Origin of the sequence: Streptomyces flavofungini, from assembly GCF_030388665.1 — a bacterium.
GTDB classification, from domain to species: Bacteria; Actinomycetota; Actinomycetes; order Streptomycetales; family Streptomycetaceae; genus Streptomyces; species Streptomyces flavofungini_A.
Genome location: NZ_CP128846.1, coordinates 6,895,387 through 7,008,671 on the forward strand (window position 1 = coordinate 6,895,387; position 113,285 = coordinate 7,008,671).

Annotated in this window: 107 protein-coding genes and 1 riboswitch (2 of these 108 only partly in view); of the genes, 70 read left to right on the top strand and 37 right to left on the bottom strand. The window is 72.6% G+C overall.

Annotation, left to right across the window (positions count from 1 at the left end; translation table 11 throughout):
• The 4 genes from QUY26_RS29475 to QUY26_RS29490 all read left to right on the top strand — a co-directional run.
• Positions 1-1,127, top strand: partial view of an ArsA family ATPase gene (locus QUY26_RS29475; protein ID WP_289951873.1) — the 3' portion only. The gene continues 46 nt to the left of window position 1, outside the view; only the last 1,127 of its 1,173 coding nucleotides appear in the window; its start codon lies beyond the left edge, outside the window; its stop codon occupies positions 1,125-1,127.
• 69 nt (positions 1,128-1,196) lie between these two features.
• On the top strand, positions 1,197-1,703 hold the full coding sequence (locus tag QUY26_RS29480; protein WP_289951875.1) for a DUF5304 domain-containing protein: 507 nt from the start codon (positions 1,197-1,199) through the stop codon (positions 1,701-1,703).
• 53 nt (positions 1,704-1,756) lie between these two features.
• Positions 1,757-2,710 (top strand): ROK family glucokinase, encoded by a 954-nt coding sequence (locus tag QUY26_RS29485; RefSeq protein ID WP_289951877.1) that lies wholly within the window; start codon positions 1,757-1,759, stop codon positions 2,708-2,710.
• Positions 2,711-2,793: 83 nt separating this feature from the next.
• Positions 2,794-3,552, top strand: coding sequence for an endonuclease/exonuclease/phosphatase family protein (locus QUY26_RS29490; RefSeq protein WP_289951880.1), 759 nt, complete (start codon positions 2,794-2,796; stop codon positions 3,550-3,552).
• A gap of 16 nt (positions 3,553-3,568) precedes the next feature.
• On the opposite strand, the gene QUY26_RS29495 is transcribed toward QUY26_RS29490, so the two are convergent.
• Positions 3,569-4,195 carry a hypothetical protein gene (locus QUY26_RS29495; protein WP_289951881.1) on the bottom strand — a complete coding sequence of 209 codons (627 nt, stop codon included), beginning with the start codon at positions 4,193-4,195 and terminating at the stop codon, positions 3,569-3,571.
• Complete coding sequence (locus QUY26_RS29500; protein ID WP_289951883.1) at positions 4,188-4,967, bottom strand: alpha/beta hydrolase; 780 nt, start codon at positions 4,965-4,967, stop codon at positions 4,188-4,190. The genes QUY26_RS29495 and QUY26_RS29500 overlap by 8 nt, the downstream gene beginning before the upstream one ends.
• 192 nt (positions 4,968-5,159) lie before the next feature.
• Between QUY26_RS29500 and QUY26_RS29505 the strand changes: the two genes are divergently transcribed.
• The 5 genes from QUY26_RS29505 (at position 5,160) to QUY26_RS29525 (ending at position 10,285) form a co-directional block, all read left to right on the top strand.
• Positions 5,160-5,918 (top strand): lysophospholipid acyltransferase family protein, encoded by a 759-nt coding sequence (locus QUY26_RS29505; protein ID WP_289956160.1) that lies wholly within the window; start codon positions 5,160-5,162, stop codon positions 5,916-5,918.
• Positions 5,919-5,967: 49 nt separating this feature from the next.
• Positions 5,968-7,227 carry a MacS family sensor histidine kinase gene (gene macS, locus QUY26_RS29510; protein WP_289951885.1) on the top strand — a complete coding sequence of 420 codons (1,260 nt, stop codon included), beginning with the start codon at positions 5,968-5,970 and terminating at the stop codon, positions 7,225-7,227.
• A gap of 86 nt (positions 7,228-7,313) precedes the next feature.
• Positions 7,314-7,973: a response regulator gene (locus tag QUY26_RS29515; protein WP_289956162.1), complete on the top strand. Its 660-nt coding sequence runs from the start codon at positions 7,314-7,316 to the stop codon at positions 7,971-7,973.
• Positions 7,974-8,143: 170 nt separating this feature from the next.
• Entirely contained in the window at positions 8,144-9,172 is a 1,029-nt protein-coding gene (locus QUY26_RS29520; RefSeq protein ID WP_289951888.1) for a 6-phosphofructokinase, read from the top strand.
• A 108-nt stretch (positions 9,173-9,280) separates the two neighbouring features.
• The gene (locus tag QUY26_RS29525; RefSeq protein ID WP_289951889.1) at positions 9,281-10,285 is read left to right on the top strand and encodes a 2-hydroxyacid dehydrogenase; all 1,005 of its coding nucleotides are present in this window, start codon (positions 9,281-9,283) and stop codon (positions 10,283-10,285) included.
• Here QUY26_RS29525 and QUY26_RS29530 read toward each other — a convergent pair.
• The 3 genes from QUY26_RS29530 to QUY26_RS29535 form a co-directional block, all read right to left on the bottom strand.
• Positions 10,228-12,228, bottom strand: coding sequence for an anthranilate synthase family protein (locus QUY26_RS29530; protein ID WP_289951891.1), 2,001 nt, complete (start codon positions 12,226-12,228; stop codon positions 10,228-10,230). The two genes, QUY26_RS29525 and QUY26_RS29530, sit on opposite strands and share 58 nt — an antisense overlap.
• Positions 12,229-12,343: 115 nt before the next feature.
• Positions 12,344-12,400, bottom strand: a complete 57-nt coding sequence (locus tag QUY26_RS40995) for a trp operon leader peptide (RefSeq protein WP_107062014.1) — start codon at positions 12,398-12,400, stop codon at positions 12,344-12,346.
• A 43-nt stretch (positions 12,401-12,443) separates the two neighbouring features.
• Positions 12,444-13,055, bottom strand: coding sequence for a TetR/AcrR family transcriptional regulator (locus QUY26_RS29535; RefSeq protein ID WP_289951893.1), 612 nt, complete (start codon positions 13,053-13,055; stop codon positions 12,444-12,446).
• A gap of 51 nt (positions 13,056-13,106) precedes the next feature.
• On the opposite strand from QUY26_RS29535, the gene QUY26_RS29540 reads away from it, so the two are divergent.
• The 3 genes from QUY26_RS29540 (at position 13,107) to QUY26_RS29550 (ending at position 16,035) form a co-directional block, all read left to right on the top strand.
• On the top strand, positions 13,107-14,003 hold the full coding sequence (locus QUY26_RS29540) for a DUF2867 domain-containing protein (protein WP_289951895.1): 897 nt from the start codon (positions 13,107-13,109) through the stop codon (positions 14,001-14,003).
• Between the two features lie 202 nt (positions 14,004-14,205).
• Complete coding sequence (locus QUY26_RS29545; RefSeq protein WP_289951896.1) at positions 14,206-15,561, top strand: class II 3-deoxy-7-phosphoheptulonate synthase; 1,356 nt, start codon at positions 14,206-14,208, stop codon at positions 15,559-15,561.
• A gap of 180 nt (positions 15,562-15,741) precedes the next feature.
• Complete coding sequence (locus tag QUY26_RS29550; RefSeq protein ID WP_289951898.1) at positions 15,742-16,035, top strand: (2Fe-2S)-binding protein; 294 nt, start codon at positions 15,742-15,744, stop codon at positions 16,033-16,035.
• Between the two features lie 17 nt (positions 16,036-16,052).
• On the opposite strand, the gene bfr is transcribed toward QUY26_RS29550, so the two are convergent.
• The gene (gene bfr / locus QUY26_RS29555) at positions 16,053-16,532 is read right to left on the bottom strand and encodes a bacterioferritin (protein ID WP_289951900.1); all 480 of its coding nucleotides are present in this window, start codon (positions 16,530-16,532) and stop codon (positions 16,053-16,055) included.
• Positions 16,533-16,686: 154 nt separating this feature from the next.
• On the opposite strand from bfr, the gene QUY26_RS29560 reads away from it, so the two are divergent.
• On the top strand, positions 16,687-17,319 hold the full coding sequence (locus QUY26_RS29560; RefSeq protein WP_289951901.1) for a sulfite oxidase-like oxidoreductase: 633 nt from the start codon (positions 16,687-16,689) through the stop codon (positions 17,317-17,319).
• Positions 17,320-17,355: 36 nt separating this feature from the next.
• Here the strand turns inward: QUY26_RS29560 and QUY26_RS29565 are convergent, their stop codons facing one another.
• The 6 genes from QUY26_RS29565 to thiO all read right to left on the bottom strand — a co-directional run bounded on the left by QUY26_RS29565 (position 17,356) and on the right by thiO (position 23,612).
• Positions 17,356-17,799 carry a DUF4396 domain-containing protein gene (locus QUY26_RS29565; protein WP_289951903.1) on the bottom strand — a complete coding sequence of 148 codons (444 nt, stop codon included), beginning with the start codon at positions 17,797-17,799 and terminating at the stop codon, positions 17,356-17,358.
• Between the two features lie 194 nt (positions 17,800-17,993).
• Positions 17,994-18,911, bottom strand: a complete 918-nt coding sequence (locus QUY26_RS29570) for a deoxyribonuclease IV (RefSeq protein ID WP_436840426.1) — start codon at positions 18,909-18,911, stop codon at positions 17,994-17,996.
• Positions 18,912-18,970: 59 nt separating this feature from the next.
• On the bottom strand, positions 18,971-21,007 hold the full coding sequence (gene pknB, locus QUY26_RS29575) for a Stk1 family PASTA domain-containing Ser/Thr kinase (protein ID WP_289951905.1): 2,037 nt from the start codon (positions 21,005-21,007) through the stop codon (positions 18,971-18,973).
• A gap of 228 nt (positions 21,008-21,235) precedes the next feature.
• Positions 21,236-22,030 carry a thiazole synthase gene (locus QUY26_RS29580; RefSeq protein WP_289951907.1) on the bottom strand — a complete coding sequence of 265 codons (795 nt, stop codon included), beginning with the start codon at positions 22,028-22,030 and terminating at the stop codon, positions 21,236-21,238.
• A gap of 5 nt (positions 22,031-22,035) precedes the next feature.
• Positions 22,036-22,257, bottom strand: coding sequence for a sulfur carrier protein ThiS (gene thiS / locus QUY26_RS29585; protein ID WP_289951909.1), 222 nt, complete (start codon positions 22,255-22,257; stop codon positions 22,036-22,038).
• Positions 22,254-23,612, bottom strand: coding sequence for a glycine oxidase ThiO (thiO, locus tag QUY26_RS29590; RefSeq protein ID WP_289951911.1), 1,359 nt, complete (start codon positions 23,610-23,612; stop codon positions 22,254-22,256). The genes thiS and thiO overlap by 4 nt, the downstream gene beginning before the upstream one ends.
• Positions 23,610-23,723: riboswitch (TPP riboswitch) on the bottom strand. (Overlaps the previous gene by 3 nt.)
• An 82-nt stretch (positions 23,724-23,805) precedes the next feature.
• Between thiO and QUY26_RS29595 the strand changes: the two genes are divergently transcribed.
• The 5 genes from QUY26_RS29595 (at position 23,806) to QUY26_RS29615 (ending at position 28,374) form a co-directional block, all read left to right on the top strand.
• The gene (locus tag QUY26_RS29595) at positions 23,806-25,032 is read left to right on the top strand and encodes an NAD(P)/FAD-dependent oxidoreductase (protein ID WP_289951913.1); all 1,227 of its coding nucleotides are present in this window, start codon (positions 23,806-23,808) and stop codon (positions 25,030-25,032) included.
• Between the two features lie 200 nt (positions 25,033-25,232).
• Positions 25,233-25,598: an Rv2175c family DNA-binding protein gene (locus QUY26_RS29600; RefSeq protein ID WP_289951915.1), complete on the top strand. Its 366-nt coding sequence runs from the start codon at positions 25,233-25,235 to the stop codon at positions 25,596-25,598.
• Between the two features lie 64 nt (positions 25,599-25,662).
• On the top strand, positions 25,663-26,334 hold the full coding sequence (gene thiE / locus QUY26_RS29605; protein ID WP_289951917.1) for a thiamine phosphate synthase: 672 nt from the start codon (positions 25,663-25,665) through the stop codon (positions 26,332-26,334).
• Between the two features lie 159 nt (positions 26,335-26,493).
• A complete protein-coding gene (gene metF, locus QUY26_RS29610) occupies positions 26,494-27,414 on the top strand; it encodes a methylenetetrahydrofolate reductase [NAD(P)H] (RefSeq protein ID WP_289951919.1) in 921 nt (306 codons plus the stop codon).
• Between the two features lie 45 nt (positions 27,415-27,459).
• On the top strand, positions 27,460-28,374 hold the full coding sequence (locus QUY26_RS29615) for a hypothetical protein (protein WP_289951921.1): 915 nt from the start codon (positions 27,460-27,462) through the stop codon (positions 28,372-28,374).
• A gap of 60 nt (positions 28,375-28,434) precedes the next feature.
• Here QUY26_RS29615 and QUY26_RS29620 read toward each other — a convergent pair whose 3' ends face one another.
• The 5 genes from QUY26_RS29620 to QUY26_RS29640 form a co-directional block, all read right to left on the bottom strand.
• On the bottom strand, positions 28,435-29,949 hold the full coding sequence (locus QUY26_RS29620; RefSeq protein WP_289951922.1) for a phytoene desaturase family protein: 1,515 nt from the start codon (positions 29,947-29,949) through the stop codon (positions 28,435-28,437).
• A gap of 85 nt (positions 29,950-30,034) precedes the next feature.
• Positions 30,035-30,643 (bottom strand): DUF4126 domain-containing protein, encoded by a 609-nt coding sequence (locus tag QUY26_RS29625; RefSeq protein WP_289951924.1) that lies wholly within the window; start codon positions 30,641-30,643, stop codon positions 30,035-30,037.
• A gap of 508 nt (positions 30,644-31,151) precedes the next feature.
• On the bottom strand, positions 31,152-31,769 hold the full coding sequence (locus QUY26_RS29630; RefSeq protein WP_289951926.1) for a TetR/AcrR family transcriptional regulator: 618 nt from the start codon (positions 31,767-31,769) through the stop codon (positions 31,152-31,154).
• 29 nt (positions 31,770-31,798) lie between these two features.
• Positions 31,799-33,883: a YhgE/Pip family protein gene (locus QUY26_RS29635; protein ID WP_289951928.1), complete on the bottom strand. Its 2,085-nt coding sequence runs from the start codon at positions 33,881-33,883 to the stop codon at positions 31,799-31,801.
• On the bottom strand, positions 33,855-34,706 hold the full coding sequence (locus QUY26_RS29640; RefSeq protein WP_289951930.1) for an ATP-binding cassette domain-containing protein: 852 nt from the start codon (positions 34,704-34,706) through the stop codon (positions 33,855-33,857). Before QUY26_RS29640 ends, QUY26_RS29635 begins: the two co-directional genes overlap by 29 nt.
• A 184-nt stretch (positions 34,707-34,890) precedes the next feature.
• Between QUY26_RS29640 and QUY26_RS29645 the strand changes: the two genes are divergently transcribed.
• From QUY26_RS29645 to QUY26_RS29655, 3 genes are all read left to right on the top strand, one after another.
• Positions 34,891-35,418, top strand: a complete 528-nt coding sequence (locus QUY26_RS29645; protein WP_289951932.1) for an SAV_6107 family HEPN domain-containing protein — start codon at positions 34,891-34,893, stop codon at positions 35,416-35,418.
• A gap of 297 nt (positions 35,419-35,715) precedes the next feature.
• Complete coding sequence (locus QUY26_RS29650; RefSeq protein ID WP_289951933.1) at positions 35,716-36,576, top strand: methyltransferase; 861 nt, start codon at positions 35,716-35,718, stop codon at positions 36,574-36,576.
• A 301-nt stretch (positions 36,577-36,877) separates the two neighbouring features.
• Positions 36,878-37,300, top strand: coding sequence for a DUF3040 domain-containing protein (locus tag QUY26_RS29655; RefSeq protein WP_289951934.1), 423 nt, complete (start codon positions 36,878-36,880; stop codon positions 37,298-37,300).
• 309 nt (positions 37,301-37,609) lie between these two features.
• Here QUY26_RS29655 and QUY26_RS29660 read toward each other — a convergent pair whose 3' ends face one another.
• The 4 genes from QUY26_RS29660 to QUY26_RS29675 all read right to left on the bottom strand — a co-directional run bounded on the left by QUY26_RS29660 (position 37,610) and on the right by QUY26_RS29675 (position 43,328).
• A complete protein-coding gene (locus QUY26_RS29660; protein ID WP_289951936.1) occupies positions 37,610-40,024 on the bottom strand; it encodes a transglutaminase TgpA family protein in 2,415 nt (804 codons plus the stop codon).
• Between the two features lie 106 nt (positions 40,025-40,130).
• The gene (locus QUY26_RS29665) at positions 40,131-41,495 is read right to left on the bottom strand and encodes a DUF58 domain-containing protein (protein WP_289951937.1); all 1,365 of its coding nucleotides are present in this window, start codon (positions 41,493-41,495) and stop codon (positions 40,131-40,133) included.
• The gene (locus tag QUY26_RS29670) at positions 41,495-42,511 is read right to left on the bottom strand and encodes an AAA family ATPase (RefSeq protein ID WP_289951939.1); all 1,017 of its coding nucleotides are present in this window, start codon (positions 42,509-42,511) and stop codon (positions 41,495-41,497) included. The genes QUY26_RS29665 and QUY26_RS29670 overlap by 1 nt, the downstream gene beginning before the upstream one ends.
• 253 nt (positions 42,512-42,764) lie before the next feature.
• Positions 42,765-43,328 carry a beta-class carbonic anhydrase gene (locus QUY26_RS29675; RefSeq protein WP_289951940.1) on the bottom strand — a complete coding sequence of 188 codons (564 nt, stop codon included), beginning with the start codon at positions 43,326-43,328 and terminating at the stop codon, positions 42,765-42,767.
• Positions 43,329-43,792: 464 nt separating this feature from the next.
• On the opposite strand from QUY26_RS29675, the gene rsmH reads away from it, so the two are divergent.
• From rsmH to QUY26_RS29755, 16 genes are all read left to right on the top strand, one after another.
• Positions 43,793-44,749, top strand: coding sequence for a 16S rRNA (cytosine(1402)-N(4))-methyltransferase RsmH (gene rsmH, locus QUY26_RS29680; protein ID WP_289951942.1), 957 nt, complete (start codon positions 43,793-43,795; stop codon positions 44,747-44,749).
• An 86-nt stretch (positions 44,750-44,835) separates the two neighbouring features.
• On the top strand, positions 44,836-45,459 hold the full coding sequence (locus QUY26_RS29685; RefSeq protein ID WP_289951944.1) for a septum formation initiator family protein: 624 nt from the start codon (positions 44,836-44,838) through the stop codon (positions 45,457-45,459).
• Positions 45,460-45,662: 203 nt separating this feature from the next.
• Entirely contained in the window at positions 45,663-47,483 is a 1,821-nt protein-coding gene (locus QUY26_RS29690; protein ID WP_436840427.1) for a peptidoglycan D,D-transpeptidase FtsI family protein, read from the top strand.
• 56 nt (positions 47,484-47,539) lie between these two features.
• A complete protein-coding gene (locus QUY26_RS29695; protein WP_436840428.1) occupies positions 47,540-49,252 on the top strand; it encodes a UDP-N-acetylmuramoyl-L-alanyl-D-glutamate--2,6-diaminopimelate ligase in 1,713 nt (570 codons plus the stop codon).
• Positions 49,253-49,256: 4 nt separating this feature from the next.
• Positions 49,257-50,684 carry a UDP-N-acetylmuramoyl-tripeptide--D-alanyl-D-alanine ligase gene (locus tag QUY26_RS29700; protein WP_289951947.1) on the top strand — a complete coding sequence of 476 codons (1,428 nt, stop codon included), beginning with the start codon at positions 49,257-49,259 and terminating at the stop codon, positions 50,682-50,684.
• Positions 50,681-51,751: a phospho-N-acetylmuramoyl-pentapeptide-transferase gene (mraY, locus tag QUY26_RS29705; protein WP_289951949.1), complete on the top strand. Its 1,071-nt coding sequence runs from the start codon at positions 50,681-50,683 to the stop codon at positions 51,749-51,751. The genes QUY26_RS29700 and mraY overlap by 4 nt, the downstream gene beginning before the upstream one ends.
• On the top strand, positions 51,748-53,259 hold the full coding sequence (gene murD / locus QUY26_RS29710; RefSeq protein WP_289951952.1) for a UDP-N-acetylmuramoyl-L-alanine--D-glutamate ligase: 1,512 nt from the start codon (positions 51,748-51,750) through the stop codon (positions 53,257-53,259). The genes mraY and murD overlap by 4 nt, the downstream gene beginning before the upstream one ends.
• 141 nt (positions 53,260-53,400) lie before the next feature.
• On the top strand, positions 53,401-54,714 hold the full coding sequence (ftsW, locus tag QUY26_RS29715) for a putative lipid II flippase FtsW (RefSeq protein ID WP_289951953.1): 1,314 nt from the start codon (positions 53,401-53,403) through the stop codon (positions 54,712-54,714).
• 6 nt (positions 54,715-54,720) lie between these two features.
• Entirely contained in the window at positions 54,721-55,815 is a 1,095-nt protein-coding gene (murG, locus tag QUY26_RS29720) for an undecaprenyldiphospho-muramoylpentapeptide beta-N-acetylglucosaminyltransferase (protein WP_289951954.1), read from the top strand.
• Between the two features lie 16 nt (positions 55,816-55,831).
• The gene (locus tag QUY26_RS29725) at positions 55,832-56,659 is read left to right on the top strand and encodes a cell division protein FtsQ/DivIB (RefSeq protein WP_436840429.1); all 828 of its coding nucleotides are present in this window, start codon (positions 55,832-55,834) and stop codon (positions 56,657-56,659) included.
• Between the two features lie 275 nt (positions 56,660-56,934).
• The gene (gene ftsZ, locus QUY26_RS29730) at positions 56,935-58,161 is read left to right on the top strand and encodes a cell division protein FtsZ (protein ID WP_289951955.1); all 1,227 of its coding nucleotides are present in this window, start codon (positions 56,935-56,937) and stop codon (positions 58,159-58,161) included.
• 26 nt (positions 58,162-58,187) lie between these two features.
• On the top strand, positions 58,188-58,898 hold the full coding sequence (pgeF, locus tag QUY26_RS29735; RefSeq protein WP_289951956.1) for a peptidoglycan editing factor PgeF: 711 nt from the start codon (positions 58,188-58,190) through the stop codon (positions 58,896-58,898).
• A gap of 6 nt (positions 58,899-58,904) precedes the next feature.
• Positions 58,905-59,624 (top strand): YggS family pyridoxal phosphate-dependent enzyme, encoded by a 720-nt coding sequence (locus QUY26_RS29740; protein ID WP_289951962.1) that lies wholly within the window; start codon positions 58,905-58,907, stop codon positions 59,622-59,624.
• A 128-nt stretch (positions 59,625-59,752) separates the two neighbouring features.
• Positions 59,753-60,400, top strand: coding sequence for a cell division protein SepF (locus tag QUY26_RS29745; RefSeq protein WP_030361670.1), 648 nt, complete (start codon positions 59,753-59,755; stop codon positions 60,398-60,400).
• Between the two features lie 79 nt (positions 60,401-60,479).
• On the top strand, positions 60,480-60,764 hold the full coding sequence (locus tag QUY26_RS29750) for a YggT family protein (protein WP_030361669.1): 285 nt from the start codon (positions 60,480-60,482) through the stop codon (positions 60,762-60,764).
• 55 nt (positions 60,765-60,819) lie between these two features.
• Positions 60,820-61,956 (top strand): DivIVA domain-containing protein, encoded by a 1,137-nt coding sequence (locus tag QUY26_RS29755; RefSeq protein WP_030361668.1) that lies wholly within the window; start codon positions 60,820-60,822, stop codon positions 61,954-61,956.
• A gap of 194 nt (positions 61,957-62,150) precedes the next feature.
• On the opposite strand, the gene ileS is transcribed toward QUY26_RS29755, so the two are convergent.
• Positions 62,151-65,294, bottom strand: coding sequence for an isoleucine--tRNA ligase (gene ileS, locus QUY26_RS29760; protein WP_289951973.1), 3,144 nt, complete (start codon positions 65,292-65,294; stop codon positions 62,151-62,153).
• Between the two features lie 591 nt (positions 65,295-65,885).
• Between ileS and QUY26_RS29765 the strand changes: the two genes are divergently transcribed.
• The 5 genes from QUY26_RS29765 to QUY26_RS29785 all read left to right on the top strand — a co-directional run bounded on the left by QUY26_RS29765 (position 65,886) and on the right by QUY26_RS29785 (position 70,988).
• Positions 65,886-67,049, top strand: coding sequence for a TraR/DksA family transcriptional regulator (locus QUY26_RS29765; RefSeq protein WP_289951974.1), 1,164 nt, complete (start codon positions 65,886-65,888; stop codon positions 67,047-67,049).
• A 78-nt stretch (positions 67,050-67,127) separates the two neighbouring features.
• Positions 67,128-67,802, top strand: a complete 675-nt coding sequence (gene lspA, locus QUY26_RS29770; protein ID WP_289951976.1) for a signal peptidase II — start codon at positions 67,128-67,130, stop codon at positions 67,800-67,802.
• A 61-nt stretch (positions 67,803-67,863) separates the two neighbouring features.
• Positions 67,864-68,805, top strand: coding sequence for an RluA family pseudouridine synthase (locus tag QUY26_RS29775; RefSeq protein WP_289951978.1), 942 nt, complete (start codon positions 67,864-67,866; stop codon positions 68,803-68,805).
• Positions 68,802-69,278 carry a GNAT family N-acetyltransferase gene (locus QUY26_RS29780; RefSeq protein WP_289951981.1) on the top strand — a complete coding sequence of 159 codons (477 nt, stop codon included), beginning with the start codon at positions 68,802-68,804 and terminating at the stop codon, positions 69,276-69,278. Before QUY26_RS29775 ends, QUY26_RS29780 begins: the two co-directional genes overlap by 4 nt.
• Before the next feature lie 123 nt (positions 69,279-69,401).
• Positions 69,402-70,988: a Na+/H+ antiporter gene (locus QUY26_RS29785; protein WP_289951983.1), complete on the top strand. Its 1,587-nt coding sequence runs from the start codon at positions 69,402-69,404 to the stop codon at positions 70,986-70,988.
• Positions 70,989-71,042: 54 nt separating this feature from the next.
• On the opposite strand, the gene QUY26_RS29790 is transcribed toward QUY26_RS29785, so the two are convergent.
• Positions 71,043-72,134 (bottom strand): mechanosensitive ion channel family protein, encoded by a 1,092-nt coding sequence (locus QUY26_RS29790; protein WP_289951985.1) that lies wholly within the window; start codon positions 72,132-72,134, stop codon positions 71,043-71,045.
• Between the two features lie 30 nt (positions 72,135-72,164).
• On the opposite strand from QUY26_RS29790, the gene QUY26_RS29795 reads away from it, so the two are divergent.
• Entirely contained in the window at positions 72,165-72,734 is a 570-nt protein-coding gene (locus tag QUY26_RS29795; protein ID WP_289951987.1) for a dienelactone hydrolase family protein, read from the top strand.
• A gap of 40 nt (positions 72,735-72,774) precedes the next feature.
• On the opposite strand, the gene QUY26_RS29800 is transcribed toward QUY26_RS29795, so the two are convergent.
• The 5 genes from QUY26_RS29800 to QUY26_RS29820 all read right to left on the bottom strand — a co-directional run bounded on the left by QUY26_RS29800 (position 72,775) and on the right by QUY26_RS29820 (position 79,149).
• Positions 72,775-74,328 (bottom strand): serine/threonine-protein kinase, encoded by a 1,554-nt coding sequence (locus QUY26_RS29800; RefSeq protein ID WP_289951988.1) that lies wholly within the window; start codon positions 74,326-74,328, stop codon positions 72,775-72,777.
• 54 nt (positions 74,329-74,382) lie between these two features.
• Positions 74,383-76,077 carry an alkaline phosphatase D family protein gene (locus QUY26_RS29805; protein WP_289951990.1) on the bottom strand — a complete coding sequence of 565 codons (1,695 nt, stop codon included), beginning with the start codon at positions 76,075-76,077 and terminating at the stop codon, positions 74,383-74,385.
• 124 nt (positions 76,078-76,201) lie between these two features.
• Complete coding sequence (locus QUY26_RS29810; RefSeq protein WP_289951992.1) at positions 76,202-77,020, bottom strand: thioredoxin domain-containing protein; 819 nt, start codon at positions 77,018-77,020, stop codon at positions 76,202-76,204.
• A gap of 41 nt (positions 77,021-77,061) precedes the next feature.
• Complete coding sequence (locus QUY26_RS29815; RefSeq protein WP_289951994.1) at positions 77,062-77,748, bottom strand: hypothetical protein; 687 nt, start codon at positions 77,746-77,748, stop codon at positions 77,062-77,064.
• Between the two features lie 72 nt (positions 77,749-77,820).
• Positions 77,821-79,149, bottom strand: a complete 1,329-nt coding sequence (locus QUY26_RS29820; RefSeq protein WP_289951996.1) for a DUF2252 domain-containing protein — start codon at positions 79,147-79,149, stop codon at positions 77,821-77,823.
• Positions 79,150-79,355: 206 nt separating this feature from the next.
• On the opposite strand from QUY26_RS29820, the gene dnaE reads away from it, so the two are divergent.
• Positions 79,356-82,898, top strand: a complete 3,543-nt coding sequence (dnaE, locus tag QUY26_RS29825) for a DNA polymerase III subunit alpha (protein WP_289951997.1) — start codon at positions 79,356-79,358, stop codon at positions 82,896-82,898.
• Between the two features lie 110 nt (positions 82,899-83,008).
• Here the strand turns inward: dnaE and QUY26_RS29830 are convergent, their stop codons facing one another.
• Positions 83,009-83,188: a hypothetical protein gene (locus tag QUY26_RS29830; protein WP_289951999.1), complete on the bottom strand. Its 180-nt coding sequence runs from the start codon at positions 83,186-83,188 to the stop codon at positions 83,009-83,011.
• A gap of 332 nt (positions 83,189-83,520) precedes the next feature.
• On the opposite strand from QUY26_RS29830, the gene QUY26_RS29835 reads away from it, so the two are divergent.
• The 4 genes from QUY26_RS29835 to QUY26_RS29850 all read left to right on the top strand — a co-directional run bounded on the left by QUY26_RS29835 (position 83,521) and on the right by QUY26_RS29850 (position 87,699).
• Positions 83,521-84,732, top strand: coding sequence for an NYN domain-containing protein (locus tag QUY26_RS29835; protein WP_289952002.1), 1,212 nt, complete (start codon positions 83,521-83,523; stop codon positions 84,730-84,732).
• 259 nt (positions 84,733-84,991) lie between these two features.
• Positions 84,992-85,957 carry an ABC transporter ATP-binding protein gene (locus tag QUY26_RS29840; RefSeq protein WP_289952004.1) on the top strand — a complete coding sequence of 322 codons (966 nt, stop codon included), beginning with the start codon at positions 84,992-84,994 and terminating at the stop codon, positions 85,955-85,957.
• Positions 85,958-86,123: 166 nt separating this feature from the next.
• Entirely contained in the window at positions 86,124-86,930 is an 807-nt protein-coding gene (locus QUY26_RS29845) for an ABC transporter permease (protein ID WP_436840536.1), read from the top strand.
• 55 nt (positions 86,931-86,985) lie between these two features.
• Positions 86,986-87,699, top strand: coding sequence for a DUF2567 domain-containing protein (locus QUY26_RS29850; RefSeq protein ID WP_289952006.1), 714 nt, complete (start codon positions 86,986-86,988; stop codon positions 87,697-87,699).
• A 307-nt stretch (positions 87,700-88,006) separates the two neighbouring features.
• Here the strand turns inward: QUY26_RS29850 and ybaK are convergent, their stop codons facing one another.
• The 4 genes from ybaK to QUY26_RS29870 all read right to left on the bottom strand — a co-directional run bounded on the left by ybaK (position 88,007) and on the right by QUY26_RS29870 (position 92,093).
• The gene (ybaK, locus tag QUY26_RS29855; RefSeq protein WP_289952007.1) at positions 88,007-88,507 is read right to left on the bottom strand and encodes a Cys-tRNA(Pro) deacylase; all 501 of its coding nucleotides are present in this window, start codon (positions 88,505-88,507) and stop codon (positions 88,007-88,009) included.
• A 49-nt stretch (positions 88,508-88,556) separates the two neighbouring features.
• On the bottom strand, positions 88,557-89,297 hold the full coding sequence (locus QUY26_RS29860) for an LON peptidase substrate-binding domain-containing protein (RefSeq protein ID WP_289952008.1): 741 nt from the start codon (positions 89,295-89,297) through the stop codon (positions 88,557-88,559).
• Between the two features lie 11 nt (positions 89,298-89,308).
• Positions 89,309-90,325 (bottom strand): hypothetical protein, encoded by a 1,017-nt coding sequence (locus QUY26_RS29865; RefSeq protein WP_289952010.1) that lies wholly within the window; start codon positions 90,323-90,325, stop codon positions 89,309-89,311.
• Between the two features lie 253 nt (positions 90,326-90,578).
• A complete protein-coding gene (locus tag QUY26_RS29870) occupies positions 90,579-92,093 on the bottom strand; it encodes an oxidoreductase (protein ID WP_436840537.1) in 1,515 nt (504 codons plus the stop codon).
• Between the two features lie 259 nt (positions 92,094-92,352).
• Between QUY26_RS29870 and hisD the strand changes: the two genes are divergently transcribed.
• From hisD to QUY26_RS29925, 11 genes are all read left to right on the top strand, one after another.
• Positions 92,353-93,678 (top strand): histidinol dehydrogenase, encoded by a 1,326-nt coding sequence (gene hisD / locus QUY26_RS29875; RefSeq protein ID WP_289952014.1) that lies wholly within the window; start codon positions 92,353-92,355, stop codon positions 93,676-93,678.
• The gene (locus QUY26_RS29880; RefSeq protein ID WP_289952015.1) at positions 93,675-94,790 is read left to right on the top strand and encodes a histidinol-phosphate transaminase; all 1,116 of its coding nucleotides are present in this window, start codon (positions 93,675-93,677) and stop codon (positions 94,788-94,790) included. Before hisD ends, QUY26_RS29880 begins: the two co-directional genes overlap by 4 nt.
• The gene (hisB, locus tag QUY26_RS29885) at positions 94,787-95,380 is read left to right on the top strand and encodes an imidazoleglycerol-phosphate dehydratase HisB (RefSeq protein WP_030361642.1); all 594 of its coding nucleotides are present in this window, start codon (positions 94,787-94,789) and stop codon (positions 95,378-95,380) included. Before QUY26_RS29880 ends, hisB begins: the two co-directional genes overlap by 4 nt.
• Before the next feature lie 2 nt (positions 95,381-95,382).
• Entirely contained in the window at positions 95,383-95,547 is a 165-nt protein-coding gene (locus QUY26_RS29890; RefSeq protein ID WP_030361641.1) for a hypothetical protein, read from the top strand.
• Complete coding sequence (gene hisH, locus QUY26_RS29895) at positions 95,538-96,194, top strand: imidazole glycerol phosphate synthase subunit HisH (RefSeq protein WP_289952020.1); 657 nt, start codon at positions 95,538-95,540, stop codon at positions 96,192-96,194. The genes QUY26_RS29890 and hisH overlap by 10 nt, the downstream gene beginning before the upstream one ends.
• Entirely contained in the window at positions 96,191-96,919 is a 729-nt protein-coding gene (gene priA, locus QUY26_RS29900) for a bifunctional 1-(5-phosphoribosyl)-5-((5-phosphoribosylamino)methylideneamino)imidazole-4-carboxamide isomerase/phosphoribosylanthranilate isomerase PriA (protein ID WP_289952022.1), read from the top strand. Before hisH ends, priA begins: the two co-directional genes overlap by 4 nt.
• Entirely contained in the window at positions 96,916-97,326 is a 411-nt protein-coding gene (locus tag QUY26_RS29905) for a RidA family protein (protein ID WP_289952024.1), read from the top strand. Before priA ends, QUY26_RS29905 begins: the two co-directional genes overlap by 4 nt.
• Complete coding sequence (hisF, locus tag QUY26_RS29910) at positions 97,323-98,078, top strand: imidazole glycerol phosphate synthase subunit HisF (protein ID WP_289952026.1); 756 nt, start codon at positions 97,323-97,325, stop codon at positions 98,076-98,078. The genes QUY26_RS29905 and hisF overlap by 4 nt, the downstream gene beginning before the upstream one ends.
• Positions 98,079-98,235: 157 nt before the next feature.
• Entirely contained in the window at positions 98,236-98,862 is a 627-nt protein-coding gene (locus tag QUY26_RS29915; protein ID WP_289952028.1) for a winged helix-turn-helix domain-containing protein, read from the top strand.
• 12 nt (positions 98,863-98,874) lie between these two features.
• A complete protein-coding gene (locus tag QUY26_RS29920; protein ID WP_289952030.1) occupies positions 98,875-100,116 on the top strand; it encodes an MFS transporter in 1,242 nt (413 codons plus the stop codon).
• Positions 100,117-100,194: 78 nt separating this feature from the next.
• Positions 100,195-100,383 carry an antitoxin gene (locus QUY26_RS29925; protein ID WP_289952032.1) on the top strand — a complete coding sequence of 63 codons (189 nt, stop codon included), beginning with the start codon at positions 100,195-100,197 and terminating at the stop codon, positions 100,381-100,383.
• A 152-nt stretch (positions 100,384-100,535) separates the two neighbouring features.
• Here QUY26_RS29925 and QUY26_RS29930 read toward each other — a convergent pair whose 3' ends face one another.
• A complete protein-coding gene (locus tag QUY26_RS29930) occupies positions 100,536-101,171 on the bottom strand; it encodes a TIGR03085 family metal-binding protein (protein ID WP_289952035.1) in 636 nt (211 codons plus the stop codon).
• A gap of 81 nt (positions 101,172-101,252) precedes the next feature.
• On the opposite strand from QUY26_RS29930, the gene hisI reads away from it, so the two are divergent.
• The 11 genes from hisI to lgt all read left to right on the top strand — a co-directional run bounded on the left by hisI (position 101,253) and on the right by lgt (position 110,736).
• On the top strand, positions 101,253-101,636 hold the full coding sequence (hisI, locus tag QUY26_RS29935; protein ID WP_289952037.1) for a phosphoribosyl-AMP cyclohydrolase: 384 nt from the start codon (positions 101,253-101,255) through the stop codon (positions 101,634-101,636).
• 11 nt (positions 101,637-101,647) lie between these two features.
• Positions 101,648-103,156: an anthranilate synthase component I gene (locus QUY26_RS29940; protein ID WP_289952038.1), complete on the top strand. Its 1,509-nt coding sequence runs from the start codon at positions 101,648-101,650 to the stop codon at positions 103,154-103,156.
• A 7-nt stretch (positions 103,157-103,163) separates the two neighbouring features.
• Entirely contained in the window at positions 103,164-103,841 is a 678-nt protein-coding gene (locus QUY26_RS29945) for a TIGR02234 family membrane protein (protein WP_289952041.1), read from the top strand.
• 207 nt (positions 103,842-104,048) lie between these two features.
• Positions 104,049-104,282, top strand: coding sequence for an HGxxPAAW family protein (locus tag QUY26_RS29950; RefSeq protein WP_289952043.1), 234 nt, complete (start codon positions 104,049-104,051; stop codon positions 104,280-104,282).
• Between the two features lie 144 nt (positions 104,283-104,426).
• Complete coding sequence (locus QUY26_RS29955; RefSeq protein WP_289952045.1) at positions 104,427-104,864, top strand: DUF2752 domain-containing protein; 438 nt, start codon at positions 104,427-104,429, stop codon at positions 104,862-104,864.
• Between the two features lie 234 nt (positions 104,865-105,098).
• A complete protein-coding gene (gene trpC / locus QUY26_RS29960) occupies positions 105,099-105,908 on the top strand; it encodes an indole-3-glycerol phosphate synthase TrpC (RefSeq protein ID WP_289952048.1) in 810 nt (269 codons plus the stop codon).
• A 93-nt stretch (positions 105,909-106,001) separates the two neighbouring features.
• A complete protein-coding gene (gene trpM, locus QUY26_RS41225) occupies positions 106,002-106,223 on the top strand; it encodes a tryptophan biosynthesis modulator TrpM (RefSeq protein ID WP_436840538.1) in 222 nt (73 codons plus the stop codon).
• Between the two features lie 450 nt (positions 106,224-106,673).
• Positions 106,674-107,969: a tryptophan synthase subunit beta gene (gene trpB / locus QUY26_RS29965; RefSeq protein WP_289952050.1), complete on the top strand. Its 1,296-nt coding sequence runs from the start codon at positions 106,674-106,676 to the stop codon at positions 107,967-107,969.
• Positions 107,966-108,781 (top strand): tryptophan synthase subunit alpha, encoded by an 816-nt coding sequence (gene trpA, locus QUY26_RS29970; protein ID WP_289952051.1) that lies wholly within the window; start codon positions 107,966-107,968, stop codon positions 108,779-108,781. Before trpB ends, trpA begins: the two co-directional genes overlap by 4 nt.
• Before the next feature lie 63 nt (positions 108,782-108,844).
• Positions 108,845-109,627, top strand: a complete 783-nt coding sequence (locus QUY26_RS29975; RefSeq protein ID WP_289952052.1) for a DsbA family protein — start codon at positions 108,845-108,847, stop codon at positions 109,625-109,627.
• A gap of 152 nt (positions 109,628-109,779) precedes the next feature.
• Positions 109,780-110,736 carry a prolipoprotein diacylglyceryl transferase gene (lgt, locus tag QUY26_RS29980; protein ID WP_289952053.1) on the top strand — a complete coding sequence of 319 codons (957 nt, stop codon included), beginning with the start codon at positions 109,780-109,782 and terminating at the stop codon, positions 110,734-110,736.
• A 9-nt stretch (positions 110,737-110,745) separates the two neighbouring features.
• On the opposite strand, the gene QUY26_RS29985 is transcribed toward lgt, so the two are convergent.
• The 3 genes in view from QUY26_RS29985 to rbsK are tightly spaced (each overlapping or abutting the next) and all read right to left on the bottom strand, a layout consistent with a single transcriptional unit that may run on beyond the window.
• Positions 110,746-111,606: an HpcH/HpaI aldolase/citrate lyase family protein gene (locus QUY26_RS29985; RefSeq protein WP_289952056.1), complete on the bottom strand. Its 861-nt coding sequence runs from the start codon at positions 111,604-111,606 to the stop codon at positions 110,746-110,748.
• Positions 111,603-112,829: a CaiB/BaiF CoA transferase family protein gene (locus QUY26_RS29990; RefSeq protein ID WP_289952058.1), complete on the bottom strand. Its 1,227-nt coding sequence runs from the start codon at positions 112,827-112,829 to the stop codon at positions 111,603-111,605. Before QUY26_RS29990 ends, QUY26_RS29985 begins: the two co-directional genes overlap by 4 nt.
• Positions 112,826-113,285 carry the 3' portion of a ribokinase gene (gene rbsK, locus QUY26_RS29995; protein WP_289952059.1) on the bottom strand. The gene runs 446 nt beyond the window's last position, so only the last 460 of its 906 coding nucleotides appear in the window; its start codon lies off the right edge, out of view; its stop codon occupies positions 112,826-112,828. Before rbsK ends, QUY26_RS29990 begins: the two co-directional genes overlap by 4 nt.

Here is a 113,285-nt window from a genome sequence, read left to right on the forward strand (position 1 = left end):
CCCTCGCGGCCGCGACGGCCCGCACCGCCGCCCGCGAGGGCACCCGCACCCTGCTCCTGTCCGCCGACCGCGCCGACACCCTGGGCGCGGCCCTCGGCACCCCCACCGGGCCCCGCCCGGTCCAGGTCGCGCCGGGCCTGACCGCCCTGCGCCCGGACCCGGACCCCGGCTTCCGCGCGGGCCTGCTCACCCTCCAGGAGCACGCCCGCCCGGCCCTGGACCTGCTCGGCGCCGACCGCCTCGACGACGAGGAGCTGACCCCGCTGCCGGGCGCCGAGGACCTCGCCCTCCTGGGTGCCCTGCGCGCGGCCACGGAGGCGTACGACACCGTCGTCGTCGACCTGCCCGCCGCCCCCCGCGCCCTCGCGCTCCTCGCCCTGCCCGGCCAACTGCGCCGCTACCTGCGCCGGTTGCTGCCCCGGGAGCGGCGGGCGGCCCGCGCCCTGCGCCCGGTCCTCGGCCGCCTCGCGGGTGTCCCCGTGCCCGCCGGATCGCTGTACGAGGCAGTCGACCGCTGGGACGCGGCGCTCGCCGCCGCGCAGGCCGTGATCGAGGCCCCGGGGACCAGCGTCCGCCTGGTCGCCGAGCCGGGACCGGCCGGCGCCGAAGCCGTGGCCCGCACCGCCACGGGCCTCGCCCTGCACGGCCTGGCCCTCGACGCCGTCCTCGCCAACCGCGTCCTGCCCGCGCCCGACGGCCCCGACACGGCACCCTGGCTCACCGCCCTGCGCGCCCAGCAGCACAAGACGCTCGGCGAGTGGACGCACACGTACCGCACCCACGAGATCCCCCACCTCGGCCCGGACCCCCGCGGCGCCGACGACCTCGCTGCCCTCGGCGCCCCCGGTCCGGGACCGGCCCCGGACCCGGTCGACTGGCCCGTCACCGACGCGCTCGCCACGGACTCCCTGCTGCACTGGTCCATCCCGCTGCCCGGTGCCGTCCGCGAGGACCTCGACCTGGTCCGGCGCGGCGACGAACTCGTCATCACCGCGGGAGCGTTCCGGCGGATCGTTCCGCTGCCCTCCGCGCTGCGCCGCTGCACCGTCACCGGCGCCGCCCTGCGCGACGCCACTCTGCGGATCCGCTTCGCCCCCGACCCGGACCTGTGGCCCCGGACCCGGTGAACGGCCTGCCGCCGTTCGGGTAACGTCGAGAGTACGAATTCGTCGGCCCTGCGCAGGAGTCAGCCCGTCATGAGCGATGCCATCGAGCGCGACGCGCGCGACGCGTCCGAGCCGGAGCGCCCCGAGCCCGCCCCCGCGGACGCCGACGCGTGGGCCACGGCCTGCGCCGAGGACCTCGCGGCGGAGAAGGCCCGCCGCCGCGCCCAGTACGGGCCGCCGCCGGGATCCGCCGCCGAGGAGCTGCGCAAGCTCGTCGACGCCGTCTCCGACAAGCTCGCCAGTCTGTCGGGGGGCCAGTCACCGCTGCTCGGCGCGGTCGCGCAGGGCGCCGTGCAGGAGACGGTGCAGCAGGTCGTCCGGCAGGCGAAGGCCGCCGTCGAGCCCGTCATCGAGCGCAACCCCGACGTCTTCGACCATCTCGCGGCGGCCGGCGCGGAGCTGCTCGCCGCCTACCGCAGCGCGGTCACCGGTCAGGAGGCCCGCTGGACGCGCGACGGCACCGCCTCCGCCGCCCCGGACGGTCCGGATCGCCGCGACGAGGGCCCCGGACCCGGGGAACACATCGATCTGGACTGACCCCCCCTCGGGTACGGTGGGCCGTAGCGGGGCTCGATCGAACTGAGGGATTCATGGGACTCACCATCGGCGTCGACATCGGCGGCACGAAGATCGCGGCCGGAGTGGTCGACGAGGACGGTCACATCCTGTCGACGTTCAAGGTGCCCACCCCCGGCACCTCCGAGGCCATCGTCGACGCGATCGCCTCCGCAGTCGAGGGCGCCCGGGCCGGGCACGAGATCGTCGGCGTCGGCATCGGCGCCGCCGGATACGTCAACCGGCAGCGCTCCACGGTCTACTTCGCACCGAACATCGACTGGCGCCAGGAACCGCTGAAGGACGAGGTCGAGCGGCGCGTGGGCCTGCCGGTCGTCGTCGAGAACGACGCGAACGCGGCGGCCTGGGGCGAGTACAAGTTCGGCGGCGGCAAGGGCCACCGCAACGTCATCTGCATCACGCTCGGCACCGGCCTCGGCGGCGGCATCATCATCGGCAACAAGCTGCGCCGCGGCCACTTCGGCGTCGCCGCCGAGTTCGGCCACATCCGGATGGTCCCGGACGGCCTGCTCTGCGGCTGCGGCAGCCAGGGCTGCTGGGAGCAGTACGCGTCGGGCCGCGCCCTCGTGCGATACGCCAAGCAGCGCGCCAGCGCCACCCCGGAGAACGCCGAGTACCTGCTCTCGCTCGGCGACGGCACCCCCGACGGCATCGAGGGCAAGCACATCTCGATGGCCGCCCGCCAGGGCGACCTGGTCGCCGTGGACTCCTACCGCGAGCTGGCCCGCTGGGTCGGCGCCGGACTCGCCGACCTGGCCTCGCTGTTCGACCCGTCGGCGTTCATCGTCGGCGGCGGCCTCTCCGACGAGGGCGAGCTCGTGCTCGAACCGATCCGCAAGTCCTTCAAGCGGTGGCTCGTCGGGGCGCAGTGGCGTCCGCAGGCGGAAGTGATCGCCGCGCGGCTGGGCAACAAGGCGGGCCTGGTCGGCGCGGCCGACCTGGCTCGGGAGCCCGACCCCATCATGTGAGCTTCGGCGCGCGGCGCCGACCGGGGACCCAGGACGGGCCGGAATCCTCCGGCCCGTCCGGCGTTTCCCGTATCTTGATCGCCATGTCGACCGACCCGACGCGTACGCTGCCCAACTCCCGCACCGAACAGGACGGTTCGGCCGTCGTCCGTGTGCTCAGCTACAACATCCGCTCGATGCGCGACGACACCGACGCGCTCGCCCGCGTCATCGCCGCGTGCGCGCCCGACCTAGTCCTGATCCAGGAGGCGCCCCGGTTCTTCCGGTGGCGCAAGAAGCTGGCCCGGCTCGCCCGCGCCGCCGACCTCGTGACGCTCTCCGGCGGCGGGACCGCGGCCGGGCCCGCGCTGCTGTGCTCCCTGCGGGCCACGGTCGAGCGCACCGAGGACGTGCTCCTGCCGCTCACGCCCGGCCTGCACCGGCGGGGCTTCGCGACGGCGGTGGTGCGCTTCGGCGGCGCCCGCCTCGGCGTACTGAGCTGCCACTTGAGCCTGCAGAGCCAGGAGCGCTACGAGCAGAGCGGGATGCTGCTCGACCAGCTCGCCGGGATGGGCGTGGAGCACGCTGTCGCGGGCGGCGACCTCAACGACCGCCCCGACGGCCGCTCCTTCCGCAGACTCGCCACCGGCCTGCGCGACTGCTGGGCCACCGAGCCCTGGGGCGGGGAGTACACCTCCACCCCGACCGACCCGCACCAGCGCATCGACGCCATCTTCGCCACCAAGGGCATCGAGATCCTGGGCTGCGGGGTGCCGCTGGGCCAGGAGGGCGTGACGGACGCGGACCTGCGCGCGGCGACGGACCACCTGCCGGTGCTGGCGGCGCTACGGGTGCCTGCTTGACGGCGCCCGGCGGAGGTCAGACGACGGCTCCCCGCCCGGGGTCGTCGTCCTCTTCGTCGTCGCCCTTCATACGGATGACCAAGGTGGCGAACCCGCCCAGGAATCCGCCGATGCCGAGTGTCGTCAGCCACCACGTCATCTGCCACCCGAGGAGCACCGCGAGCAGAAGCAGCAGCGGGCCGCCGATGACGGCGAGCCAGGCGAACTTGGCGGTGACCTCCGCCTCCGGCAGCGGCGGCGGCTCGGGCGGTACGAAGTGGCCCTCGTCGTCCGGGTCGAAGTCGTCCTCGGACGCCTCGGCCGCGCTGTAGTCGCGCGGGCCCGCGCCGCCCACTCCGGGCGCGAAGGAGATGGAGCTGCCGAGCGCCTTGCCCGCCCCTTCGTCCCCCTTGTCGGCGGCGTCCTTGCCGCCGCTCCCGGCGCCGTCGGTGTCGCCCTCCGCGGGGCTGTTGGTCTCCGCCTCCAGGAGCGCCAGGTCCTCCACGGACTTGAACGGCTTGGCGCCGGGCGGGTCCGCGGGCTCCTCGCCGTACCCGGCGACGATGGCGCGCCAGGCGGCGTCCTCGTCGATCGGCACCGCCTGCTCCTGCGGCTCGCGGCTGTCGTCCTCGCGGCTCTCCTCCGCGTCGTGCTGCTCAGCCACCGGTGGCCGTCCCTTCTTTGCCTGCGCTGGGGGCGAGCCGGCCGATGAACGAGAAGCTCTCCTCGAAGATCCGGTCCGCGTCGTGGTCCAACGTCGCGACGTGGTAGCTCTGTTCCAGCAGGATCTCCGTGACGTCCGTGGACGAGACCCGGCTGAGCACGCGGGCGGAGTCGGCGGGCGGCACGACGTGGTCCTGCGGACTGTGCAGCACCAGCAGCGGCTGGGTGACCTGCGGCAGTTCGGCGTCGACGACCTGGAAGAAGCGGCGCAGCGAGTGCGCGGCGTGCAGCGGCACCCGGTCGTACCCGATCTCCCGCGAGCCCGGCTTGGCGATGTCGCTGACGATGCCCTTGGTCGTCGGCACCAGGAAACGGGCCACCGGCAGGGCGTGCGCGGCCAGACCGTGCACCTTGTTCCCGGGGTTGACGACGACCACGCCGCGCACCGCGTCGCCGTGCCGCGCGGCGAGCCGCAGCGCGAGCGCGCCGCCCATGGACAGGCCGAGGACGAACACCTCCGCGCACCGCTCCGTCAGGACGCGCAGCTCGCGGTCCACCTCCGCGTACCAGTCCTGCCAGCCCGTGACCTGGAGGTCCTGCCAGCGGGTGCCGTGGCCGGGCAGCAGCGGCAGCGAGACCGTCAGGCCGCGCTCCGCCAGATGCTCCGCCCAGGGGCGCAGCGACTGCGGGGATCCGGTGAAGCCGTGACACAGCAGGACGCCGACCTCGCCGCCCTCGTGGCGGTACGGCTCGGCTCCGGGGAGGACCGGCACCTTCGGTCTCCTTCTCGAGAGAGCTGGGGGTACTTCACCGTACGCGACCGGACTGACACCGACCAGGGCCATCGCGCATACCGGACGGGCCCGGCGCCCGCGCCGACCGGGCCGGTCGGCCCCGCTCCGGAAGGAGCGCGGGTCCCACTCGGGTTATGGTCTGATCCACAGACACAGGAGGCACTCGGTTTGATCTACGGCGCAATGAAGCTGTCCATCGGAGGGCCCCTGAAGCTCGCCTTCAGGCCCTGGGTGGAAGGCCTCGAGAACATTCCCGCCGAGGGCCCCGCCATTCTGGCAAGCAACCACCTGTCCTTCTCGGACTCCTTCTTCCTGCCCGCGGTCCTCGACCGCAAGGTCACCTTCATCGCCAAGGCCGAGTACTTCACGACGCCCGGCATCAAGGGCCGGATGACGGCCGCGTTCTTCAAGGGCGTCGGCCAGCTCCCGGTGGACCGCTCGGGCGCGCGCGGCGCGGGCGAGGCGGCCATCAAGAGCGGCATCGCCGTCCTGGAGAGCGGCGAGTTGTTCGGCATCTACCCGGAGGGCACCCGGTCGCCCGACGGCCGCCTCTACCGCGGCAAGCCCGGCGGCCTCGCCCGGGTGGCACTGGCCACCGGCGCGCCCGTGATCCCCGTCGCGATGATCGACACCGAGAAGATCCAGCCGCCCGGCAAGGTGATGCCGAAGCTGATGCGTCCCGGCATCCGCATCGGCAAGCCCCTGGACTTCAGCCGCTACCAGGGCATGGAGCACGACCGCTTCGTCCTGCGGGCCGTGACCGACGAGGTCATGTACGAGATCATGAAGCTCTCCGGCCAGGAGTACGTCGACATCTACGCGACCGCCGCGAAGCGTCAGCTCAGCGAGGCGGCCAAGGCGGCGAAGGAGGCCGCCAAGAAGGAGGCGGCCAAGAAGGAAGCGGCCGCCAAGGAACGGTCCGGCGCGTAACGGCGTCCGTGGAGAGGGGCGCACGACGGCGTCCCGTGGGGTGGGGGCAGTGGCCAGGCGCGAAAAGGTCATGCGAATGTCGGTCGAGCAGCCGCTGTGGCGTGCCCTGACCGCGTACCGCGTGCTGACCATGCTGTACGCCATCGGGCTCTTCGTCGCCGCGTACTCCGCGTTCGCCCGCCCCTGGCTCGCCATCGGCTACTACGCCCTCCTCGCGGCCTGGACCCTCGCCACCGTCCCCAAGGTCTCCGGCGCCGCGAGCTGCACCAAGCGCTTCCTCGCCGTCGACCTCGGGGTCGCGCTCACCGGCATCCTGCTCACGCCGGTCGCGGTCGAGCACTGGCGGGTCGTCGAGGGCGGGCCGACGCTGCCTTCCATATGGACGGCCGGGTCCGTGCTCGCCTTCGCGATCAAGGGCGGTTGGCGCTGGGCGGCCTTCGCCTCGCTGCTCGTGGGCGTCGCCAACGTCGTGCAGCGCGGCGCGTTCAGCCGCGACACCGTCCACAACGTCCTGCTCGTCTGCATCGCCTCCATCGCCATCGGCTACGTCGTGGAGGTCGCCCGGGCCTCGGAGCGCACCCTCGCCCGCGCCCTGGAGATCGAGGCCGCGACCCGCGAGCGCGAGCGCCTCGCCCGCGACATCCACGACAGCGTGCTCCAGGTCCTCGCCATGGTGCAGCGCCGCGGCACCGCCATCGGCGGCGAGGCGGCCGAGCTCGGTCGGATGGCGGGCGAGCAGGAGGTCGCCCTGCGCACCCTGGTGGCCGGGGGCCTGATCCCCACCTCGTACGCGTCCGAGGACGTCTCCCAGGGCGCCGTCGTCCGGCTCGTCGAGGAACCCGACGCCCCCGAGGCGCCCGGCGGCGACGACGCCACCGGCGCGGCGAGCTGCGACCTGCGCCTGCTCCTCGCGCCCTTCGCCGGGTCGCAGGTGACGCTGTCGGAACCGGGTGCCGCGGTGCCGCTCGCGGCGCGCGCCGCCAGGGAGCTGACCGCCGCGGTCGGCGCCGCCCTGGACAATGTCCGCAAGCACGCCGGGGCGGACGCCCGCGCCTGGATCCTGGTCGAGGACGAGCCCGACGCCGTCGTCGTGACGGTGCGCGACGACGGCCCCGGCATCCCGGAGGGGCGGCTCGCCCAGGCCGAGGGGGAGGGGCGGCTCGGAGTCGCGCTGTCCATCAGGGGGCGGCTGCGGGACATCGGGGGCACGGCCGAGCTGATCTCGGTGCCGGGCCAGGGCACGGAAGTGGAACTGAGAGTCCCGCGCACCGCGCGGGACGCACGGGGGAAGGCGGAATCGGAGCGATGAGCGGTCAGCACGAGCAGCACCAGGAGTCCGCGGCGGGGGCGGCGGCCGGGGGGAGCGGGCCGGACGGCGCCGCGCCGGTCAAGGTCATGGTCGTCGACGACCACCCGATGTGGCGCGACGCCGTCGCCAGGGACCTGGCCGAGTCCGGCTTCGACGTGGTGGCGACCGCGGGCGACGGCGAACAGGCCGTGCGCCGCGCCCAGGCCGCCGCGCCCGACGTCCTCGTCCTCGACCTGAACCTGCCGCTGAAGCCCGGCGTGCAGGTCTGCAAGGAACTCGTCGGCGCCAACCCCGCCCTGCGCGTCCTGGTCCTGTCGGCCAGCGGCGAGCACGCCGACGTCCTGGAGGCGGTCAAGTCCGGCGCCACCGGCTACCTCCTGAAGTCCGCGTCCACCGCCGAGCTGATCGACGCCGTGGGCCGCACCGCCGTCGGCGACGCCGTGTTCACCCCCGGCCTCGCGGGCCTGGTCCTCGGCGAGTTCCGGCGCCTGGCCTCCGAGCCCGCGCCCGCCACCCCCGACGAGCCGGGCGCCCCGCGCCTGACCGACCGCGAGACCGAGGTCCTGCGCCTGGTCGCCAAGGGCCTCAGCTACAAGCAGATCGCCGAACGCCTGGTCATCTCGCACCGCACGGTGCAGAACCACGTCCAGAACACCCTCGGCAAGCTCCAGCTCCACAACAGGGTGGAACTCGTGCGGTACGCCATCGAGCGCGGCCTGGACACCGACGACCCCGCCGGGCCCTGACACCGGGGCCCGACGCCGAGGGATGACCTCCTTCGGGTGAACCGGATCCCTCCTCTCCACCGCAACTCCCGCACCACGCCCCGGAATTCACGGTTCGTCCCATGCCGAAGTGACGCGGATCACCATTAGCGTGGCCCGCGTCAGCGCAATCGCGGCGAAGGGACATTTCCATGCGGGTCGGAGTTCTGACCGGAGGCGGCGACTGCCCCGGACTCAATGCCGTCATCCGGGGCGTCGTCCGCAAGGGCGTGCAGGAGTACGCGTACGACTTCGTGGGCTTCCGCGACGGCTGGCGCGGACCGCTCGAAGGCGACACCGTCCAGCTCGACATCCCCGCCGTCCGCGGCATCCTGCCGCGCGGCGGCACCATCCTCGGCTCCTCGCGGACCAACCCCCTCAAGGCCGAGAACGGCATCAGGCGGATCAAGGAGAACCTCGCCAAGTACGAGGTCGAGGCCCTGATCGCGATCGGCGGCGAGGACACCCTCGGCGTCGCCGCCCGCCTCACCGACGAGTACGGCATCAACGTCGTCGGCGTACCCAAGACCATCGACAACGACCTGTCCGCCACGGACTACACCTTCGGGTTCGACACGGCCGTCGGCATCGCCACCGAGGCCATCGACCGCCTGCACACCACCGCCGAGTCGCACATGCGCGTCCTCGTCGTCGAGGTCATGGGCCGGCACGCCGGCTGGATCGCGCTGCACTCCGGCCTCGCGGGCGGCGCCAACGTCATCCTCATCCCCGAGCAGCGCTTCGACCTCGACCAGGTGTGCGCCTGGGTGACCTCGCGCTTCAAGGCCTCGTACGCGCCGATCGTCGTCGTCGCCGAGGGCGCCATGCCCAAGGACGGCGAGATGGTCCTCAAGGACGGCACCCTCGACTCCTTCGGGCACGTGCGGCTCTCCGGTGTCGGCGAGTGGCTGTCCAAAGAGATCGAGAAGCGCACCGGCAAGGAGGCCCGCACCACGGTCCTCGGGCACGTCCAGCGGGGCGGCACCCCGAGCGCCTTCGACCGGTGGCTCGCCACCCGCTTCGGCCTGCACGCGATCGACGCCGTGCGCGACGGCGACTTCGGCAAGATGGTCGCCCTGCGCGGCACGGACATCGTCCGCGTCCCCATCGCCGACGCCACCGCCAGGCTCAAGACCGTCGAGCCCGCCCTCTACCAGGAGGTGGGCGTCTTCTTCGGCTGACCCGCACGACCGGTCTTCTGGCCGGCTCGCGCCTTCGGGCGGCGGGCGCGGCGGCGGGACCGTATATTCGGCGGCGCGGGGGCAACGCACGCGAGACCGGGAGCAACCGTGGAGATCCTCGCCTTCGGCGTCCAGGCGGACGAGCGACCCCTCATCGAGAAGGCCTTCGCGCCGCACCACGACATCCGGTGCCTGGACGTCTTCCTGAACGAGGACACCGCCCCCATCGCCGCCGGATACGAGATCATCTCGACGAGCGTCAACGCCAGCCTGAACAACCGCGTCCTGCAGACCCTCGCCGCCGGCGGCACGCAGATGATCGCCCAGCGCTCCACCGGCTTCAACAACATCGACCTCCAGGTCGCCGAGCGCCTGGGCCTGACGGTCGCCCGGGTCTCGTACTACTCGCCGTACTCCGTCGCGGAGTTCGCCTGGACCCTGGCGACCGCGGTCAACCGCCGCATCGTCCGCGCCGCCAACCGCACCCGCGACTTCGACTTCCGCCTCAACGGCCTGATGGGCCGGGACCTGCGCGGCCGCACCGTCGGTGTGCTCGGCACCGGCAAGATCGGCGAGGCCTTCACCCGGATCGCGCACGGCTTCGGGATGAACCTCCTCGGCTGGGACGTCGCCGAGAACCCGGCGTGCGTCGCGCTCGGCATGAAGTACGTGGCCAAGGAGCAGCTCCTCGCCGAATCCGACGTGATCAGCCTGCACGTACCGCTGCTCCCCGCGACCCACCACCTCATCGACGCGAGCGCCCTGCGCACGATGAAGGACGACGCGATCCTGGTGAACTCCAGCCGTGGCGGCCTGATCGACACCGACGCGCTGGTGAGCGAGTTGCGCGCGGGCCGCTTCACCGGTGTCGGCCTCGACGTGTACGAGGCCGAGGCCGGGCTCTTCTTCCTCGACAAGTCCCTGGAGGCCGTCGAGGACGACACCCTGGCCCGCCTCGTCACGTTCCCGAACGTCGTGGTGACCTCCCACCAGGCTTACTACACGGTCGACGCGGTGGGCCAGATCATCGACACCACCGTCCAGAACGTCCTCGACTACCAGGCGGGCCGCCGCTCCGAGAACGTCCTGGTGCCCGCCGCGCCCCCCAGCTGACCGAGGAGTTCCCGCACGATCCGCGCCCCGCGCAGGGACAGCACCGACTCCGGGTGGAACTGCACCCCCGCGAACCCTCGCCCGCGCAGCGCGTGCACCTCCCCGCTCGCCGGGTCCCGGCTCACCTCGATCCCGTGCGCAGCCAGTTCGAGCGCCGCCTCCTCGTCGCAGCGCGCCACGAAGCTGTTGTAGAAGCCGACCGTCTCCGCCCGCCCGAACAGGTCGATCGTCGCCTGCGCACCCTGGTACGGCACCTCCTTGCGCACGATCTCCAGGCCCAGCTCGGCCGCGATCAGCTCATGGCCGAGGCACACCCCCAGCACCGGGTGCCGGTGGCCGCGGATCAGCTCTGCCGCGAGCGCCCGCAGGAACCGCATCTTCGGGTCCCCGGAGTCGGCGGGGTCGCCCGGACCGGGGCCGAGGACGACGGGTCCCGCGTGCGTGAGGGCCGCGTCCGCGAGGCCCGGCTCGTCGTAGCGGCGCACCGATACCGCGAGGCCCGACGAGCGCAGCACGTGCGCGAGCATCGCCGTGAACGTGTCCTCGCCGTCGACCACGAGGGCGTGCCCGGTCAGCTCCGCCGACTGCTCCTGCATCCGCAGCCAGAACGGGGCGAGCCCGGCCCGCCGCCCGTCCAGGGCCGCCCGCACCCGGGAGTCGTCGGCGAGGGCGGGCCGCGCGCTCTCGTGCCGCGGCCGCCCCGGCCGGACGCCGAGCGCCGCGAGCACCCCGGCCGCCTTCGCGTGTGTCTCGGCCACCTCCCCGGCCGGGTCCGAGCCGCGCACCAGGGTCGCGCCGACCGGCACCCGCAGGGTCCCGCGCGCGTCGATGTCGGCGGTGCGGATCAGGATCGGCGAGTCCAGGGTCTGCGCCCCGCCCGCGTCGCGGCCGATCAGCGCGAGCGCGCCCGCGTAGTAGCCGCGCCCGCCCGCCTCGTGCCGCCGGATCACCCGGCAGGCGTTCTGCACGGGCGAGCCGGTGACGGTCGCCGCGAACATCGTCTCCCGCAGCACCTCCCGCACGTCCAGCGACGAACGGCCCCGCAGCTCGTACTCGGTGTGCGCGAGGTGGGCCATCTCCTTCAGGCGCGGGCCGACGACCACTCCGCCGCGGTCGCCGACGGTGCACATCATCTTCAGCTCCTCGTCGACGACCATCGACAGCTCCTCGGCCTCCTTGCCGTCGGCGAGGAAACGCAGCAGGCCGTCGACCGTGGGGCCCTGCTGCGGATAGCGGTACGTCCCGCTGATCGGGTTCATGACGACCGTCCCGCCCGCCCGTCTCCCACCACCGCCCTCGACCGAGGGCGCTTCGCGCCCACCCCTGCCTCCTGACATCCGCACATGCACCTCCGGGCTCGCCCCGACCAGCGTCCTGCCGTCCTCGCCCCCGGTGTGCACGACGAACGTCCAGTACGCCCCGCGCTCACCCACGAGCAGCCTGCGGAACAGCGCCAGCGCGTCGGCCCGTGCGAACCCGGGGATCTCGCCCCGGTACGTCCGCCGGATCACGAAGTTCGCGCCCTCACCGGCGCCGATCTCCTCCCGCAGCACCCGGCCGACGGTCCGCGCGTACGCCTCGTCGCTCACGTCGAAGGCGCCCTCCGTCACGCGCACCTCGTGGTCGGGCAGCGCCGCGAGGGCCTCGGCGAGCGGCAGCTCGTACGTCTCATCGGGCGTGAGGACGGCGAGCGGCGTGCCGTCGTCGGTCACCTCGAAGCCGCGCTCCCTGATCTGCCGGAAGGGGATGAGGGCGAGACCTTCGGGCAGGTCGGCGAGGCGTTCGCAGGTGGTGACGGGCCCGCGCAGGACCTCCACCGTGTCGTGGTCGCGGCCGGGGGTGCGGCGGCGCAGCAGGGCGAAAGGGGTCTGGTCGTGGAGCAGTCGGTCGAGGGCGGTGGGGGGAGACGGACGGTCGTCGGTCAGCGGGTTCTGCGGATCCATGGGGCTGTTCCTTGCTCCGTGAACGGGGTGGGAGAGGAACGGCCGGTCCGGAACGCTGCCGGAAACACCGAAGGCCGCCCCTCGGGCGGCCTTCGCGATGTCTGGGTACGCGCAGTCAGTGGGCCGCCGGAGAAGCGGGCCACCACCAGTTCTGGGTCGAGTGCGCGAACATGCCCGCACCCTAGCGCATCGAGGACCGGGGACGGCGGTGCGTCTCAGGGGCGGGTCATCAGCACGTCGAGCGCCTCGTCCAGATAGGCGCCGAACTCGTCCTCGCCGGGCAGCACCGAGGGCGCCGCGTGGCCGAGCTGGGCGTGGCCCAGGTAGACCGCGTACGCGAGCAGCCCGCGGCGGCGCGCCTCGGCCGCGGGGAAGCCGAGGGCGGCGAAGAGCTCGGCGACGTAGGCCACCCGGCGCTCGGTGACCCGCCGCAGGGCCGCGGCGACCTTGGGGTGCGAGGCGGTCGCGAGCAGCGAGACCTCCAGCGGGTCCGACGACGCCGAGCTGATGGCCTCGGCGAACAGGAGCCGGACCCGGGTGCGGATGTCCGGTTCCGCCTCGACCTCGCTGATGATCCCCTCGGTGTTGATCTCCGCCCAGCGCTCAAGGGCGGCCTCGATCAGGGCGTCACGGTTCGCGAAGTGCCAGTAGAAGCTGCCCTTGGTGGTGCCGAGTCGGACCGCGAGGGGCTCCACGGCGACCGCGGCGATGCCGCCCTCGCCGATGGCCGTGAGCGCGGCGTCGGCCCAGTCCTGAGCGGAGAGCCGGGGCTTCGCCGAGGCCTTCCGCGCGTCCGTAGCCGCCGTCTTCCGCTGCCGTTGCGCCATGACCGTACGCTACCGTACGGTTGACCATACGCCAGCGTATGGAGGTACGTCATGGGTGTGGTGCGCAATGAACACGAGCGAGTGATCGAGGCCCCGGCGGCGGCCGTAGGGGCACTGATCGACCGGCTCTCCGCCGCGGACGACCCGCTCTTCCCGACCCCGGCCTGGGACGCGATGACCTTCGACGGACCGCTCGCGGTGGGCGCGAGCGGCGGCCACGGGCCGGTGCGGTACGGGGTCGCGGAGTACGAGCCGGGCCACCGGGTCCGCTTCGACTTCACCGCCCCGGACAACGGCTTCCACGAGATCTCCGTCGAGCCCCTGGGGGAGCGGCGCTGCCGCGTCCGGCACGTCCTGGAGACCGAGCCCCGGGGCCTGGACCGCCTCCTGTGGCCGACGGTCGTCCGGCCCCTGCACGACACGATCGTCGAGGAGGTCCTCGACAACGCCGAGCGGGCGGCCGTAGGTCACTGCGCGCACCCCACGCGCTGGTCGCGGTGGGTGCGGCTGCTGAACGCCCTCGACTGGGACCGGCCCGAGACGGTCGCCGTCCCCGAAGGCGCCCGGCTGCTGCGCGGCGCCCTCGACCGTCCCGTCTACCAGGACGCGTACCGCATGCGGATGCTCCCAGGGCTGCCCCGCGACCCGCGCGCCTGGGCCCCCATGCTCCGCGAGGACTTCCCCCGGCTCGGGTGCGCCGACGGGGAGCTGCTGCTCCGGGTCGACATCGCGGGCCTGACCGCACGCGCCTCGATCCTGGTCGACGACGAGCACATCACCCTCAGCACCTACGCCCGCCCCGACAGCCGGCGCGGCCGCCTCTACTGGGGCGTCGTCCGGCTCGGGCACCCCTTCATGGCGCGCCTCATGCTGCGCCGCACGCATCGCGCGTTCGCCCTGGCGGCGCCGAGCGCGGGGGAGCGGGCGGGGCGGACCGTGGCCGCGTGAGGTCTCGGCCGTTCCACTTGCTGAGACACCTTCACCCCGCCGACGCGGGGGTGGTCCCGAGCTCAAGACGCTGCTGCGGATCGGGGCGGTGTCCTCCCCGCGCGCGCGGGGGCGCCGGGGTGCGGCCTCTGGGCCGCACCCGGTCGTCTCATCTGACGGGCAGAGGCGAAACCACTGGGCGGGACCCCGTAAGGTTTACGGGGTGACCGTGAACGCTGATTCCCAAGCCGTCGCCGCCAGGGCGACCTGGCGAGACCTGCCCGCGGCGCAGCAGCCCGAGTACCCCGATGCCGAGGCTCTGCGCGATGTGATCGCGGACCTCGAGTCGTATCCGCCGCTCGTCTTCGCGGGCGAGTGCGACCAGCTGCGCGCCCGTCTTGCGTCCGTCGCCAAGGGAGAGGCGTTCCTGCTCCAGGGCGGCGACTGTGCCGAGTCCTTCGACGCCGTGAGCGCCGAGCACATCCGGGCCAAGCTCAAGACCCTGCTCCAGATGGGCGCCGTCCTCACGTACGCCGCCTCCGTGCCGGTCGTGAAGGTCGGCCGGATCGCCGGGCAGTACTCGAAGCCGCGCTCCAAGCCGACCGAGACCCGCGACGGCGTCACCCTGCCGACCTACCGCGGCGACTCCGTCAACGGCTTCGACTTCACCGAGGCGGCCCGCGTCCCGGACCCCGAGCGCCTGAAGCGGATGTACAACGCCTCCGCGTCCACGCTCAACCTGGTGCGCGCCTTCACCACGGGCGGCTACGCCGACCTGCGCCAGGTGCACGCCTGGAACCAGGACTTCGTGAAGTCGTCCCCCTCCGGGCAGCGCTACGAGCAGCTCGCGCGCGAGATCGACAACGCGCTCAACTTCATGCGGGCCTGCGGCACGGACCCCGAGGAGTTCAAGACCGTCGAGTTCTACGCCTCGCACGAGGCGCTGCTGCTCGACTACGAGTCGGCGCTGACCCGCGTCGACTCGCGCACGGGCGATCTGTACGACGTCTCCGGCCACATGGTCTGGATCGGCGAGCGCACCCGGCAACTGGACGGCGCGCACATCGAGTTCGCCTCGCGCATCCGCAACCCGATCGGCATCAAGCTCGGCCCGACGACGACGGCCGAGGAGGCGCTGCAGTACATCGAGCGCCTCGACCCGGACCGTGAGCCCGGCCGTCTGACCTTCATCGCCCGCATGGGCGCGGACAAGGTCCGCGACAAGCTCCCCGAGCTGGTCGAGAAGGTCACCGCGTCCGGCGCGACCGTCGCCTGGATCACCGACCCGATGCACGGCAACACCTACGAGGCGGCGTCCGGCCACAAGACCCGCCGCTTCGACGACGTGCTCGACGAGGTCAAGGGCTTCTTCGAGGTCCACAAGGCGCTCGGCACGCACCCGGGCGGCATCCACGTGGAGCTCACGGGCGACGACGTCACGGAGTGCGTGGGCGGCGGCGACGAGATCTTCGTCGACGACCTGCACCAGCGCTACGAGACGGCGTGCGACCCCCGGCTCAACCGCAGCCAGTCGCTCGACCTGGCGTTCCTGGTGGCGGAGATGTACCGGGACCAGTGATCGCGGCTGACCTGGGTATTCCCTGGTCGCGCAGGTGTGGGGCGCGGATCCATGTGATCCGCGCCCCACGTGCGTATCCCGGGCTTTTGCGCAGCCGAAGGCACGGGTAAGGTTAGGTTAGCCTCACCGATCAATCGGGACGGGCGCCCCTTGTCAGCCAGTCCTCGGGAGGTGAACCGCGTGTACGTCTGCAACTGTTTCGGGGTCACCGAAGAGCAGGTGAAGAAGCACGCGGAGGCCGGCGCCTGCACCCCCCGCCAGATCGCCTCCGCCTCCAAGGCGGGCACGGACTGCGGTTCCTGCGTACGCCGCATTCAGGCGCTGCTCGGCCGGGGCGCGTGCCCGCGGCGTGAGCTGGTGGACCAGGGCGAGCCGGCGGTGGCGCTGGTCCCTGAGGCGGAGCTGCCGAAGATTCCCGGGATCCCGGCCGCGCCGAAGGCTCCGGAGCGGGAGGAGCTCCCGGAGGCCGCCTAGGCGCTCCCGGGCTCGGCCTAGCTCTCCGGCTGCTCGATGAGCTGCGCGATGTACAGCGGCTCGCCGAGCTTCTCGACCAGCTCGAGCTGGGTGTCGAGATAGTCGATGTGGTGTTCCTCGTCCTCGAGGATCGACTCGAAGATGTTCGCGGACGTGATGTCGCCCTTGGCGCGCATCACCTCGATGCCGCGCTTGAGGCGGTCGATCGCCTCCACCTCGATCTGGCGGTCCGCCTTGAACATCTCGGTGACGGTCTGGCCCACGCGCACATGGAACAGCCGCTGGTAGTTGGGCAGACCGTCGAGGAAGAGGATCCGGTCGGTCAGCACCTCCGCGTGCTTCATCTCGTCGATCGACTCGGACCGGGTGTACTTGGCGAGCTTCGTCCAACCGAAGTTGTCCTGCATCTTGGCGTGCAGGAAGTACTGATTGATCGCGGTCAGCTCGGCGGTCAGCTGCTCGTTGAGAAATTCGATGACCTCGGGGTCGCCCTGCATCGCAGAGGCTCCTTCCAAGCGGGTGACTGGGCAGGTAGCGCGCATCTTTGCATCGGCGTCCGGGGCCGTCCAGTAAGTGCATGCTTAGTAGGAGTTGCCCGAATCCACGTATACCTGGTCACGTCCACCGCTCGCCGTCTGTCAGGATGGAGCCATGGGTCAGCCGGTGGGTCGCACATCTCGAGACGTGGCGGAACCGGATCTTCCGCCGGGGCAGCGGCTGCAGCGCGGCTGGCCGGTCACGCACTACGGCCCTGTGCCCAAGTTCCGCCCCGAGCGCTGGGAGTTCAGGGTCTTCGGCGCCACCGCCGACGGCGAGAAGCACTGCTGGAACCACGAGGAGTTCTCGGCCCTGCCGTATGCCACGGTGGTCGGGGATCTGCACTGCGTCACGAAGTTCAGCATGCTCGGCGCCGAATGGGGCGGGGTGCTCGCCCGTGACCTCCTCGCGCTCGCGCCGCCCGCGCCCGAGGCCACCCATGTCATGGTCTGGGCCGAGTACGGCTTCAGCTCCAATCTGCGCATGGCCGACTTCGCCTCCGAGCGCACGATTTTCGCCACGCACAAGGGCGGCGAACTCCTCACCGCGGAGCACGGTTTCCCGCTGCGGCTCGTGGTGCCCCAGCTGTACGCCTGGAAGGGCCCGAAGTGGGTCCGCGGCGTCGAGTACATGACGGCCGACCGCCGCGGTTTCTGGGAGGAGCGGGGCTACCACAACATCGGCGACCCCTGGCGCGAGCAGCGCTACTCCTACCAGGAGGAACCGGGCGACGGCCCGGAGCTGTAGCGGCTCCAGGCCCTCGCCCTGCGGTGTCCGGCCGGGTCAGTGGTGGTACTGGTGGACCACCGCGTGGCCCTTGCCCCGGCCGATCATCCACTTGTTGACCGGGGTGGTGATCACGAAGGCGGCGGCGAGCGCGATGGCGAGGACGATCCAGAACATCGCGTCCGCGAGATGGGCGTCCATGGCGCCGGGCCAGAGCGCGATCACGCTGTTGTCGATCAGCTCCATCACGGCGATGGAGAGGGTGTCCGCGGCGAGCGCGACCCTGATCGCTGTCCGGAAATCGACGCCCGACTTCAGGATGCCGCGCAGGGTGAGGGCGTAGCCGAAGAAGAACGCGAGGGCGATCGCGAGGATCATCGTCGGCACGTTGCCCCAGCCGAGCGCGGTGCCGATCACCATGCCGAGGACCTCGCCGATGGCGCAGCCGGTGAGGCAGTGCAAGGTGGCCTGGGCGGCCATGGACCAGCTGACCTTGCCCATGCCGTGCTGACCGCTGTGGCTGTGGCCTGCGTGTCCGCCGTGACCGCCGTGACCCTCGTGACCTTCATGGCCATTGGGGCCCTGGTGTCCGGCGTGCGTGTCGTGCTGCATGAGAAATCCCCCAACGTCGAGCAGCGGCTCCTGCCATGACAGGAACCGTATACCCCTAGGGGGTATTCCTCAAGAGGGGAGGATCATGCGTCCCGCAGCTCCTTCAGGCGGGCCACGTCGGCCGCGTGTCCGTCCTTGCCGCCCGGGGTCTCGATGATCAGGGGCACGCCCTCGGTCGCCGGGTGGGTCATCAGCTCGCGGAACGGGTCGGCGCCGATGTGGCCGGAGCCGATGTTCTCGTGGCGGTCCTTGTGGGCGGCGACGACGTCCTTGGAGTCGTTGGCGTGCACCAGCTTCAGGCGGCCGGGCCCGACCGTGTCGACGAGCAGGTCGAGGGTCTGCTTCATGCCGCCGGGTCCGGCCAGGTCGTGCCCGGCGGCGAAGATGTGGCAGGTGTCCAGGCACACGCCGAGCTTGGGGTGGGCGTCCAGGGCCTCGAAGTACGGCCCGAAGTCCCAGGTGCGCGAGCACAGCGAGGCGCCCTGCCCGGCGGTCGACTCCAGGAGCAGGAACGGGTCGTCGTCGTGGGTCAGCTCGTCGAGGAGCGGCAGCACCCGCTCCCGCACCTGGCGCAGCGCCACCTTCCGCTCCCGGCCACCGGTCGCCGAACCGGTGTGCACGACGACCCCGAGCGCGCCGATCTCACGGCCGCGGCGCAGGGAGTGCCGCATCGACTCCACCGACTTCTCCACCGTCGCCTCGGTGTGCGAGCCGAAGTTGATCAGATAGGGAGCGTGTACGTAGGCGGGGATGCCCTCGGCCGCGCAGACGGCGCGGAACTCCTCGTCCTGCTTCGGGTTCCCGGGCGGGGTCGCCCAGCCGCGCGGGTTGGCCACGAAGACCTGCACGGTCTCGGCGGCGAGGTCGCGCGCGTAGGCGAGGCCCACGGAGGCGAGGCCGCCCGCGACGGGGACGTGGCTGCCGACGGGGTTGCGGGGGGCCCGCGCGGTGGGGGCGGACACGGGGGTGCTGGGGGAGTCGGGGGACTTCTCGGTGCTCACCCGGTCCAGGGTGGCACGGGGCGGGGGCGGGGCCGGGCGCGGGGCCCCGCCCCCCTGGCTCAGCCGATCTTGATGGTGATCGTCGACCCCTTGGGAGCCTTGTCGCCGCCGTCCACGGACTGGTCCTTCACCTTGTCCGCGAAGATGTCGAGCAGGCCGCGGTCCTCCTTGACCTCGAAGCCGGCCGCCTCCAGCTCGTCCTTGGCCTCGTCGACGCTCATGCCCTCGACGTCCGGGACCTCCACCAGCGGCGGGCCCTTGGAGATCGTCAGCTCGACCGTGTCGCCCTCGGCGACCGTCTTGTCCCCGCGCGGGGACTGCTTGACGACCGTGCCCTTGTCCTCGTCGGAGGTGACTCGCTCCGGGGCGATCCGCACCTTCACGCCCGCCTCCTCGAGCTCCGCGCGGGCGTCGCTCTCCGACTCGCCGGTGACGTCGGGAAGTTCGACCGCGCGGCCCTTGCTGACGACGAGCGCGACGGCCGAGCCCGCCTTGCGGACCTTCCCGGCGCCCGGGTCCGTGCTGATCACGGCGCCCTTCTCGACGTCCTCGCTGAAGGCCTTCGTGACCATGCCGGCCCCGAGGCCCGCGTCGTCCAGCTCGTCCTTCGCCTTGTCCAGAGGGGTGCCCTCGAGGTCCGGCACCTTGACGGTCTCCGGGCCGAGGGAGACGGTCAGCGTCACCTTGCCGTTGTGCCGGATGCGGTCGCCGACACCGGGGTCGGTCGCCATGACCGTGCCGCGCTTGTCGGTGTCGCTGTAGGCGCGCTCGACCTTGCGCACGTCGAGACCGGCGTCGTCGAGACGCTTGCGCGCGTCGGCCTCCGTCTTCGCAAGGAGCGCCGGGACCGTCGTGAACTGGCCCGAGTTGATGTACCAGACGCCCGCACCGAGCCCGAGGACCAGCAGGACGGCGGCCACCGCGACGGTGATCCCGCGACGGGTGTTGAGCTGCCGCCGGAACCGTGCCGCGGGGGAGGCGGGGGCCGCCGACGGGGGCGGCCCCGGCGGCGGGGTGCGCAGCACGCTGGTGTGGCTGAGGCCGTCCTGCCGGGGGCCGGGTCCCGGCCGCAGGGAGGCGCGGGGGTCCTGCGGCGGCGCGGGGTGCTCGGGCTCGTCCGCGGTGGGCAGGGGCAGCTGTACGGAGCGTGCCGCGCGCGGGATGACGCTCGTACGGTCCTCGGAGCCGGCGTGGCCGTGCTGCCCGCCCTCGGAGCCGCGGGCCTGCGGGGGTATCGCGTCCAACTGCGCCTCGGTGAGCGCGAAGCGTGCCTCGCGCAGCTGCCCGAGGAGGGCCACCGCGTCGTGGGGGCGCAGGTCGGGGTTGCGCGCGGTCGCCGACGCGACCAGTTCGTCGAGTTCGTAGGCGAGGCCGGGAACGGCGGCGGAGGGCGGCGGTACGTCCTCGTTGAGGTGCTGGTAGAGCACCTGGGCGGGGGAGTCGCCGCCGTGCGGCTTGGCGCCGGTGAGCATCTCGTAGAGGACGACCCCGGAGGCGTACACGTCGACGCGGGTGTCGGCCGTGCCGTGCTCGATCTGCTCCGGCGCGAGGTAGGAGACCGTGCCGAGGACCGTGCCCGTCGTGTTCGTGACGGAGTCCACGGCCCGTACGAGCCCGAAGTCGGCGACCTTCACCCGGCCGTCGTCCCCTATGAGGACGTTCTCCGGCTTCATGTCGCGGTGCACGAACCCGGCGCGGTGCGCGGCGCCGAGGGCGGCGAGCACGGGCTCCAGGATGTCCAGGGCGGCGCGGGGGCGCAGGGCGCCGCGCTCGCGCAGCACGTCGCGGAGCGTGCACCCGGCGATGTACTCCATCGCCAGGTACACGTACGGGCCGTCGGTGCCCTGGTCGAAGACCCCGACCACGTTCGGGTGCGCGAGGCGGGCCACCGACTTGGCCTCGCGGATGAAACGGTCGACGAAGGAGGCGTCGGCCGCCAGCGTCGGGTGCATCACCTTCAGGGCGAGCAGGCGGTCGAGGCGGGTGTCCACGGCCCGGTAGACCGTGGCCATCCCGCCGACCGCGATCCGTCCGTCGACGCGATAGCGGCCGTCGAGCACCTGCCCGACGAGGGGGTCCTTGAGGGTCGTGTCCACGGAGGGAGTCTACGAGGCGGGGCCTCGGGGCTTGCCCCCGCGGGCGGCGGACCAGCGAGACTGCAGCGCACCTGTGACCGACGCCGGACCACCCCGTGCCCGGGGCGACCTCTCCTCCACCTCGGCACCCCCGCGCCCGCCCGTCGCTGACGGCCCCGGCGCGAGGCCGTCCTCCGCGCGCCCCGGGACCACCGTCACGTGTGGGCGGCTCCGGTCGCCGGGGGCGGGTCAGAACGCCGGGCGTTCCGGGTCGAGGGCCGCTCGGCCGTCCGTGGGGGACGAGGCCTCGGCGAAGTGCCGTCGCGGGATGCGGCCGCCCAGGTACGCCAGGCGTCCGGCCAGGACTCCGTGGCGCATCGCCTCGGCCATCAGGACGGGCTCGCGGGCCCGTGTCACGGCCGACGCGAGCATCACCCCGGCGCAGCCCAGCTCCATGGCGAGCGCCGCGTCCGACGCCGTACCGGCCCCGGCGTCCAGGATCACCGGCACGCTCACCTGCTCCACGATGAGCTGAAAGTTGTGCGGGTTGCGGATGCCGAGCCCGGAGCCGATGGGGGAGCCGAGCGGCATGACGGCGGCGCAGCCCACGTCCTCCAGCTTCCGGGCGAGTACGGGGTCGTCGTTGGTGTACGGAAGCACCGTGAAGCCGTCGTCGACGAGGACCTCGGCCGCGTCGAGGAGCTCCACCGGGTCGGGCAGCAGCGTGCGCTCGTCCGCGATGACCTCGAGCTTCACCAGGTCGGTGCCGAGCGCCTCCCGTGCGAGGCGCGCGGTCAGGACGGCCTCGCCCGCGGTGAAGCAGCCCGCCGTGTTCGGAAGGACCCGGATGCCGAGCCGGTCGAGTACGGACAGCACGGAGCCCTGCACGCCGGGGTCGAGCCGTCGCATCGCGACGGTCGTCAGCTCCGTCCCGGACGCGACGAGTGACCGCTCCATGACGTCGAGGCTGGGCGCACCGCCCGTACCCATGATCAGTCGCGACGACAGGGTGAGGCCGCCGATGACGAAGGGATCGTCCGCCATGTGCGTCAGCCTCCCTGGACGGCGGTGAGGACTTCGACGCGGTCGCCGTCGCTGAGCGCGGTGGCGGCCCACTCCGCGCGCGGGACGACGGTTTCGTTGAGCGCGGCGGCGACACCGCAGTGCGCGGTGGACAGTTGGGCGACGACGGTGTCGAGCGTGGTCCCGGCGGCCACATCTCGTACTTCTCCGTTGACGGAGACGGCGAATACGGCGATCGGCGTGCTCATGCGGACAGCTCCGTGAGGTCCTTGGGGGAGGCGGGGGGTGTGGGGGAGGCGGGGGAGGTGGGAGGGGCGGGAGGGGTGGGGAGGGCGAAGGGTGGCTGTGGGGTCGTGGCGAAGCGGGCCGGGGTGAACGCCCGTGCCACCTCCGGCAGTTCGCCCGTGGCCAGCGCGTGCGCCATGACGTCCCCGGTGACGGGCGTCAGGAGGACGCCGTTGCGGTAGTGCCCGGTGGCCAGGTGCAGGCCGGGCAGCGCGGTGGGGCCGAGCAGGGGCGCGTTGTCGGGGGACGCGGGCCGCAGCCCGGCGCGGGTCTCCGTGAGCGGCAGCTCCGTGATGCCGGGGAGGAGTTCGTGGGCGTCGCGCAGCAGTTCGTACACGCCCCCCGCCGTGACCGTGGTGTCCCAGCCCAGCTCCTCGCTGGTCGCACCGACGACCAGCTCACCGCTCGCGCGCGGCACCAGATAGACGTGACTGCCGCGTACGACCGCCCGCACGGTGCGGTGCAGGAACGGCGCGTACCGCCCCGGCACCGTGAGCCGCAGCACCTGCCCCTTCACGGGCCGCACAGGCGGCAGCACGTCGCCCGGCACCCCCGCGAGCCGCCCGCTGAGGCTGCCCCCGGCGAGCACCGTCTGCCCGGCGGTGACCGCCGTGCCGTCGGCGAGGACGACACCGGCGGCCCGCCCCCGTACGACCGAGAGCTCCCGCGCCCACGCCCGCGTGAACGTCACCCCGGCCTGCTCGCAGGCCACGACGAGAGCGGCCGCGAGCCTGCGCGGGTCGACCTGGTGGTCGTCGTCGACGCGCAGCCCGCCCCGTACCCCCGGAGCGAGCATCGGCTCCAGGCGCCGGCACTCGCGGCCGTTCAACCACTGCGGTGTGAGCCCCGACCGCTGCTGGAGGGCGTGCAGTTCGCGCAGGTGGGCGCGGTCGTCGGAGTCGAGGGCGACCGCCAGCGTGCCGCACGCGCGATAGCCGACGTCGTGCCCGGTCGCCTCCGTCAGCTCGGCCACGAAGTCCGGATAGCGGTGTGCGGAGGCCAGGTTGAGGCCGAGCAGGGTCTGCTCGCCGTGGTGGAGTTCGGTGACGGCGGCCAGCATGCCCGCCGCGACCTGCGCCGCGCCGCCGCCCGGCTCGGGGTCGACGACGGTGACGGCGAGCCCGCGCTGCGCGGCCCGCCAGGCGGTGACGAGCCCGATGACACCGCCGCCGATGACGAGGACGTCGGTGCCGGCGCTCGGCTTCGTGGTCGCGCTCGGCCCTGTACTCGCCTGCGCGCTCGTGCTCGTACGGGTACTCGTGGTGCTCGTAGGCGTACTCGTGCTCGTCTGCGGATCTGCATTCGTACGGGAACGCATGGGCGTCCAGCCCCTCCCTTCGCCGGCATGACCCGGATCAGGTTCGTACGGTCGGAGGCCGTCCCAGCCTCCCTCTCAGCCCGGTGCGTCCGGGCTCCCGCGAGTGCTCTGCACGGCCAGCGTAGCCCGTCGTCCCGCGGCCGGTTAAGCCCGTCGGGTCCGCGGCCGGTGGCGCGGCCCTACAGTTGATCGGGTGAGCGAGGAGCAGAAGCGGGTGGAGTCGGGGCGGCGCGTCGTGATCGTCGGCGCCGGGATGGCCGGGGTGCAGTCGGCCGTGGCGCTGCGCGAGCAGGGGTTCGCGGGCACGCTCACGCTGATCGGCGCGGAGCCCCATCAGCCGTACGACAGGCCGCCGCTGTCGAAGGCGGTGCTGCTCGGCAAGGCGGAGGGCTCCGCCTTCGACATCGACTTCGACGCCCTCGGCGTCGAGCTGCGGCTCGGCGTCGACGTCACCGGCGTCCGCCCCGCCGACCACGAACTGGACACCGAGGCGGGCCCGGTCGCGTACGACAGCCTGGTCCTGGCGACCGGCGCCGAACCGATCCGCCTGCCCGGCTCGGACGGCGTCCCCGGCGTGCATCTGCTGCGCACGCTCGACGACGCGGAGCGGCTGCGGCCCGTACTCGCCGAACAGCACGACGTCGTGGTCGTCGGCGCGGGCTGGATCGGCGCGGAGTTCGCCACGGCGGCGCGGGATGCGGGCTGCTCGGTGACCGTGGTGGAGGCCGCGGACCGGCCGCTCGCGGGCGCGCTGCCCGCCGAGGTCGCGGCGCCGATGACGGCCTGGTACGCCGACGCCGGGGTGGAACTGCGCACACACGCGCGCGTGGAGCGCGTCGAGCCCGGCGCGGTCCTCCTCGACGACGGCACCCGGCTGCCCGCGGGCGCCGTCGTCGTCGGTATCGGCGCGCGGCCCGCGACGGCGTGGCTCGCGGGCTCCGGCATCGCGCTCGGCGCCCACCGCGAGGTGCTCGCCGACGACCACCTGCGCACGTCCGTGCCCGACGTGTACGCGGTCGGCGACTGCGCGTCCTTCCCCTCGCGGCGGTACGGGGAGCGGCTGCTCGTGCACCACTGGGACAACGCCGTCCAGGGGCCGCGCACGGTCGCGGCCGCCATCGTGGGCGAGAGCCCGGCGGCGTACGACCCCGTCCCGTACTTCTGGTCCGAGCAGTTCGGCCGCTTCGTCCAGTACGCGGGGCAGCACGCCCCCGGCGACGAGCTGATCTGGCGCGGGGATCCGGCCACGCCCGCCTGGTCGGTCTGCTGGCTCCGGGACGGCGCCCTGAGGGCCCTGCTGGCGGTGGGCCGCCCGCGCGACCTGGCCCAGGGCCGCAAGCTGATCGAGTCCGGCGCCCGCCTGGACCCGACCCTGACGGCGGACCCGGCCACCCCCCTGAAGCGCGCCGCCGCCTCCTGACCGGGCTCTCTCCCGCCACCGCCTCGTTTCAGCCGTCGAGCGGCTGACGGTCCCGCCCTGGCCCGCCGCTCGGTGATGGCCCCGGTTCCGGGTCGTCTCAAGGGCCACTCAGGCTGTCAATACCCCCATGGGGCACCGTGGGGCGCACCCGCCCCCCACCCCCGCTACCGGCCCCCGGCCAGAAATGGCACGCTTGATCCGTGACCGAGATTGACGCAAAGACCGATGCTCTCGTCCCCGCCTGGCTGCACCTCCCCGACATCGCAGAGATGCTCGACGTGGAGGTGACGCGCGTGCGCCAACTGGTCAAGGAGGGCCAGCTGATCGCCGTGCGCCGCGGTGAGAACCGCACGCTGCAGGTGCCCGCCGCCTTCATCGACGGCGACAAGGTGGTCAAGGGCCTCGTAGGCACCCTGACGCTCCTGCGGGACGACGGCTTCACCGACGAAGAGGCACTGGAGTGGCTCTTCACCCCCGACCCGACCCTGCCCGGCACCCCCGCGCAGGCCCTGAGCGAGAATCGCGGGACGGAGGTGAAGCGCCGCGCGCAGGCGCTCGCCGTCTGACCTGAGACAATCGTCCGGCGTGCGGGCCGCGGCCCGCACGCCACCGACACGGGGGGACCCCTTCATGGCCACCGACACGGCGGGCGCCTCCGCGCGCGCCCGGCTCGCCGACGCCCTGCTCTACCTGTGCGTCGACGCGCGCAAGCGCCAGGGGGACCTCCCCGAGTTCCTGGACGCCGTCCTCGCGGGCGGCGTCGACATCGTGCAGCTGCGCGACAAGGGCATGGAGGCCGCGGAGGAGCTGGAGCACCTCCAGGTCTTCGCGGACGCGTGCCGCCGCCACGGCAAGCTCCTCGCGGTGAACGACCGCGCGGACGTCGCCCACACCGCCGGCGCCGACGTGCTGCACCTGGGCCAGGGCGACCTGCCCGTGCCCGCGGCCCGCGCCATCCTCGGCGCGACCGCCGACGACGTCCTGATCGGCCGCTCCACGCACGCCGAGCACGAGGCCGCGGCGGCCGCCGTCCAGGAGGGCGTGGACTACTTCTGCACGGGCCCGTGCTGGCCGACGCCCACGAAGCCGGGCCGCCACGCCCCGGGCCTCGACCTGGTCCGGTACACGGCCGGGCTCGGCACCGACCGCCCGTGGTTCGCGATCGGCGGCATCGACGCGGGCAATCTGGACGAGGTCGTCGAGGCGGGCGCGCGCCGGGTGGTGGTCGTCCGCGCCATCACGGAGGCGGACGACCCCGGCGCCGCCGCGGCGGACTTCGCGAAGCGCCTGCGCACGGCCTGACGGCCGCCCGGCCCGCACTCCTGTGCGCCCACACCCGCATCCGTACTCCTGTTTGAGCAACACCCCCATGGTGTCCGATGCGTGGACAACAAACCGACTAACGGGACAAATGACCAACGTGCGGTTGGGCGACCGTCCCGGCCTGGCTAACCTGCCGGTATGGCCCTAGGCACTGCTTCCACCAGGACTGACCGCGCACGCACCGTGCGTGACATGCTCGCGACCGGCAAGACCACGTACTCGTTCGAGTTCTCGGCGCCGAAGACCCCCAAGGGCGAGCGGATCCTCTGGAACTCGCTGCGCCGGGTCGAGGCCGTCGCACCCAGCTTCGTCTCCGTGACGTACGGCGCCGGCGGCTCCACGCGTGCGGGCACGGTGCGCGAGACCCAGCAGATCGTCGCCGACTCGACGCTGACGCCCGTCGCCCACCTCACCGCCGTCGACCACTCCGTCGCCGAGCTGCGCAACATCATCGGGCAGTACGCGGACGCCGGGATCCGCAACATGCTCGCGCTGCGCGGCGACCCGCCCGGCGACCCGATGGGCGAGTGGGTCAAGCACCCCGAGGGGCTGACCTACGCCGCCGAGCTGGTGCGCCTCATCAAGGAGTCCGGTGACTTCTGCGTGGGCGTCGCCGCCTTCCCCGCGATGCACCCCCGCTCGGACTCCTGGGAGACGGACGTCGCGCACTTCGTCGACAAGTGCCGCGCGGGCGCCGACTACGCGATCACCCAGATGTTCTTCCACCCGGAGGAATACCTGCGCCTGCGCGACCGCGTGGAGGCGGCCGGCTGCGGGACGCCGATCATCCCTGAGATCATGCCGGTGACGAACGTGCGCCAACTGGAGCGTTTGCCGCAGCTCAGCAACGCCGACTTCCCGCCGGAACTGAAAGAGCGGATCCTCCGGTCCAAAGACGATCCCGCGGCTGTACGCTCCATTGGCATCGAGTTCGCGACGGAGTTCTGTGCGCAGCTGCTGGCCGAAGGAGTGCCGGGGCTGCACTTCATCACCTTGAACAACTCCACGGCGACGCTGGAGATCTACGAGAACCTGGGCCTGCATCACCAGCAGGCCTGACCGGTCGTACCCCTGGGGCCGCGGCCGCAGGGGAGAGGGGCGTACATGGGCTGGACGGTCCTCTACATCGCGTTCGGCGGAGTCGCGCTGTGGCTGCTCGGCGAGGTGCTGTTGCAGTACAAGGCGCGGCTGCGCTGGCGACTCCTTGCGTTCGTCGGCTTCCTGGGTGTCGTTCTCGGCGTCCTGATGCCGTCGGTGGTGGTCATCGCGATCGGTGCGATCGCGTTCGCCACCGGGCAGACGTACGTGACGCTGTCGTTCCGCCGCGGCTTCTCGACCGGCTGGGCGCTCGGCGGTCAGCCGGGCGCGAGCAGGCGCCGCAAGAGCGTCTCCCGGGGCGCCCCCGCGGAGCCGACCCTCCAGGTCTCCGACCTGGAGTACGACGCGGCCGCCGCCGAGAACGGACCGCCCGCCTCCGACGTTCTCGATCAGCAGCCCACGGGCCCCGGTGTGTTCGAGCCCGAGCCCATGCCCGACGACACCGGGCAGTACGGCGTCTACAGCGACACGGCGTACGCCCAGCAGACCGCCGGTGACGGCTACGGCTTCGACGGCTACCCGCCGTACGACCCGCAGGGCGCCCAGGCCCAGCAGGAGCCGCAGGACCCGCTGCACTTCGCCTACGGAGAGACCGGTGAGCAGCGCTACGCCGCCTACTCCGACCCGTACATCGGCCCGCAGTCCTACGGCGCGCAGCCGGGCTACGACAGCTACGCCGACCCGCAGCCGTACGCGTCCTACGGGGGCGACACCTACGGCGGCGGCTACCAGGACACTCCGCCCGGCGGCGTCTGGGTCCCGCACCAGCGCACGAGCGAGCCCGCGCCGCCCTACGGCGCGGAACTCCCGCCCGAGCAGCCCGGCTACCCGCCCTTCCAGGGCGAGGGGCTGCCGCCGGAGCCCGGGGGGCAGTTCGGCTACGAGCCCGGGGTCAACGGGGAGCAGCAGTACCGGTACTGAGGCCGGGCAGGGTGCTGAGTCGGGCCACGGTGCTGACGCGGCTCGCGATGCTCGGTCCGCTCACTGGGAGCCGCGGAAATCCGGTCCTTCCACGATGAGTCCGGCGACCAGCGTGCCCGACATGCCCGCGTGCGGCAGCCCGCCGCCGGGGTGCGACCAGCCGCCGACCGCGTAGAGCCCCGCCACCGCCGTGCTGTTGGCCGGGTGCAGATGCCGTCCGGCCGCGGCGGCGAGGGCGGGGGCGGGGACCGCGCCGCCGTCGGCACCCGTCGCCTCGGCGACCCGCGCGGGCGTACGGACCTCCTGCCACAGGAGGCGGCCGTCCAGGCCGGGCACCACCGCGGCCGCGCGGGCGGTCAGCCGTCGCACGTCCGCGTCGGTGACCTCGGCGCCCGCGGGGACCACGGCGGTCAGCGTCACGGCCTCGTGCTCCGCGTCCGGCGTGGACGTCGGGTCGTCCGGGCGCAGCACCGTCAGGGTCGGGGCGGCGGGGATGCCGGGGGAGCCGCTGCCGTCGGGGCGCCCGAAGACGTGGTTCAGCTCGTCCGCGCGGTCCGTGGTGTGCAGCACCGTCTGCTGCGGGGTGCCCTGGGGGCGGGCGCCGCGCAGGGCGAGCAGGACGGTGAGGCGGCTGGGGAGCCCGGACTGCGGGGGCACGTCCTGGGGAGCGCGGGCGGCCGTGCCGGACAGCATCGCGTCCAGCGCGCGGGGCGGCACCCCGGCCACCACGAAGTCCGCGTCCACGACGGTCCCGTCCGCCAGCTCGACGCCCGCCGCGCGCCCGTCCTTCGTCACGATCCGCACGACGTCCGACCCGAACGCGAACTCGACCCTGCGCGCACGGCACCGCTCGTACACCGCGGTCGCGAGGGCCCGCATGCCGCCGCGTGCGGACCAGGTGCCGAAGGTCTGCTCCAGATACGGCAGGACGGCCGCGCTCGCCGGGGCCGTGCGCGGATCGAGGCCGCGTATCAGCGCGAAGTGCTCCAGGAGCGCGGTCAGGCGGGGCTCGCCGCCCAGCTCGAACTCGGCGACCTGGGCGAGCGTGGCAGCGCGCCGCTCACGGCGCAGCAGACGCTTCTCGGCGACCGAGGGGTAGGGCTCGCGCTCCGCGAGCACCTGCCAGTTCGGCCACAGGGGCTCTTCCAGGAGCGGGCGGCGGGCGCGGTCCCAGGCCTCCCGCGCGCGGTTCATGAACGCCGCCCAGCGCGCGCCCGCGCCCGCCCCGAGCGCGCTGTCCAGGGCCTCGCCGACGCCCGCGCGGGAGGCGTTCGGCAGGTCCGCCGTGGTGCCGTCGGCGAAGACGTGGCGGACGGCGGGCTCGACCTGGGACAGCTCGACGCAGTCCTCCAGGGGCTGCTTGCCCGTCTTCACGAACAGGTCGCGGTAGACCGCGGGCAGGTGCAGCAGGGCCGGGCCCGTGTCGAACCCGAAGCCGTCGCGCTCCACGCGGCCGAGCGCGCCGCCGTACGTCCCCGCGCGCTCGTGCACCACCACCCGGTGGCCCGCCACGGCCAGCCGGGCGGCGGCCGTCATGGCGCCCATCCCGGCGCCGATCACCACAATCCGTGCCATGCCAGGGACTTTATCGGCACCCACTGACAGCCGAGTCGGGTGCCCAGGGCGGCCCGGCGGGCGTCCGGTCCCGCGCGGGCCGGGATCAGTCCGGTGGTCGCCCCGCCGCCATTCTCCGCTCCTCCCGCCGCTGCGCTCTGCGCCGCAGGAACCGTCGGATCCGGTGCGCGAGGAACAGCAGCAGCACGAGCCCCGCGACGAGCAGCACGGCCGCGATGATCGCCGCGGCCTCGGGGTGGAACATCGCGAAGGTGACGATCCCGCCGACCCCGAGGTCCTCGGCGGTGCTCAGGACGAGGTTGCTGAACGGTTCGGGGGAGGTGTTGACCGCCATCCGCGTCCCGGCCTTGACGGCGTGGCTCGCGAGGGCCGTCGACCCGCCGACCGCGCCCGCCGCCACGTCCGAGAGGGAGCCGCTCTGCCCGGCGAGCAGCGCGCCCACCACCGCCCCGGAGGCGGGCCGGACGACGGTGTGCACGGCGTCCCACACCGAGTCCACGTAAGGGATCTTGTCGGCGACGGCCTCGCAGCCGAAGAGCACGCCCGCGGTGATGAGGACGCCGGGGCTCTGCAACGACTCCGGGACCTCGTCGGACAGACCCGTGGCCCCGAAGACGCCGAGGAGCAGGACCACCGCGTAGGCGTTGATCCCGCTGGCCCAGCCACTGGTGAACACCAGGGGGAGTACGGACACGGCGTGATCGTAACCAGCGGGGCGCGATCCGGCCCGGCACGGACGCCCGCCCGGGCACGGACGCCCGCCTGGGCATGGGCACCCACGTCTGAGTATCCGTACCTAGGCACGGAGATGAGTACGCGCGCGGATGGGACCCGACCTGCGGGGACGGGAGAGTGAGGGCACGGAGAAGGGCGCGGCACCGGAACCGCCGACACGGGGCGGCGGAATCGGGCGGCGCCCTTGGCCGCTCCTCCCGCCTCGCCCGTGGCGGGAGCGAGGCACGGGGGCGACCGGGGGACGACCACGGGGGTCGCGCGGGGGAATGCGACAAGCGCCGGTCCGGCGGGGCCTGGGACATCCAGGCTCCACCGGACCGGCGCCGCGCGACGGGCCCACCGGACCGGCGCCGCGCCACGACTGCGAACGGGTGAACGGGCCCGTGCGGGGACCCGCGGAAGGGCCCGCGAAGGGGCCTGTGGAAGGGCCCGCGCAGGGACCTGTGGAAGGCCCGCCATCCGCCCCCTCACCCGCCGCCGCTCACCCGCCCCTGCAGCAGCCGCGACAGCGCCGCGTGCACGTCGTCGAGCGAGCGCTCCGGCTGGAACGACTGCCAGTCGAGGGCCGCCACCAGGACCATCCCGACCAGGGCGGCCGCCGTCAGCGGGATGTCGATCTCCTCGCTGAGCTCACCGCTCTCCACGCCCCCGCGCAGCACGTCCTCGACCACCGCCACGGCCTGCTGGCGCACCACCATGAGCGTGGACTGCCAGGCGCGGTTCGTGCGCCACAGCTCGGCCACGTAGAGCTGGGTGAAGGCCGGATAGCGGTCGATGAAGACGAGGCCCGCGCGGATCATCGCGTCCAGGGCGTCGACCTTGCGGCCCCCTTCCTGGGTGGCCTCGTCGGCGGCCTGCTTCAGGGATGCGGTGAGCAGGCCCACGCCGTGCCGCAGCAGCTCTTCGAAGAGGACCGATTTGCTGGCGAAGTTGTAGTAGACCGTGCCTTTCGCGACGCCCGCCCGCTCGGCGATCTCGTCAACTGTCGTGGCGGAGAAACCCTGTTCCGCGATGAGGGTGACGGCGGCCTCGTAGAGCTTCTGCCGGGTGGCCTCACGCCGCGAGCTGCTCGCACTGCTTTCCATGAGCTTGATTTTCACAGGTTCCGGCGCGTTCACAGGCTCAGCTCCGGATGCAGCCGGTCCAGGGTCCACACCTGCTTGCGGCGCGCGGAGACGGCGGTGAGCGCCAGGGCGCCGACGGTGAACGCCACGAGCACCGCGCACGCCGTCCACACGGGCCCGAGTCCGCCGCCTGTGATGAGCCGCCGCAGGGCGTCCACGACGTGCGTCATCGGCAGGTACGGGTGGATCGCGCCGAAGAACGTCGGGCTCGTCTGCACCGGATAGGTGCCGCCCGCCGACGTCAACTGGAGCATCAGGAGGGCGAGGACGAGGATGCGTCCGGCCGCCCCGAAGCGTGCGTTCAGCCACTGCACGATCGCCGCGAAGCAGCCCGTCACCAGGATCAGGAAGCCGATCGTCCCGGCCGCCCGCTCCATCTGCAGGCCGAGACGCCAGTGCAGGACCGACATCAGGGCCGCCACTTGCAGGGTGCCGAGGGCGGCGACGGGGAGCCAGCCCGCGAGCGCGATGCGCCAGGCGGGGGCGCCCGCGGCGAGCGCGCGCCGGTTGAGCGGCTGGATCAGCATGTACGCCACCATCGCGCCGACCCACAGGGACAGCGGGATGAAGTACGGGGCGAAGCCCGTGCCGTAGTTGGGCGCCTTGTGCAGCGACTGGGAGGCGAGCTGCACGGGGTCGGCCATCACGTCCGTGCGCCGGTCGCGGTCCTGCTTGTCGTAGTCGGGGATCTTCTTGACGCCGTCGTGCAGGCCGCCCGCGAGCTCCTGGGAGCCGTCGGCCAGCTTGAACATGCCGCCGTCGAGGTCGGTCGCGCCCGTCTTCAGCTTGCCGACGCCCGTGTCCAGGTCCGCGGCGCCGGTCTTGGCCGTGCCGAGGCCCGTGTGCAGCTTCTTGGCGCCCTTGGCGACGTCTCCGGCGCCCGTGTTGAGCGCGTTGACGTCCCTGACGGTCTTCTCCAGGTTCTCGTCCAGGTGCGGAGCGCGGTCGGCGAGACCCTGGGCCTTCTTCTGGAGAGCGGCGAGGTTCGTGTCGAGGGTCTTCAGGTCGCCGTTCTGGTCCTTGACGAGCGTGTCGACGTCCCCGGCGATGATCGAGACGTCGGCCGCGACCTCCTTGGCCTTCTTCAACTTCGGGCACTGATCGGGAGCGTCGGCGGCCTGCTGACACAGCTCTTCGTAGAGGCCGTTCAGAGCGGCAGACGACTCCTTGGCTTTGGTCGCCTCCTTCGGGGCCCTCTCGACGAGGGTCTTCAGGTTGTGCCGCACCGCGCGGGAGGAGTCGGCGACGAGCTGGGCGCTGTCGCCGAGCACCTTGCCGTTGTCCTTCAGGTACGGCCGCACCTTGGCGGCCTCGCCGTTCACGCGGTCGGCGAGCTTCTGGGTGCCGTCCGCGACCCGGCGCGAGCCGTCCTCCAGGTCGCCCGCGCCGGTGTGCAGCTTCCGCACGCCCGAGGCGAGGTCCCCGCTGCCGGTCTTGGCGGTCTTCAGGCCGTCGACGAGGTCCTCGGAGCCCTTCTTCGCCTTGCCGATGCCCCCTTCGAGCTTGTCGGCGCCCTTGGCGGCCTTCTGCGTCTTTCCGTGGATGTCGGAGAACGAGATGAAGATCTTGTCCAGCATGTTCCGCGACGCCTTCGTGGAGGCGGCCGTGCGCACCTCGGAGAAGACCGTCCGCGAGATCTGCCCGACGATGTAGTTGTTGGCGTCGTTCGTACGGACCTTCAGGGCGCCCGTCTCCGGGGTGTCACCGGAACTCGACCCCACCCGCTCGCTGAAGTCCGACGGCATCGTCAGGGACAGGTAGTACGTGCCGTCCTCGACGCCGTCGCGGGCCTCGGCGGCGCTCACCTCGTGCCAGTCGAAGGTCTTGCTGTCGAGCAGCCGCTCGGCGAGGCCGTCGCCCGCCCTGAGCTTCTTGCCGTCGACGGTGGCGCCCTTGTCGTCGTTCACGAGGGCCACGGGGATCTTGTCCAGGCGGCCGTAGGGGTCCCAGAAGGACCACAGGTACAGCGCGCCGTACAGCAGGGGCAGCAGCAGGAGCGCCACGAGGGCCGCGCGGGGCAGCCGGCCCCTGCCGAAGCGCTTGAGCTCAAGCGCGGCGAGCTTCGGCGACCGCATCGGCCGTCTCCTTGTCGTCGTCGGTGGGGTGTCCGTCGCTGTGGTCGACTGTTTCGGCCGCGTCGGCTGTTTCACGTATGCCGGCTGCGTCGTGTACGTCGGCTGTGCCGCGTACGTCCGCGTCCGCGCGCGGTGCCGTCGATACGACGACCGCGCCCTCGGGGGCCTCGCTGCACACGGCCACGACCGTCGTGCCGTTCGCTGCGATTGACCTCAACAGGTCCCAGGCGGCCTCCCGTTCGGCGTCCGACAGCTTGAGGTCGGTGTCGTCCACGCCGAGCAGCCGGGGCCGTGCGATCAGGGCGAGCGCCACGGAGAGCCGCAGAACTTCCAGGCGCTCCAGGTCCCGTACGGAGGTCCGGGAGCCCTTGGGCAGCGCCTCGACGTCGAGCCCCGCGGCCCGCAGCGCGGTGTCGATCCGCAGCCGGGACTCGGTCGCCCGCTCCTTGCGCGGCCGCAGGAGCCCGCGCAGCGAGCCCTCGAACCGCCGCTCAAGGAAGGCCCGTTCGCGCAGGTGCTCGGCCACCGTCAGGGCGGGGTCCAGGTCGGTCACGCCGGGGACGGGGCCGAGCCCGCTGATCCGGCGCACGGCGGCCAGCTGCTTGGGCAGCACATGGCGGCCGACGCGCGCCGTGCCCTCGGTGGACCGCATCCGTCCGGTGAGGGCGAGCAGCAGACAGGTCCGGCCGGAGCCGGACGGCCCCTCGACCGCGATGAGCGACCCGGGCCCGGCCTCGACGCCGATGCCGCGGAACGCCCAGCCCCGCGGTCCCTTGAGCCCGAAGTCCGCCGCGCTGACGGCGGCGCCGTGCGGACCGTCCACGGTCCCTCCTCGTCCGATTCGCTGAGGCCCGTGGGCCCAGTTTTTGAACTGACCAGTCAGTGCAAAAACTATCCCGAACCTTCGATCGAGGCAAAAGTGCAGGTCAGGGCGGATTGTCAGTGGCGTACTCCACGATGGGCACATACGGCCACTGCGCCGTCACACAGACGACAGGAGGTTCGTCATGGCCAGTTCTCACGCCGCAGCCGCACACCGGCGCCGCGCCCCCGGCCCTGCCCCCTCACTGACCGGTCCCGCGAGCGACGTCCACCCGGTGCTGCGCCGGGCCTCGGCCCCGCCCGCCGCCCTCGAACTGCTCGCCCAGGCCCGCGCCGGACTCGACGAGGCGGCCCACCTGGACACGTCGAACGAGCGCTACGCCACCGCCCACCTCGCCGCCCTGCGTACCGCGGCCGCGGTCCTCGCCGCCCGCGGCCGCCCCGAGCTGAACCCACGCCGCAGGCAGCGCATCCGGAGCGCCTGGGAAGTGCTCCCCGAGATAGCACCCGAACTGACCGAGTGGAGCGCCCTGTTCGCCTCCGGCGCCGCCCGCAGGGCCCGCGCCGAAGCGGGCATCGAGGGCGCCGCGACCGTCCGCGACGCCGACGACCTGCTGCGGGACGTGGCGATGTTCCTCCGCCTGGTCGAGCGCATGCTCGTCCTCCAGCCCGTGCTGCCCCAGCCGAGGAAGGAGGCGCCGGACATCGGCTGAGCGGAGGCGAGCCCGGGGCCGAAGGGGGGAGGCGGGGGGGCGGAGCCCAGGGGAGGGCGGGTGCTGCCCCGTGGGCCCTGACCCGCGCTGCCCCGTGGGCCCTCACCCCCGCCGACCCGTGGGTCCTCCTCCCCCCCGCCGCCCCGCGGAACCTCACCCCCGCTGACCCGCGCGGACGCCCCCGGGCCGACCAGTGGGACGGATGACGGGGCACGGTCGTGAAGGCAATAGGGTGGAGGCGCCCGCACCCGAACAGCCCGCCGACCCAGGCGGAGCCGCGCCGAGGAGTCAACTGCCGTGTCGGACCCGATGCGCCCGCCCGTCTCCCCCCGCCCCACGCAAACGGCGTCGCCGCGCTCCGACCCCCCTCGCCCGGGCGCCTCGCTCCGCACCGCCGTGGTCTGGGACGTCCTCAAGGACGCCCTCGACCGCCGGCTCAAGGCCACGGGCCAGGGGCCGGACGCCACGGCCGCCCTCGACGTGCTCGACACCGGCGGCGGCAGCGGCAACTTCGCCGTGCCCGTCGCCCGCCTCGGCCACCGCGTCACCGTCGTCGACCCCAGCCCGAACGCCCTGTTCGCGCTCGAGCGCCGCGCCGCCGAGGCCGGTGTCGCCGACCGCGTGCGCGGCGTGCAGGGCGATGTGCACGGCCTCTTCGACGTGGTCGAGCGCGGCGGGTACGACGCGGTGCTCTGCCACGGCGTCCTCGAGTACGTGGACGACCCGGCCGAGGGCGTTCGCAACGCGGTCAGCGCCCTGCGCCCCGGCGGAGTGCTGAGCCTGCTCGCCGCGGGCGTCGGCGGCGCCGTGCTCGCCCGCGCGCTCGCAGGACACTTCACCGAGGCCCGCCGGGCCCTCGACGACCCGGCCGGACGCTGGGGCGAGGGCGACCCGGTGCCGCGCCGCTTCACCGCCGACCAGCTGACCGAGCTGGTCCAGGGCGCGGGACTGAGCGTCGGCGCCGTGCACGGTGTGCGCGTCTTCGCCGACCTCGTCCCCGGCGTCCTCGTGGACACCGAGCCCGGCGCCCTGGAGGCGCTGCTCAAGCTGGAGGCCGCCGCCGCCGAGCTGTCCGCCTTCCACTCCGTGGCCACCCAGCTGCACGTGCTGGGCGAGACCCAGGGGGCGACAGCGGGCACCGAGGCCGACGAGGCCTGAGCGCCGACCGGCGCGTGGGGCCCTTGTGGCGGCTGGGATCGGCTCGCTGATCAGCGGCGCAGCCGCACATGGAGTACGCCACAGGCCCCCCGAACGGGCTACCGGCGCCGTATGATCGAGGGACACCGTCCGGCATGACGGACCGGCCGCTGGGGAATGCAGGCTTCAGCGAGCCGGAGCGACCTGACGGTCCGGTTTGGCGAAGTTGGCGCAGAGGGGCGGGTTTCACGGGGGCGATTCCCTGCCTATCCTGAAGGGGACCCCCCGGTCGCCCCGGCGACTGCACGATGAGGAGGACTCCGTGCCGCTCTCGGAGCACGAGCAGCGCATGCTCGAGCAGATGGAGCGAGCGCTGTACGCCGAAGATCCCAAGTTCGCGACAGCGCTTGAGGGAAGCGGGCTGCGTACGTACACCCGGAAGCGGGTCTACCAAGCGGTCGCGGGCTTCCTGGTGGGCATTGCCCTTCTCATGGCCGGAATGGTCGCCCAGCTGATCTGGGTGAGCGTAGTGGGCTTCCTCGTCATGCTGGGGTGTGCGGTGCTCGCCGTCACTGGTTGGCGCAAAGCGCCCAAGCCTGGTGAGCAGGCACCCGGAGCAGCGGCGGCCGCGGGCCCCGGCGCGCCACCCGGCCGCCGACAGTCGTCCCGCCAGCGCCGCTCCATGATGGACCGCATCGAACAGCGCTGGCAGCGCCGCAGGGACGAGCAGCAGGGCGGCCAGTAGCCCGTCCGGCCGCCTCCTCAGGCGGTACCACCCGCACGGACGCACAGCGCCCCGCGGTAAGCCTTCACGCGCCGACCCCTTCGACATGCATGTGGGGGGTGACCGAAACGCATCGGTCACCCCCCACACGTATGTCCGCGCCCGGCCGCCCGGCCCGACCCGCCCGCGCCCCACCCGGCACGGCCCCGTCAGCACGCAAAGAAGCGGCGCCCGGCCACGGACCGGACGCCGCTCACCTGCTCACAACACACGCCGGGGTCGCTCACACACGCCGGGATCCGGCCATGTCCGGCCCCCCCGGCCGGAGGCCTAGCCCCCCTGGCGCGCGGGCCTCCGCAAGGCCTCCCAGCGGCCCGCCGCCCACTGCGACCAGCGGGTGGTCAGCGCCGCCCAGCGGTCCGACGCCGCCCACACCACCCGGGCGGCCGAACGCGGTGCGAGAGTCGCCCGCAGGCGCGTCGTGCGGCTCGCGGAGGCGCGCAGTCCGTCCCGCAGGCGGCGCACGTCGTCCCCGAGGCCCGGCGCGGGCTGCGGCCTGGGCGCGTACAGGACCTGCTCCACCGCCGCCGCCACCCGGTGCACCGACTCCGCGGGGCCGGTGCCGAGGCCGCCGACCCGCACGATCCGGGCGGCCGCCTTCCGCGGTGTCTGGGACTCGTCCGGGGCGATGCCGTGGTCCCAGGCGGTGTCGGTGACCTCCTGCCAGGCCGCCAGGGTCCGCGCGGTCGCGTCCGCCGCCGTGCGCCCGCCGCTCCCGAGCCGCACCGCGCGCACCCGGGCCCGCCACAGCATCGGCAGTGCGGGCACCACCAGGACGATCAGCGCGAGCAGCGTCCCGCCGACGATCCAGCCGAGCGGCGGCCCGTCGTCGTCGGACCCACCCGCGAGCTGCGGCATCGCGCTCGTGCAGCCGCCCTGCTGCTGCTGGTCGCGCGGGCAGGCCTGGGACTGCGAGGGCGTCGGCGACGGCGCCGTGGACGCGGACGGCTCGGGCACGGCCGACGAGTCGGAGTCCTCGGCCGGGGTGTCCGGACGGGTGTACTCGGGCACCGAGCCGCGGTTCGGCGTCGGCTCGAACCGGGTCCAGCCCACCCCCTCGAAGTACAGCTCGGGCCACGCGTGGGCGTCCCGCAGACCGACCGACATGGTGCCGTTCGCCTGCGCGGAACCCGGCGTGAAGCCCACCGCGACGCGCGCCGGAATGCCGAGCGTGCGGGCCATCGACGCCATGGCGAAGGAGAAGTGGACGCAGAAGCCCTCCTTCTGGTCCAGGAAGCGGGCGATGGCAGACGGGCCGCTGCCCGCACGGACCTGCGTGTTGTACGTGAAGCCGCCCTCCGAGGCGAACCAGTCCTGCAGCTTCACCGCCCGCTCGTAGTCGTTCGACGACCCCTCGGTGACCTCCCGCGCGGTGGACGCCACCACCGACGGCAGCGAGCCGGGCACCTTCGTGAACTCCCGGGCCAGGTCCGCCCGCGGCGCGGGCGCCGACGCCAACTGCTCGGCGGTCGGCTCCACCACCAGGCTGTTCACGCTGTACTGCGCGCCCCGGGTGGTCTGGCCGCGGTCCCCGACGAGGGCGCGGCCCACCGGCTCGTACCGCCAGCGGCCCTCGATGCGGACCTGGCTGGCCGGGTAGGGCATCGGCAGCCAGTTCTGCGCGTAGCGGTCGTCGGCCGAGATGTTCGTCTGGATCTCCGTCCTGCGGACCTCGGGGGACAGGCCCGGCGGGTCCGGGAGACGGGCCGGGACGTCCGAGATGTCGCGGACGGTGGTCCGCCAGGTCGTGCCGTCGAACTTGTCGAGCGAAACGATCCGCAGATACAGGTCCTGGGTGTTCTTGGCGTTCGTGCGGTACGAGATGACCTCGCGGTCCTCCGGCTGGTTCAGGCTGTCCTGGAGCGCGACCAGCGGGTTCACCGCGGAGATCGTGCCGCCCCCGCCCCCGTCGCCGCCCCCGGGCCCGTCCGAGCCGTCGAGCAGGCCCCCGTCCAGGGCGGGCAGCGCGAGCGGCACGACCAGGGCGATGCCGAGGGCCACGGCGCCGATGCGGCGGCCCGTGCGGACCGGGGCGATGGCGCCGCCCTCGCTGTCGAGCCCGGCCGAGACCCGCCCGGGGGCGTGCCCCGAGCCGCCGAAGACCCGGCCCCACTGCGAGAGCCGGTCCCGGCCCTCGGCGAGGAGCAGCAGCAGATACCCGGCCGCCGCGAGCAGGAACCACAGCCACCCGGCGCCGTCCCCGGAGAGCCCGGCCGCGACCGAGTACAGGGCGAGCAGCGGCAGCCCGGCAGGCGCGGCCGTGCGGAACGTCACCACGAGGGCGTCCACCACCAGACCCACCACGAGCACACCGCCGACCACCATCAGGCGGATGCCGTCGGTGAGCGGCGCCGGGATCGCGTACCGCCCCACGTCGTCGCCGCCCGCCTCGAGCAGCGTGCTGAAGTGCTGGAAGACCTCAGGACCCGGGATCACCCCGGCGATGGCCTGCTCCCGCGCGAACACCAGCGTCAGGAGCAGCAGCGTCACCAGCGCCTGCAGGGCCACCGTGACCGGCCGCGCCAGCGGGACCCGCCGGGCGAGCGCGCCGACCCCGCTCTGCAGCGCGAGCAGGATCGCCGCCTGCACGAGCCAGCCCGACGTGTCGACGAGCGGCAGCAGCGCGCCCGACGCCATCAGCGTGGCGGCGGTGGCACACAGCGCAAGCCGCGTACGCCCACTCATGAAGCACCCCCCGGGCTCACCGAGAACCTCTCGTAGTCGTACCGGCGTCCCCGGGGCCGCACGCCGCCGGAGCCACCCGCGGAGTCACCCGCTCCCGAACGCCCCCTCATGCCCGGCCCCCGGCCGTCGTCCCCGCCGTCGGCGCCGGACCCGCGCTGGTGCGCAGGCGGTCCGCCTGCCGCCACAGGTCGACCAGGGTCACCCCCGGAGGCACCGCGACCGCCGTCCAGCCCGCCTCGTTGAGCAGCCGCACCGAGTGCTGGGCCGCCGCCGACGGGGTCGGCAGCGGGCCCTGGGTCCAGGCCGCGCTGTCCAGGACGAAGGCGACCGCGGCGCCGCTGCGCCGGCGCATCTTGGCGATCACCGCGGCCTGCTCGTCGTCCAGGTCGCCGAGGAAGGCCACGAGCAGGCCCTCGTTCCCGCCGCGCAGCACGTCGTACGCGCGCGAGAGGCCCGCGCCCTCCGAGTGGTCGATCACGGCGAGCGTGTCCATCATGAGCCCGGCCGCGTCCGCCGACTCCTGGCTCGCGCCCGCGAAGCCGTCCGCGCCCTCACCGGGCAGCGAGTTGCCGGTGTCCGTGAGGAGCCGTACGGAAAAGCCCCGTTCGAGCATGTGCACCAGCGCGGAGGCGGTGCCCGCCACCGCCCACTCGAAGGCCGAGTCCGGGCCCGCGCCCTGGTAGGCGACGCCCCGGGTGTCCAGGAGCACCGTGCAGCGCGAGCGCTGCGGCTGCTCCTCGCGGCGCACCATCAGCTCGCCGTAGCGCGCGGTGGAGCGCCAGTGGACGCGGCGCAGGTCGTCGCCGTAGCGGTAGCCGCGCGGGATGACGTCGTCCTCCCCGGCGAGGGCCAGCGAGCGGTGCCGTCCGTCGCCGTACCCCTTGGCCTCGCCCGTGAGCCGCACCGGCGGCAGCGCCTCCACGCGCGGGACGACCGTCAGCGTGTCGTACGTCGAGAAGGAGCGGGTCAGCTCGCACATGCCGAACGGATCGGTCAGGCGCAGCTGGAGCGGCCCGAGCGGATAGCGGCCGCGCAGGTCGGAGCGCACCCGGTAGGACACCTCGCGGCGGCCCCCCGCCTCGACCCGGTCAAGGACGAAGCGCGGGCGCGGCCCGAGGACGTAGGGCACCCGGTCCTGGAGCATCAGCAAGCCCGTGGGCAGCCGCGAGACGTTGTCCATCCGCAGGTGCACGCGCGCCTCCGAACCGGCGGGCACGCGCGCGGGGGAGAGGCGGCGGCTGCCCGCGACGCGGTAGCGCGTGCGGTAGAGCACGGCCGCGCACACCAGCGGGAGCACCGTGAGCAGCAGGCCGACCCGCAGCAGGTCGCTCTGGCCGAGCACATAGGCGCACACGGCGGCGGCTATGCCCGCCGCGAAGAAGGAGCGGCCCCGGGTGGTCAGTCCGGCGAGCGCCGTACGCAGGCCGCCCCGGTCGTCCTCGGCGCGCGCGGCAGGCCCCCCGGCGGCCATCACAGCCTCCGCGCGCCGGGCGGCTGGCCGAAGAAGCCCTGGCCGGGCTGCTGGGTCGCCGGGACGGGGGTGCGCTGGAGGATCTCGTGGACCACCGACTCGGCCGTGCGCCGGTTCAGCTGCGCCTGGGCCGTGGGCAGCAGGCGGTGGGCGAGGACCGCGACGGCGAGGGCCTGGACATCGTCCGGCAGGGCGAACTCGCGGCCGCTGAGGGCGGCGGAGGCCTTGGCCGCGCGCAGCAGGTGCAGCGTGGCGCGCGGGGACGCGCCCAGGCGCAGGTCCGGGTGGGTGCGGGTGGCCGCGACCAGGTCGACGGCGTATCTGCGCACCGAGTCGGCGACATGGACCGTGCGGACCGCGTCGATGAGCTTCACCATGTCGTGCGCGTGCGCCACCGGCTGGAGGTCGTCGAGGGGCGAGACCCCGCCGTGCACGTCCAGCATCTGCAGCTCGGCCTCGGGGGCCGGATAGCCGATCGAGACGCGGGCCATGAAGCGGTCGCGCTGCGCCTCGGGCAGCGGGTAGGTGCCCTCCATCTCGACCGGGTTCTGCGTGGCCACCACCATGAACGGGCTGGGCAGTTCGTACGTCTGCCCGTCGATGGTGACCTGGCGCTCCTCCATGGACTCCAGGAGCGCGGACTGCGTCTTCGGGGACGCGCGGTTGATCTCGTCGCCGATCACGATCTGCGCGAAGATCGCGCCCGGTTTGAACTCGAAGTCACGGCGCTGCTGGTCCCAGATGGACACACCCGTGATGTCCGAAGGCAGCAGGTCCGGCGTGAACTGGATACGCCGCACCGAGCAGTCGATGGAGCGCGCGAGCGCCTTGGCGAGCATGGTCTTGCCCACGCCCGGTACATCCTCGATGAGCAGGTGCCCCTCCGCCAGGAGCACGGTCAGCGAAAGCCGTACGACCTCCGGCTTGCCCTCGATCACACCCTCGACCGACCTGCGGACACGCTCCGCGGTCGTGGTCAGATCTGTGAGGCTCGCTCGATCGTCATAGGTCGTCACCCGGCCCTCCTCGGCCCTTCCCCACGCTCGGCAAGGAGCACAGGTTTCTTCTTTTCCCGGGCCGACGCTCGCGTGCGGACCGGCCCACCCCGAAACACGGACGCCACGCGTGAATGGTTCAGCGCGACGCCACACACGCATTCTTGTTGGGCTTACCGGTTCGTGTCACTCGCCTGCGGACAACTGGCGGCGATATGTCAGGGCTTGTCGCCTTTTGGGTACCGGAGATTGTCCGGTACCCAACAGGCGACGGTCACGCAGGGTCGATCTCGCGGAGGAGGCCCGTCCGCACGTCGAAGACGAATCCACGGACGTCGTCGGAGTGCAGGAGGAAGGGCGAGGTCCGCACCCGCTGCATGGACTGGCGCACGTCCTGGTCGACGTCGCGGAAGGACTCCACCGCCCACGTCGGCCGCTGCCCGACCTCGTTCTCCAGGTCCTGCCGGAACTCCTCGGTGAGGGATTCGAGGCCGCAGCCGGTGTGGTGGATCAGGACCACGCTGCGGGTTCCGAGGGCCCGCTGGCTGATGGTCAGGGAGCGGATCACGTCATCGGTGACCACGCCGCCCGCGTTGCGGATGGTGTGGCAGTCGCCGAGGTGGAGGCCGAGGGCGGCGTGCAGGTCGAGGCGGGCGTCCATGCAGGCGACCACGGCGACGCCGAGGACGGGGCGGGCGTCCATGCCCGGGTCGGTGAATGCGGCGGCGTAACGTTCGTTGGCCTCGACGAGACGGTCGGTGACCGTACCGTCCTCGCGTGCGGCGCTCGTGGGCATGGCGTCTTCGGAATTCGTGGGGAGTGATGCGGAAGTCGTCATGACTGCGACCGTAGTGGTCACAGCTGATGTGGGCCTGCTGTGAGAGCGGACAAAGAACGTCATTGGGTGTTGTTGTGAGGTAACCCACAGGGGTCCTCGGGGTGCCTGCCAACCGGTGACGAGCGGCACGTCCGAACCGGTGACGGCGTCCGGACGGCGGCTTCCCGAGCGGCCGGGCCGCGCCGCGCAGGCCGGTTGATTGACCGCGAGACAGGGTGGACTAAAGTGACGCGAAGCGGGAGTGGAGTCCGCTTCCCGCTGGACCGGACCGGAGCTTCGCGACCGGACCGTTCCGGAGATTTCTTGAGTCCCCACGTGCGCGGCGCGTACGTACGGCTCGGCCTCCTCCCGCTCCCGGTCGGCCGACGCCACTTCCCCGGCGCCGGCGGGCCGGACTCCCCTTCATGAGCGGGCGGGGACCCGGCTGTGCGTACGGCGTCCGCGCCGGACCCTGAGAGGGTGCATTGAGTTCTGCCCGACATGTCCCGGTGATGCTCCAGCGGTGCCTGGACCTGTTGGCCCCGGCGCTCGCGGAGCCGGGAGCGGTGGTCGTCGACTGCACCCTCGGTCTCGGCGGCCACAGCGAGGCGCTGCTCGCCGCCTTCCCCGCGGCCCGCCTCATCGCCCTGGACCGCGACAAGGAGGCGCTGCGCCTGTCCGGTGAGCGGCTCGCCCCCTACGGCGACCGCGCCACGCTGGTGCACGCGGTCTACGACGAGCTGCCCGACGTCCTGAAGCGGCTCGGCGTCCCGCGCGTGCAGGGCGTCCTGTTCGACCTCGGGGTCTCCTCCATGCAGCTCGACGAGGCCGACCGCGGCTTCGCCTACGCCCAGGACGCCCCCCTCGACATGCGCATGGACCAGACGACCGGCATCAGCGCCGCCGAGGTCCTCAACACCTATCCCGCCGGTGAACTCGTGCGGATCCTGCGGGCGTACGGCGAGGAGAAGCAGGCCAAGCGGATCGTCTCCGCCGTCGTGCGCGAGCGCGAGAAGGAGCCGTTCAGCAACAGCGCCCGGCTCGTCGAACTGATCCGCGACTCCCTGCCGCAGGCCGCCAAGCGCACCGGCGGCAACCCCGCCAAGCGCACCTTCCAGGCCCTGCGCATCGAGGTCAACGGCGAGCTGAGCGTCCTGGAGCGGGCCATCCCGGACGCCGTGAAGGCGCTCGCCGTCGGCGGCCGCATCGCCGTCCTCTCGTACCACTCGCTGGAGGACCGCCTGGTCAAGCAGGTGTTCGCGGCGGGCGCCGCGACCACGGCGCCGCCCGGCCTGCCGATCGTGCCCGAGCAGTACCAGCCGCGGCTCAAGCTGCTCACCCGCGGCGCCGAGCTGCCCACCGAGGAAGAGATCGCCGAGAACCGCCGGGCCGCTCCGGCACGGCTGCGGGGTGCGCAGCGCATCCGCGAGGAAGCCCTGTGAGCGGCCCCGGCGGGCAGGCCCCGTGAACGGCGCCGTGACCGGTCCCACCGAAGAGGCCCCGTGAGCCGCGTCCGCGAGGAGGCCGTATGAGCAAGAAGCCCGAGCTGCGGGGGAGGGCCGCCCGGCTCGCCCGGCTGCTGCCCGCGGGCCCGGCCCAGGCCGCGCGCACGCCCTTCGTGCTCCTGGTCGTGCTGCTCCTCGGCGGCGGCCTCATCACGCTCCTGATCCTCAACTCCTCGCTGAACCAGGGGTCGTTCCAGCTGACCAAGCTGAAGAAGGAGACCCAGGAGCTCACCGACGAGGAACAGGAGCTCCAGAAGGACGTCGACGAGTACGCCGCCCCGGACGCCCTCCAGCGCCGCGCCCGCGAGCTCGGCATGGTCCCCGGCGGCGACCCGGCCTTCCTGTTCCCCGACGGCACCGTCCGGGGCAAGCCCGGCGTCGCCCCCGGCTCCGCCCTGCGCGAGTCCGCGGCCCGCCGCCCCGTCCCGGTCCCCGGCCCCTCGCGCCTGCCGGCCGCCCCGACCTCGGCCGCCCCCGCGCCGGAGCCCGCCGCAGCCACCTCCCCGAGCGCCCCCGTCGCCCCCGGCACACCCCCCGGCCCGCAGCCCTCGGCCCCCGCCACCGCACCCCCGGCCACCCCGTCCCCCGCACCGCCCCCACCCCCGGCCGCCCCCGCGGGGCCCGCCCCCACGACCCCCGGCAGGTGACGTAAGTGACGGACCGCCAACCGCCACCCCCACGCCGCCGGGTCCCCGGCCCGGCGCGGCCCTCCCGCCCCGGCGGCCGCGGTCGGCCCGGGCCCGGAGCCCGCCCGCCCGCCTCGCGCGGCCCACGCCCGTCCGGGTCGAGGCCGCCCAAGGCGCCCCAGGCCAAGACGATCCGCCTGGGCAGCCCGCGGCCCCGGCTGCGCATGGTCAGCCTCGGGCTGACCCTGGTGATGCTGGCGTTCGTGGTGCGGCTGTTCCAGGTGCAGGCCGTGGACGCCGACACCTACACCGCCAAGGCGGAGAAGAACCGGTACTCCACCCACAAGCTGGCCGCCGAACGCGGGGCCATCACCGACCGCGGCGGCGTCGAACTCGCCACCAGCGTGGACGCGTACGACATCACCGCCGACCCCACCCTCTTCACGCCGAAGGAGACGAAGACCGGCGACGCTCCCGAGCAGGCCGCCGGGCTGCTCGCCCCGATCCTCGACGCGGACGCCGGTGAACTCGCCAAGAAGCTCCGGACGCCGAAGACCCGCTTCACGCTCCTGGCCCGCCGCGAGTCGCCGCAGGTCTGGAAGCAGATCAAGGACCTGCGGTCCGCGCTCGCCGACAAGGCGAGCGCCGACCCCAAGGCGGTCAACGTCCTCGCGGGCGTCTTCGCCGTGCCCACCAGCAAGCGCGTGTACCCCAACGACGGCCTGGCCGCCGGGATACTGGGCTGGGTCAACGCCGACGGCAAGGGCGGCGGCGGCATCGAGCAGCAGCTCGACAAGGAACTCGCGGGCAAGCAGGGCGAGATCCGCTACGCCCAGTCCGGCGGCCGTCAGGTGCCCACTGCCGGCAGCACCGAGAAGCCCGCGGTGCCCGGCTCGGACGTCGAGCTGACCATCGACCGCGACATCCAGTGGGCGGCCCAGGATGCCATCACCGAGCAGGTGCGCAAGTCCAAGGCCGACCGCGGCTACGTGCTGGTGCAGGACACCCGCACGGGCGAGGTCCTCGCCATGGCCAACGCGCCCGGCTTCGACCCCAACAACCTGGCCCAAGCGCGCAGCGCCAGCCTCGGCAACGCCGCCCTCCAGGACGCCTACGAACCCGGCTCCACCGCCAAGGTCATGTCGATGGCCGCCGTCCTGGAGGAGAACGCGGCCACCCCGGGCACCCGGGTGATCGTGCCCAACCGCCTGCACCGCGGCGACCGGCTCTTCCAGGACGACATCGACCACCCGACCTGGTACCTCACGCTCAACGGCGTGCTGGCCAAGTCCAGCAACATCGGCACCATCCTCGCCACCGGCGAACTGGGCAAGACGCAGCGGGAGGTCAACCGGACCCTCTACTCGTACCTGCGGAAGTTCGGCATCGGCAAGGAGACCGGACTCGGCTTCCCCGGCGAGACCTCCGGCATCCTCGCGCCGCCCGAGAAGTGGTCGACCTCGCAGCAGTTCACGATCCCCTTCGGTCAGGGCGTCTCCATCAACGCCATGCAGGCCGCGTCCGTGTACTCGACCATCGCCAACGACGGCGTCCGCGTCGAGCCGACCCTGGTGCGCGGCACCAAGGGGCCCGACGGCCGCTTCACGCCCGCGCCCGCGCCGAAGAAGACCCGCGTGGTCGGCGCCAAGACCGCGCGGACCGTGGCACGGATGCTGGAGTCCGTCGTCGACGACCAGGAAGGCACCGGAACCAAGGCCCGCATCCCCGGCTACCGCGTCGCGGGCAAGACCGGCACGGCCAACCGGGTCGACCCGCAGACCGGCCGCTACCGCGGCTACACCTCGTCCTTCGCGGGCTTCGCACCCGCCGACAAGCCGCGCGTCACCGTCTACTGCGTCATCCAGAACGCCACGAAGGGCAGCTACTTCGGCGGCCAGATCTGCGGCCCCATCTACAAGAAGGTCATGCAGTTCGCCCTCAAGACGCTCCAGGCCCCGCCCACCGGCAAGGCCCCCGCACCGCTCCCGGTGACCTACGACCCCGGCAAGCCGGCTCCGCCCGGCCGGCCGGAGAACGGCGGCTAGGGGCTGTCCGGCCCATCGAAAAGCCCCTAGCACACACAGCCGGACAGGAACCGCTCGTGACGACCATCACCCCGGACCCGGGGAACCGGACAGCGACACACCGTGCCGCCACCCCCGGGCCGCCGTTGCCCCCGCCCGACCCCGCCGCGTGTGGCCCCCTGCCTTTTGGCCCCAACGGGGGTGCGCCCGGTACGCTCACCGCCGTGCCACACGCTGATCAGTCCCAAACCACCCAGAAGGACGCTCCCGTGACCTACCCGGGACCGCCGAGGCCGACCCAGGTCTCCGCCACCCCCCTCGTGGAGCTCGCCGATCAGCTGGGGGCCGCGGTCCCGGGCACGGACGCCGCCGTCACCGGGATCACCCACGACTCGCGCGCGGTACGCCCCGGCGACATCTACGCGGCCCTGCCCGGCGCCCGCATGCACGGCGCCGACTTCGTCGCCCAGGCCGCCGACCTCGGCGCCGCCGCGATCCTCACCGACCCGACCGGCGCCGACCGCGCCGCCGCCACGGGGCTTCCGGCGCTCGTCGTCGCCGACCCGCGCGGCTCCATGGGCGAGCTGGCCGCGACGGTGTACGGCCACCCGGGCCGCGACCTGCTGCAGATCGGCATCACCGGCACCTCGGGCAAGACCACCACGGCGTACCTCATCGAGGGCGGTCTGAAGGCCGTCCGCGCCACCGGGCTCATCGGCACCGTCGAGACGCGCATCGGCGAGACGCGCATCAAGTCCGAGCGGACCACGCCCGAAGCCACCGATCTGCAGGCGCTGTTCGCGGTGATGCGCGAGCGCGGCGTCGAGGCGGTCGCGATGGAGGTCTCCAGCCACGCGCTGGTGCTCGGCCGGGTCGACGGCTGCGTCTTCGACGTCGCCGTCTTCAACAACCTCAGCCCGGAGCACATGGAGTTCCACTCCGACATGGAGGACTACTTCCGGGCCAAGGCGCAGCTGTTCACCAAACGGCGCGCCCGGCTCGGCGTGGTCAACCTCGACGACGAGTACGGCCGCCGCCTCCTCACCGAGTCCGAGGTCCCCGTCACCAGCTTCTCCGCCGAGGGCCACCCGGACGCCGACTGGCGCGCCGAGGACGTCGAAGTCGGGCCGCTGGACTCCACGTTCACCGCCGTCGGCCCCAAGGGCGAGCGGATCGCCGCCCGCTCGCCGCTCGCCGGGCCCTTCAACGTCGCCAACACCCTCGCCGCGATCGTGTCGCTCGCCGTCGCCGGGATCGACCCGCAGCAGGCCGCCGACGGCGTCGCGGCCGTGCCGGGCGTCCCCGGCCGCCTGGAGCGCGTCGACGCCGGCCAGGCCTACCTCGCCGTCGTGGACTACGCCCACAAGACGGACGCCGTCGAATCGGTCCTGCGCGCGCTGCGCAAGGTCACCGAGGGCAAGCTGCACATCGTGCTCGGCTGCGGCGGCGACCGCGACCAGACCAAGCGCAGGCCGATGGGCGCGGCCGCGGCCCGGCTCGCCGACACCGCCGTACTGACCTCCGACAACCCCCGCGGCGAGGACCCCCTCGCCATCCTCGCGACGATGCTCGCGGGCGCCGCCGAGGTGCCCGCCCACGAGCGCGGCGACGTCGCCGTCTTCGAGGACCGCGCCGCCGCCATCCGCGCGGCCGTCGCCCGCGCCGAGCCCGGGGACACCGTCCTGGTCGCGGGCAAGGGACACGAACAGGGCCAGGACATCGCCGGGGTGGTCCGTCCCTTCGACGACCGCCTGGTGCTTCGCGAAGCTATCGAGCAAACCCAGGGATGAAGTTGTGATCGCCCTCTCCCTCGCCGAGATCGCCACCGTCGTCGGCGGGCAGACGTACGACATACCGGATCCGCAGGTCCAGGTGACCGCGCCGGTCGTCCGGGACTCCCGTGAGGTGCAGCCCGGCGGCCTGTTCGCCGCTTTCGTGGGCGAGCGCGTCGACGGGCACGACTACGCCGCCCAGGTCGTGGCGGCGGGCGCGGTCGCCGTGCTCGGCTCCCGGCCGTGCGGGGCGCCCGCGATCGTCGTCGACGACGTGCCGAGAGCGCTCGGCGCCCTCGCCCGGCACGTGGTCGCCCGGCTCGGCGCCACCCTCGTCGCCCTCACGGGATCCGCGGGCAAGACCAGCACCAAGGACCTGATCGCCCAGGTCATCGATCGCAAGGCGCCCACAGTGTGGACGCCGGGCTCGCTCAACAACGAGATCGGGCTGCCGCTGACCGCGCTGAGCGCCACCGACGAGACGAAGTTCCTCGTCCTGGAGATGGGCGCCCGCGGCATCGGCCACATCCGGTACCTGACCGAGCTGACGCCGCCGAGGATCGGCCTCGTCCTGAACGTCGGCACCGCCCACATCGGCGAGTTCGGCGGCCGCGAGCAGATCGCGCAAGCAAAGGGTGAGCTGGTCGAGGCGCTCCCGGCCGACGGCGCCGCGATCCTCAACGCCGACGACCCCCTCGTACGCGCGATGGCCTCCCGCACGAAGGCCCGGGTGCTGCTCTTCGGCGAGTCCGAGGACGCCGACGTACGTGCCGAGAATGTCCGGCTCACGGAGAACGGCCGCCCGGCCTTCACGCTCACCACACCCACCGGGTGCGGGGACGTGCGGCTGCGCCTGTACGGTGAGCACCACGTGTCGAACGCGCTCGCCGCGGCCGCCGTCGCCCATGAGCTGGGCATGTCCGTGGACGAGATCGCCCTCGCGCTCTCCGAGGCGGGCACGCTGTCCCGCTGGCGGATGGAGGTCACCGAGCGCCCGGACGGCGTGACGGTCGTCAACGACGCCTACAACGCGAACCCCGAGTCCATGCGAGCCGCCCTGCGCGCGCTCGCGGCCATGGGCAGAGCCGCGCAGGCCGAGGGCGGGCGCACGTGGGCGGTGCTCGGTCACATGGCCGAGCTCGGAGACGACGGGCTCGCCGAGCACGACGCGGTCGGACGCCTTGCCGTCCGGCTGAACGTGAACAAGCTCGTGGCAGTCGGGGGCAGGGAAGCGTCCTGGCTCCAACTGGGCGCATACAACGAGGGTTCGTGGGGTGAGGAGTCGGTGCACGTGTCCGACGCACAGGCGGCGATCGACCTGCTGCGCAGCGAGCTGCGCCCAGGAGACGTCGTGCTGGTGAAGGCGTCCAGATCGGTCGGTCTCGAGCGGGTCGCGCTGGCGCTGCTCGATGACGCCGCCGCTTCGGAGGGGCAGGTCGCCGGCCGATGAGGCAGATCCTCTTCGCGGGTGTGATCGGGCTCTTCCTGACCCTGGTCGGTACGCCCCTGCTGATCAAGCTCCTGGCCCGCAAGGGCTACGGCCAGTTCATCCGGGACGACGGCCCGCGCGAGCACCACAGCAAGCGCGGTACGCCGACGATGGGTGGCATCGCCTTCATCCTGGCCACGCTCATCGCGTACTTCCTCACGAAGGTCATCACCGGCGGCGAGTTCACGCTCTCCGGCCTGCTGGTGCTCTTCCTGATGGCGGGCATGGGCCTGGTCGGCTTCCTCGACGACTACATCAAGATCGTCAAGCAGCGTTCGCTCGGTCTGCGCGCCAAGGCCAAGATGGCGGGTCAGCTGATCGTCGGCATCGGCTTCGCCGTGCTCGCCCTGAACTGGCCCGACAACCGCAACCAGACCCCCGCCTCCACCAAGCTGTCGTTCGTCACGGACTTCGGCTGGTCGATCGGCCCGGTCCTGTTCGTGGTCTGGGCGCTGTTCATGATCCTCGCGATGTCGAACGGCGTGAACCTCACCGACGGCCTCGACGGTCTCGCCACCGGCGCCTCCGTGATGGTCTTCGGCGCCTACACCTTCATCGGCGTCTGGCAGTACCAGGAGTCCTGCGCCAACGCGAACACCCTCACCAACCCGGAGGCGTGTTTCGAGGTCAGAGACCCACTCGACCTCGCGGTCGTGGCCTCCGCGCTGATGGGCGCCTGCTTCGGCTTCCTGTGGTGGAACACCTCGCCCGCGAAGATCTTCATGGGTGACACCGGCTCCCTCGCCCTCGGCGGCGCGCTCGCCGGACTCGCGATCTGCTCCCGCACGGAGCTGCTGCTCGCGCTCCTCGGCGGTCTCTTCGTCCTGATCACCATGTCCGTGGTCATCCAGGTCGGCTCCTTCCGCCTCACCGGCAAACGCGTCTTCCGGATGGCGCCACTCCAGCACCACTTCGAACTCAAGGGGTGGTCGGAAGTCCTTGTCGTGGTCCGCTTCTGGATCATCCAGGGCATGTGCGTGATCGTCGGACTCGGACTCTTCTACGCAGGGTGGGCGGCCACCAAGTGACCAGCTGGCAGGGCAGGAACGTCACCGTCGCCGGGCTCGGCGTGAGCGGCCTCAGCGCCGCCCGCGCGCTCGCGGGCCTCGGCGCGGTGGTGACCGTCGTGGACGGCGGCGACGGCGAGGCCCAGCGGGCGCGCGCCGCGGAGCTGGCGGGCACCGGCATCTCCGTGCGCCTCGGGGACGCCGAGACGCTTCCCGACGGCACCGACCTCGTCGTCACCTCGCCCGGCTGGAAGCCCTCGTCGCCGCTGTTCACGGCCGCCGCCGACGCGGGCGTGGACGTGGTCGGCGACGTCGAGATCGCCTGGCGCCTGCGCGGCCCCGACGCCGCGCCCTGGCTCGCGATCACCGGCACCAACGGCAAGACCACCACCACGCAGATGCTGGCGTCGATCCTGGCCGCGGCCGGGCTGCGCACGGCGGCCGTGGGCAACATCGGCACCCCGATCGTGGACGTGGTCCTCGAAGACAGGGCGGCGCGCGAAGCGCGTTCGATTGAGGACGGTGGTGGGCGACGGGAGGGAGACGCGTACGACGTCCTCGCCGTCGAGCTGTCCTCCTACCAGCTGCACTGGGCGCCCTCCCTGCGCGTCCACTCGGCGGCCGTCCTGAACCTGGCGCCCGACCACCTCGACTGGCACGGCTCCATGGAGGCGTACGCCGCCGACAAGGGCCGCATCTACGAGGGCAACCAGGTCGCCTGCGTCTACAACGCGGCCGACAAGGCGACGGAGGACCTGGTCCGCGAGGCCGACGTCGAAGAGGGCTGCCGTGCCATCGGTTTCACACTGACCGCGCCCGCCCCCTCGCAACTGGGCGTCGTGGACGGCATCCTGGTCGACCGTGCCTTCGTGCCGGACCGCCAGAAGCAGGCCCAGGAGCTCGCCGAGTTCTCCGACTTGCTCCCGCCCGCCGCCCGCCGCCCTTCCGAGGAAGGCGCCTCGCGCCCCTTGAAACCCGCCCCGCACACCATCGCCAACGCCCTCGCCGCCGCGGGCCTCGCGCGCGCGTTCGGAGTGGAGGCGGCGGCGGTGCGCGAGGGGCTGCGGGCCTTCCGGCCGGACGCCCATCGCATCGAGCACGTGGCCGACGTCGAGGACGTCGCCTACATCGACGACTCCAAGGCCACCAACACCCACGCCGCGCAGGCGTCGTTGGCGGCGTACGAGTCGATCGTCTGGATCGCCGGTGGCCTCGCCAAGGGCGCCACCTTCGACGAGCTGGTCGCGGGCGCGGCGGGGCGGCTGCGGGGAGTGGTCCTGATCGGCGCCGACCGCGCGCTGATCCGCGAAGCGCTCGCGCGACACGCGCCCGAAGTACCCGTCGTGGACCTAGACCGGACGGACACTGGGGCGATGTCCGAGGCCGTACGGCAGGCCGCGCGGCTCGCGCGGCCGGGGGACACCGTCCTGATGGCGCCGGCCTGTGCGTCGATGGACATGTTCACCAACTACAACAAGCGTGGTGACGCGTTCGCGGCAGCCGTCCGCGAACTCGGCGCGAGCGCCTGACGGCGGGCCCAGCGTGGTCCGGGGGCGCCCGGCACCCGAAGGAGGGCACGTGGCAGCCGTGGGAACGCCGTCGTGGCGGGGGTTTCGTGGCCGGCCGCGCGCCGGCCGGGGACGCGTGCACGCGGGCGCGGGGTGCCGCTGATGGCCGGGCGCGCCTCCGTGCGCACTCCGCGCACCCCGAAACGACCGGCGCGGCCGCGGGCCACCCCGGCGGTCCGCGAGAGTGGGCTGCGGCGGTTCTACGACCGGGCCCGCAAGGCCTGGGACCGCCCGCTCACGGCGTACTACCTGATCTTCGGCAGCAGCCTGCTGATCACGGCGCTCGGCCTCGTGATGGTCTACTCGGCGTCGATGATCCAGGCGCTGCAGCTGAACCTGCCCGCCTCCTACTTCTTCCGCAAGCAGTTCGTCGCCGCGGTCCTCGGTTCCGCCCTGCTGCTCATCGCCATGCGGATGCCGATCAAGCTGCACCGGGCGCTGTCCTACCCGATGCTCGCCGCTTCCGTGTTCCTGATGGCCCTCGTCCAGATCCCCGGAATAGGGCGCAGCGTCAACGGGAATCAGAACTGGATCTATTTGGGGGGCCCTTTCCAGCTCCAGCCCAGTGAGTTCGGCAAGCTCGCGCTGGTGCTCTGGGGCGCGGACCTGCTGGCGCGCAAACAGGACAAACGGCTGCTCGCCCAGTGGAAGCACATGCTGGTGCCACTGGTCCCCGTGACCTTCATGCTGCTCGGCCTGATCATGCTGGGCGGCGACATGGGCACGGCCATCATCCTCACCGCGATCCTGTTCGGCCTGCTGTGGCTGGCGGGCGCCCCGACCCGGCTGTTCGCGGGCGTCCTGAGCATCGCGGCCGTCCTCGGTGTGATCCTCATCAAGACCAGCCCGAACCGGATGGCCCGGCTCGCCTGCATCGGCGCGACCGACCCCGGACCCGGCGACCAGTGCTGGCAGGCCGTACACGGCATCTACGCCCTGGCCTCCGGCGGATTCTTCGGTTCCGGCCTCGGCGCGAGTGTGGAAAAATGGGGTCAACTTCCCGAACCGCACACCGACTTCATCTTCGCCATCACCGGGGAGGAACTCGGTCTGGCGGGGACGCTGTCGGTGCTCGCCCTGTTCGCGGCTCTAGGCTATGCGGGTATCCGCGTGGCCGGACGCACGGAGGACCCCTTCGTGAGGTACGCAGCGGGAGGCGTGACCACCTGGATCACGGCCCAGGCCGTGATCAACGTCGGTGCGGTGCTCGGTCTGCTGCCGATCGCCGGTGTTCCGCTCCCGCTGTTCTCCTACGGGGGCTCAGCCCTGCTGCCGACCATGTTCGCCGTGGGACTCCTGATCGCCTTCGCGCGTGAGGACCCCGCGGCGAAGGCGGCCCTGGCCATGCGGCAGCCTCGGGTGAGATGGAACACGATGCGACGGCGCGTCAAGGCGCGCTCGTCCGGAGAGCGGTGAATTTCGGTGCATGTCGTACTCGCCGGTGGGGGGACCGCCGGCCACATCGAGCCTGCGCTCGCCCTCGCGGACGCCCTGCGCAGGCAGGACCCGACCGTGGGGATCACGGCCCTGGGCACGGAGCGCGGCCTCGAGACCCGACTCGTACCCGAGCGGGGCTATGAACTCGCCCTCATCCCCGCCGTGCCGCTGCCGCGCAAACCCACCCCCGAGCTGATCACCGTGCCCGGGCGGCTGCGCGGCACCATCAAGGCGGCCGAGCAGGTCCTTGAGCGCACCAAGGCCGACTGCGTGGTGGGCTTCGGCGGCTACGTGGCGCTGCCGGGCTATCTGGCGGCCAAGCGCGCGGGCGTGCCGATCGTGGTGCACGAGGCCAACGCGCGCCCCGGGCTCGCCAACAAGATCGGCTCGCGGTACGCCTCGGGGGTCGCGGTCTCCACGCCCGACAGCAAGCTGCGCGGCTCGCGCTACATCGGCATCCCGCTGCGCCGCACCATCGCGCTGCTCGACCGGGCCCGGGTCCGCCCGGAGGCCCGCGCGGCCTTCAACCTCGACCCGAACCTGCCCACGCTGCTCGTCTCCGGCGGCTCCCAGGGCGCCCGGCGCCTCAACGAGGTCGTCCAGCAGGTCGCCCCGGTCCTCCAGCGCGCGGGCATCCAGATCCTGCACGCGGTCGGCCCGAAGAACGAAATGCCGTACGTGGAGAACATGCCCGGGATGCCCCCCTACATCCCGGTACCGTACGTGGACCGGATGGACCTCGCGTACGCCGCGGCCGACATGATGCTCTGCCGCGCGGGCGCGATGACCGTCGCCGAGCTGTCCGCCGTCGGGCTGCCGGCCGCCTACGTCCCGCTGCCCATCGGCAACGGCGAACAGCGGCTGAACGCCCAGCCGGTGGTCAAGGCGGGCGGCGGTCTGCTGGTCGACGACGCGGAGCTGACGCCCGAGTGGGTCCAGGGCAACGTCCTGCCCGTGCTCGCCGACCCGCACCGGCTGTACGAGATGTCCCGTGCCGCTTCGGAGTTCGGCCGCAGGGACGCCGACGACCTCCTCGTCAACATGGTGTACGAGGCGATTGCGTCACGCCGCGACGCGTGAGAGAAGGCAGGGGACTGTGGCCGGACGGGCCGGACCGAAGACCGCCGAACGGCGGGGGGCCGGGTCTGATCCGTCCCGCCCGTCCGGCCCGCGCTCCCGCCGACCGCGGCTGCCGCGGGCCCCGCGGGCGCCGCGGGTGCGCCTCCTGATCGTCCTGGTGCTCGCCCTCGCCGTGCTCGCCGGGGGCGGCGCCTGGGTGTTCTACGGCTCGCCGTGGCTGCGGGTGGAGCGGGTGACGACGTCGGGGACGATGGTCCTGAAGCCGGACGAGGTCCGCGACGTCGCGGGCGTGCCGATCGGGGAACCGCTGATTTCGGTCGATTCCGGGGCCATCGAAGAGCGGCTTAAGAGAAAATTGCCCCGAATTGACTCGGTTGATGTCATCCGCTCCTGGCCCCATGGAATCGCACTGAAAGTGACGGAGCGCACGCCGGCTCTGCTCATCGAAAAGGGCGGAAAGTTCATCGAAGTGGACGCGAAGGGTGTCCGTTTCGCCACGGTCGAGAAGGCACCGAAGGCCACGCCCCTGCTCGACATGGCGACGGACCCCGCCGGCGGCGCCGCCGCGAGCCTGCGCCGCTTCGACGCCGCCCGGCTCCGCCGCGAGGCCGTCCGCGTGGTCACCGCCCTGCCCGGCGCGGTCGCCGCGGACACCCGGACCGTCAGGGTCCGTTCGTACGACTCGATCTCGCTGCGGTTGCGCGACGGCCGCACGGTCATGTGGGGGAGCGGTGAGAAGGGCCGCGCAAAGGCCGAGGCGCTCGCCGGGCTCATGAAAGCAGTTCCGAAGGCACGGCACTTCGATGTGAGCGTCCCCACCGCCCCTGCGTCATCGACGAGTTGACGTACATCAGCGCAGGCCAGCACCCTGGATGGGCAGGCTTAAGCCTGATCACATAGGGTGAAAAGAAAAACGGGAGGTTCGGCGTGTTCGTTGAACGTGCGCCACTTGTCGACTTAGTGTCCTGTTCGGAAGAGTCCAGGGAACAGACACACTGGTAACCCTAAACTTCAGCGTTAGGGTTCGGGTCGGCGTTCGGACCGTCCCATTCGGCATCAGTCGTCGTATCGCCGCAGCGCGAGACGGCGACACGTAACTCGAGGCGAGAGGCCTTCGACGTGGCAGCACCGCAGAACTACCTCGCAGTCATCAAAGTCATCGGTGTCGGCGGCGGTGGTGTCAATGCCATCAACCGGATGATCGAGGTCGGTCTCAAGGGCGTCGAGTTCATCGCCATCAACACCGACGCGCAAGCCCTGTTGATGAGCGACGCCGACGTCAAGCTCGACGTGGGCCGTGAACTCACCCGCGGACTCGGCGCAGGAGCCAACCCGGCCGTCGGCCGCAAGGCCGCCGAGGACCACCGCGAGGAGATCGAGGAGGTCCTCAAGGGGGCCGACATGGTCTTCGTGACGGCCGGTGAGGGCGGCGGCACCGGCACGGGCGGCGCGCCCGTGGTCGCCAACATCGCGCGTTCCCTCGGCGCCCTGACGATCGGTGTGGTCACCAGGCCGTTCACCTTCGAGGGCCGCCGCCGCGCGAACCAGGCGGAGGACGGCATCGCCGAGCTCCGCGAAGAGGTCGACACCCTCATCGTCATCCCCAACGACCGGCTCCTGTCCATCTCGGACCGCCAGGTCAGCGTGCTCGACGCCTTCAAGTCGGCCGACCAGGTGCTCCTCTCCGGTGTGCAGGGCATCACCGACCTCATCACCACGCCCGGTCTGATCAACCTCGACTTCGCCGACGTCAAGTCGGTCATGTCCGAGGCGGGTTCGGCGCTCATGGGCATCGGCTCGGCCCGCGGCGACGACCGCGCGGTGGCCGCGGCCGAGATGGCGATCTCCTCGCCGCTCCTGGAGGCGTCCATCGACGGCGCCCGGGGCGTCCTGCTCTCCATCTCCGGCGGCTCCGACCTCGGCCTCTTCGAGATCAACGAAGCGGCCCAACTGGTCAGCGAGGCCGCGCACCCCGAGGCCAACATCATCTTCGGCGCGGTCATCGACGACGCGCTCGGCGACGAGGTCCGCGTCACCGTCATCGCGGCCGGCTTCGACGGCGGCCAGCCCCCGTCCAAGCGGGACAACGTCCTCGGCTCGGCGTCCGCCAAGCGCGAGGAACCGGCGCCCCCGGCCCGGCAGGCCGAACCGTCCCGCCCGGCCCCGGCGTTCGGTGGCCTCGGCAGCGTCACCGCGCGCGACGAAGCGCCCGCCGCCGAGCAGCCCGAGCCGGTCCAGGCGAGCGAGCCCCCGGCCACCTCGGCGACGCCGCCGCAGGTCCCCTCGACCCGTCTGCACCAGGACAGCCAGGCCGAAGAGCTGGACGTGCCGGACTTCCTGAAGTGATAGACAAGCGCTCCGAAACGAGCACCGTGAGCGGCGCCCACTTCGCCTTCACCGACCGGTGGGGCGGGGTGAGCGCCGTTCCGTACGAGGAGCTCAACCTCGGCGGAGCGGTCGGGGACGACCCCGAAGCCGTACGCCACAACCGCGAGGCCGTCGCCGGGAACCTCGGCATCGACCCCGCGCGGGTGGTCTGGATGAACCAGGTGCACGGCCGGGACGTCGCCGTGGTCGACGGCCCCTGGCCGGACGACCGGGAGATCCCGGCGGTCGACGCGGTCGTCACCGCCCGGCGCGGGGTCGCCCTCGCCGTCCTCACCGCCGACTGCACCCCGGTCCTGCTCGCCGACCCGGTCGCGGGAGTCGCCGCGGCCGCGCACGCGGGCCGGCCCGGAATGCTCGCCGGGGTGGTGCCCGCGGCCGTCGAGGCCATGGTGGCCCTCGGCGCGAGCCCGGACCGGATCGTGGCCCGCACCGGGCCCGCCGTCTGCGGGCGTTGTTACGAAGTACCCGCGGACATGCGCGCCGACGTCGCCGCCGTGGAACCCGCGGCGTACGCCGAGACGAGCTGGGGCACGCCCGCGGTCGACGTGACCGCCGGGGTGCACGCGCAGCTCGACCGGCTCGGCGTGCGCGACCGGGAGCAGTCGCCGGTGTGCACGCGGGAGTCGGACGATCACTTCTCGTACCGCCGCGACCGCACCACCGGTCGTCTCGCGGGCTACGTGTGGTTGGACTGATGGGGCATGACGGACCGTAAGGCGGAACTCGCCGGAAATCTGGCGAAAGTAGAAGAACGCATCGCGGCGGCCTGCGCGGCGGCGGGCCGCAAGCGCGAGGAACTGACCCTGATCGTGGTCACCAAGACCTACCCCGCGAGCGATGTGCGGTTTCTCTCGGAACTCGGCGTGCGCCACGTCGCCGAGAACCGCGACCAGGACGCGGCGCCGAAGGCCGCGGACTGCGCCGACCTCCCGCTCAGCTGGCACTTCGTGGGCCAGTTGCAGACCAACAAGGTGCGCTCCGTGGTCGGTTACGCGGACGTGGTGCAGTCGGTGGACCGGCCCAAGCTGGTCACGGCGCTGTCCGCGGCCGCCGTGCGCGCCGGGCGCGAGGTCGGCTGTCTGCTCCAGGTCGCCCTCGACGCGGAGGTCGACGGGCGGGGGGACCGCGGGGGCGTCGGCCCCGGCGGGATCGAGGAGTTGGCCGCGTCCGTGGCCGACGCCCCCGGACTGCGACTCGACGGTCTGATGACCGTCGCGCCGCTCACCGGGGAATTCGCGGGACGGCAACAGGCGGCTTTCGAGCGGCTGATGGATTTGTCGACTGCCCTGCGCGTGGCCCATCCGGCTGCGAACATGGTGTCGGCAGGGATGAGTGCGGACCTCGAACAGGCCGTGGCGGCCGGGGCGACACATGTGCGCGTCGGTACGGCGGTACTCGGAGTCCGACGCGGGCTCGGGTAACGTCGCCAGGAAGTCGGACCACAGCAGAAAATATGGTCATTCCCGCAGTTCGGCGGGAGACCACGTGGATCGCGGGCAGTTGATGACGACGGACCTCTCGATCCACCACAGAGCGGAGGACTCAGAGCATGGCCGGCGCGATGCGCAAGATGGCGGTCTACCTCGGCCTCGTGGAGGACGACGGTTACGACGGTCGGGGCTTCGACCCCGATGACGATTTCGAGCCCGAGCCGGAGCCCGAGCGCGACCGCCGACGGCATGAGCCGTCGCACCAGTCCCACCAGTCCCACCTCGCGGACCGGGACTTGGACCGGGACGAATCGGTACGAGTGGTGCAGCCGCCCGCGCCCCGCGAACCGGCGCCGCGCGCCGCTTCGCTTCCCGCTGAATCGGGACGTCCGGCGCGAATCGCCCCCGTGGCATCCATCACACCTGAACGCCAGAGCCTGGAGAAGAACGCACCGGTGATCATGCCCAAGGTCGTGTCCGAGCGTGAGCCCTACCGCATCACCACACTTCACCCCCGGACCTACAACGAAGCCCGTACCATCGGGGAACACTTCCGCGAAGGCACCCCGGTGATCATGAACTTGACGGAGATGGACGACACGGATGCGAAGCGACTTGTCGACTTTGCCGCCGGTCTGGTCTTCGGCCTGCATGGCAGTATCGAGCGAGTGACGCAGAAGGTGTTCCTGTTGTCGCCTGCTAACGTCGATGTCACGGCGGAGGACAAGGCCCGCATCGCAGAGGGCGGGTTCTTCAACCAGAGCTGAGACGCACGTGCAGTAGACAGCAGTCATCGGATCGACCGGCACGAACTCGACTGGGAACAGGGGAGAGGGAAACGCGAACATGGGCGTGGTCTTGCAAGTGATCTACATCGCGCTGATGTGTTTCCTCATCGTGCTGATCTTCCGGCTGGTCATGGACTACGTCTTCCAGTTCGCCCGCTCATGGCAACCCGGCAAGGCGATGGTGGTCGTTCTGGAGGCCACCTACACTGTCACCGATCCACCGCTCAAGCTTCTGCGGCGGTTCATTCCGCCGCTGCGTCTCGGGGGCGTGGCGCTCGACCTGTCCTTCTTCGTGCTGATGATCATCGTCTACATCCTGATCTCCGTCGTGAGCCGGCTGTGAGCGCGATGTCAACTACGTTCTTGCCGAATGCCGACGACTACGTTGAGGTGAAGAGATGCCGCTGACCCCCGAGGACGTGCGGAACAAGCAGTTCACGACCGTCCGTCTCCGAGAAGGCTATGACGAGGACGAGGTCGATGCCTTCCTAGATGAGGTCGAGGCCGAGCTGACCCGCCTGCTCCGCGAGAACGAGGACCTGCGCGCCAAGCTGGCCGCGGCCACGCGTGCCGCGGCGCAGAACCAGCAGCAGGGCGGCATGCGCAAGGGCCCCGGCGGTCCCGGTGGCCCCGACGGACCGCAGGACCAGCGAGGTCCCGGTGCTCCCGTGCCCGCCGCAATATCTGGCCCGCAGCCGGTGCCGCCGCAGCAGCAGCACCCGATGGGCGGCCCGCCCCAGCTGCCGGGCGGCGCTCCGCAGCTTCCCCCGGGCCCCGGCGGCCACGGTCCGCAGGGTGGCCCGCAGGGGCCTGGCCCCATGGGTCAGGGCCCCGGTCCGATGGGCCAGGGTCAGATGCAGGGACAGATGGGTGGCCCCATGGGCGGCCCGATGGGCGGTCACGGCCCGCAGCTTCCGCAGCCCGGCCAGGGCCCCGGCGGCGACAGCGCCGCCCGTGTGCTCTCGCTCGCGCAGCAGACCGCCGACCAGGCGATCGCGGAGGCCCGTTCCGAGGCCAACAAGATCGTGGGCGAGGCCCGTTCGCGCGCCGAGGGCCTGGAGCGGGACGCCCGCGCCAAGGCCGACGCCCTGGAGCGGGACGCGCAGGAGAAGCACCGCGTCGCGATGGGCTCCCTGGAGTCCGCCCGCGCCACCCTTGAGCGCAAGGTCGAGGACCTGCGCGGCTTCGAGCGCGAGTACCGCACGCGGCTGAAGTCCTACCTGGAGTCGCAGCTGCGTCAGCTGGAGACCCAGGCCGACGACTCGCTGGCTCCGCCGCGGACCCCGGCGACCGCGTCCCTTCCGCCGTCCCCGGCGCCTTCCATGGCCTCGGCCGGCGCGGGTGCCCCGTCCTACGGCGGCAACCAGTCGATGGGTGGCAACCAGCCCGCGGGCGCGCCGTCCTACGGCGGGCAGCAGCAGATGTCGCCCGCGATGACGCAGCCGATGGCGCCGGTGCGGCCGCAGGGCCAGCAGCCGATGCAGCAGGCTCCGTCCCCGATGCGGGGATTCCTCATCGACGAGGACGACAACTGACGGGCTTCATCACGCCGTAGGCGTCGGCAGCTGTAACAGGGCGAGGCCCCCGGGAATCCGGGGGCCTCGCCCTGTTGCGTGCGCCGCACCCGTCAGAGCCCGCAGAAACGTTCCGACGTTTGTGCGCGGGCACGCAACGCCGAAGGCCCGGCCCCACCAAGATCTTTGGTGGGGCCGGGCCTTCGGCTCGCGTGTTACGCCTTGCGGAGGCGGAACGACAGGGAGATCGAGTCGTCCTTGAACGGCTCGCCGTACGTGTCGTCGGCCTCGCCCTCGGCGAAGTCCGTGGCCAGGACCTCGTCCGCGATGAGGGCGGCGTGGTCGGTCAGGGCCGTGACGACGGCCGGGTCCGTGGACGTCCAGCGCAGGGCGATCCGGTCGGCGACGTCGAGGCCGCTGTTCTTGCGGGCCTCCTGGATCAGGCGGATCGCGTCCCGGGCCAGGCCCGCGCGGCGCAGCTCGTCCGTGAGCTCCAGGTCGAGGGCGACCGTGGCGCCGGAGTCGGACGCCACCGACCAGCCTTCGCGCGGGGTCTCGGTGATGATGACCTCGTCCGGGGCGAGCGTGACCGTCTCCCCGTCGACCTCCACCGAGGCCGTGCCCTCGCGCAGGGCGAGGGACAGCGCGGCCGCGTCGGCCTCCGCGACGGCCTTGGCCACCGCCTGCACGCCCTTGCCGAACCGCTTGCCGAGGGCGCGGAAGTTGGCCTTGGCGGTGGTGTCGACCAGGGAGCCGCCCACCTCCGAGAGGGAGGCGAGGGAGGAGACGTTCAGCTCCTCCGTGATCTGCGTGTGCAGTTCGGGGCTGAGCGCGTCGAAACCGGCCGCGGCGACGAGCGCCCGGGACAGCGGCTGGCGCGTCTTGACGCCCGACTCGGCGCGCGTGGCGCGGCCGAGCTCGACGAGGCGGCGCACCAGGGCCATCTGCTTGGACAGCTCGGGGTCGACCGCCGACAGGTCCGCCTCCGGCCAGGTCGCCAGGTGCACCGACTCCGGGGCGTCCGGCGTGACCGGCACGACCAGGTCCTGCCAGACGCGCTCCGCGATGAACGGCGTGAGCGGGGCGAGCAGGCGCGTGATCGTCTCGACGACCTCGTGCAGGGTGCGCAGCGCGGCCGCGTCGCCCTGCCAGAAGCGGCGCCGCGAACGCCGGACGTACCAGTTGGAGAGGTTGTCGACGAACGTGGACAGGAGCTTTCCGGCGCGCTGGGTGTCGTAGGCGTCCAGGGCCTGCGTCACCTGGTCGGTGAGCGCGTGCAGCTCGCTGAGCAGCCAGCGGTCGAGCAGCGGGCGGTCGGCGGGCGCCGGGTCGGTGTCCGAGGGGGCCCACTTCGACGTACGGGCGTAGAGCGCCTGGAAGGCGACCGTGTTCCAGTACGTCAGGAGGGTCTTGCGGACGACCTCCTGGATGGTGCCGTGGCCCACGCGGCGGGCCGCCCACGGGGAGCCGCCCGCCGCCATGAACCAGCGGACGGCGTCCGCGCCGTGCCGGTCCATGAGCGGGATCGGGTCCAGGGTGTTGCCCAGGTGCTTGGACATCTTGCGGCCGTCCTCGGCGAGGATGTGGCCGAGGCAGACGACGTTCTCGTAACTCGACTTGTCGAAGACCAGGGTGCCGACGGCCATCAGGGTGTAGAACCAGCCGCGGGTCTGGTCGATGGCCTCCGAGATGAACTGCGCGGGGTAGCGGCTCTCGAACAGTTCCTTGTTCTGGTGCGGGTAGCCCCACTGCGCGAACGGCATCGAGCCCGAGTCGTACCAGGCGTCGATGACCTCGGGCACGCGCACCGCTTCGAGGGAGCAGCCCTCGTGGGTGCAGGTGAACGTGACGTCGTCGATGAACGGGCGGTGCGGGTCGAGGTCCGACTGATCGGTGCCCGTGAGCTCCGTCAGCTCGGCGCGGGAGCCGACGCAGGTGAGGTGGTTCTCCTCGCAGCGCCAGATGGGCAGCGGGGTGCCCCAGTAGCGGTTGCGGGACAGCGCCCAGTCGACGTTGTTGGTCAGCCAGTCGCCGAAGCGGCCGTGCTTGACGGACTCCGGGAACCAGTTGGTCTTCTCGTTCTCCTGGAGGAGCCGGTCCTTGACGGCGGTGGTGCGGATGTACCAGGACGGCTGCGCGTAGTAGAGGAGCGCGGTGTGGCAGCGCCAGCAGTGCGGGTAGCTGTGCTCGTACGCGATGTGGCGGAACAGCAGGCCGCGGTCGTCGAGGTCCTTGGTGAGGGCCTCGTCGGCCTTCTTGAAGAAGACACCGCCCACGAGCGGGACGTCCTCCTCGAAGGTGCCGTCGGGGCGGACGGGGTTCACGACCGGCAGGCCGTAGGACCGGCAGACCTTGAGGTCGTCCTCACCGAAGGCGGGGGACTGGTGGACGAGACCGGTGCCGTCCTCCGTGGTCACGTAGTCGGCGTTGACCACGTAGTGCGCCTCGGCGGGGAAGTCCACGAGCTCGAAGGGGCGCTGGTACGTCCAGCGCTCCATCTCGGTGCCGGTGAACGTCTGCCCCGTGGTCTCCCAGCCCTCGCCGAGTGCCTTCTCCAGCAGGGGTTCGGCGACGACCAGCTTCTCCTTGCCGTCGGTCGCCACTACGTAGGTGACGTCCGGGTGCGCGGCGACCGCCGTGTTGGACACCAGCGTCCACGGGGTGGTCGTCCACACCAGGAGGGCGGCCTCGCCCGCGAGGGGGCCGCCGGTCAGCGGGAAGCGGACGTAGACGGACGGGTCGACGACCGTCTCGTAGCCCTGCGCCAGCTCGTGGTCGGACAGGCCCGTGCCGCAGCGGGGGCACCAGGGGGCGACGCGGTGGTCCTGGACGAGGAGGCCCTTGTTGAAGATCTCCTTCAGGGACCACCAGACGGACTCGATGTACTCCGGGTTCATCGTGCGGTAGGCGCCGTCGAGGTCCGTCCAGTACCCCATGCGGGTCGTCAGGTCGGCGAAGGCGTCCGTGTGGCGGGTCACCGACTCGCGGCACTTGGCGTTGAACTCGGCGATGCCGTACGCCTCGATGTCCTTCTTGCCGTTGAAGCCGAGCTCCTTCTCGACCGCGAGCTCCACGGGCAGGCCGTGACAGTCCCAGCCGGCCTTGCGGGCGACGTGGTAGCCGCGCATGGTGCGGAAGCGCGGGAAGACGTCCTTGAAGACGCGGGCCTCGATGTGGTGCGCGCCGGGCATGCCGTTGGCCGTGGGCGGGCCCTCGTAGAACACCCATTCGGGGCGGCCCTCGGACTGCTCCAGGCTCTTGGCGAAGATCTTCTGCTGCTCCCAGAAGTCGAGCACTGCGTGCTCGAGGGCGGGCAGGTCGACCTGGGCGGGCACCTGGCGGTACTGCGGCGGCGTCATTCGCTTTTCCTCCGGCGGACGTTCTTCCCTTCCGTCGGAGGGACGAGAGGCGCATCGCTGCGCTCCCGCGGTACCACCCTCCTTGGCCCTTTGGCGCTGGCGCCACAGGGCCCCCTCATTGGGGTCGCGATGCCGGGTCTACTCACCGGTCCGGTCCCTCAGGGGGCCGGTCCGCGACTTTCTTCCGACGGCTCCGGGGTGATCTTCACGTCGCGCTCGCCCCCGGGCTCACACCGTCCCCGGGTCGCTCATGGCTGCGTACGCCGCTACTCGTCCCCATCCACGCTTCTCGCTCCGGCCAGTGTACGGCGCCGGGGCGGGGGCGGCCGACCGGTTTTCGGTGGGGCCCGGGGCGGGGCGGGGTCCGTGCGCGCCGTGACCCGAATGGCGACACGCGCGCCGACGGGTCCCGGCGCGCCCCGGTCGGCGGATTACGCGGCGGGGAGCTGGGCACAACGCAGGCAGGCTCACCGTGCGACCCCCGGGGGCGGGCGAATCGGGCGGCGTGCCCCGTTGCCGCGGGCCTGGAGTCGATTTATCGTCCCAGCACGATTCGCGTGCAAGATCACAATATGTGAAGGGGCCGCGGCCATGGTGGCGAAGAAGACCGCCGTACAGCAGTCGGCGTCCAGCAGATCCACAGCCGCGGGGGCCGGGGCGGCGGGGGAGGCGGGCGGCAAGGCGGCCCGCACCGTCAAGACCGTGCGGGCGGGCAAGACGGCGGGCGCGGGCTCGGCGGCGCCGAAGAAGACCACGGCCAAGGCGGCCGCGAAGGCGCCTGCGAAGGCGTCGGCGAAGAAGACGTCTGCCGCTGTCCCGGAGAAGACAGCGGCTGCGGCTTCGGCGAAGAAGGCCGCCGCCAAGACGACCGCCACCAAGGCGGCCGCCGCCAAGAAAGCCGGCGACAAAAAGCCTGTCGGCAAGGAGGCGGCGGGTGCCTCCAGGAACGTGGCCGCCAAGAAGTCCGTTGCCAAGAAGACGACCGTTGCCAAGAAGGCGTCTCCGGAGAAGGCGTCTCCACAGAAGGCGGCTTCGAAGAAGACAGCTTCGAAGAAGGCGTCGGCCACGAAGGCGTCGGCGGCGAAAGCCGCGCCCGAGCAGGCCGCGTCCGAGAAGTCCGCCGCCACGACGGAGGCGGACAGCGGGCCTGCTGCGTCCAAGAAGGCGACGGGCGCCACGAAGGGTTCGGGAGCCAGGAAACGTACGGCCAAGAAGTCGGCCGCGTCCGCGGCCGAGGGTGCGGCTCAGGCCGCGGAGACGACGGGAGCCACGACGGTGGTTGCGAAGAAGACTCCGGGCACGGCGACGGCGGCGGCGAAGTCGGGCGCGGTGCCCAAGGCGCGGGCCGCGGGGACACCCGGCGAGCTCGCGGTGCGGCCCGGCGAGGATCCGTGGACCCCGGCGGAGGTCGCCGAGGCACGCACCGAGCTGATGTCCGAGACCATGCGGCTGCGGTCCGAGATCGAGGCGTCCGAGGCCGGTCTCGCCGGTCTGATGCGGGACTCCGGGGACGGCGCGGGCGACGACCAGGCGGACACCGGCACGAAGAACATCACGCGGGAGCACGAGATGGCGCTCGCCGCGAACGCCCGGGAGATGCTGGAGCAGACCGAGCGCGCCCTGGAGCGCCTGGACGCGGGGACGTACGGCCTCTGCGAGAACTGCGGCAACCCCATCGGCAAGGCCCGCATGCAGGCGTTCCCGCGGGCCACCCTGTGCGTCGAATGCAAGCAGAAGCAGGAACGGCGCTACTGAGCGTGGCCTGGACGCCTTGGCCGGTACCCGGGTGTCGTACCCTCGACCCCAGTCAGGCACCTAGGTTGAGGGACTCACGTGGCAGAGGCGGAGCGCATCATCGGTACTCCGGACATCCCTGAGGCGGAGGGGGCCGGACCGGAGCAGTCCGATTCCGGCTCGAAGGACGAGCAGCGCTCCGGGAACGAGCAGACGCCGGAGGCGGAGACCGCGGCGGACGTGGAGGCCGAGGCCGACGCGGAGCCCGAGGGCGAGCCGAAGCCCAAGGGGCGGCGGAAGATCGCCGTGCTGTTCGGCGTCGCCCTCGTCGCGTACGCCCTCGACCTCGTCAGCAAGATGATCGTGGTCGCCGAGCTGGAGCACCACGAGCCGATCGACGTGGTCGGTGACCTGCTGCGTTTCAACGCGATCCGGAACGCGGGCGCTGCCTTCGGCATGGGCGAGGCGTACACCATCATCTTCACCGTGATCGCCGCGATCGTGATCGTGGTGATCGCCCGCCTCGCCCGCAAGCTGTACAGCCTGCCCTGGGCGATCGCCCTCGGCCTGCTGCTCGGCGGCGCGCTCGGCAACCTCACCGACCGTATCTTCCGCTCGCCCGGTGTGTTCAAGGGCGCGGTGGTCGACTTCATCGCGCCCAAGGGCTTCGCGGTCTTCAACCTCGCCGACTCCGCCATCGTCTGCGGCGGCATCCTGATCGTGCTGCTCTCCTTCCGCGGGCTCGACCCGGACGGCACCGTCCACAAGGACTGAACGGACCCCCGCGTACGGCGTTCGGTACGGCGGTGTCGTAGCCCTCCTGCATACTCGTGGGGTGAGCACGATTCCCGAGATCCGCACCCTGCCCGTACCGGACGGCCTGGAGGGCGAGCGCGTCGACGCCGCCATCTCGCGCATGTTCGGCTTCTCCCGCACGAAGGCCGCCGAGCTCGCCGCGGCGGGGAAGGTCGCGGTCGACGGCTCGGTGGTCGGCAAGTCCGAGCGGGTGCACGGCGGCGCCTGGCTCGAAGTGGAGATGCCGCAGGCGCCCGCTCCGGTGCAGATCGTCGCCGAGCCCGTCGAGGGCATGGAGATCGTGCACGACGACGAGGACATCGTCGTGATCGTCAAGCCCGTCGGCGTCGCTGCGCACCCGAGCCCCGGCTGGACCGGTACCACCGTGATCGGTGGCCTCGCCGCCGCCGGGTACCGCATCTCGACGTCCGGCGCCGCCGAGCGCCAGGGCATCGTGCACCGCCTGGACGTCGGCACGTCCGGCCTGATGGTCGTCGCCAAGTCGGAGCGGGCGTACACGTCGCTGAAGCGCCAGTTCAAGGAGCGCACGGTCGACAAGCGGTACCACGCCCTGGTGCAGGGCCACCCCGACCCCATGAGCGGCACCATCGACGCCCCCATCGGCCGCCACCCGAACCACGACTACAAGTGGGCGGTCACCGCCGAGGGCAAGCCCTCCGTCACGCACTACGACCTCATGGAGGCCTTCCGCGCGGCCTCCCTGCTCGACATCAAGCTGGAGACCGGCCGGACCCACCAGATCCGGGTGCACATGTCGGCGCACCGGCACCCCTGCGTGGGCGACCTGACGTACGGCGCCGACCCCACGCTCGCCAAGCGGCTCGGGATCACCCGCCAGTGGCTGCACGCCGTGCGGCTCGGCTTCGAGCACCCCGGGGACGGCCAGTGGGTCGAGTTCGCCAGCGACTACCCCGACGACCTCCAGCTGGCGCTCGACCGGGTGCGGGCGGAGAGCGCGTGAGCGGGGCGGTGGCCTGCCGGGTCGCGGTGGGCCGGGAGGACCTGGACGCGTGCTTCGGCGTGCGCAAGGAGGTCTTCGTCGCCGAGCAGGGGGTGCCGGAGGACCTGGAGTACGACGAGTACGACAGCGGGGCCGTGCACGTGCTCGCGGTGCGCGCCGAGGACGGGGTCGCGCTGGGCACGGGGCGGTTGCTGACCGGGGACGCGGCCGTCGTGAAGAACGGTGACCCCGACGTCGGGGTCGGTGCCCTGGGGCGGTTGGCCGTGCTGCGGGCCGCGCGGGGGCTCGGAGTGGGCGCCGCGCTGGTGTCCGCCATCGAGGCGGCCGCTCGGGAGCGGGGGCTGCACGCCGTCGACCTGCACGCGCAGACGCACGCGCTGGGTTTCTACGAGCGGTTGGGATACGAGGCCTACGGGGCGGAGTTCCTGGACGCGGGGATCCCGCATCTCGCCATGCGCAAGGCGCTGCGCTAGCCGAGCTGTGCCGGCCGTTCGGCCGTCGCGCGCGTGGTGCGTCTGGTTCGGGGGGTTTGTGGGGGGTGCGTGGCAGAGTTGAGGGGCTGATCGTTTCGGTTTCTCGCTGCCGGAGGGCATCCCGTGGATCAACTGGCGTTGCTGCTCCTGTTGTTGCTGGGGGCCCTGGTCACCGTGCCGTTGGGGGACCGGATCGGGCTGCCCGCGCCGGTGCTCATGACGCTGTTCGGGGGCGTGCTCGCGTTCCTCTCGTTCGTACCGAACGTCGAGATCGCGCCTGAACTGATCCTCCCGCTGGTCCTGCCGCCGCTCCTGTACGCGTCCGTGCAGCGCACGTCCTGGCGGCAGTTCGCGGCCAACATCCGGCCCATCCTGCTGCTCGCCGTGGCGCTCGTGTTCGTGACGACGGCGGCCGTCGCGGCCGTGGCCAACGCCGTCGTGCCGGGGCTGCCGCTCGCCGCGGCCGTCGCGCTCGGCGCGCTCGTCGCCCCGCCGGACCCGGTGGCCGCGACCGCCGTCGCCGGTTCGCTCGGCCTGCCGCGGCGCCTGGTGTCGATCCTGGAGGGCGAGGGGCTCTTCAACGACGTCACCGCGATCGTGCTGTACCACGTGGCCATCGCCGCCGCCGTCAGCGGCACCTTCTCCTGGCCGTCGGCCGTCGGCCAGCTCGTGCTCTCCGCCGTCGTCGCCGTCGCCGTCGGCCTCGCCCTCGGCTGGCTCTCCAACAAGCTCATGGGCCTCCTGAACGACGCCACCCTGCAGACCGGCCTGACGCTGCTCGTGCCGTTCGTCGCCTACGTACTCGCCGAGGAACTCCTCGGCTCCGGCGTCCTCGCCGTCCTGACCACGGCCCTCTACCTCGCCGAGCGCGCCGTCGACGCCGACGACGTGCTCGGCCGGATCACCGGGCAGTCCTTCTGGGAGATCGTCGACACCCTCGTCACCGGTGTCGCGTTCGGCCTCATCGGCCTCGAACTGCACAACGTCTTCGGCACCGCCGACGGGCGCGAGTGGGAGATGGTCGGCTGGGGCGCCGCCATCGTGGCGGTCGTCGTCGGCGTGCGGCTGATGTGGCTGCTGCCCGCCACCTGGCTGGCCAAGCGGCTGCACAAGCGCCGCGACTACGACGAGGAGATCCCGACCAGCTGGCGCGAGACGGTCGTCATGTGGTGGTCCGGCATGCGCGGCGTGGCCTCGGTCGCGCTGGCCCTCGCCATTCCGCTCAAGACGGACGACGGGGCTCCGTTCCCGGCCCGTGACGAGATCGTCTTCATCGCCTTCTGCGTGATCATCGCGACCCTGATCGCCCAGGGACTGACCCTGCCGTGGCTGGTCAAGAAGCTCGGCGTGCGTGCCGACACCGACGCCGAGCGGGCCCTTGAGCGCGAACTCGCCGTGCGCGCCGCGAAGGCCGCCAAGGCGCGCCTCAAGGAGATCGAGGAGGTCGAGGAGCTGCCGGAGGAGGTCGCCGAGCGGCTGCTGCGCGGAGCCTTCGACATCGGCGCCCGGATCAGCCCCGACATCCTGGACGACGAGCGGCGCGAGCGGTACGCCACCCGCGTCGACCGTTTCAAGGCCGTCCAGCGCATCCAGCGCGAGATGATGTCGGCCGCCCGCCACGAGGTTCTCGCCGCACGCAGCGAACCCGGCTACGACCCGGAGATCGTGGACCGGGTCCTGCACCACCTGGACGTGCGCAGCCTGCGCTGACGCACGGGCCGGGGCGTGCGGGCCGCTCCCGCCCCGGCCCCCGGACCCACCGTCTCAGCCCCGCCCCGTCCGCGGCACGTACGGCGTCACCGGATGCGGATGGCCCCCGTCCGGCGGCTCCACCGCCCAGGCCGTGTTGACCCGGGGCAGCGCGTACGGATGGTGCTCGGTCAGCCAGGCGACGAGCTGCTCGCGGACCGTGACCCGCACCGTCCAGATGTCGTCGGCGTCCTTGGCCGTCACCAGGGCCCGTACCTGCACGGTGTTCGGCGTCGTGTCCGTGACCGCGAGACCCCAGTCCCGGCCGTCCCAGGCGGCGCACTCGCGCAGGATCTCGTGCAGCTTCTCGCGCATCTGAGCCATCGGGGCCGAGTGGTCGAGCTGGAGGAAGACGGTGCCGGTCATCTGGGCGCCGCCGCGGGACCAGTTCTCGAACGGCTTCGAGGTGAAGTACGACACCGGCATCGTGATCCGGCGCTCGTCCCAGGTGCGCACCGTCAGGAACGTCAGCGTGATCTCGTCGACGACACCCCACTCGCCGTCCACCACCACCGTGTCCCCGATCCGCACCATGTCGCCGAACGCGATCTGCAGCCCCGCGAAGAGGTTGGCGAGCGTGGACTGGGCGGCCACACCCGCCACGATGCCGAGGATGCCCGCCGACGCGAGCAGCGAGGCCCCGGCCGCCTGCATGGCGGGGAACGTGAGCAGCATCGCGGCGGCGGCCACCACGCCGACGATCGCCGCGACCACGCGCTGGATCAGCGTGACCTGCGTGCGCACGCGCCGGACCCGGGCCGGGTCGCGGTGCGCGGAGGCGTAGCGCGCGTACGACGACTCCACCACGGCCGCCGAGATCCGCACCGCGAGCCAGGCCACCGAGGCGATGAGCACCAGCGTGAGCGCTCTGCCGATGCCCACCGAATACCCCTCGGCGATCTTCGTCTGGGCGTACGACCCGCGCAGCAGCGCCGCGCACAGCACCAGTTGCAACGGCAGTCGGCAGCGGCGCAGCAGCTCCCACAGCGGCTGCCCGGGCCGTCTGTCGGCGGCCCGGCGCAACGCCCAGTCGGCCACCCAGCCGACCGCGAGCGTGAGCACGACCGAGCCGCCGACCACGATCAACGGACGCAGCACGTTCTCCATGCCCTTGAGGGTAGGTGGCACGATGGCCCCATGAACATCATGCTTTTCCATTCGACGTACGGGCTGCGGCCCGCGGTGCGCGCGGCGGCCGACCGGCTGCGGGCCGCCGGGCACGAGGTGTGGACCCCGGACCTCTTCGACGGCCGCACCTTCGAGACCGTCGAGGAAGGGCTGGCCTTCAAGGACGAGCTGGGCAACGACGAGCTGCTCAAGCGCGCGGTCCTGGCCGCCGCGCCCTACTCCGACCGGGGCCTCGTCTACGCGGGCTTCTCGCTCGGCGCCGCCACCGCGCAGACCCTCGCCCTCGGCGACGCCAAGGCGCGCGGCCTGCTGCTCCTGCACGGCACGTCGGACATCGCGGAGAACGCGTCCGTGGACGAGCTCCCCGTGCAGCTGCACGTCGCCGAGCCCGACGCGTTCGAGACGGACGACTGGCTCAGCGCCTGGTACCTCCAGATGGGCCGCGCGGGCGCCGACGTGGAGGTCTACCGGTACGCGGGCGCCGGGCACCTGTACACCGACCCGGACCTCGACGACTACGACGCCGAGGCGGCGGAGGCGACGTGGCGCACGGCGCTGGGGTTCCTGGAGAGCCTGTAGGCGTCGGCCCAGGGACCGGTCGGCCCCGGCCGGTCCCGCCTCAGGACCGCACGCAGCGGCCCGCCGGGCTGCTCGCGGGCGGCTTGCACTGGAGCCCGAGGTCCCCGGCGCTGTCGCTGAGGTAGCGCCCCACGCACGTGGTCCCCGAGGTGCGGCCGCGCTCCGCGCAGAACTGCAGCGCCGCACGCCCGTCGGCGAACGGGCCCGGCGCGTAGAACACCCAGTACCCCGGGTGCAGCGAGGCGTAGTCGTCGCTGCGCAGGTACTGCGCCTCCGGCACGGTCCTGCGGACGGCGGCGAGCTTGCGGTCGCGGGTCGCGGCGGACGACGAGAGCGGCTCGGAGTGCAGCTGGGCGATCCAGCGGCCGGACGCGGGCGGCTTCGAGGGGCCCGTGGGCTTCCCGCCGGTCGGGGTGTCGGTGGGCCGCGGGGAAGGTTCCTTCGTACGCGGTGACGCGGACCCCGATCCGGCCGCCTGCCCGCCGTCCTTGCCCTCCGCGCCCCCGCCCCCGCCGTCGCGCAAGGTCAGGGCCAGTGCCAGGCCCGCCACCAGGGCGAGGGCCACCGCCACCGCGGCGACGATCACGGGTGTGCGGCCGCGGGCGTCGCCCCGGAGCGGGGTCCGGCGCGTGGTGTCCGGTGGTGGATCGAGGGGTGGCCGCGCGTGGGCGTGGCTCCGCGAACCGGGTGGCGGTGGCGGCGCGGGGGGTGTGAAGGGCGGGCGCGGCGCCGTCTCGGTGGGCTGCCACGCGACGTCGTCCGCCACGGCGGCGAGCATCGTGTCCAGGCGGGCCGCGTCAGGGCGCCGCGCCGGGTCCCGTACGAGCAGCGCCTCCAGGACCGGTGAGAGCGGGCCGGAGCGCACCGGCGGCGGCACCGGCTCGTCGAGGACCGCGGCCAGGGTGGCCAGGGGCGTCGCGCGGCGCAGCGGACTCACCCCCTCCACGGCGATGTACAGGACCAGACCCAGCGACCACAGGTCGGAGGCCGGTCCCTCCTCGTCGGTGCCCCGGACGCGCTCGGGCGCGATGTACTCGGGCGAGCCGATGAGCTCGCCGGTGGCCGTGAGCTGCGTGGAGCCCTGAAGCGCGGCGACCCCGAAGTCGGTCAGGACAGCGGGCGGAACAGCATCGGGACGGTCGGACGACGCCCGCAGCAGCACGTTGGCGGGCTTGATGTCGCGGTGCAGGACGCCTGCGGCGTGGGCGGCGCGCAGGGCCGAGAGCAGTTCCCGGCCCAGGCGCGCCGCCTCTCGCGGGGGCAGGCTGCGTTCCTCCAGGAGATCCTGGAGGGTGCGGCCCGGGAGCAGCTCCATCACCAGCCACGGGTGCGGCCCCACATCGACGATCTGGTGGATCGTCACGACATGGGGGTGATTGACCCGGGCCAGCGCCCGGGCCTCGCGCAGCACCCGCTCCCGCAGCACCCGTGCGGCGTCGCCGGACAACTCCGGCCCCTGGGGCCGGACTTCCTTCAGCGCCACCTCACGGTGCAGCACGGTGTCGCGCGCCCGCCACACCGTGCCCATGCCGCCGCTGCCGAGCCGTTCGAGCAGCTCGAAACGCCCGTCGACTATGTCCCCCTGGTCGCTCATGAGCGACAGGGTAAGGGAACGGAGGGCCCGGGTCCGCTCCTGGACGCCGGGTTGTCACCGTACCGGTGCCCGCACCCGCTCCACCTTCTGGGTACCGGCGAGCGTCCGGTACGAACGCGCCCACGAGGACGTCGCCTCGGGGTCCGTGCGGTCGGAGACGATGTAGTAGTCCATCTGCGAGCGCTCCGCCGTGACGTCCAGGACGCCGTATCCGTGGGAGTCCATGTCGAGCCACTTCACGTGGCGGTTGGCGGCCTTGATCGCGGCGACGCCGACCAGGGACAGGGTCTGCGGCGGGACGTTCAGGAGGTCGTCGACGTTGTCGGACGTCACGGACGTGACGACGAACTCCGTGGCCGCGGACGGCGACGCCGGGTACGTGGCGGCGGTCACCGGCACGTCGTTGGCCCACGCCATATGGATGTCACCGGTCAGGAAGACGGTGTTCCGGATGCCCTTGTCCCGCAGGTGCCCGATGAGTTCCTTGCGGTCGTGGGCGTAGCCGTCCCACTGGTCGGTGTTGACGGCGAGACCGCCCTCGGGCAGGCCGAGCAGCTTCGCGAGGGGCTTGAGGAGGTACGCGGGCAGCGAGCCGAACGCGACCGGCGAGATCATCACCGACGTGCCGACCAGCTTCCACGCGGCGTCCGAGGCGGCCAGGCCCGCCTTCAGCCAGTCGAGTTGGGCGCGGCCCGCGATCGTGCGGTCCGGCGAGTCGACGTCACCGCTGCCCACCCCCGCCTGCTTCGAGCGGAACGAGCGCAGGTCGAGCAGGTGCAGGTCGGCGAGCTTGCCGAAGCGCAGCCGGCGGTAGACGGTGCCCTCGGTGGCCGGGCGCACCGGCATCCACTCGAAGTACGCCTGCTTGGCGGCGGCCACGCGCGCGGCCCAAGGGCCCTCGGTCTCCGGCGTGTGGTTCTCCGCGCCGCCCGACCAGGCGTCGTTGGCGACCTCGTGGTCGTCCCAGATCGCGATGACGGGGTGGGTGCCGTGCATGGCCTGCGCGTCGGGGTCGGTCTTGTGGGCGCCGTGCCGGATCCGGTAGTCGGCGAGGCTGAGGATCTCGTGCTTCGGCTGGTGCTCGCGCACGACGTCGCCGGACGAGGCGAAGCCGCCGGACGCGTACTCGTACAGGTAGTCGCCGAGGTGCAGGACCGCGTCGAGCTCGGTGCGGGCGGCGAGATGGCGGTACGCGGAGAAGTAGCCGGCCTCCCAGTTGGAGCACGACACGACGCCGAAGCGGATGCCGGGCGCGGCGGTCTCGTGGGCCGGGGCGGTGCGGGTGCGGCCCACGGGGGAGAGCACGGGCGCGTCGCTGCCTACGGAGAAGCGGTAGTAATAGGTGGTCGCCGGGCGCAGGCCCCTTACATCGGCCTTGACCGTGTGGTCGCCCGCCGCCTTCGCGGTGGTCGAGCCGCGGCCCACGACCTTGCTGAAGCCCTTGTCCTCGGCTATCTCCCACCGCACCTCGGTGTCCGGCCCCTTGCCGGATCCGGGCACGGCGTCGGGCGTCGGCGTGATCCGCGTCCACAGCAGGACGCCGTCGGGCAGCGGGTCGCCGGAGGCGACACCGTGCAGGAAGGCCGGGCCGGTGGCGGCGCGGGCGGGCAGGGCCGCGGCCAGCGGGGCGGCGAGGGCGGCGGTGGCGGCCGCGGCCTTGACGACGGTGCGGCGGCGCGGGGTGAGGGCGGCCGACGGTTTGCCGGGACCCTCAGCGGGCGTAAGGGAGTTGTCTCTTCGACTGGTCATGAGGGATCACCCTACGGACCGGTAACGGCGAAGAGCGGGCGACCCCCGAAAGTTCGCCCGCTCTTCCGCAACACGCCTACTGCGCTTGCGTGATGACTCCCGCATCAGCCCTTCGACGTCGCGGTCAGCCCTTCAGCGCCGCGTCGACGGCCTTGTTGTAGTCCTCGACCGACATCGGCGCGTTCTTGCCGTCGGCTCCCTTGAGCTGCTTGCCGTTCATGACGAACGCCGGGGTGCCCTCGACGCCGTCCTTGTCGTCCTGGAACGCCTGCCCCATGGCCAGCGCCCAGCGGTCGTACGTACCGTCCTTGACCGCCTTCTTGAAGGCGTCGCTCTTCTTGAGCTCGGGGACCTCGTTCGCGACCTTGATCAGGTATGAGTCGTCCTTGAACTTGTCGTCCTGCTCGCTCGGGTGGTTGTCCGCCGAGTACAGCGCCTTCTTGTAGGCGAGGAACGCGTCCGGGGAGACGTTCAGGGCGGCGCCGAGCGCGCTCATCGCGTTGCGGGAGCCCTCGCCCGGGATGTTGCGGTCCAGGAAGGTGGCGCCGACGAACTGGACCTTGTACTTGCCGTCCTTGATGTCCTTCTCGACCGTCGGGCCGACGGCCTGCTCGAAGCTCGCGCAGATCGGGCAGCGCGGGTCCTCGTAGACCTTGAGGGTCTTCTTGGCGCTCGCCTTGCCGACGACGACGGTCGTGCCGTCCTTGCCCGAGGTGTTCGCGGGCTTGACGAGCTTCTTGTCCTTGGCCTCTTCCCAGTAGCCGGGCTTGTTGCCCTGCATGACGGCGTAGGAGATGCCGCCCGCGAGGGCGAGGACACCGACGATGGACGTGCCGACGATGATGGACCGCTTGCGCTTCTCGCGCTTGCGCTCGGCTTCCTGCTGGGCGCGGATCCGCTCGCGGGCGGCCTGCTTCGCGGCCTGGCTGTTGCGCTTGCTCATGGTGGTTCTCCGTGGGTGTGGCGGTTCGTGGTCGGCTGTGCTCAGGCGAAGAGGGCCGAGCACGGCGGTCCACGCCGTCCCACGCAGTGCACGAGCAGCCGGGTGCGCACGAGTGGCGTCCGGCGGACGGGGCGCGGCAGCCTGCGCGCCGGGCCGGCCCGGCGGGCCACCGCGGCGACCGCGAGCAGCAGCGGCCGGAACGTCGCCGCGGCCGCCGCCCGGAACAGCCCCGCCACGGCCCGCTCCATCCGCCCGAGCCAGGCCGCGGCGAGCAGCCCGACCCCGACGTGCGCGCCGAGCAGCAGCCAGGCCGTGGCGGGGCCGCCGTCGGCGAGCAAGGAGGCGGCGCCGTGGCTCTCACCGCCCGCCATCCGGGCGAGCGGGGTGCCGACGCTGGTGCCGCCGCACAGCACGTCCACGCCGAAGGACCGCAGCGGGCCCGTGACGGGGCCGCCCGACTGGCCGTAGCAGACGTGCTGGCCCGACGTGAAGACGGTGTCGGCGGCCAGCTCCAGCGGGATCAGCAGGGCGGCGATGCGGCCGAACCCGCGCTCGCGCCCGGCGAGGGCGTACGCGATGACGTACACACCGGCTGTGACGGCGAGGCAGGTGGTGAGCGGCAGCGGGGCCCGGGACAGCAGGATGTGCGACGCGGCGGACAGCATCACGACGAGTGCCGTGAACAGTGCCGCACGCACCACTCTGATCGGGGTCCCGGATATGTCCATCGCGCAAGCGAGTGTGCCACGAGCCGTCATAAGAGACCCCTAAAGGGTCCCTGTGAAGCACACGGCGACCCGCTACAGCCCCGGGATCCGGCCATTGCGGAACAGGTCGACGAAGACCTGGTGGTCCGCGCGGGCCCGGGCGCCGTAGCCGTGCGCGAAGTCCACCAGGAGGTCGCCGAAGCCGTCCTCGTCGGCCGCGATGGCGGCGTCGATGGCCCGCTCCGTGGAGAACGGCACGAGCTCCGAGTGACCGCTCTCGTCGTCCGCGGCCGCGTGCATCGTGGCCGTGGCCCGGCCCAGGTCGGCCACCACGGAGGAGATCTCGTCCAGGTCGTCGATGTCCGACCAGTCCAGGTCGACCGCGTACGGCGAGACCTCGGCGACGAGCTGGCCCGCGCCGTCGAGCTCCGTCCAGCCGAGCCAGGGGTCGGCGTGCGCCTGCAGGGCCCGCTGGGAGATGACCGTGCGGTGGCCCTCGTGCTGGAAGTAGCCGCGGACGGCGGGGTCGGTGATGTGCCGGGAGACGGCCGGGGTCTGGGCCTGCTTCAGGTAGATGACGACGTCGTTCTCCAGGGCGTCGCTGTTGCCCTCCAGGAGGATGTTGTACGACGGCAGTCCGGCCGAGCCGATGCCGATGCCGCGGCGGCCCACGACGTCCTTCACGCGATACGAGTCGGGGCGGGTCAGGGAGGACTCGGGCAGCGTCTCCAGATAGCCGTCGAAGGCGGCGAGGACCTTGTACCGCGTGGCGGCGTCCAGCTCGATGGCGCCGCCGCCCGGCGCGAAGCGCCGCTCGAAGTCGCGGATCTCCGTCATCGAGTCCAGGAGCTCGAAGCGGGTCAGGGAGCGGGCGGCGCGCAGCGCGCCCAGGAGCGGGCCCTGGGCCGTGTCGAGCGTGAAGGGCGGCACCTCGTCGCTCTTGGCGCCCCTCGCCAGGTCGTGGATCCGCTCGCGGTACGCCGCGGCGTACGTGCGCACCAAGGAGGTGATCTGCTCGTCGCTCAGCGCCTTCGTGTACCCGATCAGGGCGAGGGAGGCGGCGAGGCGCTTCAGGTCCCAGGTGAAGGGGCCCACGTACGCCTCGTCGAAGTCGTTGACGTTGAAGATCAGGCGGCCCTGGGAGTCCATGTACGTGCCGAAGTTCTCGGCGTGCAGGTCGCCGTGGATCCAGACCCGGCCGGTGCGGTCGTCCACGTACGCGCCGCCGTGCTGCTCGCGGCCCAGGTCGTGGTAGAAGAGGCACGCCGTGCCGCGGTAGAAAGCGAAGGCCGAGGCCGCCATCTTCCGGAACTTCACCCGGAACGCGGCGGGGTCGGCGGCGAGCAGCTCGCCGAACGCGGTGTCGAAGACGGCGAGGATCTCCTCGCCGCGCTGGTCGGCGGTGGGCTGCGGGACCGACATCGCGGGGTGCCTCCTGGTGCATGACGTGGGGGACGGTCGTCCGCCCTCTTCTCAACGCCCGACCGTACTCCCGAGTGCCCGCCCTCCCGCCACCCCTCATCGGGGCGCTGCGCGCCACAGCTTTCGCCCTCGATGTCAGTCGCGCGGATTAGACTTCCACGCTGTCCGCCCACGCCACCCGCAGAGTTCCCCCGGAGGCCAACGTCGTGTCGAAGCCGCCCTTCACGCACCTGCACGTCCACACCCAGTACTCGCTGCTGGACGGTGCCGCGCGGCTGAAGGACATGTTCAACGCGTGCAACGAGATGGGCATGACGCACATCGCGATGTCCGACCACGGCAACCTCCACGGGGCGTACGACTTCTTCCATTCGGCGCAGAAGGCGGGCGTCACCCCGATCATCGGCATCGAGGCGTACGTGGCGCCGGAGTCCCGGCGCAACAAGCGCAAGATCCAGTGGGGCCAGCCGCACCAGAAGCGGGACGACGTCTCCGGTTCCGGTGGTTACACCCACAAGACGATCTGGGCGGCGAACAAGACGGGCCTGCACAACCTCTTCAAGCTGTCCTCGGACGCCTACGCCGAGGGCTGGCTCCAGAAGTGGCCGCGCATGGACAAGGAGACGATCTCCCAGTGGTCGGAGGGCCTGATCGCCTCCACCGGCTGCCCCTCCGGCGAGCTGCAGACCCGGCTGCGCCTCGGCCAGTTCGACGAGGCACTGAAGGCGGCCTCCGAGTACCAGGACATCTTCGGCAAGGACCGGTACTTCCTGGAGCTGATGGACCACGGCATCGAGATCGAGCGCCGGGTCCGCGACGGCCTCCTGGAGATCGGCAAGAAGCTCGGCATCCCGCCCCTGGTCACCAATGACTCGCACTACACGTACGCGCACGAGGCGACCGCCCACGACGCCCTGCTCTGCATCCAGACCGGCAAGAACCTCTCGGACCCCGACCGCTTCCGCTTCGACGGCACCGGCTACTACCTGAAGTCGACCGACGAGATGTACGCGATCGACTCCTCGGACGCCTGGCAGGAGGGCTGCCGCAACACCCTCCTGGTGGCCGAGCAGATCGACACGACCGGCATGTTCGAGAAGCGCGACCTCATGCCGAAGTTCGACATCCCGGAGGAGGGCTACACCAACACCACCTGGTTCAAGGAGGAGGTGCGGCGCGGCCTGGCCCGCCGCTACCCCGGAGGTGTCCCCGAGGACCGCCAGCAGCAGGCGGACTACGAGATGGACATCATCATCCAGATGGGGTTCCCGGGGTACTTCCTCGTGGTCGCCGACTTCATCATGTGGGCCAAGAACAACGGCATCGCGGTGGGCCCTGGCCGAGGCTCCGCGGCCGGTTCGATCGTGGCGTACGCCATGGGCATCACCGACCTCGACCCGATCGAGCACGGACTGATCTTCGAGCGCTTCCTCAACCCCGAGCGCGTCTCCATGCCCGACGTCGACATCGACTTCGACGAGCGTCGGCGCGTCGAAGTGATCAGGTACGTGACCGAGAAGTACGGCGAGGACAAGGTCGCCATGATCGGCACGTACGGCAAGATCAAGGCGAAGAACGCCATCAAGGACTCCGCCCGCGTCCTCGGCTACCCGTACGCGATGGGCGACCGCCTCACCAAGGCCATGCCCGCCGACGTCCTCGGCAAGGGCATCGACCTGGACGGCATCACCAACCCCTCCCACCCGCGCTACAGCGAGGCGGGCGAGATCCGGGCGATGTACGAGAACGAGCCGGACGTCAAGAAGGTCATCGACACCGCCAAGGGCGTCGAGGGCCTGGTCCGGCAGATGGGCGTGCACGCCGCCGGCGTGATCATGTCCAGCGAGCCCATCATCGAGCACGCCCCGATCTGGGTGCGGCACACCGACGGCGTCACCATCACGCAGTGGGACTACCCGCAGTGCGAGTCGCTCGGCCTGATCAAGATGGACTTCCTGGGCCTGCGCAACCTCACCATCATGGACGACGCCGTGAAGATGGTGGAGGCCAACAAGGGCGTCAAGCTGGAGATGCTGGAGATCCCGCTCGACGACCCGAAGACGTACGAGCTGCTCTGCCGCGGTGACACGCTCGGCGTCTTCCAGTTCGACGGCGGCCCGATGCGCTCGCTCCTGCGCCAGATGCAGCCCGACAACTTCGAGGACATCTCCGCCGTCTCGGCCCTGTACCGGCCCGGCCCGATGGGCATGAACTCGCACACGAACTACGCGGAGCGCAAGAACGGCCGCCAGGAGATCACGCCGATCCACAAGGAGCTGGAAGAGCCCCTGAAGGAGACGCTGGGTCTCACTTACGGCCTGATCGTGTACCAGGAGCAGGTGCAGAAGGCCGCCCAGATCGTCGCCGGGTACTCCCTCGGCGAGGCCGACATCCTGCGCCGCGTGATGGGCAAGAAGAAGCCCGAGGAGCTGGAGAAGAACTTCGCGATCTTCCAGGCCGGCGCCCGGAAGAACGGCTACAGCGACGAGGCGATCCAGGCCCTGTGGGACGTCCTGGTGCCCTTCGCCGGATACGCGTTCAACAAGGCGCACTCCTCCGCGTACGGCCTGGTCACGTACTGGACCGCGTATCTGAAGGCGAACTACCCGGCCGAGTACATGGCCGCCCTGCTCACCTCGGTCAAGGACGACAAGGACAAGTCGGCCGTCTATCTGAACGAGTGCCGCCGCATGGGCATCAAGGTGCTCCCGCCGAACGTGAACGAGTCGGTGCACAACTTCGCCGCCCAGGGCGACGACATGATCCTCTTCGGCCTGGAGGCGGTGCGCAACGTCGGCACGAACGTGGTGGAGTCGATCATCCGGTCGCGGAAGGCGAAGGGGAAGTTCGCCTCGTTCCCGGACTACCTGGACAAGGTGGAGGCGGCCGCGTGCAACAAGCGCACGACGGAGTCGCTGATCAAGGCGGGCGCGTTCGACACCATGGGGCACACCCGCAAGGGCCTGACCGCGCAGTACGAGCCGATGATCGACAACGTGGTGGCCGTCAAGCGCAAGGAGGCCGAGGGGCAGTTCGACCTGTTCGGCGGGATGGGCGAGGAGGACTCCGACGAGCCCGGGTTCGGCCTGGACGTGGAGTTCTCCGAGGACGAGTGGGACAAGACGTATCTGCTCGCGCAGGAGCGGGAGATGCTCGGTCTGTACGTCTCCGACCACCCGTTGTTCGGGCTCGAGCACGTGCTCTCGGACAAGGCGGACGCGGGCATCGGGCAGCTGACCGGCGGGGACTTCTCCGACGGCGCGGTGGTCACGATCGGCGGGATCATCTCCGGGCTGCAGCGCAAGATGACCAAGCAGGGCAACGCCTGGGCGATCGCGACGGTGGAGGACCTGGCGGGCTCCATCGAGTGCATGTTCTTCCCGGCGACGTACCAGCTCGTGTCCACGCAACTCGTCGAGGACGCCGTGGTGTTCGTCAAGGGACGCCTCGACAAGCGCGAGGACGTCCCCCGCCTCGTCGCCATGGAGATGCAGGTCCCCGACCTGTCGAACGCCGGGACCAACGCGCCCGTCCTGATCACCATCCCGACCGTGAAGGTGAGCCCGCCGATGGTCACGCGCCTCGGTGAGATCCTCAGCCACCACCGGGGCAACAGCGAGGTGCGGATCAAGCTCCAGGGCGCGCAGAAGACCACCGTGCTCCGGCTCGACCGGCACCGCGTGAAGCCCGACCCGGCGCTCTTCGGCGACCTCAAGGTGCTGCTCGGCCCGTCCTGCCTGGCGGGCTGACCCGGACAAGGGCGGCGCGCACACCGCACATCGCATGGCCAAGGGGCGCACCCGGACCGGGTGCGCCCCTCATGTGTGCCTGCGCGGGCGTCAGTTGGCGTCAGCCGGCGTCAGTTGTGGCCGAAGCGGCGCTGGTGCTTACGAGCAACATCCGCCGGGCTGCCCTGGGCCTGCGACTGCATGGCCTGCTGGGCCTCGGTCGCGGCCGACCGGGCTTCCTCGTTGGCGCGCTCGGCCTGCGAGGAGCGGTTCTGCTGGGAGCTCTGTTTGCGGTTCTTGTTCTTGGCCATGGTGATCTTCCTCCTGAGGGTGATCGAGGGGCCAGGACGCGACCAGACTCACATAGGTCGGTAAAAGGCGCATTTCGGAGAATTACCGTGCGTCATAGAGGGCCTCGCCGGGCCACTCGAAAGAGCCACGCACCGAGTTCGGGCGGATACGCCACGCCGAAGATCGAGTTCGGGCCGTTAACCTCCGCGAGGTCGGGCAGACTCGAAGGAAACCCGAAGCGACCTCCAGGATCCGCGGGAGCTCCCGATCCGCCGAATCGCCGGATCCCTGCCCGGGATCTGTGGGATCTTCGGGCACCTTCAGGAATCTTCCAGGAAAGAGGGTGGATGGCGTGGACCGCTGCATCGTCCTGGTGGACGCCGGGTATCTGCTGGGAGCCGCCGCGAGCCTCCTCGCGGGAGAGCCGTCCCGGTCCAGGATCACCGTCGACCACACCGCCCTCATCCAGGGGCTGCGCGAGCGCGCCGAAGCCGACACGGAGCGGCCGCTGCTGCGGATCTACTGGTTCGACGGCGCCCCCGACCGCGTACCCCAACCGGAGCACCGCAGGCTCCGCGTCATGCCCCGCGTCACCGTCCGCCTGGGCGCCCTGACCCGCAGCGACGGCCGCTGGGCGCAGAAGGGCGTGGACGCCGCCATGCACGCCGAGCTGACCGAGCTCGCCCGCAACGGAGCCTGCTCCGACGTCGTGCTCGTCACCGGCGACGGCGATCTGCTGCCCGGCATGATGGCCGCCAAGGAGCACGGCGTCGCCGTCCACCTGTGGGCCGTGCAGGCCGCCGACGGCGACTACAACCAGTCCGAGGACCTGGTCGCCGAGGCCGACGAGCGCCGCGTCCTGGACCGCGTCTGGATCACCAAGGCCGTCCGTGCCAAGGAGCTGACCGGCGTCTGCGCCCCGCCGCCCGCCCCCCGCCCCGAGATCGCCGCGATCCTCTCCGCCCCGCTGCCCGAGTCCGCGCTCGCCGCGAGCGCCGAGCAGGCCGCCGCCCCGCACCCGGCCGCGGCCCCCCGCGCCCAGGAGAACGGGGACCGGCATCCGGCCACGAAGGGCGTGCCCACCCCCAAGGACCTCGCGGCCCTGCGCGCGCCCGGCGTGCACCACCCCAAGGAGCCGGCGAGCGCGACCCTGCGCTGGTCGTCCGACAAGGGCTGGGTCGACCGCCCCGGCGCCCCCGCCGAGCCCCCGGAGGCCGCCGCGCTGCCCACGCTCGCCCAGCTCACCACGGCCGAGCAGCGCTGGGCCGACCGCGAGGAGGACATCACCACCGTCGGCGGCGACCCCTACGAGGTCGGCCAGGTCTTCGCCCGGCGCTGGATGGGGCGCCTGCCCGAGCAGCACAACCTCCAGAAGCTGGGCGCGATGTACCCGCGCATCCCGCACCGCATCGACGGCGAGCTGCTGCGCTACGCCGCCCGGTTCGGGCTGCTGGCCCACAAGGACGACCAGATCGACGAGCACGACCGCTACGCGATCCGGGCGGGCTTCTGGCGCGAGATCGACGTACGCACGGCCGCCGAACACGCGCCCGCGGGGGAATGAGCGCCGGAATGCGCAGGGCGATGCGCAGCACGATGTGCAGGGCCGTGAGCAGGGGATCGGTGTCCCTGGCGCCTTGGGCGCGAGGCATCGCGCGCGGGGACGAGGGCCCCCTTTCCGGTACGACGAGGGGGCGCGAGAGCCGCCCCGCGCGCCCTACCGGACACAGGACCCCGTACCCTCGTCCTTCGTGAGTACGCGCGCGGCACAGGCAGTCCGACAGGGGCTCCGGCAGGGGCACGGCAGCGATGCCGTCTGCGTCGTGCGTGACCTGGTCAAGGTCTATCCCGCCGCCCGCGGCAGGCGCGGCAGGCCCGCCACACCCGAGGTCCGGGCCAGCGACGGCCTCGGCATCGAGGTCGGCCGCGGTGAGATCTTCGGCCTCCTCGGCCCCAACGGCGCGGGCAAGTCCACCCTCGTACGCCAGCTGACCGGCCTGATGCGGCCCGACAGCGGCAGCGTCCACGTCCTCGGCCACGACATCGTGCGCCACCCGGAGCGGGCCGCCAGGCTCCTCGCCTATCTGGGCCAGGAGTCCACCGCCCTGGACGAGCTGACCGTCTCCCTCGCCGTCGAGACGACCGCGCGTCTGCGCGGGCTCGACACCGCCCGCGCGCGGGCCGAGCGCGACGACGTCCTGGACGAGCTGGGGCTCACCGCCCTCGCCTCCCGGCCCCTGAAGAAGCTCTCCGGCGGCCAGCGCCGGCTCGCCTGCTTCGCCACTGCCCTGGTGGGGGAGCGGCGGCTGCTCGTGCTCGACGAGCCGACGACCGGCATGGACCCGGTGGCGCGGCGCGCCGTGTGGGGCGCCGTCGACCGGCGCCGCGCCGAGCGCGGCACCACCGTCCTGCTCGTCACCCACAACGTCATCGAGGCCGAGACCGTGCTCGACCGCGTCGCCGTGCTCGACCACGGCCGGGTCATCGCCTGCGACACGCCCGCCGGGCTCAAGGAGCAGGTCGCCGGGGAGGTCCGGGTGGAGCTCGTCTGGCGCGAGCGGGCGCCCGTCGAGGTGCCCGAGGTCGCCGCGCTGCGCTCCTCGGCGGTCGAGTCCGGGCGCAAGTGGACGCTGCGGCTCGCACCGGAGGAGGCACGGGCGGCCGTCGCCGCGGTCACCGGCGGGGGCGCCTTCGCCGCGCTCGACGACTTCACGTTGGCCACGCCCAGCCTGGAGGATGTGTATCTCGCCCTGGGCGGGCGGGGCGGCGACGGGCTGGTGAAGGCGTGACAGCTCCTCTCCGCCGCGGGGTTCGCGGGGTCGCCGCCGGGCGGCGGACGCCGTCCGCCCGCCCAGCCGTCACCCCGGCCCGTGAGAGCAACGCACGAAGCAGGGTGGGCTCCGCCCGCAAGCGTCAGGACGTCGGTAGGAAGGTTGTCCGTTGAGTGCCGTTCCGCTGGAAGCCGTCGTGCGCGCCGAGGACCGCGTCGCGGAGGTGACGGACCCCGTCGCGCCGCTCGGGGCCCGGGCGCGGCTCCTGCCGGCCCTGGGCGCCGTCTACCGGGCACAGCTGTCGCGGGCCCGCGTCGCGCGGATCCCGCTGCTCTTCGTCGCCACCTTCCAGTCCGTCGGCATCATGATCCTGATGCGGGGCGTCGTGGACGGGGGCGGTGAGGCCCACGCCGTCGTCGCCGGGTCCTCCGTCCTCGTGGTCGCGTTCGTCGCGCTGAACCTCCTCGCCCAGTACTTCGGCCAGCTCCGCGGCGACGGCGGCCTCGACCACTACGCCACGCTGCCCGTGCCGCCCGCCGCCGTCGTCCTCGGCGCCGCCGCCGCGTACGCCTCCTTCACCGTCCCCGGCACCATCGTCACGGCCGTCGTCGGCTGCGGGCTCTTCGGCCTGCCGCTGACCCACCTGTGGGTGCTCGCCGCCGTCATCCCGCTCTCCGGCGCCGCCCTCGCCGGGCTCGGCGCCGCCCTCGGGCTGCTCGCGCCCCGGCCCGAACTCGCCACCCTGCTCGGCCAGATGGGCATGTCCGCCGCGCTCCTGCTCGGGGTGCTCCCGGCCGAGCGGATGCCCGAGTTCCTGCAGTACGCCCGCGACCTGCTGCCCTCCACGTACGGCGTGGAGGCCCTCGCGAGGACCTTCGGAGCCGACCCCGACTGGGGCGCCGTCGCCCTCGACCTCGCGGTCTGCGCGGGCGTCGGCGTCGCCTCGCTGGCCGTCGCCACCTGGGCCTACCGGAGGGCCGCCGTCCGCTGACGCCGATCCGCCGTCCGGTGGCGCGGTTCTCAGACGGAGCTGGCACCATGTGTGCGTGACCGCACCGCTGACACCCTCCCAACCGCCGCACGACCGCCCCGAAGACAGCACCGTCGGCGCTGCCGACTCCACCGGCCCCGACAACCCCTGGCGGGAGCCCCCGCGGTCCTCGGGGCACGCGGCCGGGACGGCGCACGAGGAGGGCGGAACCCCCGTGACGACCGACCTGAAGGCCGATGTGCGGGACGCCGTGGTGATCGGGGTCGCGGTCGCGGCCAGTGGGGTGCTGCTCGGGCTGCTGTGGCTGTGGCTCGCGCCCAGCGTGCCGCTCATCGCCGACAAGACGACCGTCTACCTCAAGGACACCGAGGGCGAGCAGGCCATCGGGGTCGACGGAACGTTCGCCCTCCTCGGGCTCGGCTTCGGGCTCCTCAGCGCGGTCGTGGTGTTCCTCGTGCGGCGGCGGGGCGGGATCCCGCTCGTCGTCGGGCTCGCCGCGGGCGGGCTGCTCGGCGCTGTGCTCGCCTGGAAGGTGGGGGTCTGGGTCGGGCCCGAGACCGATGTGGCCGCGCATGCGCGGGACGTGGGGGCGGGGGTGGTCTTCGACGCACCCATGGAGCTGAAGGCCAAGGGGGTGCTGCTCGCGTGGCCCGTCGCCGCGATGGTCGTGCAGCTGGTGCTCACGGGGCTCTTCGGGCCCCGGGATCCGGAGCCGTTCTCCTCGTACGAGAGTCCGTACCGGGATGCTCATGAAGGGCCGGAGCGGTAGCGGCCCTGTGGGGCATTCCCCGATCCCGCTCCTTCCCGAGACCGGGAGCCGCGCCCCCGGACCCCCGCTATCGGCGCTTCGCGCCTCGTCCTCAAAGGCCGGACGGGGCTGAAACCATCCAGCCCCCTCCGCGGCGGAGCCGCATATCGACGCAGCCGGGAAGGGGCGGGACCGGGGAGCTCCCGGCCGGGCCTACGCCGGTCGCCTGCCGTGGTTGGACTTGCCCTTGCGTATCCGCCACTTCCGCTTGCGCGTCTTCTTCGACATGGGTGTGGTCCTAGTCGAGGACCGGGCCCCCGTCGAGGGGTCATTCACGCCCGATCGGGGCGAGTGTCGCGGAGGTGAGGGCGGCGAGGTCGGCGGGGGAGAGCTCGACCTCCAGGCCGCGGCGGCCCGCCGAGACGCAGATCGTGGGGTGGGCGGACGCCGAGTCGTCCAGGACGGTCCGCAGACGCTTGCGCTGGCCGAGGGGGGAGATGCCCCCGCGGACGTAGCCGGTGGTGCGCTCGGCGGCCGCCGGGTCCGCCATCGTGGCGCGCTTGCCGCCGACCGCCGTGGCCAGCGCCTTCAGGTCGAGGGTGCCCGCGACCGGGACGACCGCCACGGTCAGCTCGCCGTCGACCTCCGCGACCAGGGTCTTGAAGACGCGGTCGGGGGACACGCCCATGGCCTCGGCGGCCTCCTGGCCGTACGAGGGGTGGGCGGGGTCGTGGTCGTAGGAGTGCACGGTGAAGACGGTGCCCGCCGCGGTGAGGGCGACCGTCGCGGGGGTGCCGCCAGCCTGCGTCTTCTTCTGCTTCTTCGCCACGCTGCTCGCCAACTTCCGCGGTTCGTACGGGAGGGGGTCCGGCCCCGCCTCAGTTGAGGCTGGTCGTGCCGCGCGTCAGTTCCGTCGCGGGCAACGACGGCAGGTTACGGATGATCGCGGTCTCGGCGCGCAGCAATTTCAGCTCGGCGCGCAGCCGGGCCGCCGTGTCGGGCGCTTCGAGGAGCTCCTGCTTGGTGGGGGTGTCGAGGACGGCCGCCGCCGCGACCAGGTAGGACACGACCGAGGGCTCGTCGGGGAGCTCCGCGCTGGTCGACAGGGACCGCTCACGGGCACCCGCGAGCCGCTTCTGGTACGAGCGGAAGGCGCGCAGGACGCCCTCGGCGAGCGCGCCCGCCTCCTCGCCGGGCTGCTCCTCCAGCGGTTCGAGCTCGCCGACGAGGTAGGGCCCGGAGGCGTCCACCGAGAGCAGCCGCACCCGGGTCGTGCCGGTGGCGAGCACCTCGAAGCCGCCGTCCTCGCGCTCCCGGATGGTCGCCGCGTCCGCGACGCAGCCCACCTCGTGGAACGCCTTCATCGGGTCGTCGCCGAAGCCCGCGGCGGGGCCCTGCTCGGGCTGCGCGGTCTGGTCGGGCAGGCCCGGCGCGCTCGGCGCCACTTCGCGGCCGTCGCGGATGGCCACGACCGCGAACTGCCGCTGCTCGTCGTCGGGGACCTTCAGGAGTTCGCGCATCATGGCGCGATAACGCTCCTCGAAGACGTTCAGGGGCAGCACGAGCCCCGGGAACAGCACCGAGTTGAGCGGGAAGAGCGGAAGCCGGACGGTCGTCACGATCGGAAAGCCTAACGGCCGTCGGCACCCCGGCCGCCCGCGTCGCTCCGCCGCGGCCGCAGCGGCGTCCGCGCCGCGACCTCTATGCGCACCCCGTCCCTCAGCTCCAGGAACTGCCCGAGCGGGTCGTCGGAGAGCCGGTCCCAGGGGAAGGACGTCGCGTACGGGCCGATCAGGTGGAGCTGGTCGAGGGCGTCGTGCCAGCGCTCCAGGCGGATCAGGACGTACATGAGGAGGTTGCGGACCTCGGCGGGCCAGGGGTCGGCGGCGGCGTACTCGCCGGACAGGGCGATGGCCAGGTCGGCCGCCTTGTCCAGGCGTTCGCGCGGCAGATTCCCGGCGGCGCTGGTGAGGTACGCGAACGCGGCGCGCACCGGCAGTGCCTGTATCAGCGAGCCGGGCAGCGCGTCGGCCGCCGCCCGCTCCGCGAAGTGGAAGCACTCGGTGTGCGAGCCGTACCAGTCGGCCGACAGGTACATCAGGGCCGAGGCGTGGCAGCCGTAGTGGTACGAGGAGCGGCGCACCGCCTGCGCCCACAGCTCCTCGAACTCGGTGTGCGTGGCGTGGGTGCCGCGGGCGTGGTCGAGCGCGATGCGCCAGGGCACCGGGTCGCGCGGGTCGGCGTCGGCGGCGGCCGTCAGCAGCGGGCTGACCTCGCGCAGGAGTTCCGCGCGGGCGGGCGACTCCCAGCCGCGGACGACGGCCAGCTCGGCCTTGAGGAGCAGCGCGTCCGGGTCGTGCGGGGCGGCGGAGAGCCAGTCGTCGAACCACTCCGAGCGGGAGCGGGCGAAGGCGGCGAGGCGGGTCGTGTACCGGTCGCGGTTCTCCCACTCGGCGGCCTCGCGGGTGGTGGCGAGCAGCTTGGCGGCCGGGCCGTACTCGCCCCGGCCCGCCGCGACCAGGGCGGGCCCCAGTCGGTCGTCCGGCACGTCGAGCAGCACTTCGTCGTCGGGGGTCAGGCCGTCGGCCAGGCGGGGGGTGTGCCGGATCATGCGGGCGGTGCGGACGAGGGCGCGCAGCAGCGGCATCTGGCTGTCCCCCTTCGCGCCCCGACCGGCGCCGCCGCGTGGGGCGGGGCGCCGGGGCCGGTGTCGTGGTCGGTGCTGCGGCCCGCTCGTGGTCCGCGAGCGGGTCTCTTGCTGGTCGCGTGTGTTGACGGGCGAGGTGGGCCGATGGTTGCCCTCCGTCGGATAACGGTTCAGCCGCGAAGCGCGGGCCGCCCGCGAGGCGGCCGCCCCCGGCCCGGCCGCCCCGGACCGTCCCGCTCGCGCCCCCGCGCCCTCAGTTCCGCCGCAGCAGCCGTGTGGCCCCCGCCGCCACCGTCGTCGCCAGGATCCAGCCGAGCAGGATCAGGACCGCGGCCAGCCACTGCCAGCCCCCGCGGAGCTGCCAGTAGCTGTCCTGGCCGAGGTTGATGACGGGCAGGAGCAGGTCGAGGGCGAAGAGGGAGGGGTTCCAGTTGGGGTGTTCGCCCGGTTTGAGCGGGGGGTGGTCGGCGCGGGAGAAGGCGATGGCGCTCGCCGCCCACAGGACCGCCATCCACAGCGCGGCCCGGCCGGGCCGGTAGCCGTAGGCCACCGTCCAGTCCTGGGCGTACCCCCAGAGCTTGGCGGCCGCGGGCAGCGTCTCGCGGCGGCGGCGCTGCTTGGCGAGCAGGACCTCGCGGGCGTCGGCGTCCTCGCCGCCGTTGCGCAGGACGGTGGCGAGCTTCTCGTACGGCTCGGGGTTGTACTCGGCGGTGGCCGCGGCCACCCACTCCAGGCGCCGCGACAGCGGGAAGCTGCCCTGCGGGATGAGGTTCTCGTACGTGAAGCCGCCCATCTGCAGGTTGCCGGGCCCCGGCCAGCTGGAGGAGCGGTCCATCAGGTTCACCACCCGCGCGCCGGACAGCACGATCCTGCCGCGCTGGGGCGCCTCGGACAGGAAGCGCAGCTCGGGCGTCTGGACGCGGCGCAGCGACACCTCCTGGTCGTTCTGCAGCGTGAACCGCGCCTGGCCGAAATCCACCGCGTCGCCGAAGCGTCCGTCGTCCAGGCGGATGCCGCCCTCGCACTCGAAGCGCTGCACGCGGGTGCCGCGCGCGGGTGTCGTGCCGCTGGTCTGCGGGGGATTTCCGACGCCCGCCGGGGTCAGGTACAGCGTGCGCTCGACGGTCAGCTGGGGTGCGTTCAGGGCGCGGCGGCTGTACGGGTTGGCGAGGCGGCTGCCGCGCAGGCTCAGGCTGACGCCGACCTTCGCGCCGCGCAGGCTCAGCTCCCCGTGCGACTCCAGCATCTCGGCCTGCAGGTCCTGGCCGACCGTCATGCCGTCGCCCGTGATCGAGCGGCCGCGCCGGTCGCGGTAGACCACGGCTTGGTTGAGCAGCAGGTCCGTGCCGATGTGGGCGTCGGTGAGCCGCATGCCGTTGTGCAGGCGGCAGCGCGGCATGTGCAGATCGCCCTCGGTGTGCAGGCGGGCGGCCTCCAGACGCGGGATGGAGCAGTCGACCAGGCGCAGCGTGGTGAAGCGGGCCTCGGGCAGCAGGATCTCCTTCTCGAACCGGCAGCCCTTCAGCTCCGTGTACGGCACCACGGTGCCGCCCGCCAGGTCGAGCACGTCCGTGATCTGCACCCCGGCCAGCTTCAGGGACGACACCCGCCCCGCGAGCGCGGGCGGACCGTCGAGCAGCAGCCAGCACACGATGCGCGCCCGGACACTGCGCTCGGGGCCCCAGGGATACCCGCCGTGCGGATCGTCCTCCGCGGCGTCCCCCGACCTCAGGTCGTACACGCTGCCGTTGCGGAACGCCTGCCACATGCCGATCTCCGCTGCGGTCAGCCCGTCCGGCGGGTCCCCGATGCCGGTGTCGTCGACCACTGCTGGTGTCCTCCCGTGTGTGCGCCGGCGTACTCGTGCCTCGTACACCTGTTCATGCCCGCTCCGTGACCGCCTGAACGCTAGTGGTGAACACGGTCTTCCGTTAATTCGCCGGATGGAATGTCCGGGTCCGCGGGGCCTGTATCAGCCACTGATACGGGCGACCGGCCGCGGATGGCCGTCTGAGAGAATTGGCCATGTGATCTCTCGAATCGATCTGCGCGGCGACGCCCTCCCCGAGGGCAACGCCCTACGCGCCCTGCTGCCCCGTGCCGACTTCGACGTCGCCGCCGCCCTGGAGAAGGTGCGGCCGATCTGCGAGGACGTGCATCATCGCGGCGACGCGGCGCTGATCGAGTACGCGGAGAAGTTCGACGGCGTGAAGCTGGAGCACGTGCGGGTGCCCGCCGCCGCGCTCACCGAGGCCCTCGCCGGGCTCGACCCGGACGTCCGCGCGGCCCTGGAGGAGTCCATCCGCCGCGCCCGCACCGTCCACCGCGCCCAGCGCCGCGCCCCGCACACCACCGAGGTCGTCCCCGGCGGCTCGGTCACCGAGAAGTGGGTGCCGGTCGAGCGCGTCGGCCTGTACGCACCCGGCGGCCGCTCCGTCTACCCGTCCTCCGTGATCATGAACGCCGTGCCCGCGCAGGAGGCCGGCGTCGCCTCCATGGCGCTCGCGTCCCCGCCCCAGGCCGACTTCAGCGGGCTGCCGCACCCGACGATCCTCGCGGCCTGCGCGCTGCTCGGCATCGACGAGGTGTACGCGGTCGGCGGCGCCCAGGCCGTCGCGATGTTCGCGTACGGCACGGACACCTGCGCCCCTGCCAACATGGTCACGGGCCCCGGCAACATCTGGGTCGCCGCCGCCAAGCGGTACTTCACCGGCCGCATCGGCATCGACACCGAGGCCGGGCCGACCGAGATCGCGATCCTCGCCGACGACACCGCCGACCCGGTGCACGTCGCCTCCGACCTGATCAGCCAGGCCGAGCACGACCCGCTGGCCGCCGCCGTCCTCGTCACGGACTCCACCGAGCTCGCGGACGCCGTGGCCAAGGAGCTGGAGCCGCAGGTCGCCGCGACCAAGCACGTCGAGGACCGGATCGCCCCGGCCCTCGCGGGCAGGCAGTCCGCGATCGTCCTGGTCGACGGCCTGGACGAGGGCCTGCGCGTCGTCGACGCGTACGGCGCCGAGCACCTGGAGATCCAGACCCGCGACGCCGCCGCCGTCGCCGACCGCGTCAAGAACGCGGGCGCGATCTTCGTCGGCCCCTGGGCGCCGGTCTCCCTCGGCGACTACTGCGCGGGCTCCAACCACGTGCTGCCCACGGGCGGTTGCGCGTGCCACTCCTCGGGCCTGTCCGTCCAGTCCTTCCTGCGCGGCATCCACATCGTGGACTACACCCGCGAGGCCCTGGCCGACGTCGCGCACCACGTGGTGACGCTCGCGGAGGCCGAGGACCTGCCCGCGCACGGCGCCGCGATCAAGGCCCGCTTCGGGTGGAAGGTGCCGGAGAACAAGTGACCCACATCGACGACCTTCCCGTACGCGACGAGCTGCGCGGCAAGTCCCCCTACGGCGCGCCCCAACTCGACGTCCCCGTACGCCTGAACACCAACGAGAACCCCTACCCGCTGCCCGAGCCGCTGGTCGAGCGCATCGCCGAGCGCGTGCGCGAGGCCGCCCGCGACCTGAACCGCTACCCCGACCGGGACGCGGTGGAGCTGCGCACCGAGCTCGCGCGCTACCTCACCCGCACCGGCGGCCACGAGGTGACGCGCGCCCACGTGTGGGCGGCCAACGGCTCGAACGAGGTCATCCAGCAGCTCCTGCAGACCTTCGGCGGCCCGGGCCGCACGGCCATCGGCTTCGAGCCCTCGTACTCGATGCACGGCCTGATCGCCCGTGGCACCGGCACAGGCTGGATCTCGGGTCCGCGCCGCGAGGACTTCACGGTCGACCCGGAGGCGGCGGCGCGCGCCATCGCCGAGAACGCGCCGGACGTCGTCTTCATCACCACCCCCAACAACCCCACGGGCAACGCCGTCTCCGCCGAGACGGTCATGGCGCTGTACGACGCCGCGCAGGCCGCCAAGCCGTCGATCGTCGTGGTCGACGAGGCGTACGTGGAGTTCAGCCACGGCGCCTCGCTGCTCCCGCTGCTCGAAGGCCGCCCGCACCTCGTCGTCTCGCGGACGATGTCGAAGGCCTTCGGCGCGGCCGGGCTGCGCCTCGGCTACCTCGCCGCCGACCCCGCGGTCGTCGACGCGGTCCAGCTGGTGCGCCTGCCCTACCACCTCTCGGCCGTCACCCAGGCCACCGCCCTGGCCGCCCTGGAGCACACGGACACCCTCCTCGGATACGTCGAGCAGCTGAAGGCCGAGCGCGACCGCCTGGTCACCGAGCTGCGGGCGATCGGCTTCGAGGTGACCGAGTCCGACGCCAACTTCGTGCAGTTCGGGCGGTTCGAGGGCGAGGGCGCCACCCACGCGGCCTGGCAGCGGATCCTCGACCGGGGCGTCCTCGTCCGGGACAACGGAGTGCCGGGGTGGCTGCGGGTGTCCGCGGGAACCCCCGCCGAAAACGACGCGTTCCTCGATGCGGTACGCGAACTGAAGAAGGAGCAGAGCGCATGAGCCGCGTTGGCAGAGTCGAGCGGACCACCAAGGAGACCTCGGTCCTCGTCGAGATCGACCTCGACGGCACCGGCAAGGTCGACGTGTCGACCGGGGTCGGCTTCTACGACCACATGCTCGACCAGCTCGGCCGCCACGGCCTGTTCGACCTCACGGTCAAGACCGACGGCGACCTGCACATCGACTCGCACCACACCATCGAGGACACCGCCCTCGCCCTCGGCGCCGCCTTCAAGCAGGCCCTCGGCGACAAGGTCGGCATCTACCGCTTCGGCAACTGCACGGTCCCCCTCGACGAGTCCCTCGCCCAGGTCACCGTCGACCTCTCCGGACGCCCCTACCTGGTGCACACAGAGCCGGAGAACATGGCGCCGATGATCGGCGCGTACGACACGACGATGACCCGGCACATCTTCGAGTCCTTCGTCGCCCAGGCGCAGGTCGCCCTGCACATCCACGTGCCCTACGGACGCAACGCGCACCACATCGTGGAGTGCCAGTTCAAGGCCCTCGCCCGGGCGCTGCGCTACGCCAGCGAGCGCGACCCGCGCGCGGCCGGCATCCTCCCCTCCACGAAGGGCGCGCTGTAGCCATGAGCGGTACCTCCACCCTGCTGTTCTTCGTCGGTCTCTTCCTGCTCGGCGGCGTCTACTCCTTCGTCAAGCAGAAGCAGTCCAAGAGCCTGATCACGCTGCTCTCCATCGGCGCGGGCATGTGCCTGATCGCGGGCGTCGTCCGCCTGGAGGTGTGGAATTGACCTCCTCAGCCTCACGTAAGCGGGTCGTCGTCTTCGACTACGGCTTCGGCAACGTCCGCTCCGCGGAGCGGGCCCTGGCCCGCGCGGGCGCCGACGTCGAGATCACCGGTGACTTCGACAAGGCCATGAACGCCGACGGCCTCCTGGTGCCCGGCGTCGGCGCCTTCGAGGCCTGCATGAAGGGCCTGACGGCGGCGCGCGGCGACTGGATCGTGGGCCGCCGCCTGTCCGGCGGGCGGCCCGTCATGGGCATCTGCGTGGGCATGCAGATCCTCTTCGCGCGCGGCATCGAGCACGGCGTCGAGACCGAGGGCCTGGACGAGTGGCCCGGCACGGTCGAGCCGCTGAAGGCCGACATAGTCCCGCACATGGGCTGGAACACCGTCGAGGCGCCCGCGGGCTCCGAGCTCTTCAAGGGCCTCGGCGCCGACGAGCGCTACTACTTCGTGCACTCCTACGCGGTCCACGACTGGTCCCTGGAGACCGTGAACCCGGCGCTGCGCGCCCCTCTGGTCACCTGGGCCACGCACGGCGAGCCGTTCGTGGCGGCCGTGGAGAACGGCGCCCTGTGGGCCACCCAGTTCCACCCCGAGAAGTCCGGCGACGCCGGCGCCCAGCTCCTCACCAACTGGATCGGAACCCTGTGAGCACCCTCGAACTCCTTCCCGCCGTCGACGTCCGCGACGGCCAGGCCGTGCGCCTCGTCCACGGCGAGTCCGGCTCGGAGACCTCCTACGGCTCCCCGCTGGAGGCCGCCCTGGCCTGGCAGCGGTCGGGCGCCGAGTGGCTGCATCTGGTCGACCTGGACGCCGCGTTCGGCACCGGCGACAACCGCGCCCTGATCGCCGAGGTCGCCGCCGCCATGGACATCAAGGTCGAGCTGTCCGGCGGCATCCGCGACGACGACACCCTCGCCGCCGCCCTCGCCACCGGCTGCACCCGCGTCAACCTCGGCACCGCCGCCCTGGAGACCCCCGAGTGGGTCGCCAAGGTCATCGCCGAGCACGGCGACAAGATCGCGGTCGGCCTCGACGTGCGCGGCACGACCCTGCGCGGCCGCGGCTGGACCCGCGACGGCGGCGACCTGTACGAGACCCTGGAGCGCCTGAACGCCGAGGGCTGCGCGCGCTACGTGGTCACCGACATCGCCAAGGACGGCACGCTCCAGGGGCCGAACCTGGAGCTCCTGAAGAACGTGTGCGCGGCCACCGACCGCCCCGTCGTCGCCTCCGGCGGCGTCTCGTCCCTGGACGACCTGCGGGCCATCGCCGAGCTCGTGCCGCAGGGCGTCGAGGGCGCGATCGTCGGCAAGGCGCTGTACGCGAAGGCGTTCACGCTGGAGGAGGCCCTCGCGACGGTGGCGTCGTCATGACCGGGGACATCCGCCGGGTGAGCTCGGGCGGGCCGTGGGAGGAGTCCATCGGCTACTCCCGCGCCGTCGCGCTGCCGAGCGGTCTCGTCCTGGTGTCGGGGTGCACGTCCGTGGTGGACGGCGCCATAGACGCGGGCACGCCGTACCAGCAGACGCTCAACGCCTTCCAGGTCGCCTTCGACGCCCTGAAGAAGGTCGGCCTCGGCCCCGAGCACGTGGTGCGCACCCGGATGTACCTCACGCACGCCCGGGACGTCGAGGACGTCGGCCGCGCCCACAAGGAGCTGTTCGACGCCGTCCGCCCGGCCGCGTCCATGCTCATCGTCTCCGGCTTCATCGACCCGAGCCTGGTCGTCGAGGTCGAGGTGGAGGCGTACGCGCCCCCCGGGGCCGGTGATGGCGCATGACGCTCGCCGTACGGGTCATCCCCTGCCTCGACGTGGACAAGGGCCGCGTCGTCAAGGGCGTCAACTTCCAGAACCTGCGCGACGCGGGCGACCCCGTCGAGATGGCCAAGGTGTACGACGCCGAGGGCGCCGACGAGCTGACGTTCCTGGACATCACGGCGTCCTCCGGTGACCGCGAGACGACGTACGACGTGGTCCGCCGCACCGCCGAGCAGGTCTTCATCCCGCTCACCGTCGGCGGCGGCGTGCGCACGGCCGAGGACGTCGACAAGCTCCTGCGGGCCGGCGCGGACAAGGTCGGCGTGAACACCGCCGCCATCGCCAGGCCCGACCTGATCCGCGAGATCGCGGAGCGCTTCGGGCGCCAGGTGCTCGTCCTCTCCGTGGACGCGCGCCGCACGGCGACCGGCTCCTTCGAGGTCACCACGCACGGCGGCCGGAAGTCGGCCGGGATCGACGCCGTGGAGTGGGCGCACCGCGCGGCCGAGCTCGGCGCGGGCGAGATCCTGCTGAACTCGATGGACGCCGACGGCACGAAGGACGGCTACGACATCGAGATGATCGAGGCCGTCCGCGAGCACGTCAGCGTCCCCGTCATCGCCTCGGGCGGCGCGGGCCGCCTGGAGCACTTCCCGCCCGCCGTCGCGGCGGGCGCGGACGCGGTGCTCGCCGCCTCCGTCTTCCACTTCGGCGACCTGCGCATCGGCGAGGTCAAGGACACGCTGCGATCGGCGGGCCACCCCGTCAGGTAGCTCCGCGCGCGAGAAGGCCCCGGTTCACCTCAGGGTGGCCGGGGCCTTCGCGTGCGCGGACAGGAGGGCGGGCGGGAGGGGATGCCCGGGCAGATACGAAGGGAAAGTTGCGCAAAATCAATTGCGCAACTTTCCCTTCGTATCTAGCGTGGCGGGCATGACCGACAAGCCCGGACAGGGCGAGCGGAGCGCGGGCGACCGGCCCGAGGACCGCCGCATCACCGACCTCGGCACGCTGAAGGCCTTCGGCCACCCGCTGCGCCTGAAGCTGTACCGCTCCCTGTACGTACGCCGCAGGGCGACGGCCTCGCAGCTCGCCGACGAGGTCGACGGAGCCGTCGCCCTGGTCAGCTACCACTTGCGCAAACTCGCCGAGCACGGCCTCATCGAGGAGGCGCCGGGCGCCCACCGCGGCGACGGCCGCGAACGCTGGTGGCAGCCCGCGCAGCAGGGCCTGAGCCTGCACCGGCGCGACTTCGAGGACGCCCCCGAGAAGCTCGCCGCGCACAGCGCCGTGACCCGCGTGATCGTCGACCAGCGCACCGACGCCTATCTGCGCTACCTGGACGAGCAGCCCGCCTGGAGCCCCGAGTGGCAGGCCGCGGCGGACGGCTCCGACTACCTGCTCCGGCTCACCGCCGCCGAACTCGCCGAACTCTCCGGCGAGTTGCGCGCCGTCATCAACAAGTACGTCGGCTCGGGCGACGCCGCGCACGAGGCGGGCGACGACGCGGGGCGCGAGAACGTCGCGCTGCACCTCTACAGCTTCCCGTTCCGGACCTGAGGGGCACCGCCCGTGACCGTCACAGGGACGCGCACCGCCCCGGCCCCCGGGAAACCCGCCCACCGAGACGGCAACGTCCTGCGCTGGCTCGCCGCGTACACCGCCTCGATGATCGGCGACAGCGTCTACTTCGCCGCCCTGTCCTGGGCCGCCGCGCGCAGCGGCAGCGCGACGCAGACCGGGCTCGTGCTGGCCGCGGGCGCCGTGCCGCGCGCCGTCCTGATGCTCGGCGGGGGAGTCGTCGCCGACCGGTTCGGGCCGCGCCGCGTGGTGCTCGCCAGTGACGCCGCGCGCTGCCTGGTCACCCTCGCCCTGGCCGGGGTCCTGCTGGTGTCGACGCCCGCGGTCGGGCTGCTCGTGGCGGCGGCGCTGCTCTTCGGCGTCGTGGACGCGCTGTTCCTGCCGAGCGTGGGGGCGCTGCCGCCGCGGCTCACCGTGCCGGGGGAGCTGGCCCGGGTGCAGGGGATGAAGACGCTCGGGCAGCGGGTGGCGACGGTGACGGCGGCCCCGGCGGGCGGCCTGGCCGTCGCGCTCGGCGGGCCCGCGGCGGGGTTCGCCGTGGCGGGGCTGCTCTTCGCGCTCTCGCTGCCGCTCCTGCTCGCCGTACGGCTGCGCGGACTTCCCGCCGACGACCGGGCGGGCACCGCCGAGCCCGCCGGGCGGCAGCTGGTGAGCGGTCTGCGGTACGTGCGCGGGCACCGGGTGCTCGCGCCTCTGATGGTCGTGATCGCCGTGACCGAGATGGGTTTCTCCGGGCCGGGCAACGTCGGCATCGTGCTTCTCGCCGACGAGCGGGGCTGGGGCGCGAGGGGCATGGGGTGGATCGTCGCGGGCTTCGGCGCCGGGGCGGGGCTCGCCGCCCTCGGCGTGGCCGTGCGGGGGCGGGTGCGGCGGGCCGGGGCCGTCCTGTCGTGGACGGCGCTGCCGGGGGCGGCGGCCCTCGCGGCGCTGGCGTTCGTGCCGTCGGTCCCGGGGGCCGTGCTCGCGGCGCTCCTGGTGGGGCTGCTGCTCGGGCTCGGCGGGGCTCTCGGCGGCGCGCTCCTCCAGACCGTCACCGAGCCCGCGTACCTGGGGCGGGTCACGTCGGTGGCGAGCCTGCTCACCCTCGGGGTGCCGCCGCTGTGCTACCCGCTCACCGGGGCCGCGATCGGGCTGTGGGGCGTCGGTCCCGTGTTCGTGGCGGGGGCGGTGGTGACCGGGGCCGGGGCCCTGGTGGGGCTGTGGTGGCTGCGCGGGGCCGAGCTCGCCCGGTGACAGCGGGGGCTTGCGGATGCGCGCTGCGTACGCGGAGCCCATGCTGGAGGTGACCGACGAACAGCAAGGAGGTCGGCGATGTCTGTGATGGACAAGCTGAAGCAGATGCTCAAGGGTCACGAGGACAAGGCCGGACAGGGCATCGACAAGGCCGGTGACTTTGTCGACGACAAGACCCAGGGCAAGTACAGCAGCCAGGTCGACACGGCCCAGGACAAGCTCAAGGACCAGCTGGGACGTGATCAGGGCCAGCCTCCCCAGGCATGACGCCGCGGCCTCCCGTCGCGGCTGACCAGCGGCGCTGACGTCCGCTGCGGCCCCGCACCGCGCACCTGAGACGGCCGCGGCAGGCGCTCACCGCGCCCGTCGCGGCCGTTCCGCGTCCCGGGGAGGCCGTTGCGCGTCCCGGGGGCGCGGCCTCAGAGCCCGAGCTGCTTCGTCTCGTGCAGCCGCGCGATCGCGTCCTTGTCGCCCTCCAGCTCCACCTCCGCCGCCTCCTGGCGGCCGAAGGCGAACATCAGGAGCTCGCCCGGCTCACCCGTCGCCGTCACCACGGGCGCGCCGCGGTGGGCCACCGCCGTCTGGCCGTCGGGGCGGCGAAGCACCAGACCCACCGGGGCCTTGCGGCCGACGACACGGGCCATCCGCTCCAGGCGGGACCACAGGGCCTCGGCGAAGACGGGGTCGAGCTCGCGCGGCGTCCAGTCGGGCTGCGCGCGCCGCACGTCCTCGGCGTGGACGTAGAACTCCACGGCGTTCGAGGCCTCGTCGACCTGCTTCAGGTTGAACGGCGAGAACCGCGGCGGCCCCGTACGGATCAGCTGGATCAGCTCCTCGTACGGCTTCGCGGCGAACTCCGCCTGCACCCGCTCCAGGCGCGAGGCGAGCTGCTTGATCAGGATTCCGCCCGCGGCGTCCGCGCGCCGCTCGCGCACCACCACGTGGGCCGCGAGATCCCGGGTGGTCCAGCCGTCACAGAGGGTCGGGGCGTCCGGTCCCGCCGCCTCCAACAGGTCGGCGAGGAGGAGCCGTTCACGCTTGGCATGGGTCGACATGGAGCCAGCCTACGACCGGGTGCCCGGTCCGGACAGTGGACGTCCGCCGGGTGAGCGCCGCGCGGGCGGCACAATGGCCCCATGACCGCATCGCCGCAGCCCAGCAGCCTCGACCCGGAGATCGCCGCGCGCCTCAAGCGCAGCGCCGACGGCCTGGTCCCCGCCATCGCCCAGCAGTACGACACCGGTGAGGTGCTGATGCTCGGCTGGATGGACGACGAGGCGCTGCACCGCACCCTGACGACGGGCCGCTGCACGTACTGGTCCCGCAGCCGCCAGGAGTACTGGGTCAAGGGCGACACCTCCGGCCACTTCCAGCACGTCAAGTCCGTCGCCCTCGACTGCGACGCGGACACCGTCCTCGTCCGGGTCGACCAGGTCGGCGCCGCCTGCCACACCGGCACCCGCACCTGCTTCGACACCGACGTGCTCGCCGTGGCCGACGCCCCGGCGCCGGGTCAGTAGGGTCTTGACCCATGGATCTGGAGACCTTCCGCAAGCTCGCGACCGACCGCCGGGTGATCCCCGTCAGCCGCCGACTCCTCGCGGACGGGGACACACCGGTCGGGCTCTACCGCAAGCTCGCCGCCGAGCGCCCCGGGACGTTCCTCCTGGAGTCCGCGGAGAACGGCCGCTCGTGGTCCCGGTACTCCTTCGTCGGCGTCCGCAGCGCCGCCACCCTGACGGTCCGCGACGAGCGGGCCCACTGGCTCGGCACCCCGCCCGTCGGCGTGCCCACCACCGGCGACCCGCTGGACGCCCTGCGCGCCACCGTCGAGGCCCTGCACACCCCGCGCGACCTCACCGGCGCCGAGGGCCTGCCCCCCTTCACCGGCGGCATGGTCGGCTACCTCGGCTACGACATCGTGCGCCGCCTGGAGAAGATCGGCCCGGGGGAGCGGGACGACCTGAAGCTCCCCGAGCTGACCATGCTGCTCACCAGCGACCTCGCCGTCCTCGACCACTGGGACGGCTCGGTCCTGCTCATCGCCAACGCGATCAACCACAACGACCTCGACACCGGCGTCGACGAGGCGTACGCCGACGCGCTCGCCCGCCTCGACGCCATGCAGGCCGACCTCTCCCGGCCGCTCTCCCAGCCCCCGGCCGCGCTCCCGCCCTCCGAACTGCCCGAGTACACCGCGCTGTGGGGCGGCGAGCAGTACCAGGAAGCCGTGGAGGACATCAAGGAGCGCATCCGCGCGGGCGAGGCCTTCCAGGTCGTGCCCTCGCAGCGCTTCGAAACCCCGTGCGAGGCCGGCGCGTTGGACGTCTACCGCGTCCTGCGGGCCACCAACCCGTCCCCGTACATGTACCTGTTCCGCTTCGACGGGTTCGACGTCGTCGGCTCCTCGCCGGAGGCGCTCGTCAAGGTCGAGGACGGGCGGGCCATGGTGCACCCCATCGCCGGGACCCGGCCGCGCGGCGCGACCCCGCAGCAGGACCAGGCGCTCGCCGAGGAACTCCTCGCCGACCCCAAGGAGCGCGCCGAGCACCTGATGCTCGTCGACCTGGGCCGCAACGACCTGGGCCGGGTCTGCACGCCCGGCTCCGTCGAGGTCGTGGACTTCATGTCCATCGAGAAGTACTCCCACGTCATGCACATCGTCTCCACGGTCACCGGCCGCGTCGCCGAGGGCCGCACCGCCTTCGACGTGCTCACCGCCTGCTTCCCCGCGGGCACCCTCTCCGGCGCCCCCAAGCCCCGCGCCATGCAGATCATCGACGAACTGGAGCCGTCCCGGCGCGGCCTGTACGGCGGCTGCGTCGGCTACCTGGACTTCGCGGGCGACTCCGACACCGCCATCGCCATCCGCACCGCGCTCCTGCGCGACGGCACCGCGTACGTGCAGGCCGGAGCCGGGGTCGTGGCCGACTCCGACCCCGTCGCCGAGGACACCGAGTGCCGCAACAAGGCCGCCGCCGTGCTGCGCGCCATCCACACCGCGAACCGGCTGCACGGCGCCGGGAGCCGTGAGGGATAGTGGACGGGTGACTTCTGCAGTGCCAACATCCCGTACCGACGGCGTGTCGCCCGCTTCCGACGGGGCGCCACGGGTGGCCGCCGACCCCGCACCCCGCGGCGGCCGGCGCAGCCTCGCCGCCGCCCTGCTGCTCGGCGCCGCCGGGGCCGCCCTCGCGCTGCTCGCGTCCCGGCAGTCCTGGGCGCACGGCACGACGGCCGTGGCAGGCGGCGACTTCCCGCTGACGGCCAAGGGCAGCGACGTCACAGGCGTGCCCGCGGCCCTCGCCATAGTGGGCCTGGCCGCGCTCGTCGCCGTCTTCGCCGTGCGCCGCACCGGGCGCCTGCTCGTGTCCCTGCTCCTCGCGCTCAGCGGCGTCGGCATCGTCGTGGCCGCGCTGCTCGGCGCGAACGACCGCGACGCCCTGGACGAGAAGGCCGCCGAGACCTCCGGCGACGCCGCCTCCCAGATCGCCGGGCTCAGCCACACCGGCTGGCCGTATGCGGCCGTCGCCGCGGGCGCCCTGATCCTCGTCGCCGGACTGCTCGCCCTCTTCCGCGGCCGCAACTGGCCCGCGATGTCGGGACGTTACGAACGCGACGGCTCCCCGCGCCCCCGCGCACCCCGCCGCGCCCCCGACCCGGACCGGCCCGAGGAACTGTGGAAGGCCATCGACCGCGGCGAGGACCCGACCCGCGAGGCCTAGGTCCCGGCCCACGAGGCCCGGGACCCGCCCGGAGGACCGGGCTCGACGGCCGGGCCCACCGGACCCGGCCCGGCCCGGGACCCCGCGCTCAAGGCATACGCGCCGGTACGGGACAATGGAGCCGAGCGTCCGACTCACGGGGGCGCGGGACCGGCGATCCGCCCGGACCGGCGCCCACCCCACACGCATAGCTACGAGGAGCAAGTCATGGCGGGCAGCAGCCACGGACACGGTCACACCCCGGCCGCATGGACCGGCGTCATCATCGCCTTCATCGGTTTCTGTGTCGCGGGCGCCTTCATGGTGATGGACAACCCGCTCGGCTTCTGGGCCGGCATGGCCCTCACCCTCGTCGGCGGCATCGTGGGCGGCGCCATGCGCCTCGCGGGCCTCGGCCAGAAGCCGCAGCGGGCGCCGCGGGTGGCGAGCTCCGAGAGCTGACCGCGACAGCGGGCACACACACGCCTCAGGGGGCCAGAACACGTTCTGGCCCCCTGAGGCGTACCCGGCACCGGCCGGACCACTTCGCCCCTCCGTCGGCGTACCACCCGGGCGCGCGGGCCCCGCACGGGAGACAATGCCGAGGTGACCCCAGAACCGCAGACCACCGCGCCCACGGGCCCGGCCGGAGCGCTCAGGCGCCTGGCCGTGCCGCTCGGCCTGCTCGGCTCGGTCACCGCGGCCTTCGCGTACGTCGCCACAGTCGACCCGAACGAACCGGGCCACTACCCGCCCTGCCCGCTCCTGCACTACACGGGCATCTTCTGCCCGGGCTGCGGCGGCCTGCGCAGCGCCCACGCCTTCGCGCACGGCGACCTGCCGACGGCCATCGGCGCCAACGCGCTGGCCGTCGTGGGCTTCGCCCTGTTCGCGGTGGTGTGGGCCCTGTGGGCGCTGCGGACGGCCCGTGGCAGACCGCTGCGGCTCGAACTGGGCCGTGCCCAGCTGTGGGGCGTCGGCATCGTCGTCGCCCTGTTCACCCTCGTACGGAACCTGCCGTTCGGCGGCGCGCTGCATCCCTAGGGGCACCTCCGGGGGCCCGGCCGACGCGTCCTAGCACTCCGCCGCACGCCTGACAAATGTCCAGGTCGTGGGACCCACGTCAACCGGATGCGGGTCCTTCGCCCTCCTGCGGATACCATCGCAGTGACCATGGGAAAGCCCGTCGAGGGCCGACCGAGGGGCAGTGTTCTGCTGCAACACCGCTCTGAAACTGCTTGAACGTAGATTCAACCGTCCTGGAAGGGGGCCGCTCGCGTGAGTGTGCTCGACGAGATCATCGACGGAGTCCGTGCCGACCTCGCAGAGCGGCAGGCGCGCGTCAGCCTCGACGAGCTCAAGGACCGCGCCGCGAAGGCCCCCGCCGCCAAGGACGGGGTGGCCGCCCTGCGCGGCGACGGCGTCAAGGTCATCTGCGAGGTCAAGCGCTCCAGCCCGTCCAAGGGCGCGCTCGCCGCGATCGCCGACCCCGCGGGGCTCGCCGCCGACTACGAGGCCGGTGGCGCCGCCGCCATCTCCGTGCTCACCGAGGAGCGCCGCTTCGGCGGCTCGCTCGCCGACCTGGAGGCCGTGCGCGCCAAGGTCGACATCCCGGTGCTCCGCAAGGACTTCATCGTCACGTCGTACCAGCTGTGGGAGGCCCGGGCGTACGGCGCCGACCTCGCCCTGCTGATCGTCGCCGCCCTCGACCAGCCTGCCCTCGAGTCGCTGATCGAGCGCGCCGAGTCCATCGGCCTCACCCCGATCGTGGAGGTCCACGACGAGGACGAGGCCGAGCGGGCCGTCGACGCGGGCGCGAAGGTCATCGGCGTCAACGCGCGCGACCTGAAGACCCTCAAGGTCGACCGCGACACCTTCGAGCGGGTCGCGCCCGAGCTGCCCGACTCCGTCGTGAAGATCGCCGAGTCCGGGGTGCGCGGGCCGCACGACCTCATCGCCTACGCCAACGCCGGCGCCGACGCGGTGCTCGTCGGCGAGTCCCTCGTCACCGGCCGGGACCCGCGGGGCGCCGTGTCCGACCTCGTCGCCGCCGGGGCCCACCCGGCCCTGCGGCACGGCAGGAGCTGACCCGCACCGATGTCCGCCCACCTCTTCGCCGCCGCCGACCGCCCGGGCTCGCGCCCGGACGGCGGCCGCGTGTGCGTGCGGTCGGCTGCGCCCGTGGCCCCCTCGGTCCCGCCGGGGCCCGCGGGCCTCTCGGGTGCCCGTGACCCGTACGCCCGGCTTGCCCGTGGCTGTCGGCCGCGGGGGTGCAGGGCGCCCGCGCGGCGCGTGCACGGGCGCCGGGTCCGGTACGTCATCGGGGACGAGCCCGGGCAGGTCAACGGCATGCGATGGCGCCCGCGCGACGCGCGCCTGCGCCTTTGCCTGCGGCATCGCTAGCGGGGAGTTCGGTACCGCCGGGACTCGCCGGTGGGGGTTGCTCGCCGTGGCGGCGGATTCTTTCCTTCCCCAACCCCGCCCCTTCCCGAACCCGGGGGCTCCGCCCCCGGACCCCCGGGTGGGTGGGAGAACCCGGCCCCCGGGTGGGTGGGAGAACCTGCACCTGCGGGGTGGGCCCGTTCCCGCACCCGGGTCCCACAGTTACGGGTGGGCGGGTGGGGCGATCCGCCGCGCAGCGGCGGGACGGCTTCCGCACCCGCGCCCGGGGTCGAGGGCTCCCGCCGCACGGCGGTCCGCAGGGCCACCCGGGCCCCAGGGTCACGGGCGGGCGGGTGGGGCAATCCGCCGCGCAGCGGCGGGAACAGTTGCCGCCCCCACCCCCCCCGCCGGCCAGAGGCGCTCGCGCAATACGGTGACCGACAGTCCACCCCACATCACGCGAGGTTCCCCATGCCCAGCGAGTACTTCATCCCCGACCCGGAGGGTCGGATCCCGAGCGCCGAAGGGTACTTCGGCGCGTTCGGCGGCAAGTTCATCCCGGAGGCGCTCGTCGCCGCCGTCGACGAGGTGGCCGTCGAGTTCGACAAGGCGAAGGCGGACCCGGAGTTCGCCCGCGAGTTGGACGACCTGCTCGTGAACTACACGGGCCGCCCGAGCGCCCTCACGGAGGTGCCGAGGTTCGCCGAACACGCGGGCGGCGCCCGGGTGTTCCTCAAGCGGGAGGACCTGAACCACACCGGGTCCCACAAGATCAACAACGTGCTCGGGCAGGCGCTGCTCACCAAGCGCATGGGCAAGACCCGGGTCATCGCCGAGACGGGCGCGGGCCAGCACGGCGTCGCGACGGCCACGGCCTGCGCGCTGTTCGGGCTCGAGTGCACCATCTACATGGGTGAGATCGACACCCAGAGGCAGGCCCTCAACGTCGCCCGGATGCGCATGCTCGGCGCCGAGGTCATCGCCGTGAAGTCGGGCAGCCGCACGCTCAAGGACGCGATCAACGAGGCGTTCCGCGACTGGGTGGCCAACGTCGACCACACGCACTACCTGTTCGGCACCGTGGCGGGCCCGCACCCCTTCCCGGCCATGGTCCGCGACTTCCACCGCGTCATCGGCGTCGAGGCGCGGCGGCAGATCCTGGAGCGCGCCGGACGCCTGCCCGACGCGGCCGTCGCCTGCGTCGGCGGCGGCTCCAACGCGATCGGCCTGTTCCACGCGTTCGTCCCGGACGCGGACGTACGCCTCATCGGCTGCGAGCCCGCCGGGCACGGCGTGGAGACCGGCGAGCACGCCGCCACGCTGACCGCGGGCGAACCGGGGATCCTGCACGGCTCCCGCAGCTACGTACTCCAGGACGAGGAGGGCCAGATCATCGAGCCGTACTCGATCTCGGCCGGACTCGACTACCCGGGCATCGGCCCCGAGCACGCCTTCCTCAAGGACAGCGGCCGCGGCGAGTACCGCGCGGTGACCGACGCCGCCGCGATGGAGGCCCTGCGTCTGCTCTCGCGCACCGAGGGCATCATCCCGGCGATCGAGAGCGCGCACGCCCTCGCGGGCGCCCTGGAGGTCGGCAAGGAGCTGGGCAAGGACGGGCTGATCGTCGTCAACCTGTCGGGCCGGGGCGACAAGGACATGGACACCGCCGCCCGCTACTTCAACCTGTACGGCGTCGACGACACAGCCGCCGCCGTCGCGGCGGACGCGGCCGGCGCGCACGCCGAGATCGAGGGGGACGCCAAGTGAGCGGGAACATCCAGCTGTTGAACGACACCCTCGCCGCCGCCAAGGCCGAGGGCAGGTCGGCCCTGATCGCCTACCTCCCGGCGGGCTTCCCCACCGTGGACGGCGGCATCGAGGCCGTCAAGGCGGCCTTCGACGGCGGCGCCGACGTCGTCGAGGTCGGCCTGCCGCACAGCGACCCCGTCCTGGACGGGCCGGTCATCCAGACCGCCGACGACATCGCCCTGCGCGGCGGCGTGAAGATCGCCGACGTGTTCCGCACGGTGCGCGAGGCGCATGCGGCCACGGGCAAGCCGGTGCTCGTCATGACGTACTGGAACCCCATCGACCGCTACGGCGTGGAGCGCTTCACCGCCGAGCTCGCGCAGGCGGGCGGCGCGGGCTGCATCCTGCCCGACCTGCCGGTCCAGGAGTCGGCGCTGTGGCGCGAGCACGCGGCCGAGCACGACCTCGCGACCGTGTTCGTGGTGGCCCCGAGCAGCAAGGACGCCCGGCTCGCGACGATCACGGCGGCCGGTTCGGGCTTCGTGTACGCGGCCTCCCTGATGGGCGTCACCGGCACCCGCGTGTCCGTGGGCGCCCAGGCGCAGGACCTGGTGGAGCGCACCCGCGCCACCACCGACCTGCCGGTCTGCGTCGGCCTCGGCGTCTCGAACGCCGCGCAGGCCGCCGAGGTCGCGGGCTTCGCCGACGGCGTCATCGTCGGCTCGGCGTTCGTCCAGCGGATGCTGGACGCCGACGACGCGGCGGCCGGCATCACCGCGGTCCGTGAACTCGCCGGTGAACTGGCGAAGGGCGTACGCGAACACGCGTAATCCGTAAGGGTGGTCCTGGGACCGGGGAGGCCGCACGGGCCTCCCCGGTTCGTTTGCCCCGATGTGAGCGAGAAGAACCGAGAAGGTAAGCAATCGGCCCGTGAACGCCTCGCGGCGGAGCGGGAGCGACAGAAGGCGCGCGACAAGCGGCGCCGCACGCTCCTGGTCAGCGCCGCCGTCGTCGGCGTGCTCGGCCTGGCCGCGGTCGTCGGCGTCCTCGCGGCGGGCGCGGGCGACGACAAGAAGGACAAGGACACCGCGGGTCCCGTCGTCGTGCCCAAGGGCGCGAGCGGCGAGGACAAGCTGTCCATCCCGCTCGGCAAGGACAGCGCGAAGTCCACGCTCACGGTCTGGGAGGACTTCCGCTGCCCGGCCTGCAAGCAGTTCGAGGACATGTACCGCTCGACGATCAACGACCTCGCGGCCCGCGGCATGCTGAAGGTGAACTACCACCTCGCGACCCTCATCGACGGCAACATGGGTGGCAGTGGCTCCCTGCACGCCGCCAACGCCGCCGCCTGCGCCCAGGACCAGGGCAAGTTCGCTCCGTACCACGACGAGCTCTTCAAGAACCAGCCGCCGGAGCCCGACGACGCCTTCGCCGACAACGCCAAGCTGATCGAGCTGGCGGGCAAGGTCGACGGCCTTGTCACCGCCCCGTTCAAGAAGTGCGTGAACGACGGCACCCACAACAGCTGGGTCGGCAAGTCCCACGAGGCCTTCCAGAAGGCCAAGCTCCGCGGCACGCCCACGGTCCTGCTCGACGGCAAGGACATCTTCGGCGACCAGCAGAACCCGCTCACCCCCCAGAAGCTGAAGGCCATGGTGGAGAAGGCGAACCAGTAGCCGCGGAGCGGGGCGGCGGCTCGCCCGACCCGGGACGGGGACGTCCGCCCCGCCCCGGGCCCGCTGTCGCCGCTGTTTCCGGGGCCCGTTATGGACCCGTTGCGGGGCTGGCTGCCGTCGTCGCCGCTCGGCACGGTAGCGTCGACCCTGCCATGGAATTTGCCTATATCCCCAGCCCCTCGCGCGGAGTGGTCGATCTCGGCCCGATTCCGCTGCGCGGCTACGCGTTCTGCATCATCATCGGCGTCTTCGTTGCCGTGTGGCTCGGCAACAAGCGGTGGATCGCCCGCGGCGGCCGGCCGGGCACCGTGGCCGACATCTCCGTGTGGGCGGTGCCCTTCGGACTCGTCGGCGGCCGCCTCTACCACGTGATCACGGACTACCAGCTGTACTTCAGCGACGGCCGTGACTGGGTGGACGCCTTCAAGATCTGGGAGGGCGGGCTCGGCATCTGGGGCGCCGTCGCCTTCGGCGCCGTCGGCGCCTGGATCGGCTGTCGCCGCCGGGGCATCCCGCTGCCCGCGTGGGCCGACGCGCTGGCGCCCGGCATCGCCGTCGCCCAGGCCATCGGCCGCTGGGGGAACTGGTTCAACCAGGAGCTGTACGGCAAGAAGACCGACCTGCCGTGGGCCCTGAAGATCACCTCCGCGGAGGACGGCCGGGTCCCCGGCACCTACCACCCGACGTTCCTGTACGAGTCGCTGTGGTGCGTCGGCGTCGCGATCCTGGTCATCTGGGCCGACCGCCGTTTCAAGCTCGGCCACGGCCGCGCCTTCGCGCTGTACGTCGCGTCGTACTGCGTGGGCCGCTTCTGGATCGAGTACATGCGCGTCGACGACGCGCACGAGGTCCTCGGCCTGCGCCTGAACAACTGGACGGCGCTGCTCGTCTTCGTCCTGGCCGTCGTCTACTTCGTGGTGTCGGCGCGGACGCGGCCCGGCCGCGAGGAGATCGTCGAACCCGGCGCGGCGGAGGACAGGCAGCTGTCGGACACCGGTGACGCCGAGGAGGACGCCACCGAGGCCGGTGACGGCGCCGGTGGCGACACCAAGGCCCCGTCCCTGACCAAGCCGGAGAAGCCCACGGACGCGGCGGCCGACAAGGGCTGACGGGCCCCGCTACGGCCCGGTCCCGGCCAGGGCCAGCGTCCTGCGGGCCTGCTCCACCACCGCCCGGTCCACGAAGCGGCCGTCCGGGAGGGCCAGCGCGCCCTCCTCGGACGCCGCCGCCTTGAGCACCGCCTCGGCCTGCTCGATCTCCCGCGCGGTGGGCAGATAGGCACGCTCGATCACGGGGAGCTGGCGCGGGTGGATCGCCGCGCGGCCCAGGAAGCCCAGCGTGCGGCCGTGCGCGCAGGAGGCCGCGAGGCCGTCCGTGTCGCGGATGTCGGGGTGCACCGACTGCGGCGGCGCCGGGAGCGCCGCCGCCCGCGCGGCCACGATCACCCGCGAGCGCGCCCAGTCGAGCCCCGCGTCCTCGCGTACGCCCAGGTCGGCGCGGAGGTCGGCCTCCCCGATGGACACCCCGCGCAGGGCCGGGTGCGCGGTGGCGATGGCGTGGGCCCGCTCGATGCCGAGGGCGGACTCCAGGAGGGCGTGCAGGGCGGGCGCCCCGCCGTCGTGCGGCGCCGCCCGCTCCGCCGCGCGGATCACCTCGGCCGGTGAGGTGACCTTGGGCAGCCGCAGTCCGGCGAGGCCGGGCAGCGGGGCGATCGCCTTCAGGTCCGCGTCGGACAGCGGGGTGCCGAGCGCGTTCACGCGCACCTGGACCGAAGGGCGCGCGGGGCCCGCGGCGCCGGGCGGTGGCGGCGGCTCGGCGAGGAGTTCCGCGGTGGCCGCCCGCGCGTACTCCTTGCGGGCCGGCGCCACCGCGTCCTCCAGGTCGACCACCACCACGTCCGCGCCCGCCACGAGCGCCTTCGCCACCACGTCGGGCCGGTCCCCGGGGACGTACAGCCAGGTCAGCGGGATCGGTCTCATACGGCGCCCGCCTCGCGCAGCGAGGTGATCTCGTCGCCGGTGAGGCCGAGATCGGTGAGGACCGCGTCGGTGTCGGCGCCGTGCGAGCGGCCCGCCCAGCGGATGGCGCCGGGGGTCTCGCTGAGGCGGAACAGCACGTTCTGCATGCGCAGGTCACCCAGCTCCGGGTCGTCGCGGACGGTGGTGATGGTGCCGAGGGCCGCGTACTGGGGATCGGTCATGACGTCGCGCACGTCCTGGATCGGGGCCACCGCGGCCTCCGCCTTCTCGAACGCCTCGATCACCTCGGCGCGGGTGCGGTCACCGATCCACGCCCCGACCGCCTCGTCCAGGACGTCCGCGTGGGCGGCGCGCCCCGTGCCGGAGCCGAACCACGGCTCGGCGGCCAGGTCGGGGCGGCCCACCAGGCACAGCACGCGCTCGGCGATCGACTGGGCGGAGGTGGAGACGGCGACCCACTTGCCGTCCGCCGTGCGGTAGGTGTTGCGGGGCGCGTTGTTCGCGGAGCGGTTGCCGGTGCGCGGCTGTACGTGGCCGAGCTGGTCGTACCAGAGGGGCTGCGGGCCGAGCACCGTGAGGATCGGCTCGATGATCGCCATGTCGACGACCTGGCCGCGGCCCGTGCTCTCGCGCGCCGCGAGCGCGGTCATGACCGCGTACGCCGTCGCCAGGCCCGCGATGGAGTCCGCGAGGCCGAACGGCGGCAGCGTCGGCGGCCCGTCCGGCTCCCCGGTGGCCGCGGCGAACCCGCACATCGCCTCCGCGAGAGTGCCGAATCCGGGGCGGCGCGCGTACGGCCCGAACTGGCCGAAGCCGGTGACGCGGGCCAGGACGAGGCGCGGGTTCACGGCGCTCAGCTCCGGCCAGCCGAGGTCCCACTTCTCCAGGGTGCCGGGGCGGAAGTTCTCGACGACCACGTCCGCCTCGGCGGCCAGGCGGAGCAGCGTGGCGCGGCCGCCCGGGGTGGAGAGGTCGAGGGTCATCGTGCGCTTGTTGCGGCCGAGCAGCTTCCACCACAGGCCGACGCCGTCCTTCGAGGGGCCGTGCCCCCGGGACGGGTCGGGCCGTGTGGGGTGCTCGACCTTGACGACGTCCGCGCCGAAGTCGCCGAGGAGGGTGGCGGCGAGGGGACCGGCGAAGAGGGTGGCCAGGTCGAGGACGCGCAGTCCCGTCAGGGGTGGTGGTGAGGGCGGGGGCGCAGTCGGGGGCGTCGCGGTGGTCATGTCGTCGCTCCCGCCTCGGTGTCGATCTCCGCGCGGTACGGCATGGAGGTCGCCGCGCCCGGCCTCTGCACGGAGAGCGCGGCCGCCGTCGACGCCCAACTCAGCGCCTCCGGAAGGGAGCTGCCCTCGCAGAGCGCCACCGCGAGCGCGCCCGCGAAGGTGTCTCCCGCGCCCGTCGTGTCCACCGCCGCGACCCGCCGCGCGGGCACCGTGACGGGCTCGGCGCCCCGGGCCGCGTACAGGCTGCCCGCCGCGCCGAGCGTCACCACGACCTCCGGGACCTGGGAGAGGAGCGCCTGGGCCGCCGCGGCCGGGTCGGTGATGCCGGTGAGGGCGGCGGCCTCGTGCTCGTTGGGGAGCAACAGGTCGGTGACGGCGAGGAGTTCGGGCGGCAGGGGCTGGGCCGGGGCCGGGGTGAGGATGGTGCGCACGCCGTGTTCGCGGGCGGCCCGCGCG

Bases quoted from the DNA above. Each gene is read 5' to 3' on its own strand.
- QUY26_RS29950 (WP_289952043.1), top strand. From the start codon at position 104,049: ATGGCGGGCAGCAGCCACGGACACGGTCACACCCCGGCCGCATGGACC.
- QUY26_RS29685 (WP_289951944.1), top strand. From the start codon at position 44,836: ATGAGCAAGAAGCCCGAGCTGCGGGGGAGGGCCGCCCGGCTCGCCCGG.
- hisB (WP_030361642.1), top strand. From the start codon at position 94,787: ATGAGCCGCGTTGGCAGAGTCGAGCGGACCACCAAGGAGACCTCGGTC.
- thiS (WP_289951909.1), bottom strand. From the start codon at position 22,257: ATGAGCACGCCGATCGCCGTATTCGCCGTCTCCGTCAACGGAGAAGTA.
- QUY26_RS29480 (WP_289951875.1), top strand. From the start codon at position 1,197: ATGAGCGATGCCATCGAGCGCGACGCGCGCGACGCGTCCGAGCCGGAG.
- lgt (WP_289952053.1), top strand. From the start codon at position 109,780: ATGGAATTTGCCTATATCCCCAGCCCCTCGCGCGGAGTGGTCGATCTC.
- QUY26_RS29765 (WP_289951974.1), top strand. From the start codon at position 65,886: ATGGTGGCGAAGAAGACCGCCGTACAGCAGTCGGCGTCCAGCAGATCC.
- bfr (WP_289951900.1), bottom strand. From the start codon at position 16,532: ATGCAGGGCGACCCCGAGGTCATCGAATTTCTCAACGAGCAGCTGACC.
- QUY26_RS29915 (WP_289952028.1), top strand. From the start codon at position 98,236: ATGACCGACAAGCCCGGACAGGGCGAGCGGAGCGCGGGCGACCGGCCC.
- ileS (WP_289951973.1), bottom strand. From the start codon at position 65,294: ATGACGCCGCCGCAGTACCGCCAGGTGCCCGCCCAGGTCGACCTGCCC.
- hisI (WP_289952037.1), top strand. From the start codon at position 101,253: ATGACCGCATCGCCGCAGCCCAGCAGCCTCGACCCGGAGATCGCCGCG.
- QUY26_RS29690 (WP_436840427.1), top strand. From the start codon at position 45,663: ATGGTCAGCCTCGGGCTGACCCTGGTGATGCTGGCGTTCGTGGTGCGG.
- QUY26_RS29745 (WP_030361670.1), top strand. From the start codon at position 59,753: ATGGCCGGCGCGATGCGCAAGATGGCGGTCTACCTCGGCCTCGTGGAG.
- trpB (WP_289952050.1), top strand. From the start codon at position 106,674: ATGCCCAGCGAGTACTTCATCCCCGACCCGGAGGGTCGGATCCCGAGC.
- QUY26_RS29815 (WP_289951994.1), bottom strand. From the start codon at position 77,748: ATGGACATATCCGGGACCCCGATCAGAGTGGTGCGTGCGGCACTGTTC.
- QUY26_RS29645 (WP_289951932.1), top strand. From the start codon at position 34,891: ATGGCCAGTTCTCACGCCGCAGCCGCACACCGGCGCCGCGCCCCCGGC.
- QUY26_RS29565 (WP_289951903.1), bottom strand. From the start codon at position 17,799: ATGGGCAAGGTCAGCTGGTCCATGGCCGCCCAGGCCACCTTGCACTGC.
- QUY26_RS29940 (WP_289952038.1), top strand. From the start codon at position 101,648: ATGGATCTGGAGACCTTCCGCAAGCTCGCGACCGACCGCCGGGTGATC.
- metF (WP_289951919.1), top strand. From the start codon at position 26,494: ATGGCCCTAGGCACTGCTTCCACCAGGACTGACCGCGCACGCACCGTG.
- hisF (WP_289952026.1), top strand. From the start codon at position 97,323: ATGACGCTCGCCGTACGGGTCATCCCCTGCCTCGACGTGGACAAGGGC.
- QUY26_RS29985 (WP_289952056.1), bottom strand. From the start codon at position 111,606: ATGAGACCGATCCCGCTGACCTGGCTGTACGTCCCCGGGGACCGGCCC.
- QUY26_RS29580 (WP_289951907.1), bottom strand. From the start codon at position 22,030: ATGGCGGACGATCCCTTCGTCATCGGCGGCCTCACCCTGTCGTCGCGA.
- QUY26_RS29805 (WP_289951990.1), bottom strand. From the start codon at position 76,077: ATGACCAGTCGAAGAGACAACTCCCTTACGCCCGCTGAGGGTCCCGGC.
- ftsW (WP_289951953.1), top strand. From the start codon at position 53,401: ATGGCCGGGCGCGCCTCCGTGCGCACTCCGCGCACCCCGAAACGACCG.
- QUY26_RS29810 (WP_289951992.1), bottom strand. From the start codon at position 77,020: ATGAGCAAGCGCAACAGCCAGGCCGCGAAGCAGGCCGCCCGCGAGCGG.
- QUY26_RS29790 (WP_289951985.1), bottom strand. From the start codon at position 72,134: ATGGAGAACGTGCTGCGTCCGTTGATCGTGGTCGGCGGCTCGGTCGTG.
- QUY26_RS29615 (WP_289951921.1), top strand. From the start codon at position 27,460: ATGGGCTGGACGGTCCTCTACATCGCGTTCGGCGGAGTCGCGCTGTGG.
- QUY26_RS29890 (WP_030361641.1), top strand. From the start codon at position 95,383: ATGAGCGGTACCTCCACCCTGCTGTTCTTCGTCGGTCTCTTCCTGCTC.
- QUY26_RS29540 (WP_289951895.1), top strand. From the start codon at position 13,107: ATGGGTGTGGTGCGCAATGAACACGAGCGAGTGATCGAGGCCCCGGCG.
- QUY26_RS29865 (WP_289952010.1), bottom strand. From the start codon at position 90,325: ATGCCGCTGCTGCGCGCCCTCGTCCGCACCGCCCGCATGATCCGGCAC.
- QUY26_RS29870 (WP_436840537.1), bottom strand. From the start codon at position 92,093: ATGTGGCAGGCGTTCCGCAACGGCAGCGTGTACGACCTGAGGTCGGGG.
- QUY26_RS29665 (WP_289951937.1), bottom strand. From the start codon at position 41,495: ATGGCCGCCGGGGGGCCTGCCGCGCGCGCCGAGGACGACCGGGGCGGC.
- QUY26_RS29755 (WP_030361668.1), top strand. From the start codon at position 60,820: ATGCCGCTGACCCCCGAGGACGTGCGGAACAAGCAGTTCACGACCGTC.
- mraY (WP_289951949.1), top strand. From the start codon at position 50,681: ATGAGGCAGATCCTCTTCGCGGGTGTGATCGGGCTCTTCCTGACCCTG.
- QUY26_RS29620 (WP_289951922.1), bottom strand. From the start codon at position 29,949: ATGGCACGGATTGTGGTGATCGGCGCCGGGATGGGCGCCATGACGGCC.
- QUY26_RS29930 (WP_289952035.1), bottom strand. From the start codon at position 101,171: ATGTCGACCCATGCCAAGCGTGAACGGCTCCTCCTCGCCGACCTGTTG.
- QUY26_RS29750 (WP_030361669.1), top strand. From the start codon at position 60,480: ATGGGCGTGGTCTTGCAAGTGATCTACATCGCGCTGATGTGTTTCCTC.
- QUY26_RS29675 (WP_289951940.1), bottom strand. From the start codon at position 43,328: ATGACGACTTCCGCATCACTCCCCACGAATTCCGAAGACGCCATGCCC.
- QUY26_RS29905 (WP_289952024.1), top strand. From the start codon at position 96,916: ATGACCGGGGACATCCGCCGGGTGAGCTCGGGCGGGCCGTGGGAGGAG.
- QUY26_RS29490 (WP_289951880.1), top strand. From the start codon at position 2,794: ATGTCGACCGACCCGACGCGTACGCTGCCCAACTCCCGCACCGAACAG.
- QUY26_RS29520 (WP_289951888.1), top strand. From the start codon at position 8,144: ATGCGGGTCGGAGTTCTGACCGGAGGCGGCGACTGCCCCGGACTCAAT.
- QUY26_RS29515 (WP_289956162.1), top strand. From the start codon at position 7,314: ATGGTCGTCGACGACCACCCGATGTGGCGCGACGCCGTCGCCAGGGAC.
- thiE (WP_289951917.1), top strand. From the start codon at position 25,663: ATGGCCACCGACACGGCGGGCGCCTCCGCGCGCGCCCGGCTCGCCGAC.
- QUY26_RS29820 (WP_289951996.1), bottom strand. From the start codon at position 79,149: ATGTCGGTCCCGCAGCCCACCGCCGACCAGCGCGGCGAGGAGATCCTC.
- QUY26_RS29630 (WP_289951926.1), bottom strand. From the start codon at position 31,769: ATGGAAAGCAGTGCGAGCAGCTCGCGGCGTGAGGCCACCCGGCAGAAG.
- QUY26_RS29830 (WP_289951999.1), bottom strand. From the start codon at position 83,188: ATGGCCAAGAACAAGAACCGCAAACAGAGCTCCCAGCAGAACCGCTCC.
- QUY26_RS29635 (WP_289951928.1), bottom strand. From the start codon at position 33,883: ATGCGGTCGCCGAAGCTCGCCGCGCTTGAGCTCAAGCGCTTCGGCAGG.
- QUY26_RS29535 (WP_289951893.1), bottom strand. From the start codon at position 13,055: ATGGCGCAACGGCAGCGGAAGACGGCGGCTACGGACGCGCGGAAGGCC.
- QUY26_RS29560 (WP_289951901.1), top strand. From the start codon at position 16,687: ATGGGTCAGCCGGTGGGTCGCACATCTCGAGACGTGGCGGAACCGGAT.
- QUY26_RS29530 (WP_289951891.1), bottom strand. From the start codon at position 12,228: ATGGATCCGCAGAACCCGCTGACCGACGACCGTCCGTCTCCCCCCACC.
- QUY26_RS29925 (WP_289952032.1), top strand. From the start codon at position 100,195: ATGTCTGTGATGGACAAGCTGAAGCAGATGCTCAAGGGTCACGAGGAC.
- QUY26_RS29800 (WP_289951988.1), bottom strand. From the start codon at position 74,328: ATGAGCGACCAGGGGGACATAGTCGACGGGCGTTTCGAGCTGCTCGAA.
- QUY26_RS29660 (WP_289951936.1), bottom strand. From the start codon at position 40,024: ATGAGTGGGCGTACGCGGCTTGCGCTGTGTGCCACCGCCGCCACGCTG.
- QUY26_RS29990 (WP_289952058.1), bottom strand. From the start codon at position 112,829: ATGACCACCGCGACGCCCCCGACTGCGCCCCCGCCCTCACCACCACCC.
- thiO (WP_289951911.1), bottom strand. From the start codon at position 23,612: ATGCGTTCCCGTACGAATGCAGATCCGCAGACGAGCACGAGTACGCCT.
- QUY26_RS29795 (WP_289951987.1), top strand. From the start codon at position 72,165: ATGAACATCATGCTTTTCCATTCGACGTACGGGCTGCGGCCCGCGGTG.
- QUY26_RS29485 (WP_289951877.1), top strand. From the start codon at position 1,757: ATGGGACTCACCATCGGCGTCGACATCGGCGGCACGAAGATCGCGGCC.
- QUY26_RS29740 (WP_289951962.1), top strand. From the start codon at position 58,905: ATGACGGACCGTAAGGCGGAACTCGCCGGAAATCTGGCGAAAGTAGAA.